101 protein-coding genes and 1 pseudogene (1 of these 102 cut by a window edge) are annotated in these 115,343 nt (G+C 62.0%); 59 read left to right on the forward strand and 43 right to left on the reverse strand.

The genetic code is table 11. From position 1 onward, the window contains the following. The 7 genes in view from BN1124_RS04345 to nqrM are tightly spaced (at most 17 nt apart) and all read left to right on the forward strand, a layout consistent with a single transcriptional unit that may run on beyond the window. Positions 1–503, forward strand: the end of a protein-coding gene (locus BN1124_RS04345; RefSeq protein WP_042639535.1) for an NADH:ubiquinone reductase (Na(+)-transporting) subunit B. Its footprint begins 727 nt before the window's first position; the window shows 503 of its 1,230 coding nt (coding positions 728–1,230); the start codon falls outside the window, past its left edge; the stop codon is at positions 501–503. Further along, positions 493–1,281, forward strand: a complete 789-nt coding sequence (locus tag BN1124_RS04350; protein ID WP_042639537.1) for a Na(+)-translocating NADH-quinone reductase subunit C — start codon at positions 493–495, stop codon at positions 1,279–1,281. Before BN1124_RS04345 ends, BN1124_RS04350 begins: the two co-directional genes overlap by 11 nt. Then, complete coding sequence (locus BN1124_RS04355) at positions 1,274–1,906, forward strand: NADH:ubiquinone reductase (Na(+)-transporting) subunit D (protein WP_042639539.1); 633 nt, start codon at positions 1,274–1,276, stop codon at positions 1,904–1,906. Before BN1124_RS04350 ends, BN1124_RS04355 begins: the two co-directional genes overlap by 8 nt. Positions 1,907–1,909: 3 nt before the next feature. Then, positions 1,910–2,506: an NADH:ubiquinone reductase (Na(+)-transporting) subunit E gene (gene nqrE / locus BN1124_RS04360; protein WP_042639541.1), complete on the forward strand. Its 597-nt coding sequence runs from the start codon at positions 1,910–1,912 to the stop codon at positions 2,504–2,506. A 17-nt stretch (positions 2,507–2,523) separates the two neighbouring features. Beyond that, the gene (nqrF, locus tag BN1124_RS04365) at positions 2,524–3,747 is read left to right on the forward strand and encodes an NADH:ubiquinone reductase (Na(+)-transporting) subunit F (RefSeq protein ID WP_042639543.1); all 1,224 of its coding nucleotides are present in this window, start codon (positions 2,524–2,526) and stop codon (positions 3,745–3,747) included. Positions 3,748–3,750: 3 nt separating this feature from the next. After that, on the forward strand, positions 3,751–4,788 hold the full coding sequence (locus BN1124_RS04370; protein WP_042639545.1) for an FAD:protein FMN transferase: 1,038 nt from the start codon (positions 3,751–3,753) through the stop codon (positions 4,786–4,788). 11 nt (positions 4,789–4,799) lie between these two features. Continuing rightward, on the forward strand, positions 4,800–5,024 hold the full coding sequence (gene nqrM, locus BN1124_RS04375) for a (Na+)-NQR maturation NqrM (protein ID WP_042639547.1): 225 nt from the start codon (positions 4,800–4,802) through the stop codon (positions 5,022–5,024). A gap of 81 nt (positions 5,025–5,105) precedes the next feature. Here nqrM and BN1124_RS04380 read toward each other — a convergent pair whose 3' ends face one another. After that, the gene (locus tag BN1124_RS04380; protein WP_042639549.1) at positions 5,106–5,312 is read right to left on the reverse strand and encodes a hypothetical protein; all 207 of its coding nucleotides are present in this window, start codon (positions 5,310–5,312) and stop codon (positions 5,106–5,108) included. Between the two features lie 125 nt (positions 5,313–5,437). Between BN1124_RS04380 and dinB the strand changes: the two genes are divergently transcribed. The 6 genes from dinB to rlmM all read left to right on the forward strand — a co-directional run bounded on the left by dinB (position 5,438) and on the right by rlmM (position 12,085). Next, positions 5,438–6,490: a DNA polymerase IV gene (gene dinB / locus BN1124_RS04385; RefSeq protein ID WP_042639551.1), complete on the forward strand. Its 1,053-nt coding sequence runs from the start codon at positions 5,438–5,440 to the stop codon at positions 6,488–6,490. A gap of 67 nt (positions 6,491–6,557) precedes the next feature. Continuing rightward, positions 6,558–8,699 carry a methyl-accepting chemotaxis protein gene (locus BN1124_RS04390; protein ID WP_042639553.1) on the forward strand — a complete coding sequence of 714 codons (2,142 nt, stop codon included), beginning with the start codon at positions 6,558–6,560 and terminating at the stop codon, positions 8,697–8,699. Positions 8,700–8,982: 283 nt separating this feature from the next. Continuing rightward, positions 8,983–9,903 (forward strand): transcriptional regulator GcvA, encoded by a 921-nt coding sequence (locus BN1124_RS04395; protein ID WP_042639555.1) that lies wholly within the window; start codon positions 8,983–8,985, stop codon positions 9,901–9,903. A gap of 47 nt (positions 9,904–9,950) precedes the next feature. After that, positions 9,951–10,577 carry an alpha/beta family hydrolase gene (locus tag BN1124_RS04400; protein ID WP_042640834.1) on the forward strand — a complete coding sequence of 209 codons (627 nt, stop codon included), beginning with the start codon at positions 9,951–9,953 and terminating at the stop codon, positions 10,575–10,577. Between the two features lie 22 nt (positions 10,578–10,599). Next, a complete protein-coding gene (locus BN1124_RS04405; RefSeq protein WP_042639556.1) occupies positions 10,600–10,998 on the forward strand; it encodes a DUF423 domain-containing protein in 399 nt (132 codons plus the stop codon). Beyond that, positions 10,991–12,085, forward strand: a complete 1,095-nt coding sequence (rlmM, locus tag BN1124_RS04410; RefSeq protein ID WP_042639557.1) for a 23S rRNA (cytidine(2498)-2'-O)-methyltransferase RlmM — start codon at positions 10,991–10,993, stop codon at positions 12,083–12,085. Before BN1124_RS04405 ends, rlmM begins: the two co-directional genes overlap by 8 nt. 298 nt (positions 12,086–12,383) lie before the next feature. Here the strand turns inward: rlmM and BN1124_RS04415 are convergent, their stop codons facing one another. The 7 genes from BN1124_RS04415 to queF form a co-directional block, all read right to left on the reverse strand. After that, positions 12,384–12,827 carry a hypothetical protein gene (locus tag BN1124_RS04415; protein ID WP_042639558.1) on the reverse strand — a complete coding sequence of 148 codons (444 nt, stop codon included), beginning with the start codon at positions 12,825–12,827 and terminating at the stop codon, positions 12,384–12,386. Between the two features lie 119 nt (positions 12,828–12,946). Beyond that, a complete protein-coding gene (locus BN1124_RS04420; RefSeq protein WP_033132114.1) occupies positions 12,947–13,954 on the reverse strand; it encodes an isocitrate dehydrogenase in 1,008 nt (335 codons plus the stop codon). A gap of 144 nt (positions 13,955–14,098) precedes the next feature. Continuing rightward, on the reverse strand, positions 14,099–14,908 hold the full coding sequence (gene xni / locus BN1124_RS04425) for a flap endonuclease Xni (protein ID WP_042639559.1): 810 nt from the start codon (positions 14,906–14,908) through the stop codon (positions 14,099–14,101). Positions 14,909–15,024: 116 nt separating this feature from the next. Next, positions 15,025–16,380, reverse strand: a complete 1,356-nt coding sequence (gene ppnN, locus BN1124_RS04430) for a nucleotide 5'-monophosphate nucleosidase PpnN (RefSeq protein ID WP_042639561.1) — start codon at positions 16,378–16,380, stop codon at positions 15,025–15,027. Between the two features lie 158 nt (positions 16,381–16,538). Beyond that, positions 16,539–18,146 carry a GGDEF domain-containing protein gene (locus BN1124_RS04435; RefSeq protein ID WP_042639563.1) on the reverse strand — a complete coding sequence of 536 codons (1,608 nt, stop codon included), beginning with the start codon at positions 18,144–18,146 and terminating at the stop codon, positions 16,539–16,541. Positions 18,147–18,231: 85 nt separating this feature from the next. Further along, positions 18,232–20,502, reverse strand: coding sequence for a hypothetical protein (locus BN1124_RS04440; RefSeq protein WP_042639565.1), 2,271 nt, complete (start codon positions 20,500–20,502; stop codon positions 18,232–18,234). Between the two features lie 253 nt (positions 20,503–20,755). After that, a complete protein-coding gene (gene queF, locus BN1124_RS04445; protein ID WP_042639567.1) occupies positions 20,756–21,604 on the reverse strand; it encodes an NADPH-dependent 7-cyano-7-deazaguanine reductase QueF in 849 nt (282 codons plus the stop codon). 90 nt (positions 21,605–21,694) lie between these two features. Between queF and syd the strand changes: the two genes are divergently transcribed. Continuing rightward, positions 21,695–22,243: a SecY-interacting protein gene (gene syd, locus BN1124_RS04450; RefSeq protein ID WP_042639569.1), complete on the forward strand. Its 549-nt coding sequence runs from the start codon at positions 21,695–21,697 to the stop codon at positions 22,241–22,243. A 113-nt stretch (positions 22,244–22,356) separates the two neighbouring features. On the opposite strand, the gene BN1124_RS04455 is transcribed toward syd, so the two are convergent. The 5 genes from BN1124_RS04455 to BN1124_RS04475 form a co-directional block, all read right to left on the reverse strand. Next, positions 22,357–23,142, reverse strand: coding sequence for a Zn-ribbon-containing protein (locus tag BN1124_RS04455; protein WP_042639571.1), 786 nt, complete (start codon positions 23,140–23,142; stop codon positions 22,357–22,359). Between the two features lie 9 nt (positions 23,143–23,151). After that, on the reverse strand, positions 23,152–23,451 hold the full coding sequence (locus BN1124_RS04460) for a hypothetical protein (protein WP_042639573.1): 300 nt from the start codon (positions 23,449–23,451) through the stop codon (positions 23,152–23,154). Between the two features lie 110 nt (positions 23,452–23,561). Beyond that, positions 23,562–23,798 carry a DUF2789 domain-containing protein gene (locus BN1124_RS04465; protein WP_042639574.1) on the reverse strand — a complete coding sequence of 79 codons (237 nt, stop codon included), beginning with the start codon at positions 23,796–23,798 and terminating at the stop codon, positions 23,562–23,564. A gap of 69 nt (positions 23,799–23,867) precedes the next feature. After that, on the reverse strand, positions 23,868–24,164 hold the full coding sequence (locus tag BN1124_RS04470; RefSeq protein WP_042639575.1) for a DUF3301 domain-containing protein: 297 nt from the start codon (positions 24,162–24,164) through the stop codon (positions 23,868–23,870). 79 nt (positions 24,165–24,243) lie between these two features. Then, entirely contained in the window at positions 24,244–25,272 is a 1,029-nt protein-coding gene (locus BN1124_RS04475; RefSeq protein WP_042639576.1) for a DUF3549 family protein, read from the reverse strand. A 209-nt stretch (positions 25,273–25,481) separates the two neighbouring features. On the opposite strand from BN1124_RS04475, the gene BN1124_RS04480 reads away from it, so the two are divergent. The 6 genes from BN1124_RS04480 (at position 25,482) to ptsG (ending at position 31,956) form a co-directional block, all read left to right on the forward strand. Beyond that, positions 25,482–25,817 (forward strand): YqcC family protein, encoded by a 336-nt coding sequence (locus BN1124_RS04480; protein WP_042639577.1) that lies wholly within the window; start codon positions 25,482–25,484, stop codon positions 25,815–25,817. A 100-nt stretch (positions 25,818–25,917) separates the two neighbouring features. Next, positions 25,918–26,664 carry a tRNA pseudouridine(65) synthase TruC gene (truC, locus tag BN1124_RS04485; protein ID WP_042639578.1) on the forward strand — a complete coding sequence of 249 codons (747 nt, stop codon included), beginning with the start codon at positions 25,918–25,920 and terminating at the stop codon, positions 26,662–26,664. A gap of 175 nt (positions 26,665–26,839) precedes the next feature. Continuing rightward, complete coding sequence (locus BN1124_RS04490) at positions 26,840–27,280, forward strand: flavodoxin (protein ID WP_042639579.1); 441 nt, start codon at positions 26,840–26,842, stop codon at positions 27,278–27,280. A gap of 522 nt (positions 27,281–27,802) precedes the next feature. Then, complete coding sequence (locus BN1124_RS04495) at positions 27,803–29,059, forward strand: maltoporin (RefSeq protein WP_042639580.1); 1,257 nt, start codon at positions 27,803–27,805, stop codon at positions 29,057–29,059. A 90-nt stretch (positions 29,060–29,149) separates the two neighbouring features. Further along, positions 29,150–30,100: a MalM family protein gene (locus tag BN1124_RS04500; RefSeq protein WP_042639581.1), complete on the forward strand. Its 951-nt coding sequence runs from the start codon at positions 29,150–29,152 to the stop codon at positions 30,098–30,100. Between the two features lie 425 nt (positions 30,101–30,525). Next, complete coding sequence (gene ptsG, locus BN1124_RS04505) at positions 30,526–31,956, forward strand: PTS glucose transporter subunit IIBC (RefSeq protein ID WP_042639582.1); 1,431 nt, start codon at positions 30,526–30,528, stop codon at positions 31,954–31,956. Between the two features lie 246 nt (positions 31,957–32,202). Here ptsG and BN1124_RS04510 read toward each other — a convergent pair whose 3' ends face one another. The 4 genes from BN1124_RS04510 to map form a co-directional block, all read right to left on the reverse strand. After that, positions 32,203–32,586: a DUF3461 family protein gene (locus tag BN1124_RS04510; protein ID WP_042639583.1), complete on the reverse strand. Its 384-nt coding sequence runs from the start codon at positions 32,584–32,586 to the stop codon at positions 32,203–32,205. A 329-nt stretch (positions 32,587–32,915) separates the two neighbouring features. Further along, a complete protein-coding gene (dapD, locus tag BN1124_RS04515) occupies positions 32,916–33,743 on the reverse strand; it encodes a 2,3,4,5-tetrahydropyridine-2,6-dicarboxylate N-succinyltransferase (RefSeq protein ID WP_042639584.1) in 828 nt (275 codons plus the stop codon). A 135-nt stretch (positions 33,744–33,878) separates the two neighbouring features. Further along, positions 33,879–36,557: a bifunctional uridylyltransferase/uridylyl-removing protein GlnD gene (gene glnD, locus BN1124_RS04520; RefSeq protein ID WP_042639585.1), complete on the reverse strand. Its 2,679-nt coding sequence runs from the start codon at positions 36,555–36,557 to the stop codon at positions 33,879–33,881. 74 nt (positions 36,558–36,631) lie between these two features. Further along, a complete protein-coding gene (gene map, locus BN1124_RS04525; RefSeq protein ID WP_042639586.1) occupies positions 36,632–37,420 on the reverse strand; it encodes a type I methionyl aminopeptidase in 789 nt (262 codons plus the stop codon). Positions 37,421–37,780: 360 nt separating this feature from the next. On the opposite strand from map, the gene rpsB reads away from it, so the two are divergent. From rpsB to accA, 17 genes are all read left to right on the forward strand, one after another. Then, a complete protein-coding gene (rpsB, locus tag BN1124_RS04530) occupies positions 37,781–38,509 on the forward strand; it encodes a 30S ribosomal protein S2 (RefSeq protein WP_042639587.1) in 729 nt (242 codons plus the stop codon). A gap of 104 nt (positions 38,510–38,613) precedes the next feature. Continuing rightward, positions 38,614–39,495, forward strand: a complete 882-nt coding sequence (gene tsf / locus BN1124_RS04535) for a translation elongation factor Ts (RefSeq protein ID WP_033132046.1) — start codon at positions 38,614–38,616, stop codon at positions 39,493–39,495. 71 nt (positions 39,496–39,566) lie between these two features. After that, entirely contained in the window at positions 39,567–40,301 is a 735-nt protein-coding gene (gene pyrH, locus BN1124_RS04540) for a UMP kinase (protein ID WP_042639589.1), read from the forward strand. A gap of 92 nt (positions 40,302–40,393) precedes the next feature. Next, a complete protein-coding gene (frr, locus tag BN1124_RS04545) occupies positions 40,394–40,951 on the forward strand; it encodes a ribosome recycling factor (protein ID WP_033132048.1) in 558 nt (185 codons plus the stop codon). 72 nt (positions 40,952–41,023) lie between these two features. Beyond that, positions 41,024–41,800, forward strand: a complete 777-nt coding sequence (uppS, locus tag BN1124_RS04550; RefSeq protein WP_042639591.1) for a polyprenyl diphosphate synthase — start codon at positions 41,024–41,026, stop codon at positions 41,798–41,800. Between the two features lie 27 nt (positions 41,801–41,827). Further along, positions 41,828–42,685, forward strand: a complete 858-nt coding sequence (locus BN1124_RS04555; protein ID WP_042639593.1) for a phosphatidate cytidylyltransferase — start codon at positions 41,828–41,830, stop codon at positions 42,683–42,685. Positions 42,686–42,752: 67 nt separating this feature from the next. Next, positions 42,753–43,952, forward strand: coding sequence for a 1-deoxy-D-xylulose-5-phosphate reductoisomerase (gene ispC / locus BN1124_RS04560; RefSeq protein WP_042639595.1), 1,200 nt, complete (start codon positions 42,753–42,755; stop codon positions 43,950–43,952). A 76-nt stretch (positions 43,953–44,028) separates the two neighbouring features. Further along, positions 44,029–45,381, forward strand: a complete 1,353-nt coding sequence (gene rseP / locus BN1124_RS04565) for a sigma E protease regulator RseP (protein ID WP_042639597.1) — start codon at positions 44,029–44,031, stop codon at positions 45,379–45,381. 34 nt (positions 45,382–45,415) lie between these two features. Continuing rightward, positions 45,416–47,839 carry an outer membrane protein assembly factor BamA gene (gene bamA / locus BN1124_RS04570; protein WP_042639599.1) on the forward strand — a complete coding sequence of 808 codons (2,424 nt, stop codon included), beginning with the start codon at positions 45,416–45,418 and terminating at the stop codon, positions 47,837–47,839. Between the two features lie 148 nt (positions 47,840–47,987). Further along, positions 47,988–48,500 carry an OmpH/Skp family outer membrane protein gene (locus BN1124_RS04575; RefSeq protein WP_042639600.1) on the forward strand — a complete coding sequence of 171 codons (513 nt, stop codon included), beginning with the start codon at positions 47,988–47,990 and terminating at the stop codon, positions 48,498–48,500. A 3-nt stretch (positions 48,501–48,503) separates the two neighbouring features. After that, a complete protein-coding gene (gene lpxD / locus BN1124_RS04580) occupies positions 48,504–49,523 on the forward strand; it encodes a UDP-3-O-(3-hydroxymyristoyl)glucosamine N-acyltransferase (RefSeq protein WP_042640836.1) in 1,020 nt (339 codons plus the stop codon). Positions 49,524–49,547: 24 nt separating this feature from the next. Continuing rightward, positions 49,548–50,009, forward strand: coding sequence for a 3-hydroxyacyl-ACP dehydratase FabZ (gene fabZ / locus BN1124_RS04585; protein WP_042639602.1), 462 nt, complete (start codon positions 49,548–49,550; stop codon positions 50,007–50,009). A 2-nt stretch (positions 50,010–50,011) separates the two neighbouring features. Then, the gene (gene lpxA / locus BN1124_RS04590; protein WP_082041424.1) at positions 50,012–50,803 is read left to right on the forward strand and encodes an acyl-ACP--UDP-N-acetylglucosamine O-acyltransferase; all 792 of its coding nucleotides are present in this window, start codon (positions 50,012–50,014) and stop codon (positions 50,801–50,803) included. Beyond that, positions 50,796–51,935, forward strand: a complete 1,140-nt coding sequence (gene lpxB, locus BN1124_RS04595; protein WP_042639604.1) for a lipid-A-disaccharide synthase — start codon at positions 50,796–50,798, stop codon at positions 51,933–51,935. Before lpxA ends, lpxB begins: the two co-directional genes overlap by 8 nt. Positions 51,936–52,015: 80 nt before the next feature. After that, entirely contained in the window at positions 52,016–52,606 is a 591-nt protein-coding gene (rnhB, locus tag BN1124_RS04600; RefSeq protein ID WP_042639606.1) for a ribonuclease HII, read from the forward strand. Further along, entirely contained in the window at positions 52,606–56,085 is a 3,480-nt protein-coding gene (gene dnaE, locus BN1124_RS04605; protein ID WP_042639608.1) for a DNA polymerase III subunit alpha, read from the forward strand. The genes rnhB and dnaE overlap by 1 nt, the downstream gene beginning before the upstream one ends. A 16-nt stretch (positions 56,086–56,101) precedes the next feature. Further along, a complete protein-coding gene (gene accA, locus BN1124_RS04610) occupies positions 56,102–57,052 on the forward strand; it encodes an acetyl-CoA carboxylase carboxyl transferase subunit alpha (RefSeq protein WP_042639610.1) in 951 nt (316 codons plus the stop codon). A gap of 87 nt (positions 57,053–57,139) precedes the next feature. On the opposite strand, the gene BN1124_RS04615 is transcribed toward accA, so the two are convergent. Next, positions 57,140–58,546, reverse strand: coding sequence for an MATE family efflux transporter (locus BN1124_RS04615; protein ID WP_042639611.1), 1,407 nt, complete (start codon positions 58,544–58,546; stop codon positions 57,140–57,142). Positions 58,547–58,653: 107 nt separating this feature from the next. After that, positions 58,654–59,559, reverse strand: coding sequence for a LysR family transcriptional regulator (locus tag BN1124_RS04620; RefSeq protein WP_042639612.1), 906 nt, complete (start codon positions 59,557–59,559; stop codon positions 58,654–58,656). A gap of 500 nt (positions 59,560–60,059) precedes the next feature. On the opposite strand from BN1124_RS04620, the gene BN1124_RS04625 reads away from it, so the two are divergent. Both BN1124_RS04625 and yjeH read left to right on the forward strand, forming a co-directional pair. Beyond that, positions 60,060–61,355: an HAAAP family serine/threonine permease gene (locus BN1124_RS04625; RefSeq protein ID WP_042639614.1), complete on the forward strand. Its 1,296-nt coding sequence runs from the start codon at positions 60,060–60,062 to the stop codon at positions 61,353–61,355. A gap of 134 nt (positions 61,356–61,489) precedes the next feature. Further along, positions 61,490–62,776, forward strand: coding sequence for an L-methionine/branched-chain amino acid transporter (gene yjeH, locus BN1124_RS04630; RefSeq protein WP_042639616.1), 1,287 nt, complete (start codon positions 61,490–61,492; stop codon positions 62,774–62,776). A 53-nt stretch (positions 62,777–62,829) separates the two neighbouring features. Here yjeH and BN1124_RS04635 read toward each other — a convergent pair whose 3' ends face one another. The 4 genes from BN1124_RS04635 to BN1124_RS04650 form a co-directional block, all read right to left on the reverse strand. Further along, positions 62,830–63,369 carry a GNAT family N-acetyltransferase gene (locus BN1124_RS04635; RefSeq protein WP_042639618.1) on the reverse strand — a complete coding sequence of 180 codons (540 nt, stop codon included), beginning with the start codon at positions 63,367–63,369 and terminating at the stop codon, positions 62,830–62,832. A 66-nt stretch (positions 63,370–63,435) separates the two neighbouring features. Continuing rightward, the gene (locus tag BN1124_RS04640) at positions 63,436–65,166 is read right to left on the reverse strand and encodes an ABC-F family ATP-binding cassette domain-containing protein (protein ID WP_042639620.1); all 1,731 of its coding nucleotides are present in this window, start codon (positions 65,164–65,166) and stop codon (positions 63,436–63,438) included. A gap of 386 nt (positions 65,167–65,552) precedes the next feature. Continuing rightward, positions 65,553–65,990, reverse strand: a complete 438-nt coding sequence (locus tag BN1124_RS04645; RefSeq protein ID WP_033132603.1) for a PliI family lysozyme inhibitor of I-type lysozyme — start codon at positions 65,988–65,990, stop codon at positions 65,553–65,555. A gap of 113 nt (positions 65,991–66,103) precedes the next feature. Further along, entirely contained in the window at positions 66,104–68,137 is a 2,034-nt protein-coding gene (locus tag BN1124_RS04650; RefSeq protein WP_042639622.1) for a M13 family metallopeptidase, read from the reverse strand. A gap of 271 nt (positions 68,138–68,408) precedes the next feature. Here BN1124_RS04650 and tilS point away from each other — a divergent pair, with 271 nt between their 5' ends. Then, positions 68,409–69,746, forward strand: coding sequence for a tRNA lysidine(34) synthetase TilS (gene tilS / locus BN1124_RS04655; protein ID WP_042639624.1), 1,338 nt, complete (start codon positions 68,409–68,411; stop codon positions 69,744–69,746). A gap of 173 nt (positions 69,747–69,919) precedes the next feature. Here tilS and BN1124_RS04660 read toward each other — a convergent pair whose 3' ends face one another. Beyond that, positions 69,920–70,813 carry a GGDEF domain-containing protein gene (locus BN1124_RS04660; RefSeq protein ID WP_042640840.1) on the reverse strand — a complete coding sequence of 298 codons (894 nt, stop codon included), beginning with the start codon at positions 70,811–70,813 and terminating at the stop codon, positions 69,920–69,922. Between the two features lie 414 nt (positions 70,814–71,227). Here BN1124_RS04660 and BN1124_RS04665 point away from each other — a divergent pair, with 414 nt between their 5' ends. Next, positions 71,228–73,180 (forward strand): cation:proton antiporter domain-containing protein, encoded by a 1,953-nt coding sequence (locus tag BN1124_RS04665; RefSeq protein WP_042639626.1) that lies wholly within the window; start codon positions 71,228–71,230, stop codon positions 73,178–73,180. A 14-nt stretch (positions 73,181–73,194) separates the two neighbouring features. Here the strand turns inward: BN1124_RS04665 and BN1124_RS04670 are convergent, their stop codons facing one another. From BN1124_RS04670 to BN1124_RS04685, 5 genes and pseudogenes are all read right to left on the reverse strand, one after another. Continuing rightward, entirely contained in the window at positions 73,195–74,340 is a 1,146-nt protein-coding gene (locus BN1124_RS04670; protein ID WP_042639628.1) for a patatin-like phospholipase family protein, read from the reverse strand. A 137-nt stretch (positions 74,341–74,477) separates the two neighbouring features. Continuing rightward, on the reverse strand, positions 74,478–75,335 hold the full coding sequence (locus BN1124_RS04675; RefSeq protein ID WP_042639630.1) for an alpha/beta hydrolase: 858 nt from the start codon (positions 75,333–75,335) through the stop codon (positions 74,478–74,480). 57 nt (positions 75,336–75,392) lie between these two features. Further along, entirely contained in the window at positions 75,393–75,974 is a 582-nt protein-coding gene (locus BN1124_RS04680) for a TetR/AcrR family transcriptional regulator (protein ID WP_042639632.1), read from the reverse strand. 199 nt (positions 75,975–76,173) lie between these two features. After that, positions 76,174–76,269, reverse strand: a pseudogene (locus BN1124_RS21180) (LuxR C-terminal-related transcriptional regulator); the annotation flags it as partial. A gap of 24 nt (positions 76,270–76,293) precedes the next feature. Continuing rightward, positions 76,294–76,938 carry a response regulator transcription factor gene (locus tag BN1124_RS04685; RefSeq protein ID WP_042639634.1) on the reverse strand — a complete coding sequence of 215 codons (645 nt, stop codon included), beginning with the start codon at positions 76,936–76,938 and terminating at the stop codon, positions 76,294–76,296. Between the two features lie 156 nt (positions 76,939–77,094). Between BN1124_RS04685 and BN1124_RS04690 the strand changes: the two genes are divergently transcribed. Continuing rightward, positions 77,095–77,721 (forward strand): glutathione S-transferase N-terminal domain-containing protein, encoded by a 627-nt coding sequence (locus BN1124_RS04690; RefSeq protein WP_042639636.1) that lies wholly within the window; start codon positions 77,095–77,097, stop codon positions 77,719–77,721. A gap of 64 nt (positions 77,722–77,785) precedes the next feature. Here the strand turns inward: BN1124_RS04690 and BN1124_RS04695 are convergent, their stop codons facing one another. The 5 genes from BN1124_RS04695 to BN1124_RS04715 form a co-directional block, all read right to left on the reverse strand. Next, a complete protein-coding gene (locus BN1124_RS04695; protein WP_042639638.1) occupies positions 77,786–79,909 on the reverse strand; it encodes an alpha-amylase in 2,124 nt (707 codons plus the stop codon). 221 nt (positions 79,910–80,130) lie between these two features. Next, entirely contained in the window at positions 80,131–81,291 is a 1,161-nt protein-coding gene (locus tag BN1124_RS04700; protein WP_042639640.1) for a membrane protein, read from the reverse strand. Beyond that, on the reverse strand, positions 81,291–81,662 hold the full coding sequence (locus BN1124_RS04705) for a GtrA family protein (RefSeq protein WP_033128718.1): 372 nt from the start codon (positions 81,660–81,662) through the stop codon (positions 81,291–81,293). Before BN1124_RS04705 ends, BN1124_RS04700 begins: the two co-directional genes overlap by 1 nt. Next, positions 81,659–82,669 (reverse strand): glycosyltransferase family 2 protein, encoded by a 1,011-nt coding sequence (locus tag BN1124_RS04710; RefSeq protein ID WP_042639644.1) that lies wholly within the window; start codon positions 82,667–82,669, stop codon positions 81,659–81,661. The genes BN1124_RS04705 and BN1124_RS04710 overlap by 4 nt, the downstream gene beginning before the upstream one ends. Positions 82,670–82,724: 55 nt before the next feature. After that, positions 82,725–83,270: a hypothetical protein gene (locus BN1124_RS04715; RefSeq protein WP_042639645.1), complete on the reverse strand. Its 546-nt coding sequence runs from the start codon at positions 83,268–83,270 to the stop codon at positions 82,725–82,727. Positions 83,271–83,776: 506 nt separating this feature from the next. Between BN1124_RS04715 and BN1124_RS04720 the strand changes: the two genes are divergently transcribed. The 3 genes from BN1124_RS04720 (at position 83,777) to BN1124_RS04730 (ending at position 86,334) form a co-directional block, all read left to right on the forward strand. Continuing rightward, positions 83,777–85,261, forward strand: coding sequence for a L,D-transpeptidase family protein (locus BN1124_RS04720; RefSeq protein ID WP_042639646.1), 1,485 nt, complete (start codon positions 83,777–83,779; stop codon positions 85,259–85,261). A gap of 146 nt (positions 85,262–85,407) precedes the next feature. Further along, entirely contained in the window at positions 85,408–85,953 is a 546-nt protein-coding gene (locus BN1124_RS04725) for a peptidoglycan L,D-endopeptidase MepK (protein WP_042639648.1), read from the forward strand. A gap of 129 nt (positions 85,954–86,082) precedes the next feature. Beyond that, positions 86,083–86,334: a lipoprotein gene (locus BN1124_RS04730; protein WP_042639650.1), complete on the forward strand. Its 252-nt coding sequence runs from the start codon at positions 86,083–86,085 to the stop codon at positions 86,332–86,334. A 93-nt stretch (positions 86,335–86,427) separates the two neighbouring features. On the opposite strand, the gene BN1124_RS04735 is transcribed toward BN1124_RS04730, so the two are convergent. Then, positions 86,428–87,042 (reverse strand): trimeric intracellular cation channel family protein, encoded by a 615-nt coding sequence (locus BN1124_RS04735; protein ID WP_042639652.1) that lies wholly within the window; start codon positions 87,040–87,042, stop codon positions 86,428–86,430. A gap of 135 nt (positions 87,043–87,177) precedes the next feature. After that, complete coding sequence (gene cysZ, locus BN1124_RS04740) at positions 87,178–87,942, reverse strand: sulfate transporter CysZ (protein WP_033128711.1); 765 nt, start codon at positions 87,940–87,942, stop codon at positions 87,178–87,180. 212 nt (positions 87,943–88,154) lie between these two features. Between cysZ and BN1124_RS04745 the strand changes: the two genes are divergently transcribed. The 3 genes from BN1124_RS04745 (at position 88,155) to ligA (ending at position 94,783) form a co-directional block, all read left to right on the forward strand. Further along, positions 88,155–91,526, forward strand: coding sequence for an AAA family ATPase (locus BN1124_RS04745; protein ID WP_042639654.1), 3,372 nt, complete (start codon positions 88,155–88,157; stop codon positions 91,524–91,526). A gap of 15 nt (positions 91,527–91,541) precedes the next feature. After that, positions 91,542–92,675 (forward strand): cell division protein ZipA, encoded by a 1,134-nt coding sequence (gene zipA, locus BN1124_RS04750; RefSeq protein WP_042639656.1) that lies wholly within the window; start codon positions 91,542–91,544, stop codon positions 92,673–92,675. A gap of 101 nt (positions 92,676–92,776) precedes the next feature. Further along, positions 92,777–94,783, forward strand: a complete 2,007-nt coding sequence (gene ligA, locus BN1124_RS04755; protein WP_042639657.1) for an NAD-dependent DNA ligase LigA — start codon at positions 92,777–92,779, stop codon at positions 94,781–94,783. 60 nt (positions 94,784–94,843) lie between these two features. Here the strand turns inward: ligA and BN1124_RS04760 are convergent, their stop codons facing one another. Beyond that, positions 94,844–95,848 carry an ABC transporter substrate-binding protein gene (locus BN1124_RS04760; RefSeq protein WP_042639659.1) on the reverse strand — a complete coding sequence of 335 codons (1,005 nt, stop codon included), beginning with the start codon at positions 95,846–95,848 and terminating at the stop codon, positions 94,844–94,846. A 405-nt stretch (positions 95,849–96,253) separates the two neighbouring features. Here BN1124_RS04760 and nrdD point away from each other — a divergent pair, with 405 nt between their 5' ends. From nrdD to BN1124_RS20665, 3 genes are all read left to right on the forward strand, one after another. Next, a complete protein-coding gene (gene nrdD / locus BN1124_RS04765; protein WP_042639661.1) occupies positions 96,254–98,371 on the forward strand; it encodes an anaerobic ribonucleoside-triphosphate reductase in 2,118 nt (705 codons plus the stop codon). Between the two features lie 91 nt (positions 98,372–98,462). Further along, positions 98,463–98,972 carry an anaerobic ribonucleoside-triphosphate reductase-activating protein gene (gene nrdG, locus BN1124_RS04770; protein WP_042639663.1) on the forward strand — a complete coding sequence of 170 codons (510 nt, stop codon included), beginning with the start codon at positions 98,463–98,465 and terminating at the stop codon, positions 98,970–98,972. 58 nt (positions 98,973–99,030) lie between these two features. Continuing rightward, a complete protein-coding gene (locus BN1124_RS20665; protein WP_033128704.1) occupies positions 99,031–99,201 on the forward strand; it encodes a YqaE/Pmp3 family membrane protein in 171 nt (56 codons plus the stop codon). A gap of 106 nt (positions 99,202–99,307) precedes the next feature. Here BN1124_RS20665 and BN1124_RS04780 read toward each other — a convergent pair whose 3' ends face one another. The 4 genes from BN1124_RS04780 to slyA form a co-directional block, all read right to left on the reverse strand. Beyond that, on the reverse strand, positions 99,308–99,667 hold the full coding sequence (locus BN1124_RS04780) for an MliC family protein (RefSeq protein WP_042639666.1): 360 nt from the start codon (positions 99,665–99,667) through the stop codon (positions 99,308–99,310). Positions 99,668–99,850: 183 nt separating this feature from the next. Then, positions 99,851–100,879, reverse strand: coding sequence for a DUF2955 domain-containing protein (locus BN1124_RS04785; protein ID WP_042639668.1), 1,029 nt, complete (start codon positions 100,877–100,879; stop codon positions 99,851–99,853). A 10-nt stretch (positions 100,880–100,889) separates the two neighbouring features. Further along, on the reverse strand, positions 100,890–101,945 hold the full coding sequence (locus BN1124_RS04790) for an HlyD family secretion protein (protein WP_042639670.1): 1,056 nt from the start codon (positions 101,943–101,945) through the stop codon (positions 100,890–100,892). 1 nt (position 101,946) lies between these two features. Continuing rightward, positions 101,947–102,420 (reverse strand): transcriptional regulator SlyA, encoded by a 474-nt coding sequence (slyA, locus tag BN1124_RS04795; RefSeq protein ID WP_042639672.1) that lies wholly within the window; start codon positions 102,418–102,420, stop codon positions 101,947–101,949. Between the two features lie 281 nt (positions 102,421–102,701). Here slyA and BN1124_RS04800 point away from each other — a divergent pair, with 281 nt between their 5' ends. From BN1124_RS04800 to BN1124_RS04815, 4 genes are read left to right on the forward strand one after another with little or no spacing between them, the layout of a single operon-like run. After that, a complete protein-coding gene (locus BN1124_RS04800) occupies positions 102,702–104,012 on the forward strand; it encodes a 2-hydroxycarboxylate transporter family protein (protein WP_042639674.1) in 1,311 nt (436 codons plus the stop codon). Between the two features lie 10 nt (positions 104,013–104,022). Next, positions 104,023–105,573, forward strand: coding sequence for an NAD-dependent malic enzyme (locus tag BN1124_RS04805; RefSeq protein WP_042639676.1), 1,551 nt, complete (start codon positions 104,023–104,025; stop codon positions 105,571–105,573). Positions 105,574–105,590: 17 nt separating this feature from the next. After that, positions 105,591–107,156 carry an ATP-binding protein gene (locus BN1124_RS04810; protein WP_042639678.1) on the forward strand — a complete coding sequence of 522 codons (1,566 nt, stop codon included), beginning with the start codon at positions 105,591–105,593 and terminating at the stop codon, positions 107,154–107,156. 3 nt (positions 107,157–107,159) lie between these two features. Continuing rightward, positions 107,160–107,852, forward strand: a complete 693-nt coding sequence (locus BN1124_RS04815; protein WP_042639680.1) for a response regulator — start codon at positions 107,160–107,162, stop codon at positions 107,850–107,852. Positions 107,853–107,983: 131 nt separating this feature from the next. Here the strand turns inward: BN1124_RS04815 and BN1124_RS04820 are convergent, their stop codons facing one another. Beyond that, positions 107,984–108,883, reverse strand: a complete 900-nt coding sequence (locus tag BN1124_RS04820) for a DMT family transporter (protein ID WP_042639682.1) — start codon at positions 108,881–108,883, stop codon at positions 107,984–107,986. Positions 108,884–109,048: 165 nt separating this feature from the next. On the opposite strand from BN1124_RS04820, the gene BN1124_RS04825 reads away from it, so the two are divergent. Continuing rightward, entirely contained in the window at positions 109,049–109,840 is a 792-nt protein-coding gene (locus tag BN1124_RS04825) for an AraC family transcriptional regulator (protein ID WP_042639684.1), read from the forward strand. 71 nt (positions 109,841–109,911) lie between these two features. Here BN1124_RS04825 and exaC read toward each other — a convergent pair whose 3' ends face one another. Next, the gene (exaC, locus tag BN1124_RS04830; protein WP_042639686.1) at positions 109,912–111,429 is read right to left on the reverse strand and encodes an acetaldehyde dehydrogenase ExaC; all 1,518 of its coding nucleotides are present in this window, start codon (positions 111,427–111,429) and stop codon (positions 109,912–109,914) included. Positions 111,430–111,646: 217 nt separating this feature from the next. Here exaC and BN1124_RS04835 point away from each other — a divergent pair, with 217 nt between their 5' ends. The 3 genes from BN1124_RS04835 (at position 111,647) to BN1124_RS04845 (ending at position 115,334) form a co-directional block, all read left to right on the forward strand. Continuing rightward, a complete protein-coding gene (locus BN1124_RS04835) occupies positions 111,647–113,308 on the forward strand; it encodes a sigma-54-dependent Fis family transcriptional regulator (protein WP_042640842.1) in 1,662 nt (553 codons plus the stop codon). A gap of 246 nt (positions 113,309–113,554) precedes the next feature. Beyond that, complete coding sequence (locus BN1124_RS04840; RefSeq protein WP_042640844.1) at positions 113,555–114,832, forward strand: GGDEF domain-containing protein; 1,278 nt, start codon at positions 113,555–113,557, stop codon at positions 114,830–114,832. A gap of 91 nt (positions 114,833–114,923) precedes the next feature. After that, positions 114,924–115,334 carry a VOC family protein gene (locus tag BN1124_RS04845; protein WP_042639688.1) on the forward strand — a complete coding sequence of 137 codons (411 nt, stop codon included), beginning with the start codon at positions 114,924–114,926 and terminating at the stop codon, positions 115,332–115,334. Positions 115,335–115,343: the final 9 nt, after the last annotated feature.

Raw genomic sequence — 115,343 nt, forward strand, 5'->3', positions numbered from 1 at the left:
TGGCGCTGATCAACGGTGCTACCGGCGACGCCATCAGCTGGATGGATGCCTTCCTCGGCAACCTGCCAGGCTCCATCGGTGAAGTCTCCACCCTGATGATCCTCATCGGTGCGGCCATGATCGTCTACATGCGGATCGCCTCCTGGCGCATCATCGCCGGTGTGATGATCGGCATGGTGGCCACCTCCCTGCTGTTCAACGTCATCGGATCCGATACCAACCCCATGTTCAACATGCCGTGGCACTGGCATCTGGTGCTGGGCGGCTTTGCCTTTGGTATGGCGTTCATGGCGACCGATCCGGTCTCCGCCGCCTTCACCAATAAAGGCAAGTGGTGGTACGGCGCCCTCATCGGCGTCATGGTGGTGCTGATCCGGGTCGTGAACCCCGCCTTCCCGGAAGGCATGATGCTGGCCATTCTGTTTGCCAACCTGTTTGCCCCCTTGTTTGACCATTTCGTGGCGCAGGCGAACATCAAGCGGAGGATCGCACGTGGCGTTTAATAAAGACTCTACTTTCGGCACCATCGCCGTCGTGACCGGTCTGTGTCTGGTGTGCTCCATCGTGGTCTCAGTGGCCGCCGTGGGGCTGCGTCCGGCCCAGCAGGAAAACAAGGCGCTGGACAAGCAAAGCAACATCCTGGCCGTGGCCGGTGTCGACGTCACTGCCGTGGCCAAGCAAGATCTGGCCAAGCTGTATGGTGACAAGATTGAGGCGCGCCTGGTCGATTTGACCACCGGCGAGTTCGTGGATGGCGATGCCGACAACTTCGACGCCGCCAAGGCAGCGAAAGATCCGGCCCAGAACATTCGTCTTGCTCCGGCCGACGACAAGGCCGGTGTGCGCCAGATCTCCAGGCTGATCCCGGTGTTCTTCGCCAAAGATGCGCAAGGCAAGGTCGACAACATCATACTGCCGGTCTATGGCCGCGGTCTGTGGTCTACCATGTATGCCTTCGTGGCTGTCGCGGCCGATGGCCAGACCGTCAAGGGCATCACCTACTATGACCACGGCGAAACCCCGGGTCTGGGTGATGGCATCGAGCGGCCCGAGTGGCGTGAGCTGTGGGTCGGCAAGAAGCTGTTCGATCAGGATGGTATGCCTGCGATCAAGGTGATCAAGGGCCACGCTCCGGCGGGCTCCGAGCATGAGATCGACGGCCTGTCCGGCGCGACCCTGACCGGTAACGGCGTGCAGCACACCTTCGACTTCTGGATGGGCCCCAAGGGCTTCGGTCCCTTCCTGGCCAAGATTCGTGCAGGAGAACTCAACAATGGCTGACAAGAGCGAAATGAAAAAGCTGCTGTTGACGCCAGTGATCGGCAACAACCCCATCGCCTTGCAGGTGCTGGGTGTCTGTTCCGCGCTGGCCGTTACCAGCCAGATGAAGACGGCATTCGTGATGGCGCTGGCCGTGACCGCGGTCACCGCCTTCTCCAACCTGTTCATCTCCCTGATCCGCAACCAGATCCCGAACAGCGTGCGGATCATCGCCCAGATGGCGGTGATCGCGTCCCTGGTTATCGTGGTTGACCAGGTGCTCAAGGCTTATGCCTATGACATCTCCAAGCAACTGTCGGTCTTCGTGGGTCTCATCATCACCAACTGTATCGTGATGGGGCGTGCCGAAGCCTATGCCATGAAGAGCGCCCCGCTGCCCTCCTTCCTGGACGGCATCGGCAACGGTCTGGGCTATGGCGCCGTGCTGCTGGCCGTGGCCACTGTGCGTGAACTGCTGGGCTCCGGTACCTGGTTCGGCTTCGAGCTGCTGCCGCTGGTGAACAACGGTGGCTGGTATGTGCCCAACGGCCTGCTGCTGCTGCCGCCGAGTGCGTTCTTCATCATTGGTCTGATCATCTGGGGCGTGCGCACCCATGATCCCAAGCAGGTGGAGGCGAAGGATTAAGGTATGGAACACTATCTGAGTCTGTTGATTCGTTCGATTTTCATCGAAAACCTGGCGCTCTCCTTCTTCCTGGGGATGTGTACCTATCTGGCGGTGTCCAAGAAGGTCAAGACCTCCATCGGTCTGGGGATTGCCGTTGTCGTGGTACAGACGGTGGCCGTCCCTGCCAACAACCTGATCTACAACTACGTCCTGAAAGAGGGCGCGTTGGTGGAAGGGTTGGATCTGAGCTTCCTGAGCTTCATCACCTTCATCGGGGTGATCGCGGCCCTGGTGCAGATCCTGGAGATGGCGCTGGACAAGTATTTCCCTGCGCTCTACAACGCGCTCGGCATCTTCCTGCCGCTCATCACCGTGAACTGCGCCATCTTCGGTGGCGTCTCCTTCATGGTGCAGCGTGACTACAACTTCGTGGAGTCTGTGGTCTATGGGGTGGGCTCGGGTGCCGGTTGGATGCTGGCCATAGTGGCGCTCGCGGGGATCCGCGAGAAGATGAAGTACTCCGATGTCCCCGAAGGCCTGCGTGGCCTTGGCATCACCTTCATCACCGCGGGTCTGATGGCGCTGGGCTTCATGTCCTTCTCTGGTATTTCCCTGTAATCGGAAAGGAAATATAGATGGAAATTATTCTGGGTGTGGTCATGTTCACCGTGATCCTGCTGGCCCTGGTAGCAGTCATTCTGTTCGCCAAGTCCAAGCTGGTGACCGCGGGTGACGTGACAATCAGCATCAACGGCGACCCGGCCAAGGCTGTCACCAGCCCGGCGGGTGGCAAGCTGCTCGGCGTCTTGGCCGGCAGCGGTATCTTCGTCTCCTCCGCCTGTGGCGGCGGTGGCTCCTGTGGTCAGTGCAAAGTGCGGGTGAAGGCCGGCGGCGGCGACATCCTGCCGACCGAACTCGATCACATCAGCAAGGGCGAGGCCCGTCACGGCGAGCGTCTGGCCTGCCAGGTCACCGTCCGTGGCGACATGGACATCGAGCTGCCAGAAGAGATCTTCGGGGTGAAGAAGTGGGACTGTACCGTCATCTCCAATGACAACAAGGCCACCTTCATCAAGGAACTCAAGCTGCAGATCCCGGACGGCGAGAGCGTGCCGTTCCGCGCCGGTGGTTATATCCAGATCGAAGCGCCTGCACACCATGTGCACTACAAGAACTTCGATATTCCAGAGGAATATCGCGGGGATTGGGATCGCTTCAAGATCTTCGAACTGGAGTCCAAGGTGGACGAGCCGATCATTCGTGCTTACTCCATGGCCAACTATCCGGAAGAGTTCGGCATCATCATGCTGAACGTGCGGATCGCGACCCCACCGCCGAGCAACTGGACTGCGCCTCCCGGTCAGATGTCCTCCTACATCTTCAACCTGAAGGCGGGTGACAAGGTGACCATCTCCGGTCCCTTCGGCGAGTTCTTCGCGAAAGACACCGATGCCGAGATGGTGTTCATCGGCGGTGGTGCGGGCATGGCGCCGATGCGCTCCCACATCTTCGATCAGCTGCGCCGGCTCAAGACCAAGCGCAAGATGAGCTTCTGGTATGGTGCCCGTTCCAAGCGCGAGATGTTCTATGTCGAAGACTTCGACATGCTGGCCGCCGAGAACGACAACTTCCAATGGCACGTCGCCCTGTCGGATCCGCAACCGGAAGACAACTGGGATGGCTACACCGGCTTCATCCACAACGTGCTCTACGAGCAATACCTCAAGGATCACGAGGCGCCGGAAGACTGCGAGTTCTACATGTGTGGACCTCCCGTCATGAACGCTGCCGTCATCAACATGCTGAAAAACCTCGGTGTTGAAGACGAAAATATCCTCCTGGATGACTTTGGTGGTTAATCCATGCACAGTGTTGTAAAGACTTGGCTAGCCTTCGGGCTAGCTTTTTTCATGACAGGGTGTGGTCAGGAAGCGGTTAAAACCAATCCCGAGACGCACATCACCGGCAGTACCATGGGGACTTACTACTCCATCAAGGTGGCGGACGGTGTCGCCCCGGATGCAGCCAAGCTGCAGGCCGAGATCGATGTGCTGCTGGAGCGGGTCAACGATCAGATGTCGACCTACAGACCGGACTCCGAGCTGTCGCGTTTCAACCAGCACAAGGGACCGACCCCGGTGGTGGTCTCCCGCGATACCGCGCGGGTGGTGACCGAGGCCATTCATATCGGCCGCGAGAGCCGCGGCGCGCTGGACGTGACCGTGGGCCCGCTGGTCAATCTGTGGGGCTTCGGGCCGGACGCCAAGCCGACCAAGGTGCCGTCCGATGAGCTGATCAATCAGACTCGCCAGAAGACTGGGCTCGGCAACCTGCACGTCCTGACCTCCGCCGACGCGGACACCCTGCAAAAAGACATCCCGGATCTCTACGTGGATCTCTCCGCCATCGCCAAGGGCTTTGGGGTGGACAAGGTGGCCGAATACCTGGAATCCCTGGGGTCGCGCAACTATCTGGTGGAGATAGGCGGTGAGCTGCGCATCAGCGGCGTCAACGGCAAGGGCCACCCCTGGCGGGTCGCCATCGAAAAGCCGACCGCTAACGCCGGCTCGGTGCAGGAGGTGATCCTGCCGGGGACCAATGGCGTGGCCACCTCGGGCGAGTATCGCAACTACTACGAGATGGATGGCAAGCGCTTCTCCCACACCATAGATCCGGTGACGGGCAAGCCCATCCAGCATCGCCTGGTGTCGGTGACCGTGATCCATCCGTCCTGCATGACCGCAGACGGGCTGGCGACCGTGTTCATGGTGATGGGGCCCGAGAAGAGCCTGGCCTACGCCAAGGAGCGGGGCATCGCCATCTTCACCATCACCAAGACGGACGAGGGTTTCGAGGAAGCCTACTCGGATGCCTTCAAACCCTATTTAGTGAAAAAGTAAGGGGTCATGACATGCAGATTTTTCTGATTACCTTCGGGGTATTTCTGACCGTGGTGGTGGCCATGGCCATCGGTTACATCTTTCAGAAGAAGACCATCTCCGGCTCCTGTGGCGGCCTGGGCACCATAGGGATCGAAAAGGAGTGTGATTGCCCCGAGCCTTGCGACAACCGCAAGAAGAAGATGGCCAAGGAAGAGGCCCGTCGCAAGATGCTGACCGAGAACCGCATCATCTGACTCTGAGCTGGTCAAGGATGCCTGATGCAAGCGAGCCGACCCATGTGTTGAATCAAGGGTCGGCTCGCTTTTTTATGGTCCTCAGTAGTCGTATTGCTGGCAGGACTTCTTGCGAAACTCGAGCTTCCAGCGTGCCAACTCCTCTTTGGTGCCCAGCTCGTCCCCTTTCTTGATGGCCTTTTCCAGCACCTCGATGCGTTTGAACAGCCAGCTGCATTCGGCGGTCGGATGATCCTTGGCCATGCCGAGCAGCGGCAGCAGGCAGAGCCCCAGCCAGATTGCCTTCATTTCTCCTCCTTGAGTCGACAGTGACGGTGCCTTAGGAGTCTATATGCCTCCCATTCCCGCGTGACTGGCAGAAATAGCAGGGCTGGGGTAGCATGGGCGTGTTTCCTGTCTATATATACAGTGCTATGCGCAAGATCATTCACATCGACATGGACTGCTTCTTCGCTGCGGTGGAGATGCGGGACAACCCGGCCCTGCGGGAGGTGCCGCTGGCCATCGGTGGCTCCTCCGACCGGCGCGGTGTCATCTCCACCTGCAACTACGTGGCGCGCCGCTTCGGGGTGCGCTCCGCCATGCCGAGCGGTCTGGCCATGAAGCTCTGCCCACCGCTGGTGCTCATCCCCGGCCGAATGGCCGTCTACAAGGAGGTGTCGCGCCAGCTGCGCGCCATTTTCCTGCGCTACACCGAGCTGGTGGAGCCGCTCTCCCTCGATGAAGCCTACCTCGATGTCACCGACAGCCCCCACTGTGGCGGCAGCGCCACCCTGATGGCGACCGAGATCCGCGCCGCCATTGCCGCCGAACTGGGGCTGACCGCCTCCGCCGGGGTGGCGCCGAACAAGTTTCTGGCCAAGCTCGCCTCCGAACAGCGCAAGCCCGACGGCCTGTTCGTGATAACGCCGGGGGAGGTCGATGAGTTCGTGCGCCAGCTGCCGCTGGGCAAGCTGCCCGGCATCGGCCGTAAGACCGCCGATCGGCTGGAGTCGCAGGGCCTCTACTCCTGCGAGGATGCCAGAGCCATCAGCCACGAAGAGCTGGTCGCCCGCTTCGGCAAGCTGGGGGAGATGCTGACCGGCCGCATCTGGGGTCATGACGAACAGCCGGTGCAGGCCAAGCGTGTGCGTAAGACCATAGGGGTGGAGACCACCCTGGCCAGCGATGTGCTGGACGAAGACGCCTGCTGGCGAGTGCTGAGCCAGCTCATCCCGGAGCTGGAGTTGCGCTTTGCCAAGGCCTGTCCCGCCGAGGCGCTGATGGGGCAGGGGATCAAGCTGAAGTTTGCCGATTTTCAGCAGACCACCGTCTATCGACGGGGTGGCTATCAGGCCGGGTTGTTTCACGATCTGCTGCACGAGGGGTTACAACGGGCTCAAGGAAAACCCATTCGCCTGCTGGGTCTGGTGGTGGGCCTGCCCGCTGCCGGTGAGATCAACCAACTTAGCCTGGATCTCAGCTGATTTAGTTAAGTTTTTGTATCCGAAACCGATACAGATGATCACATCTGTAGACGTTAGGAAATCATGCATGAGTGCTCTTTCTGTTCAGGGACGGATCACCCTGATCGCCGGTTGTTGTCTGTTGGCCAGTGCCGGTGCACTGGTCGCCTCATCCCTCTTCAATGCGGCCCGCATGCAGGAGCAAGTGCGCACCTCCACCACTTTGGAGGCGCAACACGCGGCAGAAAACTGGATGCAGGCCATGGGGGCCACCCAGGCGGCTCGGGTGACCAGCTACCTCGATGAAGCCTACTTCAGGGTCACCCTGCTGGCCGAGGGCATTCTGTTCCAGCGCAAGAATGCGGCCGACAACTTCGTCCACTCCGAGGCGCTGCGCGGCGCCGTGAACCAGCAACTGCAGGATGCGGCGGAGTCGTCGGACAATCTGCTCGGGGTCTACGGCATCTTCGAGCCCAACCAGCTCGATGCCGAGGACGAAAATTACCAGGGCTCGACCGCGCTCGGTGCCAACGACAAGGGGCGCTTCTCCAGCTACTGGGCCAGGGTCGATGGCAAGGTCTCGCTGGAGGTGATGGATGAAGCCATGCTGGCCGACGACAAGCCGGCCGCCAACGGTGGCGCCAAGAATGACTGGTACAAGTGCAGCATTCGCACGGGGGCGCTCTGCCTGCTCGAACCCTATCTCGACGAGGTGGGCAGCCAACAAGTATTGATGACCTCGGTCACGGCGCCCCTGCTGGAGCAGGGCAAGCTGCTCGGCATGGTCGGGGTCGATATCTCGCTGACCAGGCTGCAGACCCTGGTGCTGGAGATGGACAAGGCCCTCTACGAGGGGCAGGGCAAGGTGCTGCTGCTCAGCCACGAGGGCCGGGTGGCCGGGGTGGAAGGATTCAAGACTCAGCTTGGCAACCTCCTGGGCCAGCAGGAGCAAGGGTTGGCGACGGATCTGAACGGTTGGCTCGCCAAAGGGGCGCTGGTCACCCGCTGGAGCCCTGACGGCGCTCTGCTGCAGACCTTCGTACCGGTCACCATGCGCGGCACGGATCGCAAGTGGGGCATCTATATCGAGCTGCCCCGCGCCGTGGTGCTCGCCTCCGCCTTGCAGCTGCAAGGGGATCTCGAAGAGCAAGCCCAGAGCAGCGTGGTGACGCAACTGCTCATCGGCGGCGCCATTTCCTTGCTGGGTCTGCTCTGCATCTGGCTGATGGCGCAGCGCATAGTCGCGCCGATCCGCACCATGGTGGCCCGTCTCAAGGACATCGCCAGCGGTGAGGGGGATCTGACCCAGCGCATCGTCTTGCAGCGGGACGACGAGATAGGCGAGCTGGCCAAGTGGTTCAACAACTTCCTGGACAAGCTGCAGAGCACCATCAGCCAGGTGATCGATACGGTGGCGGGCACCAGAGCCAGCGCGGTGCAGGCGGCGCACGGGGCCGAGCGCACCAGCGCCGGCATGCAGGCCCAGTATCAGGAGGTGGATCTGGTGGCGACCGCATTCGAGGAGCTCAGCGCCACCGCCCTGCAGGTCGCAGGCAACGCCAGCTCGGCGGTGAACGCGGCCAATCAGGCCGACACGGCGGCCCAGGAGGGTAAGTCCGTGGTGGCTGACACGCAAGCGGCCATGTCCAGGCTGATGACGGTCATCAGCGATGCCAAGCCGGTGGTGGAGCGTCTCGCCGCCAACAGCGACAACATCAACGACATCCTCGCCGTCATTCAGGGCATCGCCGAGCAGACCAACCTGCTGGCCCTCAATGCCGCCATCGAGGCGGCCCGGGCTGGCGAGCAGGGCCGTGGCTTCGCTGTAGTGGCGGACGAGGTACGCAACCTGGCCGGTCGCACCCAGAACGCCATCGTCGAGATCCAGACCCTGACCAATCAGCTGCAATCGGGCACCGAGGCGGTGGTCAAGGCGATCATGACGGGTCACAGTCAGGCGGATGTGACCCTTACCAAGGTAGAGCTCTCGGTCAGTGTGCTGGAGCAGATCATCCATGCGGTGGCCACCATCCATCAGATGAACGGGCAGATAGCCCGGGCGGCCCAGGAGCAGAGCGGGGTGGCGGATGAGATCAACCGCAACGTCAGCAACATCCGCGATGTGAGCCATACCATCCGGGCCGAGGCGGCGACGTCCGCCGAAAACGGGCGCGAGTTGTCGCAACTGGCGGACAAGCAGCAGCAACTGGTGGGACAATTCAGGGTGTAGGGATGAGAAAAAAGGCGCCATCCAACCGGAGGCGCCAAACACATTCAGATGACAGACTGGGTTAAATCGGTCCGATTTAGCCCTTTCTTCCCGCAGAGGAAGAAACACAACACCACAATCTTTGCCGACCCACTCACAAAAATCGCATGTAAACCAACATGGAAGAAAAAGTGTGAGCCATATGGCAACGAATTGCGTGGCGAATTATGTTTATTCACTGGTCGACCCGCAACCGACAATTTATAATGCGCACCATTAGAAAAACTCATCGTCGGCCGATCCCATGTCTCGTCGTTTACCCCCGCTCAATGCACTGAAAGCCTTTGAAGCAGCGGCTCGTCACTTAAGCTTCACCCGGGCTGCGGAAGAGCTGTTCGTGACCCAGGCCGCCATCAGTCACCAGATCAAGGCGCTGGAAGAGTATCTCGGCATCAAGCTGTTTCGCCGCAAGAACCGCTCCCTGCTGCTGACCGAGGAGGGGCAGAGTTACTTCCTCGACATCAAGGACATCTTCGCCTCCATCTCGGAGGCGACCGACAAGCTGCTGGCCCGCAGCGCCAAGGGGGCGCTCACCGTCAGCCTGCAGCCGAGCTTTGCCATCCAGTGGCTGGTGCCGCGGCTGGTGCGATTCAGCGAGCGTCACCCGGACATCGACGTGCGGATAAAGGCGGTGGATCTGGACGAGGGCTCGCTGACCGACGATGTGGACGTGGCCATCTATTACGGCCGTGGCAACTGGCCCGGGCTGCGCTCGGACAAGCTGCACACCGAATACCTGATCCCGGTCTGCGCCCCGCTGCTGCTGACGGGGCCCAAGCCGCTGCGCACCCCGGAGGACCTGACCCGTCACACCCTGCTGCACGACACCTCCCGCCGCGACTGGAAGGCCTGGTTCCGCCAGCTCGACATCGATGCGCCTAACGTCAATCAGGGGCCCATCTTCAGCCACTCGACCATGGTGATCCAGGCGGCGATCCACGGTCAGGGGGTCGCGCTCGGTCACAGCGTGCTGGCCCAGCCCGAGATCGAAGCGGGGCGGCTCATCTGCCCGTTCGAACAGGTGCTGGTCAGCAAGAATGCCTTCTACCTGGTGTGCCAGGAACAGCAGTCCGATCAGGGTAAGATAGTGGCCTTCCGCGACTGGATGCTGGAGTTGGTGGAGCAGGAGGAGGCCCGTCGCCGGGCACGGCTCGCCGATGCATGAGACCCTGATGGGCGATGCGCAGAGGTGATAGCGTGAGAGAGGACATCATGACTGAGGTGATAAGGGAGGGGGCGAGCGACGCCCCCGCTCGCATTCTGTTGGCCCACGGCGCCGGTGCCGGCATGGATCACGCCTTCCTCACCGAGCTGTCACGCCTGCTGGCGGGGCCGGACATCGAGGTGGTGCGTTTCAACTTCCCCTACATGAGCAAGCGGGCCCTGGATGGCAAGCGCAGGCCGCCGGACCGGCAGCCGGTCTTGCTCGATCACTGGCGCGAGCGGGTACGGGAATTTGCCCACCCTCGGCTGTTTGTGGCGGGCAAGTCCATGGGCGGGCGCATGGCCGCCGAGATCTGCGATGAGATGGATGCTGCAGGATTGATCGTTCTCGGGTATCCTTTCCACCCCTCGGCCAAGCCCGACAGCTGGCGGGGCGAGGTGCTCAAGCAAATAAAGACGCCGACCCTGCTGTTGCAAGGGGAGCGCGACACCTTCGGCACCCGCGCCGAACTGGCCGATTTCCCCTTCTCACCCGCTGTATCGGTCCACTGGCTGACCGATGGCGATCATGGCTTCAAGCCGAGAAAGGCGAGCGGTCTGAGCGAGCAGGAGAACCTGCAGCAGGCGGCGGATCGGATAAGGGGCTTTATCGCCGAGCAGGCCTCAAGGCCTTGAGCGAGACAACGAGGAGCTAAGGATGCAGATCCAGCGAGAGGTTCAACGGCATTGGTTGGTGCTTGCCGGTTTCTTCGGCCTGACGGGGACCATGCTGGGGGCTTACGGCGCCCACGGCCTGGCGGCGAGCGGCATTTCGCCTGCGCTGCTGGCGGCGTTCAATACCGCCGTGCAATATCAGTTTTTTCACGCACTGGCCCTGCTGGTGCTGGGTTGGTGCGGTGTGCGCGACAAGGTCATCACCTTTGCCGGCACCGCCTTTGTGCTGGGAACTCTCGGGTTCTCCGGCAGTATTTATGCCATGGTGCTGCTCGGCAGCAAGGGGCTGGGGCTCATTACCCCGGCCGGTGGCCTCTGTTTTATGTTGGGATGGGCGGCTCTGATATGGGCTGGCTGTCGTCTTGGAGGAAAAAATGAATAATCTGCTGCTTTATTGCCGCCCCGGTTTTGAGAAAGAGGCGGCGGCAGAGATCACCGAGCGTGCCAGTAACATGCAGTGCTACGGCTTCGCCCGGGTCAAGGACGACAGCGGTTATGTGATTTTCGAGTTGTATGACGAGGAGCAGGCGGATCTGCTGGCCCGCAAGCTGCCGTTCCGCGAGCTGATCTTCATCCGCCAGATGCTGGTGGTGACCCATGAGCTGAAGGATCTGGATCTCTCCGATCGGATTTCCCCCATCCTGGAGGCGGCCGCCGGTTATACCATCTGCGGCGATCTGCGGGTGGAAACGGCCGACACCAACGAGGCGAAAGAGCTGTCGGCCTTCTGCCGCAAGTTCACCGTGCCCCTGCGCCAGGCGCTGCGCAACAACGAGTTGCTGACCAAGAAGGAGACGCCGCACCGTCCGGTGTTCCACGCCTTCTTCATGGCCAATGATCACCTGTTGATCGGTTACTCCTACTCGTTCAACAACTCCGAATTCCACATGGGTATCCCGCGTCTGCGCTGCCCGGCAGACGCTCCGAGCCGCTCCAGCCTCAAGCTGGAAGAGGCCTTCTACGTGTTCGTGCCACGGGAAGAGTGGGACACGCGCCTCACCTCCGGCATGAAGGCCGTCGATCTGGGCGCCTGTCCAGGTGGCTGGACCTATCAGCTGGTGCGCCGCGGCATGATGGTGACCGCGGTGGACAACGGCACCATGGCCCCCTCCCTGATGGAGACAGGCCAGGTCAAACACCTGCGCGATGACGGCTTCGTCTGGCGGCCCAGCAAGAAGAACATCTACTGGCTGGTATGCGACATGGTGGAGAAGCCGGCGCGGGTGACCCACATGATCGCCGACTGGTTCCGCGAGAACGACTGCCAGGAGGCGATGTTCAACCTCAAGCTGCCGATGAAGAAGCGCTACGCCGAGGCGGTGCACAACATCGAGGTGCTGCGCGGCCTGCTCAAGGAGATCGACAATGCGTTCGTGATCCAGGCCAAGCAGCTCTATCACGATCGCGAAGAGATCACCGTGCACGTCTACAACAAGTATTGGGTCTCCAAGCTGACGCCAAAAGAGTAACTCTCTTCGAGCGGAGTGAGTAAAACCCACGTCTACAGCAATAGACTGGGTCTCCAAGCTGACGCCAAAGGAGTAACTCTCTTCGAGCGAAGTGAGTAAAACCCACGTCTACAGCAATAGACTGGGTTTCCAAGCTGACGCCAAAGGAGTAACTCTCTTCGGGCAAAGTGAGTAAAGTCCACGTCTACAGCAGTAGACTGGGTCTCCAAGCCGGAGCCCAAGGCGTAACTCGCAGAGTTGTGGCGGCATCAAAAAACCGGACGGGTTAATCCCGTCCGGTTTTTTCATTTCAGCAGGCTTAGAAGCGGTAGTCGAAGGTGACCTTGGACTCGTCGTTCGTGACCTTGAGTTCTACCTGCAGGGGAATGGTTCTGTCGGTCGGGTTGAACTGCATCTTGACCCCGTCACCTCTCAGCTTGATCGCGGTGTTGATGCCGCCGGCGTTGAACTTGATCCTGGGTTTGTGTTTTTCAAAGGAGAGGCTGACGCTCTTCTCGGCGGTGAGGTTCAGTTTCTGGTAGGGGGTGATACTGCGGGCGCCGTTGCTGTCGGTCATGATATCCACCCCGAATGAGAGCTGTTTGGGGGCTTTGAGCAGGTCGTTGGTATTGATATTGGACTGCCAGACCTGCTTGGCCGGTTGTGTGCTCTGGGGCGGGGGGGTCAACCAGGCGTTGTCGATGGGCCTGTCCAATGCCATGGCAGAGCTGCTGAAGATCAGCAAGATGAAGGTAGCGCGCATAGTGGATCTCCTTATCCTCCTTATGAACATAGTAGTCATCTGGCGAGGGGGGTAGGGAGAGCCGATATAAAACAAAGGGAGCCGAAGCTCCCTTTTTAAATCATGATGTTAGCTGCTATTTACAGACGGTCTATGATGGCTTGGGTAAATTCGCTGGTGGAAGCCGTGCCCCCCAGATCCCGGGTAACTCTATCGCCGGATTCGATGGTCGCACGTACCGCCTCGCGAATGCGCTCGGCCTTGTCCTGCATGCCTAGGTATTCCAGCATCTGGATGGCGGCGAGGATCACCGAGGTCGGGTTGGCGATGTTCTTGCCGGCGATGTCCGGCGCTGAGCCGTGTACCGCTTCGAAGATGGCGGCCCCTTCACCTATGTTGGCGCCGGGCGCCATGCCCAGCCCGCCTACCAGACCGGCGCACAGATCCGAGAGGATATCGCCGAACAGGTTGGTGGTGACCATTACATCGAAGCGCTCCGGGTACATCACCAGGTTCATGCAGGCGGCATCGACGATCATCTCTTCGTTCTGGATGTCCGGATAGCGGGCAGCCACTTCCCGCGCCACTTCCAGGAACAGGCCCGAGGTGGACTTGAGGATGTTGGCCTTGTGGATGATGGTGACCTTCTTGCGCCCTTCCTGGCGTGCCAGCTCGAAGGCGAAAGTGACGATGCGCTCGGCGCCGTCACGGGTGATGATGCTCATCGCCTCGGCGCTCTGGTTGTCATCACTGCGCTTCTGACCCGCACCCGAGTACATGCCTTCGGTGTTTTCACGCACCGTGATGATGTCGATGTTGTCGTAACGGCTCTTGGTGCCCTTGAAGGAGATGACCGGGCGCACGTTGGCGTAGAGGTTGAACTTCTTGCGCAGGGAGACGTTGATGGAGGTGAAGCCGCCGCCGACCGGAGTGGTGAGCGGGCCCTTCAGGCTGACCTTGTTCTTCTCGATGAGGTCGAGGGTGCTTTGCGGCAGCAGCTCGCCGTGTTTCTCCAGTGCGACCAGACCGGCATCCGCATAGTCGTAGTCAAAATCACAACCGACATGCTTGAGGATCTGGATGGCGGATTCGATGATGCTGGGGCCGATGCCGTCGCCCGGAATGACGGTAATTTTTCTTTTAGACATGAGGCGTATCCACTTCTAGGGGACAGAGGGGGAGGATTCGGCGGTTTTATACCATTTTTGCACCACTTTCTCCATGTTTCTTTACATATATCCCATTTATGTCAACAGGAAGATGCGCGCAGGATGTGGGTTATGCTGGCCGTCTTACTCGGCCCTGTCTGCCGGGGGCGGGTAGCGGATCTCCCGCAAGTTGAACCCGAGGGGGATATCCCGCTGCAGCCGCACCAGCCGCTGGGCCAGCAAGGCGTCGTCCCTGTGCTGGCGCAGCTTGAGCAGGGGCTTGGCGGCGTCGTCCTGCTCGCAGGCGCTCAGCAGGGCGGCCAGGGTGCCGTGTTGCAACAGTAACGTGGTGGCCGTCTTGGGGCCTATCCCCGGCACCCCCTTGATGTTGGAGCCGCCGATGCCGGTCAGGGCCCAGAAGTCCACCAGCTGAGCCGGGGTCACGCCATATTGCTGCTGGACGAAGGCCGCATCCAGCCAGCGCTTGTTGAAATGGTCCCGGATCTGGATCTGCGGGCAGATGAGCTGACAAAAGCCCTTGTCGGTGGAGATGATGGTGGCCTGATGTCCGTGCTGGGCAACCCCAGTGGCCAGGGTGGCGATAAGATCGTCCGCCTCGTCGGTCTGGGAGAGCAAGGCGTCCACGCCGCACTCCCAGAAGGCATCCTGCAATTGGGCCAACCCTTCCCTCAGCTCTTCGGGCATGGGGGTACGCCCCTCCTTGTAGGCCGGATAAACCTCCTTGCGCCAGCTGTGTACCTCACCGTCAAACACCGCGATGGCATGGGTCGGTTCGCTGTTGGCCAGCAGCTTGCGGCAGGTGTTGATGAGGTTGGCGCGGGTGGCGATCAGCGCCTGTGCCGGAGTCAGCGCCTGCTGGACCTGTACCGCGTGCAGCCGGCGGATGAGGTTGAGGGCATCGATGATAAGCAGCTGTGGCCTGGGGTTTTGCATGGAAGGGAGGGCTCCTGGCGGTCGGGACGGCCCATTGTAACAAGGGACGCGCGGCTTGCCGACAAAAGAGGAGGGGCCTCTTGGCCCCTCTCGTCAGCGTCGAACTATGGCGCTCTTTATTTCACTATCTCGTAGCAGGGGATGTACTGGGTGCCGGGCAGCTTCATCCGTTGCTGCCTGACGAAGCTCTCCAGCAGCCTGTCCATCAGGTGCATCAGCTCCTTGTCGCCGTGCAACTTGAAGGGCCCCTTCTTCTCGATGGCGCGGATGCCCCCTTCCTTGACGTTGCCCGCGACTATGCCGGAGAAGGCACGGCGCAGGTTGGCCGCCAGCAGCTGGGGCGGCTGGTTGCGATGCAGATCCAGGCTGGCCATGCTGGCGTGATCCGGCTCGAATGGCAGCTGGAACTCCGGCTCAATCTTGAGGGACCAGTTGAAGGAGTAGGCATCCCCGACGGATTTGCGGTATTCGCGGATCTTGGGCATCGCCTCCTTCATGACCCGGGCCACTTCCGGTGCATCGCCGATGATGATCCGGTAGAGGCGGGTGGCCGGTTCCCCCAGGGTCGCCTTGACGAAGTCGTCGATGGCGCGGAAGTAGTCGGCGCTCTCCTTGGGCCCAGTCAGCACTATGGGGATGGGTTGGCGCTCGTTGGCCGGGTGCATCATGATGCCGAGCAGATAGAGCAGCTCCTCGGCGGTGCCGACCCCGCCCGGGAAGATGATGATGCCGTGGCCGAGGCGCACGAAGGCTTCCAGTCGCTTCTCGATGTCCGGCAGGATCACCAGCTCGTTGACGATGGGGTTGGGGGGCTCGGCGGCGATGATGGACGGTTCGGTCAGGCCTATGTAGCGACCGTTGCGTACCCGTTGTTTGGCGTGGCCGACGGCCGCCCCCTTCATCGGGCCCTCCATGGCACCCGGTCCGCAGCCGGTGCAGATATTCAGCTCGCGCAGGCCAAGCTCACTGCCCACCGAGCGGGTGTACTGGTATTCGATCTCGTTGATGGAGTGGCCGCCCCAGCAGACGATCAGGTTAGGATCCGCCCCCGGCAGGATCGCCTTGGCGTTGCGCAGTATGGCGAACACCACGTTGGAGATGTGGGTGGAGCTGGTCAGGTTGACCAGGCGGTTCGACTCCAGCTGGGTCGAGACGTAGAGGATGTCCCGCAACACCGAGAAGAGGTGCTCCTGGATGCCGCGGATGATCTCGCCATCGACGAAGGCGTGCTCGGGGGCGTTGAATAGCTCGAGCTTGACCCCGCGCTCGCGCCGGATCACATGAATGTCGAAGGATTTGAAGCGCTCCAGTATCTCTTTGGAGCTGTCGGTGTGGCTGCCGGAGTTGAGCACCGCCAGCGAGCAGTTGCGAAACAGTTGATAGATATCGCTGGAGGCGGTCTGTTTGAGGCGATCCACCTCGAGCTGAGACAGCAAGTCCATGCTGCCGACAGGATTGATGTGCGTAATCATAGGTTCCCCTTCACTCGTCTTGTTATCGTTGTGCTTTCCCTGGGGAGAAAACGGGATGCCGTGACATCCCTCGATTTCGATAGTAGAGGCAAGGGGTAGGGAAGGGGAATAGGGGGTTGGTGCGTTTGCGCGTTTTTTAGTCGCTTGTCAGGCCGGATTCAGGCCAGATTGACCTGATCCCGTCCCAGGTGCTTGGAGCTGTAGAGTGCCTTGTCGGCGCGCTCAAACGCATCCGTGGTATGGTCTCCTTCCCTAAACAGGGTGGCACCGATGGAGATGGTGATCTCGACCTTGGCATCCCTGAACCGGAACGGGATGCTCTTGATGGTCTGGCGCAGGTTCTCCAGCGGCTTCTGGTACTTGTCCGGATTGATGTTGGGCAGCAGCACCACGAACTCTTCACCGCCGAAACGGGCGATAAAATCGGTATCGCGCAGGGCGCTCTGCAGCGCCTTGGCAACCACCTTCAACGCCTTGTCGCCGGCCATGTGGCCGTAGTTGTCGTTGATGTTCTTGAAGTGATCGATGTCGATGATGGCCAGACAGAGCGGGGTGCTGTAACGCAGCCAGCGCTTGTATTCGAGCTCGAGTCGCTCGTCGAGGGCCGCTCTGTTGTGCACTTGGGTCAGGCTGTCGAGGAACAGCTTGTGTTTTTGAATGGTGAGCCGCTTCTTGTACTCGGCGGTCTCCTCCTTCATCAGCCGCAGCTTGGCCTCCATGTTGGAGAGGTGGGTGAGCAGGTGACGCTCACGACCGGCCATGGCCTCCCTGTCCTGCTGCAGGCGGCGAATGGCGTCCACGTGGCTGCAGATGGCCTCTTTCAGGACGATGGAAGAGTCGTGGGTAAGCAGGGTGCGATCGATGGCCTCGAGCTCCCGTGTCAACGCCTGGTCGCTGAGGTGGGTGGCATTTTGCAGCGCCCGCCCCTCGTCGAGAGATTCGGTGAAGTTGAAATGGACGGCCGACAGGCTCTCGTTGAGGGTGCTGAGGAAGGCCTGGGACGATTTGCGCTCTTCCCGGGTGCCCTCGATGATGAGTTCGATGATCTGCAGGCAGATCTCGGCCAGCAACTGCGGTGTGATCCCTCCCAGCAACTGGCGGCGGATGTCCGCCAGGCTCTCGCCGACGGCGCCGGCGAAATCGAGCTCGGTGATGAGGCGCTGCAATTCGTCGGCGATCTGGGCATGGGCCTTGACGTCAAACGAGGCGGTTACCTCCGGCGGGGCCAGATCTGTGCCGGCTAGCCGGGGAGGCGGCTGGCTGAGCAGGGGCTGGGTCGGCAACAGCTGGATCTTGATGGCCTGCTGGTAGAACTCCAGCAAGCGGATCACCTTCTTCTGGTGATCGCCAATGCCATAGCCCTCGGGGCTGGCGAGAAACTCTTTGAGCGAGCGACGGGTATCTTCCGGGAAGCCTTTGAGCGACTTGAGCTGCTTGCTGCCAAGTTCGATGGCGGCCCGGGTCAGGCCGATGGACTCTTCCAGCGCGTTGCCATGTTGCTGCAACAGCTTCTCGATGACGGCCAGGTCCCCGTCGAGGGACGAGAGCGGAGGATTGCCATCGAGTTTCTGCTTGAGTTTGGCGAGGCGGCTGTCCAGCTCACGGTCGTGACCACGGCAGGCCTGCATCAGCTTGGCGATGAACTGGATGCTGCGGGTGCGTTCAGCATCGGAGAACGTGGCCATGCCCTCGAGCTCCTGCTGTTTTTGCTGAAGGGATTCCCTGAGTCTTGCCAATTGTCCTGTTACGGCAGCGATATCATTCATTGTTCAGGTCGCCCTGTTGTCATTATCGTTTTTGTATCGTCCAGCAACAGTAAGCCAATGAAAGACCCCGTTGAGTACCTTTTTGTCACATGTTATCCGGCACTTTCGTCCGTGAAAGCACAAGCCAGTTAACCCATTGCTTTTCATGAGAAGAATTTACTTTTACCAGCCCCTTGTCAATTGCCATCAAGCAGCATTGCCACACATCGCCATTAAAAAACGCGGCTTGCTGGCAATCGATGGCGGCCAGCTCCAGCCAGACACTTTGGCGGTATTTTTCACTGAGCTGCATGGCCCCCGACAGCGCCAGGTAGCAGAGGTCGAACAGGCCGTGATGATCGAGCGCCATCGCCGCCTTCGGCAGGAAGGGATGGCTGACAATACCGAGGCTGATATGCCTGTCGAGCGGGTACTCGCAGGGGAAGGCGGCGAGGGTATCGAGCAGCTCCTGCGCCAGCTCGTGCAACTGAGCCACGTGGCGTTGTGGCACCACATACAGCAGGTGCCCTTCGCGCAGATCGTAGATGCGGCCATCCTGCGGGGTCAGCTGGTTGACGTAGTTGCCAAAGGCCTGCTCGATCTCGCGGCTGACCTGATAACCATGTTGTTCCAGGCTGTTGACCAGGAAAGGCACCCGAAACAGCAGATAGTGCAACTTGTCGTCAAATTCGCTGGTGGAGCGCTCGCTCAAGTACCAGCGATCGGATTTCTGCTGGCGCTTGGCCATCTCCCGCGGCCAGCGGCTCATCAACCGTTGCCAGTTGGCCAGCCCGCTGCGCGGCTCGATCAGCAGGGCTTCTCTGAGCTGCTTGGCGTTGAGACGGGCGACCCGCAGCTTGAGCCAGAGGGTGAAGAACAGGTAAATGAAGAGGGCCAGCAACAGGCCGGTGCTGACGCTGGACCAGAGATAGCGATCCTGCTGGTGCTGGCTGATGTCGAGCCGTTGTTCCAGCTCCTTGACCTGCTGTGCCTGCTCCACCTGGGCGTAGTTGTCACGGACGGCCTCCTGCTCCAGATCCAGCTGCTGCTGGCGCACCAGCTCGCTGCGCTGATGGAAGTTCTTGTAGCTGTCGAGGGCCTGCTTGATATAGCCCTTCTGCTCGTAGGCGATGGAGAGCAGGCGGAAGATCTCGAACTGACGCCGGATATCGCCGAGCCGGTTCGCCAGGGTCAGGGCATTCTCCAGCTGCAGAATGGCGATCCCCGCCTCCTGTTGCTTGAGGTGCAGCTCCCCGAGCAGCAGCAGGGTGTCGATCAGCGACTCCTTGTCATCCCCCATCTCGTGGGACTGGCGCGCGGCATTGAGGTAGTTGCGGGCCAGGGTCAGGTTGCCGGTCATCAGGTAGGTCTTGCCAATCTCGTACTTGAGGTGGGCGATGCGGATGCGGTTGTTGCCCTCGTCGAGCAGGTCCAGGGCATTGAAGAAGTAGACCAGCGCCATGTTCATCTCGCCCTGATCCCGGTTGAGGCGGGCGAGCACGATCAGCGCATCGCTGAGCAGAGAGGGGTTGCCCAGCGCATGGAAGTAGTTGGCCGCCTCATTGGCATATTGCAGCGCCTTCTGGGGCTCCTGCTCCTCCTGATAGAGGCTGACCATCTGGTTCGACAGCAGGCCGAGGAACAACGGATCTTGCAGGCCCTTGGCTTGCTGCTGGGCATCTATGTATTCGCCAAGGGCGAGCTGGGGCTGGCCGAGCGCATGGTAGAGATCTCCGCCGACGGCACTGACCCAGGCCAGGGAGAGGGGGTTCTTGGTCTGCTCCGCCCACTTGTGGCTCTCCGCCAGCTGGCGTTTGGCCGCCTCGAATTGCTGTCCCTCCATGCTGGCGTTGACGTGCAGCAGGCGGCTGTAGACCTGCAACTGGCTTTCTTTGAGGCTCGGGTTGGCCAGCAACTTGTCCAGCTCATCGAGCAAGATGGCGCTGGCCCCGTGGGAGCGCTCCTGCATGTTCCGGCTGCGGATCTTGAGATAGAGGCCGTGGGCCTGCAGCTCGAACTGCTGCTCCTTCTCGGCCATGGCGATGCCCTGCTCGAGGGACTCTTGCGCCGCCTTGGCTTGTCCCAGCTGCTGCAGGCACTCGCCCTTGAGCAGGTAGGCGCCGGTGGCCTGGGTGGCCGTGCCGTAGTTCAGGATCGGCTCTCGGTAGCCGTATTCCTGACGATTGCTGATGATCTGCTTGGGATTATTGGCGGTGCGTTCGAGGAAGGAGGTGGCGATCTGGACACATCTGACGGGATCGGTCAGCACCAGGGTCTGGGCCTGCTGAAGATCGATAGACAACTGCTCCTTGGCCAGATCCAGATCCGGAGCCGACAGGGAGGACATCATCATTGCCAGAAAAAACAGTTGATTCATTGGATTAAGAACGCCACAGGAGTGCTGGCATGTTATCCAAGCCCACCCCTGCGCGTCCAGAGTTTACTCAATAGATTGGAAATGGTGCCCAGGCCCACTGCCGTCAGCGGCGCCCAGAGTTTACTCAATAGATTGGAGCTTGATGGCCAAGCCCACTACCGTCAGCGGCATCCAGCGTCTACCGGTGGATTGGGCATGATGGACTAGGTGGGCGATGGCCGCCAAGCCCACCCATTGCCAACGGCGCCGGTGTTTACTGGCGGATCAGGCGCAGGTTGGCTGGAACCGGCTCCCAGTCGCTGCGGAAGGGGTTGATGTCCAGCCCACCGCGGCGGGTGTAGCGGGCATAGACGGTCAGCTCGCTTGGGCGGCAGAAGTGCTTGAGATCGATGAAGATCCGCTCGATGCACTGCTCGTGGAACTCGTTGTGCTGGCGGAACGAGATGAGATAGCGCAGCAGCTTCTCCCGATCGAGGCGCGGGCCGCGATAGTGGATAACCAGGGAGCCCCAGTCCGGCTGGCTGGTGACCAGGCAGTTGGACTTGAGCAGGTGGCTGTGCAGCGTCTCTTCCACGACCTCGGTGCCCGCCGCTCCCTGCAGCAGGGTCTGGTCGAACTCGTAGCTGTCGATCTCGAGGTCCTGCTCGTCGATGCACTCACCCGGCAGGGTCGCTATCTGGTGTGGCGCCTGGCTGAGGGTGAACAGGGTGACGCCGACCTCGTCCCCGGCGCAGGCGCTCAGATCCTTGACCAACAGGGCCTGCACCGCCGCCAGCGAGTCGCAGCGGGTCTGGTTGAAGGAGTTGAGATAGAGCTTGAACGACTTGGATTCGATGAGATTCGGGCTCTGCGCCGGTACCGACACCTCGCCAACTGCCACCATGGGCATGCCCTTGGCGTTGAGCCAGGAGAGTTCGTACAACGTCCAGACGTCACACCCCTGGAAGGGCAACGTCTCGCCAAGGCCGAGATCGTCACGGTTCAGGCTGCGTGGCACGGGTTGCAGCAGCTCGGGGCTGTACTGGCTGATGTAGGCCGATTGCTGGCCCAGGCTCAGGCCCTGCAGCGCGCTGGCGCCGGCGTATCTCTCTTGTTTGCTCATTGCTTGTCTGCTCAGCTGTTTGATGGTGCAATAGCCGGATTTTGCGTTCGAACTTGCGGCTATTTTGGGCCGTTATTGTGGGGGATTTCGATGTCGGATCAAGTCTTGTCTGCCCTTGAGCAGTTTTTTTTACGCTGGCAGCGCGATGGTGAGGCGAGGCGAGGGTTGCCCCTGTGCGAGTGGGAACAGGGATGGCGCTCCCCCTGTGAGCTGGATGATCCCAAGGAAGGCAAGGTAGCCTGGCGCCCTTACCAGCGAAGCGAGCCGGCGGATTTCGGCGCCATGGCCGATGCGCTGGAGTTGACGCTGCACCCCGCCGCCCTTGCCCTGTTTGGGCACTGGTTCAGCCGCCCCATCCCCTGTTCGTACAAGGGGTTGCGCATCGAGCTCATACTGCCGTGGAACGAGGAAGATCTGGACTTGCTCAGGGAGAATCTCATTGGCCACCTGCTGATGCTGCGCAAACTCAAGCGCTCGCCGTCGATCTTCATCGCCACCACCCGCAACGAGATGACGCTGATATCCTTCGACAACGAGAGCGGCCAAGTCTGGCTGGAATGGCTCGACTCCGGCCGCCGGCTGGTGCTGGCCCCTTCGTTGCCCGCCTTCCTCACCCGGCTGGAAACCCTGCCTCAGTGAGCCTGAAATAGCAGAAGGGCCTTGCCAGATGGCAAGGCCCTTCTTTTTTGTATCGTCGTTCCATGGTCAGGGGCGCTTTTATATCGCCGCTCGATGGCGCCGGACGCCGTGCCTCAATCCTTGAAATCCCAGGAGAGGTTGGAGACCAGCCGGCAGGGATCGCACTTGAAGTCGAAGATCTCGTGCAGCGGGGCCTTGAGCGCCCAGTCGCCGCCACAGCCGGGGCAGAGGCGAGCCTGCTCCGCCGCCTTGCTCAGGCCGCCGACCCGATAGAGATAGTAGTAAGTCGGGATGCCGCTCACGGCTTCCAGCCGCTTGACCAGATCGCTGCCCCGGCGCTGCAGGCGGCTGCCCACCTCGCCGATCTCGTGCAGCACGGCGTGTTCGGCGATGGAGCCGTTCATCTGCAACTGATCGCAGGCCTCCCAGTCCTCCTGCCACTTGATGATCTGCTTGTGATCCCCGTTGGCGATGGCGGGCAGCCGGTAGAGCGGGATGGGGGCGAAATGATCGCCGCAGCGCAGGGGCGAGCAGCTGTGCAGGAAGCTGGTATAGAGCAGCATCCAGCTCGGGCGCTCCCCTGTGTGGCCGCAAGGATCCGTGTTGTCGGACAGCAGATCCATGCCCTGCAGGCGCAGCTTGGGTGCCAACAGGCCTGCCTGGTGCAGGCCCTGCTCGGCCAGTGCAACCTGCTCGCTCTGGTTGTCCGGGTGCAGGCTGTCTTGCTCGGGACAGACCACCCGGCTGATGAAGTGCCCCTCCTGCATGCTGGTGGGGAACTCCCGCCCCAGGATCTGGCCCTGATAACGCAGCATGTCGAGGTAGTTGACTATGGCCCGCTCGGCCTCGCCGAGGGAGGTGTCGCGGTAACATTCAAAATGCAGTTCGAGGATATGCATGGCGACGGGTCAGTCCGGCTGGCGCTGGAGCAGCAGGGCGGTCAGGCGATCCACCTTCTGCTCGAGCCGGTTGAGCTGCTCGCTCAGTTGCTGCAGGTTGACGGCATCGGCCGGTGTCTCACGGCTGGTTGCGCTGGGCGTCGTGGTCGGGGCGGACTCGGTGGGTTGCTGTTTCCACTGGCTCAACACCTTGAGCAGCTCGGCCATGGGCACGGGATGACTGAGGCGCGCCTTGACCATGGCGGTGGAAGGGGTGATCCCCTTGGCACTCAGTTCGTTGGCGATGCGGATGATCTCTTGGGCTGACATCTTGGCTTCTCACTGCGACCTTAAGTGGCGGCCGGCTTGCTGCTTGCGAATGGGAGCACGGAGCTTAACCAAAGCCTGGCCGTCAGAAAAGCCGCGTGAAGGGCGCCGGGTCAGTTTGCCTGGCGCAGCATCACATCCAGCTGATCGATGCTTGCCGACCAGTCGGCGTCATTCCAGAGCGCATCGCGCAGGAAGCCGGCCTGGGCCGGGTTCCAGAAGTCGGCTTCGGGTAGCAGGGTCTGATTGTCCAGGCGGTGCTCGCGGATGAAACGGTGCAGGCTTACTTCGTCATTGGCCAGCCCGAGCTGGGCAAACAGGGCGGGCATGTCGTGGGTCAGCAATTCCATCTCGTCTCTCCTTGAAAGGGATCCTCGAGAATTATAGTCAGGCTGACTCCCTTGTTCCCCCGGGCCCTGTTAGGAGGGCAGGCGATGGGGTGGCAGCTCGACGCCGGCAACGTGGAAGCCCTGCATGCAGAGCTGACCCTGATAGTGGCTCTCGCCATCGCTTGAGAACTCGAACTGGTAATAGGTCAGCAGACGCAGGGGGCCGTGCCCCAGCGCGCGGTGGGTGCGGGCGAGGGAGAGCAGTTGCAGATCGTGGTGCTGGCAGTAACGTCGCATGTATTGCCAGGCGATCTCGGCCTGACGACGTTGCTGCCAGAAGGCCCCACCGATGAGGATCAGCAACAAGATTCCGAGCATTTCTCCCATCAACGGGTTCCTTCTGTGAGATGAGGGTCTGAGGCTGTGGTTTGCGGTGGCTCATCGGATCGATGCGCCACCGCGTTCATTATGCCGACGCGAACAGCCGGCCGATAGCCTGACCGAGGGCGTCGCTGCGCTCGGGATCACGCAATCTCGCCAGCATATCATCGCGCAGGGCCGGCAGGGTCACCAGCTCGGCAAAGACCTGATTGAAGAACTGGCTGGGCTGCAACGCCAGCTGCTCCAGGAACAGGCTGAGCAGCGCGGGTGACTTCAGATCCGGCCAGAGCCGGCCGGCGATGGCGAGCAACAGGGCCGGGCTCGGCTGGGTTTGCAGCAGGGTCAGCAGCTTGTTGGTGCGCAGGCTGTTGCCGTTGCAGGAGGCCAGCGCCCGGCACAGATAGGCCAGGGTCTCGGCGTTGGGTTCGCCACACTCCTGCTCCTTGCCGATGCGTTCGAGCAGCGCACCCTGCAGCGCCGGGGGCAGCGGGGCGTTTTCCAGACTCTGGCACAGGGCATAGAGCGGGGCCTGGGGCAGCTTGGGCAGCGCCTTGCACACCAGCGCCAGATTGCGCTCGTCCTGCAGGCGCTCGGCCAAGTCGGCGAAGCCTTGCAACCCCAGGCTCTGCCAACCCTCTTCACCGGGCGCCGCCAGGTAGAGGCACAGGGCGTCGTAGTAGGCCGAGGGCGGCTGTTCCAGCTGGCGGGCCAGTTTGGCATGCAGGCTCGCCATCTTGGCTTCGGCCGGGCGGAAGGTGTAGGGATTGTCAGCCAGGCGCTCGGCCTTCTCCTCATCCAGCTCGCCGGTGAGCTTGTAGCCCAGGGTCTCGATCACCTGATCCATGAAGTGCTTGGGACCGGCGCCCATCAGCAGGCCACGCTCATCGAGCGCAAACTTGAGGAACCAGAGGTAGTGCTTGGCATCGCTTGGCTGGAAGAAATGCACGCCGAGCCAGGCATGTTGTTGCAGGGGCCAGGGATAGGGTTCCTGCTGCTGCTCGATGCGCGTGAAGAGATCGCTGGCCAGCGGGCGCACCTGGCGACCCATGTCAAACAGCTGGAACTGGGTGTCGGCCTGGGTCAGGAATTCGGTCAAGGTGTTGATGTCAGACATGAGAGGGTCCGGCTAAGGGTGATGTCGGCGATTATAAGGGCGCGCCATCAGATAGCCAGCGGTGCGGCCCCGAGGAGGGCAAGTGACGGCACCATGGCAGCCATCGGGGGGGCGGTGTATAGTAGCGCCCCTTTTTGACACGCAGTTTGATGAGTGCGGCCGCAACGCCTGCCCGGCACGCGGGGCCCCAAGATGAGGAAGAGGACGAGATGAATCAATATTTGCTGGTAGCCAACCTGCTGGGTGAACTCACCGCCGAGTTGCAGCGCCTCGACCGCTGGCAAACAGGCCATCCGGGCGCCGAGGCCCTGGCCAGCGAGCTGCCCTTTTGCGTCGATACCCTGAGCTTCGATCAGTGGCTGCAGTTCGTGCTGATCCCGCGCATGGAACAGCTGGTGCTGCTGCTGGCCCCCTTGCCGACCAGCGTCTCGCTCTACCCCATGGCGAGCGAAGTCTATAAGGAAGAGCTGGCCGAGGTGGCGGGGCTGTTGCGACTCATCGCGCGCTTCGATCTGCTGCTCTCCGGCAAGATAGTGGAGCAATGATGCCGACGGACCCCGATCTGTGCGGGATGGCAGAAATAACCAGCATTTCACGCTTTAATCTATGCAATGTGCTGAATTTTAACGACGTATTGGTCCAATCATGAAGTTAACCTTGCTCTATCAGGACGACTGGCTGGTGGCGGTCAACAAACCGTCCGGTCTGCTGGTGCATCGCAGCTGGCTCGACAAGGCCGAGACCCGCTTCGCCATGCAGATGACCCGGGATCTTATCGGCGGCCGTCACGTCTATCCGGTACACAGGCTCGACAGGCCCACCTCGGGGGTGCTGCTGTTTGCACTGGATCCCGCCGTGGCGCGCACCCTGACGGAGGCCTTCGCCGCCCGCCGGGTGCACAAAGAGTATCTGGCGCTGGTGCGTGGCTGGGCGCCGGAAGAGGGCCTCATCGACTATCCGCTCAAAGAGCAGCTGGACAAGATAGCCGATGCCATGAGCAACCCGGATCGCCCGGCCCAGGAGGCGGTGACGGCGTTTCGTCGCCTGCACAGCGTTGAGCTGCCCCATGCGGTCTCCAAGAAGCATCCCACCAGTCGCTACAGCCTGGTGAGGCTCTTCCCCAAGACCGGCCGCAAGCATCAGCTGCGCCGCCATCTCGATCACCTGTTCCACCCCATCGTCGGGGATACCACCCACGGGGATGGCCGCCATAACCGCTTCTTCCGCGAGCACTTTGGCTGCGAGCGGCTGTTGCTGGTGGCCCACAAACTCAGTTTCGAGCACCCCGTGCTCAAGGTGCCGATGCGGATCCAGGCTCCGCTCGGGCCGGAAGTGTTGGGCCTGTTTGCCAAGCTGGGCTGGCCCGCCTGCGAGAGCGATTACGCGCCCTAGCCATCCCATCGGCTGTTTCCTCTGACCCGGCTGTGGCATGCTGTAGACCACGCCAGTCAGAGGAACAGGTTATGGCTCAACGAGATACCCCGCTAACAAGTCCCCGTCTTCCCTCCCGTCCCGCGTTGGGCAGGTTGTCGCCTTGGCACTGCCTCTATTGCCTGAGGGGGTGCTGATGGCCGAGATAGATATCCTGGTCGGTACCGTCTACGGCTCGGCCATGCTGGTGGCCGAGACCCTGAGCCGCCATCTGGAGGGAAAAGGCCATGTCTGCCGGGTCTTCGATGAGGCCGAGCTGGAAGACATCGACTCCTCCCGCTTCTTGCTGCTGATCACGGCGACCACGGGGCAGGGGGACATCCCCCCCAACCTGCAATCCTTTGCCAGCGCCCTGGCCGATCGCGCTCCCTATATGAAGGGCTGGCGCTATGCCCTCATCGCCATGGGAGATAGCAGCTATGAGCATTTTTGCGGGGCAGGCCGCAGGCTCGATGAATTGCTGCAGGAACTGGCCGCCGAGCCCCTGGTTGAGCGTCTGGAGATAGATGCGACTGTGGAGGATGAGCCCGAAGTGGCGGCGCTCAGCTGGCTCAGGCAATGGGAAAATACGCTGTAAGTTTTTCATCCCGATATTTCAAATTATCCCCCGTCGGTTTACCCGCGGGGGATAGTTATTTTAGGACTCACTCAGCCGGATCGGGAAATATATCCTGCATTTTGTCAGGTTATTTTCTATGCGTAAAACACCCCTGCCGAGCCCGTTATTAGTCAACGGCGCGACAAATCAGAAAATTAAAAGTTCCGCGATGAAAGCGATTTCAGTCATGTTTTCGTCACGGAATAACCGGATCGCAACTTAATCTCCATCGCGAATTAATACCAGAAAACCTTTTCATGGGCTTTTCATTGCTCGTATGTGTTGTTTTTTGGTGTTTTATTGTGGTTTTTGTCATTTTTCAATCCTTGATTCTCCTGTGAGGTTGAGTCCCGGCAATTTGTCGCCGTTTTGTGAATCAGCTCATGTTTGTCGCGAAATTGGCTACTTATAATCGACCTCGGTTATCACCCAAACGTTTTTACGGTGATAAGAACTTGAATATCAGGATCACACTCCCAGCGGGAATAAGGAAAAATGAAAATGAAAGCAAAGTGGCTCCCGATTGCAGCAGCAGTAACCGCTGCCCTGGCTTCACAAGCCGCCTTCGCCGTTGATTTCCACGGCTACTTCCGTTCAGGCATTGGTGTCTCCGAAGATGGTGACATGCAAACTTTCGACAAGCAGAAAGTTGGACGTCTGGGTAATGAAAATGAAACCTATGGCGAAGTGCAACTGGGACAAGAAGTCTTTAACAAGGATGGCAAGACCTTCTATGTGGATTCAATGGTTGCTATGCAAAGCGATCAGTCGAATGACTGGGAGAGTACTGATACGGTATGTAACTTTGATACTAAACAATGTAAGAATGATGCCACATTCGCATTGCGCCAGTTCAACGTCCAAGCCAAGGGCGTGCTGGGCTTCGCACCTGAAGCCACCCTCTGGGCTGGTAAGCGTTACTACCAACGTCACGATATCCACATCTCCGACTTCTACTACTGGGACGTGTCTGGTGCTGGTGCTGGTATCGAAAACATCCAGGCTGGTCCGGGCAAATTCTCCTTGGCTTGGACGCGCAGTGATGCCGGTGAGCTGAACAATAACATTCTGGATGCCCGTTATGCCGGAATCCCGCTCTGGAATGATGCTTCCTTGGAGCTGGGTGTTGACTATGCCATCGCCAACCCGACTGACGATCAGGACAAGGTCAACGATGATATTAAAGATGGCGTCATGCTGACCGCCGAACTGACTCAGAACCTGCTGGGTGGCTTTAACAAGACCACGCTGCAATACATGAGCGACAGCTATGCCACCTTGCCGATTTACTACGGTTCAGGTAACTGGACTAGCCAAGATGGCGCCAGCGGTGACGGCTTCCGTATCATCAACTGGGGCGTGCTGCCGATCGGTGACAAAGTCGAGTTTGGTCATCAGCTGGTCTACGGTCAGTCCAATGACGTGACCATCAATGGTGTGGCGGGCTCGGATGCCGATACCTTCTCCGCAGTAATTCGTCCCATGTATAAGTGGGATGAGATCCAGAAGACCATCTTGGAGCTTGGCTATTATCACGACACCCAAGATGTCAAGGGGCAGGAGAGCAAGGATCGCAACGGTCAGAAGTACACCATCGCACAGGCTTGGTCTGCCGGCCCCAGCTTCTGGGCCCGTCCGGAAATCCGCGTGTTCGCTTCCTACCTGAAGTCCGGTGGCGACAACGGTCAGACTTTTAATGGCAGCAACAACGACGACAACACTTGGAACTTCGGTGTACAAGCAGAAGCTTGGTGGTAAGCAGTATCTTCAGTTAAGTTAGTCACTGCCCCCTTCTGGGGGCAGTTTTGTTTTGCTGGATTTGGCAACCGGGTTATGGAGATAAGAAGAATGAAACTGGTAAAGATGTCTATCGCGGCCGTAGTTACCGCGCTGTTGGCCGGCTGTTCCGGTAGCATGGTCGTGCCCATGCAAGAGCATGCCTCCATCCTGAGCAATGCCGACCAGGCCAAGCAGGCGCTCTCTCAGACCACGAGCTGCTGCAAGGGATTCAACGAATTCAACTACGTCTCTCTGCCCGAAGGAGAGACGCTGCTGGCCATCGATGGCAAGCAGCCTAGCTATCAATTCGATGAGGGAATGAGCTACTTCGCCGCCTATCGTCTGCCCGTCAATACCGGCAACCTGGCCATCACGCTGGCCTCTCAAGTAAGCAAGACGGTGCTGATCCCCAAGGTAGTCATGCTGGATGCCGAGTTCAAGGTGACCCGCGTACTGGGTGAATCAGTCTTCACCTACCAGCCGGCCCATCTGCTCGACAACGACAGGATCGAAGGCAAGGTGTTCGTCGATCGCAGCATGCCGGGCAACCCGGCCACCGAGACCTACATGGTGGTCTATGCCCCGGCCGATGAACTCGCCGGCAGCACCACCATCTTGCACCCGGCCAAGGCGTTTGCCCGTGCGAATGGCACGGTCGAGCCGAATATCAAGGATCCCCTCATCCCGCACTCTCCCTGGGGTTTGGTCCAGATCAAGGTCGTCGACATGGCCAAGGGACAGGGCATTGAGGCAGTGTTCAAACCCGAGTACTCCGACAAGGTGGAGATGAGTCAGGCCAAGCCTGCCGCGACGACTGCCGCTGTCGCAGCCGCCTCCAGCAAACCGGCGCCGGCCATGCTGAGCGAGACCGAAAGCTTCTACAACAGCCAGATCGAGAAAGCGGTGAAGGCTGGGGATATCGACAAGGCGATGCAGCTGGTGAATGAAGCGGAGCGCGCCGGTTCGACCAAGGCGAAGTCGGTCTTTATTGATGCGGTGAAACGTTCACAGAAAAATTAAATCGCGGTATTTATATTGTCTAATATTTATTTGAGGCCTCCTTGTTGGAGGCCTTTTTAATCGGTAGACTAGGTCATAGAAAATAGCAATGCGTTACGTTATGTTACAATGAGTTTCCTTTGGTATTGTTGTGATTCTCTAAAATACAATGCGAAACAGCACTTCTTGTTTATTCGTAATAAGATGATGATGCGGAATAATATCCGTAATCTGTGCAAATAAACCTCTTCTTATTATCTTGTGATCTCCCCTCCAAATTCATTATTCCCTTCTGCCTGATGGAAGAAATTCCAATACTGCTGGGTTATATTCAGCTGGTCAAAATAAGTAAACCCGGGTCGACTAGGTACAAAGCCGGATGATGAACGCTGTCATCTCTCAATTGCACCGAGCCGCTTACGGAAAATCCATTCAGGAGCGCACACATGTTAAAAAATGCTTTCGCTAATCTGCAAAAGGTCGGTAAGGCGCTGATGCTGCCAGTATCGGTCTTGCCCGTTGCAGGTATTCTGCTGGGGGTGGGCGCTGCCCACTTCAGCTGGTTGCCGGAAATTGTCTCCCAGTTGATGGAGCAAGCCGGTGGTTCCGTGTTCGGTCAGATGGCCCTGCTGTTTGCCGTGGGTGTGGCCCTTGGCTTCACCAATAACGACGGTGTATCCGGTCTGTCTGCCATCGTTGGCTACGGCATCATGACCGCCACCTTGTCTGTGATGGCACCTGTGATGGGTGTTGAGAAGATCGACACCGGTGTACTGGGCGGTATCCTCGCCGGTGGCGTCGCCGCCTGGGCGTTCAACCGCTTCTACAAGATCCAGCTGCCAGAGTACCTGGGCTTCTTCGCTGGTAAACGTGCCGTGCCCATCATCACCGGTTTCGTGTCCATCGGCCTGGGTGTGATCCTGTCCGTGATCTGGCCGCCGGTAGGGGGTGCCATCGGTGCCTTCTCCGACTGGGCTGCCAACCAGAACCCGGTACTGGCCTTCGGTATCTACGGCGTGGTTGAGCGCTCCCTGATCCCGTTCGGTCTGCACCACATCTGGAACGTACCTTTCTTCTATCAGGCTGGTACCTGTGTCAACGGCGCCGGTGAAACCGTACACGGCATCATGACCTGCTTCCTGACTGCTGACGACGCTTCCCGCGCTGCCGGTAACGGCTTCGGTCAGCTGGCCGGTGGCTACCTGTTCAAGATGTTCGGTCTGCCTGCTGCTGCATTTGCCATCGCGCACTCTGCCAAGCCGGAAAACCGCGCCAAGATCGTTGGTATCATGGCCTCTGCCGCCCTGACCTCCTTCCTGACCGGTATCACCGAGCCTATCGAATTCTCCTTCCTGTTCGTGGCACCGGTACTGTACGCAATCCACGCCCTGCTGGCGGGCCTGGCCTATGTGCTGACCAACTCTCTGGGTATCGTGCACGGTCACACCTTCTCCAACGGCTTCATCGACTTCGTGGTGCAATCACCCCGTGCCGATAACATGCTGCTGCTGGTAGGTCTGGGTCTGGTCTACGCCGTCCTCTACTACGTGGTCTTCACCGTGGTCATCCGTGCCATGAACCTGAAGACTCCGGGCCGTGAAGACGAAACCCAAGAAGCGACTGCTGCTCAGAGCAAGGACGAGATGTCTGCCGCCCTGGTCTCTGCCTTCGGTGGTAAAGAGAACATCGCCTCCCTGGACGCCTGCATCACCCGTCTGCGTGTCGGTGTGAAGGACGTGGCCAAGGTTGACCAGGCTGGTCTGAAGAAGCTGGGCGCTGCCGGTGTGGTAGTGGCTGGTTCCGGCGTACAAGCCATCTTCGGTACCAAGTCCGACAACCTGAAAACCGAAATGGACATCTGGATGAAGAGCAACTAATTGGTTGCCTGACATCGAGAGTTCCGAGAAGGGAGGCGCAAGCCTCCCTTTTTGTTGGGCGTTATCCGTGCCTTGCAAGGCGATGGGGATCCCGGCATAGCTACCGGGCGGACATGGTCCTGACAGGGCCTCAAGGCTCGCTGGTGGTAGATAAACAGACTGCTTGAGTCAAATCTGATGGCAGATTTCACTGCTTTGTTCATTAAAAAAGGCGCCTTATGGCGCCTTTTTGCAATGAGGTGGGATCTACAACTTCTCCAGATCCCGCTCTATCTCGCTGATCTTGTTCTGTACCACCTTCTCCAGGTGGCGCAGGTCACGCAGTATCTTCTGCTTGATGTCCTGATCGATCTCGACGTGCACGCCCTGAGTCAGGTTGTCTAGCTCATCCACCACGTACTTGAGGTTGGCATTGATCTCGGTGACATCCTTGTACTCGTGGGTGCCCGAATCGACCAGCATGGTCTTGCGCTGGCGCGGGTATTTGAATTTGACACTCTTGGCGAAGAACTCGCCCTTCTGCTTCTTGAAGTAGATCTTGAGGATGTCGTGATTGGCTTCCTGGCGCAGGGTATAGCTGTCCACTGAGGTGGGTTCCTGGATCCCCAGGCTCTTCAGATTCTCGTACATCGGGCTTCCTCGGTTTGAAACGATCCTGACCCGTCTATCTTAACCGAGTCACTGTGGCTTGCCTGTGACAGGGGCGCCAAAATCAAAAGGGGCCCAAAAGAACCCTTGTTTTGTCCGCGCCCGTCGACGCGGGCGCAGCCATAGAAAAAGGCGCCATCGGGCGCCTTTTTTGTTCAGTCGTATCGGCTGTCGATGACTCGCCGATGGCGCGCAGCAGGGCGTTGATGCCGACGGCTTGGGCCGCGGTTCTCGACTGCTGGGATAGAGGTGAAGGTATAGAAAAAGGCGCCATCAGGCGCCTTTTTTTATTCAGTCGTATCGGCTGCCGATTACTCGTCGATGGAGCGCAGCAGGGCGTTGATGCCGACCTTGGCGCGGGTCTTGGCATCCACCTTCTTGACGATGACGGCGGCGTACAGGCTGTACTTGCCGCACTTGGAGGGCAGGGAGCCGGAGACGACCACTGAGCCTGCCGGCACGCGGCCGTAGTGGATCTCGCCGGTTTCGCGGTCATAGATGCGGGTGGACTGGCCGATGAAGACGCCCATGGAGATGACGGAGCCTTCCTCGACGATCACGCCTTCAACCACTTCGGAGCGAGCACCGATAAAGCAGTTGTCTTCGATGATGGTCGGGTTGGCCTGCAGCGGCTCCAGCACGCCGCCGATGCCGACGCCGCCGGAGAGGTGGACGTTCTTGCCGAGCTGGGCGCAGGAGCCGACGGTGGCCCAGGTGTCGACCATGGTGCCTTCATCGACGAAGGCGCCGATGTTGACGTAGGAGGGCATCAGCACGGTATTGGGGGCGATGAAGGAGCCTTTGCGGGCGGTCGCCGGCGGTACCACGCGCACACCGGCCGCCTTGAATTGCTCGGCGGTGTAGTCGGAGAACTTGAGGGGAACCTTGTCGTAGTACTGGGCATCGTCGCCCTTGATGATGCCGTTGTCATTGATGCGGAAGTAGAGCAGTACCGCCTTCTTCAGCCACTGGTGGACCACCCACTCGCCGGCGATCTTCTCGGCGACCCGGGCCTTGCCGGAATCCAGCAGCTCGATGGCCTCCAGGATGGCGGTCTTGGTGGCGGCATCGACGGAGCCGGGAGTGATGGAATCACGGCGTTCGAAGGCCGCTTCGATGATCTGTTGCAACTCGGTCATGACAGGTTTCCTCTAAAAAATTCCGTTTGTTGTATCACACTTTTCCAATTGTTTTTAAGGGCCCCGGCCGATTTCTTCGAGAGAGCGGCGCTTTCTTGTGCATTGTCCATTCAAGGGCTTGTTCTGATTAGTAAATCAGAAGGAAATATGGCGTCCAGCGAGGCCCCCTTGCGATCCCTCGTCGTCCGCGGATTCCTGCGGATTGAGCTGATTGACCAGCCGCTCCTCCAGCGCCTGCTGCTCGGCCTGGTTCAGGGGCTCGCCCTCGAGCGTGGTCAGGCTGAAGAAGTCTTCCACCCGCTCGCCTATGGTGGTGATCTTGGCCGCATGCAGGGACAGGCCGCACTGCTGGAACACGGCGCCGATGCGGGCCAGGAGGCCCGGGGTATCCAGCGCCGTCAGCTCCAGCAGGGTGTGGCGGTTCTCCCCCTTGTGGGGCAAGAACACTACCCGGGTCGGCACGCTGAACTGTCGGTGGCGCCGGGACAGGGGTTTGCTGCGCAGCACCAGCTTACCCGGCTCCTGCAAGGCCTTCTCCAGCGCCTTCTTGATGGTGGCGGTGCGGTTCGGGCTGATGGGCTCGCCGGTTGGCTCCAGCACGATGAAGGTATCCAGCACATAGTCGCTGCGGGAGTTCATGATCTGGGCGTCGTGGATGTTGAGGTTCTTCTGATCCAGGGCCGAGGCCACGGTGGCGAACAGATTCGGGGTGTCGCGGCAATAGATGAACACCTCGCTGCCCCCGCGGATGGGGTGCTTGCCGATCAGCACCAGGGGCGCCGGGTTGTCGCCGTGAGCGATGATCTTGCGGCAGTGCCAGGCGATCTGCTCCGGGCTGTGGCGCAGGAAGTAGTCAGCCTTGAAGTCGCTCCAGAGGGCGTTGACCGCATCGAGCGAGACCTCGCGCTGGGCCAGGATCTGTTTGGCCTGACGCTGGTTCTCGCGGATCTTGAGGCGCATGTCCGGCGGGTTCTCCAGCCCCTGGCGCAGCGCCTTCTGGGTGGCGAAGTAGAGCTCCCGCAACAGGGTGCCCTTCCAGTCGTTCCAGAGGGTGTCGTTGGTGGCACAGATGTCGGCCACGGTCAGGCAGTAGAGCAGGTCGAGGTGCAATTCGTCCCGCACCTTCTGGGCGAAGTCAGCCACCACCTCGGGATCATAGATGTCCCGGCGCTGGGCGGTGACCGACATCAGCAGGTGGTGACGCACCAGCCAGGCCACCAGCCGGCTCTCGTAGCGATCCAGCCCGTGCAACTGGCAGAACTCCAGCGCATCGACGGCGCCGAGCTCGGAGTGATCGCCGCGCCGGCCCTTGGCGATGTCGTGGAACAGGGCGGCGATGCTGAGCAGCTCCGGTTTGCGCAGCTGGGTGAACACCTCGTGGCAGAGCGGGTGGGTCTGGCGGCTGGCCGGATTGGCGAAACGGTGGATGTTCTTGAGCAGGCGGTGGGTGTGCTCATCCACGGTGTAGGCGTGGAACATGTCGAACTGCATCTGGCCGACGATGAGGTTCCACTGGGGCAGATAGGCCGCGAGGATGCCGTATTTGTGCATCAGGGTGAGCGGCTGGCCGATGCCGTTGGGGTGGCGCAACAGCGCCATGAACAGGCGGCGGCACTCGGGCAGATCCTGCAACCAGCAGTTGAGGGTGCGTCTGGCTTCCCGCAGCTGGCGCAGGGTGGCGGAGTGAATGCCGACTATCTCGGGGTGCTGGGCTATCTGGTAGAAGAGCCGCAGTATGGCGGCGGGATCCCGGCCAAACAGCTCGGAGTCCACCGCATCGATGAGCCGGCCCCGCAGCTGGAACTCGTCGCTGATGCGGCGCACGTCCATGGCGGTATTGCCGAGGATAGCCTCGTCAAACAGCTGCAGCAGCATCTCGTTGAGCTCAGCCACCCGCCGCACCGTCTGGTAGAAGCGCTTCATCATCTGCTCGACCGGGCCGTTGCCGTCCCCCTCGAAGCCGAGCATCTGGGCCACGGTGCGCTGGCGGTCGAACAGCAGGCGGTTGTCCCCCTTGTTAATGGCCATGTGCAGGGCGAAACGCACTTTCCACAGGAAGTTCTGGCAGTCCAGCAACTCCCGGTACTCGGCTCGGTTCAGGAAGCCGTGGCTGGTCATCTCGAACAGGGTGGTGGCGCCGAAATGGCGGCGGGCGACCCAGGCCAGGGTCTGGATGTCGCGAAGGCCACCGGGATTGCTCTTGAGATCTGGCTCCAGCTTGTAGGCGGTGCCGAGAAACTGCTGGTGGCGCAGGTGTTGCTCCTCGCGCTTGGCGCGAAAGAACTCCTCACTCGGCCAGAAATGCTGGGGCAGGGTGGCCTCTTGCAACTGCTCGAAGCCCGCCTGGCGGCCAGTTATGTAGCGCGCCTCGATGAGGTTGGTGGCGACCGTGATGTCGGCGCGACCCTGCTCGATGCACTCGCTCACGTTGCGCACCGATTGTCCGACCTCCAGCTTGAGGTCCCACAGCAGGGTGATGAACTCGCCGATGCGCAGCCCCAGCACCTCGTCCAGCTCTTCCCCCTCATAGAGGATGAGCAGGTCGATGTCGGAGTGGGGGTGCAATTCGCCGCGGCCATAGCCCCCCACCGCGATCAGGGTGAGGCTGGTCTTGTCGAAGCCGAACTTGTGCCACAACCGGGTCAGCAGCGCATCCATGTATTCGGAGCGGGTGGCCACCAGTTCGATGATGTTGTCACCGGCATCGAAGCGCTCATGCAGCCAGGCGAGGAAGCGGCTCAGGTACTCCTTGCAGTTCTCGCGGGTGAGCTGATCGTCGGGTAACAGGTGGGGGGAAAGCAGGCTGGCATCCATGGCATCTCACACTCTTGTCGCACGCATGCACGGCGGATAAAAACAAAACCCCGGCGAAGGGCCGGGGTTTGATGTTAACCGTGTTTGATGACTCGGTCGATAGTGTCATCGGGGCGCAGGGTCAGCACCTCGCAGCCATCCTCGGTCACCAGCAGGGTGTGCTCCCACTGGGCGGAGTCGCCGCCGTCCTTGGTGGTCACTGTCCAGCCATCCTTCGGGTTGACGCGGCAGTGATACTTCTTGCTGTTGACCATGGGCTCGATGGTGAAGCACATGCCGGGCTTGAGCTCCTGCTTGCCGCCGTTGCGATAGTGCAGGATCTGCGGCTCTTCATGGAACTCGGCACCGATGCCGTGGCCACAGTAGTCGCGCACCACGGAGAAACCGGCCTGCTCGACGATGGGCTGGATCACGGCGCCAATCTCGGTGATGCACATGCCGGGGCGCACCCGCTTGATGGCGGCGTACAGGCTCTCCTGGGCTACCTTGCACAGCTGACGGCGCAGCGGGGTGGTCTGGCCCACGATGAACATGGCGGAGGTATCGCCATGGTAACCGTCCTTGATGACGGTGATATCCAGGTTGATGATGTCCCCTTCCCGCAGCTTCTTGTGATTGGGAATGCCGTGGCAGATCACATCATTGACCGAGGTGCAGATGGACTTGGGAAAACCGTGATAGTTCAGCGGTGCGGGCACGGCCTGCTGCACGTTGACGATATAGTCGTGGCACAGGGTGTTCAGCTCGTCGGTGGTGACACCGGCGTTGACATGGGGGGCGATCATTACCAGCACATCGGCAGCCAGCTGGCCGGCGACACGCATTTTTTCAATCTCTTCCGGTGTCTTGATTTGGATGGACATGGGATCTCTCTTGCGGCCTGATCTTCATCCTGTGGATGACCAACAATCAGGTAATGAAAAATAGATGCGTTTGCAATCAGGCCAAAATTTTATCCCCAACCCCCGTTTACTTCCAGTGTGATCGTCATCGCAGCGTCATCCAGCGGTCGCAGGCTGGGTTTGGGGATCCACTTTTAGCGAGGCAGCCGGTGGTATCCTGAGCAAAGTTATGGTATAAAGCGCGCCGGAATGGGGAACTTGTGTCCTCCTTCCATCACCCTTACTCAATAACACACACACATCGACACCTGTACCGGGGTGCCCCTTTGGGGTCGGTTACATGGGATGTGTGGAGGCCTAACCCCAATACAGAGGTATAAAATGGCTAAAGTTTCTATGCGCGACATGCTGCAAGCCGGCGTTCACTTCGGTCACCAGACTCGTTACTGGAACCCGAAAATGAAGTCCTACATCTTCGGCGCCCGCAGCAAGGTTCACATCATCAACTTGGAAAAAACCGTTCCGATGTTTGACGATGCCATGAACTTCATCAGCTCCGTAGCTGCCAAGAAAGGCAAGGTACTGTTCGTAGGTACCAAGCGTGCCGCGTCTGAAGCCGTAAAAGAAGCCGCTGATCGTTGTGACCAGTTCTATGTTAACCACCGCTGGCTGGGCGGCATGCTGACCAACTGGAAAACCGTTCGTCAGTCCATCAAGCGCCTGAAAGATCTGGAAACCCAGAGCCAAGACGGTACCTTCGACAAGCTGACCAAGAAAGAGGCGCTGATGCGTACTCGCGAAATGGAAAAGCTGGAGAAGAGCCTGGGTGGTATCAAGAACATGGGCGGCCTGCCTGACGTTCTGTTCGTTGTCGATGCCGACCACGAGCACATTGCTATCAAAGAAGCCAATAACCTGGGTATCCCGGTCGTTTCCATCGTTGATACCAACTCCAACCCGGACGGCGTTGACTATGTCATCCCGGGTAACGACGATGCTATCCGTGCTGTGAACCTGTACCTGAACGCTGCCGCTGACACCGTACTGGAAGCTCGCGCTCAGGACATCGTTGTTCAAGCCGAACAAGATGGTTTCGTTGAAGCTGAGTAATTGATAAGGACTGAAAAGCCCTTATTAACCAAGCTGATGTAATTGGTTAGCAGGGGCCCTTGTGGCCCCTGTTTCTTGTCAAATCAAGACCGAGGATACTGAAAATGGCTAACGTTACTGCCGCCCTGGTAAAAGAACTGCGTGAGCGCACCGCCGCTGGCATGATGGATTGCAAAAAAGCACTGGAAGAAGCTCAGGGTGATATCGAGCTGGCTATCGAGAACATGCGCAAATCCGGTCAGGCCAAGGCCGCCAAGAAAGCCGGCCGTATCGCCGCTGAAGGCGTGATCTTCGCCCGTACCGAAGGCAACGTTGCCGTCATGATCGAGCTGAACAGCGAAACCGACTTCGTCGCCAAAGATGCCAGCTTCATGGGCATGGGCCAGAAGATCGCCGACATCGCCGCCACCCAGAAAATTGCTGACGTTGACGCCCTGAAAGCGGCCGACTTCGGTAACGGTGAGTCCGTTGAGCTGACCATCACCAACCTGATCGCCAAGATCGGTGAGAACATGAACCTGCGTCGCGTGATGCTGGTTGAAGGTGACAACCTGGGTACCTACGTACACGGTTCCCGTATCGGTGTTATCACCAAGCTGATCGGTGGCACTGCCGAGCTGGCCAAAGATCTGGCCATGCACGTTGCTGCCAACAGCCCGCAGTTCGTCAAGCCGGAAGACGTGTCCGCTGAAGTCGTTGCCAAAGAGCGCGAAATTCAGATCGACATCGCCATCAACTCCGGCAAGCCGAAAGACATCGCCGAGAAGATGGTTGAAGGCCGCATGAAGAAGTTCACCGGTGAGGTTTCCCTGACTGGTCAACCCTTCGTGAAGGACCCGTCCATCACCGTCGCCGAACTGCTGAAGAAAGAAGGTGCTGACGTTGTCTCCTTCACCCGTTTCGAAGTGGGCGAAGGCATCGAGAAGCAAGAGACCGATTTCGCTGCTGAAGTAGCAGCCCAGATCGCAGCCGCTCAGAAGGCTTAATCGAACCGGTTTTTCCGTTTCCCCAGACCGCGACTTATGTCGCGGTCTTTATATGACCAGGAATCAGTGACATGAGTACCAATCCCAAGCCTGCATACAGACGTGTTCTTCTGAAGTTGAGTGGTGAAGCCCTGCAAGGATCCGAGGGTTTTGGCATTGATCCGGCGGTGCTGGAGCGGATGGCCCAAGAGATCAAAGAGCTGGTTGAGCTGGGTGTTCAGGTCGGTCTGGTCATCGGCGGCGGCAACCTGTTCCGTGGTGCCGGTCTCGCCAAGGCGGGTATGAACCGCGTGGTGGGTGACCACATGGGCATGCTGGCAACCGTGATGAACGGCCTGGCCATGCGTGATGCTCTGCATCGTGCTTATGTGAATGCCCGTCTGATGTCTGCCATCTCCCTGCAGGGTGTGTGCGATTCCTACAGCTGGGCCGAGGCCATCAGCCAGCTGCGCGCCGGCAAGGTGGTGATCTTCTCCGCCGGTACCGGCAACCCCTTCTTCACCACCGACTCCGCAGCCTGCCTGCGCGGCATCGAGATCGAAGCCGACGTGGTACTGAAAGCCACCAAGGTCGATGGTGTATTCAACGAGGATCCGGTTAAGAATCCGGACGCCGTGCTGTATCATGAGCTCAGCTACAACGAAGTGCTTGAAAAAGAGCTCAAGGTAATGGATCTTGCAGCCTTTACCCTGGCCCGTGACCACGATCTGCCGATCCGGGTGTTCAACATGAACAAACCGGGTGCACTGCGTCGGGTTGTCATGGGTGAGCCGGAAGGCACGCTGATCCACCACATCAGCAAGTAAAAAGCGAGCCGAAAGGCGCTCTTATCCATTACGTCGCTAAATAAGATAGACACGAGCTGCGTCGCGGCTCGTTCGCCAGAAGGAAAACCACTGTGATCAACGAGATTAAAAACGACGCCAAGGACCGTATGGCCAAGAGCGTAGAATCGCTCAAGACCCAGATGTCCAAGATCCGTACCGGCCGCGCTCACCCGAGCCTGCTTGATGGTATCCAGGTGGAATATTACGGCTCTGCCACTCCGCTGAAACAGTTGGCCAACGTAGTGGCAGAAGATGCCCGTACCCTGTCCATCTCCATCTTCGATCGCTCCATGATCCAGGCGGTGGAAAAAGCCATCCTGACTTCCGATCTGGGCCTGAACCCGTCCAGCAACGGTCAGACCCTGCGCGTGCCCTTGCCGCCGCTGACCGAAGAGCGTCGCCGCGACTTGACCAAGATCGTCCGTGCCGAAGCGGAAGGTGCCCGGGTTGCCGTGCGTAACATCCGTCGCGATGCCAACGCCGACTTCAAAGCGCTGCTCAAAGACAAAGAGATCTCCGAGGACGACGACCGTCGTGCCCAGGAAGAGATCCAGAAGCTCACCGATGCCTTCATCAAGCTGGTCGACGATGCCCTGGCTGCGAAGGAAAAGGAGCTAATGGAAATCTAAGCCTCCGACAGGTATATTACGAGCGCCGTGTAGTGCCCCTGCACGGCGTTTTTGTCTTTGTGGGAGAAATGAATGTCGCTTTTGGCAGCGCTAGGCGATAGCGCCAGCTCGTCCTTGCCTCGTCACGTCGCCATCATCATGGATGGCAACGGTCGTTGGGCCCAGAACCGTGGCAAGATGCGGGTCTTCGGCCACAAGGCGGGCGTGAAGTCCGTGCGTGAAGCCGTGACCTTCGCCGCCCGTGCCAGGATGGAGGCACTGACCCTGTTTGCGTTCTCCAGCGAGAACTGGCGGCGTCCGGAAGGGGAGGTCAATGCCCTGATGGAACTGTTCCTGACGGTGCTCGGCCGAGAGGTGAAGAAGTTGCACAGCAACGGCATTCGGCTCAAGGTGATCGGCGATACCGCCCGCTTCAGCGAAAGGTTGCAGGCCAAGATAGCCAAGGCCGAGGCGCTGACCGCAGGCAATCAGGGGTTGACGCTCAACATCGCCGCCAACTATGGGGGCCAGTGGGATATCGCTCAGGCGGCTCGCAAGCTGGCTCGCGCCGTGGCGGCCGGTGAACTGGATGCCGAGACCATCGATGAGGCGGCATTGGCGCAACAGGTTTGCATGGCCGACCTGCCGCCGGTGGATCTGCTGATCCGAACTGGTGGCGATCATCGCATCAGCAATTTTGTGTTATGGCAGCTTGCCTATGCCGAGCTCTATTTTACCCCGGTATTGTGGCCGGATTTCGACGAGGCCGAGTTCAGTGGGGCGGTTGCCTCCTTCGTTGCTCGCGAGCGTCGCTTCGGGTGTACAGGTGAACAGATCCGGGAATTGATCGCCGCACAACAGACCGGCTAAACCCCGCTCCCAAGAGAGAGGTTTCTTTTGCTAAAACAACGAATTATTACCGCATTACTGTTAGTGCCCATGGTATTGGGGGCACTGTTCTTCCTGCCGTTGAAATTCTTTGCCCTGCTCGCTGCCCTGGTCTTTCTGCTGGCCAGCCGTGAGTGGAGCGCCTTCGTCACCGCCCAGCCGCAACAATGGTTGCCGCTGGTGTTCTGCCTGTTGCTCGGCGCCAGTCTGTTCTGGGTGCCGGTGGAGCAACTCTGGATCCCGCAGTTGCATCCCCTGCTGATGGGCGTGCTCTGGACCGCAGCCAGTTGGTGGCTGCTTGGCCTGCTATTGGTCTTGCGTTACCCCCAAAGTGCCAGGCTGTGGAAAAACTCCATCTGGCTGAAATCCCTGTTCGGCCTGGTGACCCTGGTGCCCTTCTTCTGGTCACTGGTGGCCATCCGTGGCTACCACTTCTATCACGATCCCCTGATGGGGGCCTGGGTGCTGCTGTTCGTCATGGGCTTGGTCTGGGCGGCAGATTCTGGCGCGTATTTTTTCGGCAAAGCCTTTGGCAAACACAAACTGGCGCCGGCCGTCAGCCCGGGTAAAACCATCGAAGGCATGCTGGGTGGCCTCTTTACCGCCAGCCTCCTGGCCGTCGGGGTGACCTGGTTCATGGGTTTCGTGCCCGCCAAGATGGCGGTGGTGCTGCTCTGCTCCCTGCTGGCGGTGCTGGCCTCCGTGCTCGGCGATCTCACCGAGAGCATGTTCAAGCGCGAGGCGGGCATCAAGGACTCCGGTACCCTGTTGCCGGGTCACGGCGGTATCCTCGACAGGATCGACAGCCTGACGGCCGCCCTGCCAGTCTTCCTGCTCAGCTACATGCTGCTCAGTCAGGAGTTTTGATGCCTGACTCGCTGGTGATATCGGGGGCCTTTGGCCCCATCTGTCAGTTATTCGTTCAGGAGTCCTGATGCTCAACTCTCTGGTGATCCTGGGCGCCTCCGGCTCCATCGGTCAGAGCACCCTCAAGGTACTGCGGCAGAATCCGGGTCGCTGGCAAGTGCTGGCGCTGACGGCCGCCCGCAGCGTGGATGCCATGCTGCGCGATTGCCTCGAATTTTCCCCCCGCTTCGCCGTGATGGTGGATGAGACCGCAGCCGGCGAGCTGGCCGAGCGGCTCAAGACCCACGGCGCTTCGACGCGAGTGCTGTCCGGTCAGGCTGCCCTGTGCGAAGTGGCCGCTCACCCCGAGGCCCACAGCGTCATGGCCGCCATCGTCGGTGCCGCCGGCCTGGCGCCGACCATGGCCGCCGTGCGGGCCGGCAAGCGTATCCTGCTGGCCAATAAAGAGGCGCTGGTGATGTCCGGTGCCTTCTTTATGGAGGCGGTTCGCCATCACGGTGCCGAGCTGCTGCCCATCGACAGCGAGCACAACGCCATCTTCCAATGCCTGCCCGAGAGCATTCAGCGCCAGCCGGGTTTCTGCGACCTGGCCGAGGCGGGGATCAGCAAGATCCTGCTGACCGGCTCGGGTGGCCCCTTCCGCTATACCGACATCGGCGACTTGGACAAAGTCACGCCGGCCCAGGCGGTCGCCCACCCTAACTGGTCCATGGGGGCCAAGATCTCGGTGGATTCCGCCACCATGATCAACAAGGGGCTGGAGTACATAGAGGCGCGCTGGTTGTTCAATGCGGCTCCCGAGCAGATCCAGGTGGTGATCCATCCCCAGTCGGTCATCCACTCCATGGTGCAGTACAAAGATGGCTCCGTGCTGGCCCAGCTCGGCAATCCCGACATGTGCACCCCCATCGCTCATGCCCTGGCCTATCCGGGCAGGATTGAGTCCGGTGTGGAACCTTTGGATTTCTTCAGTGTCGGAGAGTTCAGCTTTATTCGTCCCGACTACGAACGCTACCCCAACCTGGCGTTGGCCATGACGGCCTGCCAGCAAGGACAGGCTGCCACCACCTCCCTCAATGCGGCCAATGAAGAGAGCGTCGCGGCTTTTCTTGCAGAGCGGATCGGATTTATGGATATTGCCATGGTCAATGAATCCATCATGACGGCATTGGGTGGTTGCGCCGCAGGGTCGCTCGACGATCTGATTGCCCTGGATGGCATGGCCCGTGCCCGTGCCCACGAACTGATTGAGGAGCTTGCTCGATGAACGGACTGTGGTGGCCAGAGGCCGCTCTCTACGCCTTCGGGTATCGGACGGGTCATGACCTTGAGGCGGCTCACTGATGGGCGGCGTCTTGTGGAATCTCGGCGCCTTCGTCGTCGCCCTCGGCCTGCTGGTAGCAGTACATGAGTTCGGCCACTTCTGGGTAGCCCGTCGCTGTGGCGTCAAGGTCGAGCGTTTCTCCATCGGTTTTGGCAAGGCCATCTGGCGTCGTATCGGCAAAGATGGCACCGAATATGTGTTGGCCCTGATCCCGCTCGGTGGCTACGTCAAGATGCTGGACGGTCGGGTCGACGAGCTCAAACCCGGTGAGGAGGCGCAGGCGTTCAATCACAAGAGTGTCTGGGCGCGGATGGCCATAGTCGCGGCCGGTCCCATGGCGAACTTCCTGTTCGCCCTGTTCGCCTTCTGGCTGATGTTCATGATCGGGGTCCCCAGCGTCAAGCCGGTGATCGACGAGGTGCGTCCCGCGTCCATCGTGGCCCAGGCGGGTGTCCTGCCGGGCATGGAGATCGTCGGCGTCGGTGATGAGGCAACCGGAGACTGGGAGGCGGTCACCTATGCCCTCATCAGCCATCTGGGGGATGATTCCGTACGCCTCAAGCTGAAGGCGGCGGATACCAGCTATGCGATCGAGAAGACGCTCGAGCTGGGCGACTGGAAATTTGATCCGGAGAAAGAATCTCCCATCGGCAGCCTGGGGATAGTGCCCCTCGGCGGCAAGGTGCTGCCGGTGGTCGATGCTATCGTTCCCAACAGCGCCAGCGAGAAAGCCGGCCTGCAGCTGGGGGATCGCATCAAGCGGGTAGGGGAGCAGGAGATCACCGAGTGGGCTCAGTTTGTGCTGCGGGTGCAGCAATCTCCCGAGCAACCATTGCAAGTCATGGTGGAGCGTGGGGGCAGCGATCTGACGCTGACCCTGTTGCCGGATGCGAAAAAGGTGCGTGGCCAACTGGTCGGTTTTGTCGGCCTGTCGCCGCAACTGGTTCCATTACCGGAAGAGTATCGAGTTCTGTTACAGTATGGGCCTTTGCAAGCCCTGTGGCATGGGGCCCAGAAGACCTGGAGCCTGACCACGCTGACCTTTGATATGATCGGCAAGCTGATCGGTGGCATCGTCTCGCTGGATAACCTGAGCGGCCCCATCTCCATTGCCAAGGGGGCCGGCAGCAGCGCCGATTACGGGTTGGTCTATTTCCTCGGTTTCCTGGCGCTGATCAGCGTCAACCTGGGGATCATCAACCTGTTTCCCCTGCCCGTGCTGGATGGGGGCCATTTGGTCTACTTCCTCATCGAGGCAGTCACCGGCAAGCCGGTACCAGAAAAAATTCAGGAAGTTGGGTTCAGGATAGGCGCCGCCATTCTGATGTTACTGATGGGCATTGCGCTGTTTAATGATTTCGCTCGCCTCTGAGGCTAGAGCATCAACAAGGACACATAAGAACAAAATGGCTGTTAAAAAAGCATTGGTGTTGAGTTGCCTGCTGGGAGCCAGCCTCCTGGCTCAGGCGGCCCCTGCCTCTTTTGTGGTGCAAGACATTCAGGTCGAGGGTCTGCAGCGAGTGACCCTGGGCGCCGCCCTGTTGAATCTGCCGGTGCGGGTCGGAGACTCTGTCGATTCCGTGACCCTGGCCAACGCCATCAAGCGGCTCTATGCCTCGGGCAACTTCGAGGACGTCAAAGTCTATCGTGACGGTCAGGTGCTGCAGGTCGTGGTGAAGGAGCGCCCGACCATCTCCAGCATCGAGTTCTCCGGCAACAAGGACATCAAGGAAGAGCAGCTGACCCAGAGCCTGGAGTCCTCCGGCATCCGGGTCGGTGATCCCCTGGATCGCACCGTGCTGAGCTCCCTCGAGAAGGGCTTGGAAGACTTCTATTACGGCGTGGGCAAATACTCCGCCAGGGTCAAGGCCATCGTCACCCCCTTGCCCCGCAACCGGGTCGACCTCAAGTTCACCTTCGTGGAAGGGGCCGCAGCCAAGATCCAGCAGATCAACATCGTCGGCAACAACGTGTTCCCGGAAGAGAAACTGCTGGCTCAGCTCTCCCTCAAGGACGATGTGCCCTGGTGGAACTTCACCGGCGATCAACGCTACCAGAAGCAGAAGCTGGCCGGTGACATCGAAGTGCTGCGCTCCTACTACATGGACCGCGGCTATATCCGTTTCCAGCAGGAGTCCACTCAGGTCTCCATGACCCCTGACAAGAAGGGGGTCTACGTCACCCTGAACATCAAGGAAGGGGATCAGTACAAGGTTTCCGGGGTGGAGATCAAGGGCGATCTCATCGATCGCGGCGCCGAGATGAAGGGATTGGTCCCCATCGAGGCGGGCAGCGTCTACTCCGCCAGCCAGGTCACCCACACCGAAGAGGTGCTCTCCAAGTTCCTCGGCCGTTACGGTTATGCCTATCCCAAGGTGACCACCTTCCCGCAGGTCAACGACAAGACCAAGGAAGTGGAGCTGATCGTCAACGTGGAGCCGGGCCCCCGCGTCTATGTGCGCAACATCAACTTCACCGGCAACGTCACCACCAAGGACGAGGTGCTGCGGCGCGAGATGCGTCAGATGGAAGGCACCTGGCTCTCCTCCGACAACGTCGAGCAATCCAAGACCCGTCTCAACCGCCTCGGCTTCTTCGAGACCGCAGAGGTTGACACCAAGCGGGTGGCGGGCAGCGACGATCAGGTTGATCTCGACTTCAAGGTCAAGGAGCAGCCGGCAGGATCCATCAACGCGGGTATCGGCTACGGCACCGAGTCGGGCCTGAGCCTGCAGGCGGGTTTGCAGCAAGACAACTTCATGGGTACCGGCAAGAAGATCGGTATCAACGCCAGCACCAACGACTACTCGAAGAGCATCGATCTCAGCTACAACGATCCCTACTTCACCGTCGACGGTGTCAGCCTGGGTGGCCGTCTCTACTACAACGAGTTCAGCGCGGCAGATGCGAACATCGTTGACTATGAGAACACCACCATCGGCTTCCGCCTCTCCAGCGGTTTCCCGGTCAACGAGAACAACCGCCTCGACTTCAGCCTCGGCTACGAGAACAACAAGCTGTCCCAGCCCAACCCCTATGTACAGGTGGATGAGTTCTGGCGGGTGTACAGCGGTAATCTGGACGGTGACAACCGTCTGGTGTTCAACACAGTCGACGTCACCGCCGGCTGGACCCGCTCCACCCTCAACAAGGGTCAGTTCCCGACCGCGGGTGACCGTCAGCGGGTGAACGCCAAGGTGACGGTGCCGGGCATGGATCTGCAGTACTACAAGCTGAACGCCGAAGACTCGCACTACTTCCCGTTCGATGCGGATCACCAGTGGGTGATGCTGGCCAAGGCCCGTGCCTCTTACGGCAACGGCTACGGCAGCAACGGCAGCTATGATCACGTCTTGCCGTTCTTCGAGAACTACTATGCCGGTGGCTTCGACACCCTGCGCGGCTTCAAGAGCAACACAGTCGGTCCGAAGGCGCTGTATTACTACAACCTGGGTGGTAATGACGTCGTTCAGGGCACCGACAGCTCGGTGGGGGGCAACGCGCTGGCGGTCGCCTCTCTCGAGATGATAGTGCCGACGCCGTTCGCCTCCGAAAGCTATCAGCCTCAGCTCAGAACCAGCTTCTTCCTCGATGCCGGTACTGTCTGGGACACCAACTTCGACTTCAATCAGTACAAGAATCGCTGCTTCAGTGGTTGTAACTACCTGATGGACTACTCCGACCCCAGCAATATCCGGGTGTCGGCTGGTCTGTCACTGCAGTGGCTCTCTCCCATGGGCCCGCTGGTCTTCGTGCTGGCCCAGCCGCTCAAGAAGTACGAAGGGGATGATACCGAAGTCTTCTCGTTCAACATCGGCCGTACCTTCTAACAGGAACGGACGCGCCCCCGCTTCGGCGGGGGCATCAATGATGGGACGCGCAATCTGCGTGCCTCACCAGGCAACAAGACGGTCCTGAGGATCGCTTGCATTATCAGGTAAATCAGGTAGCCCTCAACCGAGGGACCAAGGAGTAAGTGTGAATAAAGCGTTGAAAGTAGCTGGTTTGAGTTTTGCACTGATGGCTGCCGGTATGGGCTCCGCCTGGGCTGAAACCAAGATTGCCGTGGTCGACATGAGCGAAGTCTTCCAAAAGCTGCCCCAGCGTGACGCCGTGGCCAAGAAGCTGAAGAGCGAGTTCGAGCCGCGCATGCGTGAGCTGCAAAAACTCGAGTCCGACGGTCAGGCGCTGGTCGAGAAGTTCAAGAAGGATGAAGCCTTCATGAGCGCCGAGCAGAAGAAGCAGAACCAGGAGAAGCTGGCTAAGCTGCAGATGGAATTCAACCAGAAGCGTCAGGCGTTTGAGCAGGACAACGGTCGTCGCCAGGCGGAAGAGCGCAACAAGATCCTGACCAAGGTTCAGGCTGCTATCGACTCCATCGCCAAGAGCAATGGTTACGATCTGGTGCTGGAGCGCAATGCAGCGCCCTATGCCGCCAGCAAGCTGGACATCTCCGGTCAGGTTATCTCTCAGGTAAGCAAGAGCAACTAATTGATGGCATTCACTCTCGCACAGCTGGCCCAGCAACTGGGGGCCCAGGTCCATGGCGATGGGACCCAGGAAATCCGCAAGGTAGCGACACTGGAAAAGGCCGGGGAGGGTGAGATTACCTTCCTGTCCAACAAGAAGTACCGGCACTATCTGGAGCAGAGCAAGGCCACGGCCGTGCTTATCACAGAGGCGGATTTGCCATTTTGTCCCACCAATGCCCTGGTGCTCAAAGACCCTTATGTGGGTTTTGCCCGGGTTGCCCAACTGCTGGACACCACGCCGCAACCGGCCACGGATATCCATCCGAGCGCCGTCATCGCGGCGGACGTGCAGCTGGGTGAGAGAGTGGCCATCGGCGCCAACGCCGTCATCGAATCCGGCGTCGTGCTGGGGGATGACGTGCGTATAGGCCCGGGTTGTTTCGTTGGCCAGCATACCCGACTGGGAGCACGCTCCCGGTTGTGGGCCAACGTCACCCTCTATCACAACGTGACCCTGGGCACGGACTGTCTGGTGCAAGCCGGCACCGTGATCGGGGCAGATGGTTTCGGTTATGCCAATGAGCGTGGCGAGTGGATCAAGATCCCCCAGCTCGGTGGCGTGACCATAGGCAACCGGGTCGAGATCGGTGCCTGTACCACCATAGACCGGGGTGCGCTGGAAGATACCCGCATCGCGGATAACGTCATCATCGACAACCAGTGCCAGATCGCTCACAACGTCGAGATCGGCTACGGCACCGCCGTGGCGGGCTCCACCGTGATGGCCGGTAGTCTCAAGGTCGGCAAATACTGTATCATTGGCGGCGCCTCCGTCTTCAACGGGCACATGGAGATCTGCGACCAGGCCACCGTCACCGGTATGGCCATGGTGATGCGACCCATTACCGAACCCGGCGTCTACTCTTCCGGTATCCCTCTGCAGACCAACAAGGAGTGGCGCAAGACCGCCGCTCGGGTGATGCGTATCGAAGAGATGCATAAACGGTTGAGCCGGCTCGAGAAAGCGCTGGAACAAGAATAACCACGATTGGTATAGGGTACTGTTTTGACTACTGAAAAGAAGAGCCTGGGCATCCAGGAAATCATGGATCTGCTGCCCCACCGTTATCCTTTCCTGATGGTGGACAAGGTGGAGAGTTACGAGATCAGCGATGAGCGCAAGACCCTGCGCGCCATCAAGAACGTCTCGTTCAACGAGCCGATCTTTCAAGGCCACTTCCCGGCAAAGCCGGTGTTTCCTGGCGTGCTGATCCTGGAAGCCATGGCGCAAGCCACCGGCATCCTGGCCTTTACCATGGTGGGCAAACCGTCCCCCAACGAACTCTACTACTTCGCCTCCATCGACCACGCACGCTTCAAGCGCCCGGTGGGCCCCGGCGATCAGCTGGTGCTGGACGTGGAGTTCCTGAAGGAGCGTCGCGGCATCGCCAAGTTCACCGGTGTTGCCACCGTCGATGGTGAAGTGGTCTGTACCGCCGAACTGATGTGTGCCAAACGCGAGGTGTAACCGTGATCGACCAGACTGCCATCATTCACGATACCGCTATCGTCCATGAGTCTGCCGTGATCGGCAAAGGGGTGGAAATCGGCCCCTTTTCCGTCATTGGTGCCGAGGTGGAAATCGGTGACAACACCTGGGTCGGCTCCCACGTGTTGATCAAGGGCCCGACCAAGATAGGTCGCGGCAACAAGATCTTCCAGCACAGCTCCATCGGTGAGGATTGCCAGGACAAGAAGTACGCCGGTGAGCGCACCTTCCTCGAGATCGGCGACAACAACGTGTTTCGCGAGAACTGCACAGTGCACCGTGGCACCACTCAGGACCAGAGCCTGACCAAGGTGGGCAGCGGCAACCTGTTCATGGTCAACGTGCACGTGGCCCACGACTGCATCATCGGTGACAACTGCATCTTCGCCAACAACGCGACCCTGGCGGGTCACGTGGTGATCGGCGATTTCGTCATCTTCGGCGGACTCTCCGCCATTCACCAGTTCGGTCGCGTCGGCTCCCACGCCTTTGTCGGTGGCTGCGCCGCCCTGAACAAGGACGTGCCACCCTACGTGATGGCCGCTGGCAACTACGCCAAACCGTTCGGGGTGAACTCCGAAGGGCTGCGTCGCCGTGGCTACAGTCCGGAAGCGATTTCTGCTGTCAAACGCGCCTATAAAGAGATCTTCCGCTCCGGCAAGACCATCGAAGAGGTGCTGCCCGTGCTGATCGAGATGGCCGCCAGCGAACCTGCTGTGCAGCTCTATGTCGATTTCCTCAAAGACAACGAGCGCGGGATCATCCGTGCCTGATCCCATCCGCATCGGCATCGTCGCCGGAGAGACCTCCGGCGACATCCTGGCCGCCGGCCTGGTACGCGAGCTCAAGGCCCGCTACCCGGATGCACGGTTTGAAGGCATTGCCGGACCGCGGATGCAGGCGCTCGGCGTCAAGGCCCTGTTCGAGATGGAAGAGCTTTCCGTCATGGGTATCAGCGAGGTGCTGGGTCGTCTGCCCCGCATCCTGCAGGTGCGCCGCGAACTGTTGCGCCATTTTATTGCGAATCCACCCGATATCTTCATCGGGGTGGATGCACCTGATTTCAATATCGGGGTGGAGCTCAAGCTGCGCCGCGCCGGTATCAAGACGGTTCACTACGTCAGCCCCTCGGTCTGGGCCTGGCGGCAGAGCCGCATTCACAAGATCAAGGCCGCCACCGACATGGTGCTCGCCTTCCTGCCGTTCGAGAAAGCCTTCTACGACAGATTCGATGCACCCTGCCGCTTCGTCGGCCACACCATGGCCGATGCCATCCCGCTCGAGCCGGATCAGGCTGCGGTGCGCAAAGAGCTGGGCATAGACCCCTCCCGCCGCTGGCTGGCGATCTTGCCGGGCAGCCGCAGCGCCGAGGTGGGCTTCATGTCGCCTGTGTTCCTCGAGGCCTGCAAGCACCTGACGGTGCACTGCCCGGATCTCGGCTTCATCGTGCCGCTCGTCAACCAACAGCGCCGCGAGCAGTTCCTGCAGATCAAGGCCGAGGTGGCACCGGATCTCGAGATGGTGATGCTCGATGGTCAGGGCCGCGAGGCCATGATCGCCGCCGACGTGGTGATGCTGGCGTCCGGCACGGCGGCGCTGGAAGCCATGCTGGTGAAAAAACCCATGGTGGTGGGCTACAAACTCAAGCCGTTCAGCTATTGGCTTGCCCAGTGGTTGGTGAAGACGGAATACGTCTCCCTGCCCAATTTGCTGGCAGACCAGATGCTGGTGCCCGAGCTCATCCAGCACGAGTGCACTCCCTGCAATCTGGTGGAGGAGGTGAGCAAGTTGCTGGATCACGACAACAGTGAACTCATCGCCACCTTCACCAGGCTGCACAAGAGCATTCGTTGCAACGCCGATGTGCAGGCCGCCGAAGCGGTGGCCGAGCTGCTCGGCAGATAGGTGTGGCGACAGGTACGCCCGCGGCGTTAGGTTGTGCTGACACTGGCCCTGCGGGGCCGGTTTTGATTCAAGGCGTTGATATGCAAATCGATATTCCGCAAGACAAGCTGGTAGCCGGGGTTGACGAGGTGGGCCGTGGCCCCCTGGTGGGGGACGTGGTCACCGCCGCCGTGATCCTGGATCCCGCCAACCCCATCATGGGGCTAGCCGATTCCAAGAAACTCTCCGAGAAGAAGCGCCTCGCGCTGTTTGACGAGATCAAGGAAAAGGCGCTGGCCTGGGCCATAGGCCGGGCCAGCCCGGATGAGATCGACGAGCTGAACATCCTGCACGCCACTATGCTGGCGATGCAGCGCGCCGTGGCGGGTCTCGCCATCGTCCCCGAGCTGGTCTTTATCGATGGCAACCGCTGCCCTGCCTTGCCGATGGAGGCCCGTGCCGTGGTCAAGGGCGACAGCCTGGTGGCCGCCATCAGCGCCGCCTCCATCCTCGCCAAGGTGACCCGGGATGCCGAGATGACCGAGCTGGATGGCCGTCATCCCGACTACGGCTTCGCCCGCCACAAGGGGTATCCGACCGCGGAGCACCTCGCCATCCTGGCCGAGCGCGGCCCCCTGCCCGAGTATCGTAAAAGCTTCAAACCGGTGCGCCGTGCGCTGGGGATCGAATAATGGCCGAGCCTAGCTTCATCCACTTGCGGGTCCACTCCGATTTCTCCATGGTCGATGGCCTGCAGAAAATCGGCCCCATCGTCGGCGCCGCCGCGGCCAACGACATGCCGGCGCTGGCCCTGACCGATCAGATGAACATGTGCGGCCTGGTGCGCTTCTATGGCGGTGCCCATGGCAAGGGGCTCAAGCCTCTGGTCGGGGCGGATGTCTGGGTGCAGAGTCAGGAGCTCGGTGACGAGCAGTTCCGCCTCACCCTGCTGGCCATGGACAACGAGGGCTACCAGAACATCACCCTGCTCATCTCCCGTGGCTACCAGCGCGGCCATGTGCAGGGTCGTCCCGTCATCGACAAGGAGTGGCTCGCCGATCACGCCAAGGGGGTGATAGTGCTCTCCGGCGGTCGCGAGGGGGATCTGGGCAAGTTCCTGCTCAAGGGCAACCGGCAGATGGTGGAGCAGAGCCTCGCCTTCTACCAGACCCACTTCCCCGACGCTTATTACCTCGAGCTGCTGCGCACCGGCCGACCGGACGAAGAGACCTACCTGCACATGGCGGTGGCCATCGCCAGCGAATTCGGGCTGCCGGTGGTCGCCACCAACGAGGTGGTGTTCCTGAACGCCGACGACTTCGATGCCCACGAGATCCGGGTCGCCATTCACGATGGCTACACCCTGATGGACAAGCGCCGGCCGCGCCGCTACAGCCCGCAACAGTACCTGCGCAGCCAGGAAGAGATGTGCGAGCTGTTTGCCGACATCCCCGAGGCGCTGGAAAACACGGTGGAGATCGCCAAGCGCTGCAACGTGACGGTGCGGCTCGGCGAGTACTTCCTGCCGAACTTCCCGACCGGTGACATGAGCACCGAAGACTTCCTGGTGATGAAATCCCGGGAAGGCCTCGAGGATCGCCTCGCCTTCCTGTTCCCGGATCCGGCGGTGCGGGTCGAGCGTCGTCCCGAGTATGACGAGCGCCTCGAGGTCGAGCTCAAGGTGATCAACCAGATGGGCTTCCCGGGTTACTTCCTCATCGTGATGGAGTTTATCCAGTGGTCCAAGGACAACGGTATCCCCGTTGGCCCCGGCCGGGGCTCGGGCGCCGGTTCGCTCGTGGCCTACGCCCTCAAGATCACCGACCTGGATCCTCTCGAATACGATCTGCTGTTCGAACGCTTCCTGAACCCGGAGCGGGTCTCCATGCCCGACTTCGACGTCGACTTCTGCATGGACAGACGGGACGAGGTGATCGATCACGTCTCCGAGATGTATGGCCGGGAGGCGGTCTCCCAGATCATCACCTTCGGCAGCATGGCGGCCAAGGCGGTGGTGCGGGACGTGGGACGGGTGCTGGGCCATGCCTACGGCTTCGTGGATCGCATCTCCAAGCTGATACCGCCGGATCCAGGCATGACCCTGGCCAAGGCGTTCGAGGCCGAGCCCAAGCTGCCAGAGCTGTACGAGCAGGACGAGGAGGTCAAGGACCTCATCGACATGGCGCGCCGGCTGGAAGGGGTGGTGCGCAACGCCGGCAAACACGCCGGTGGTGTGGTCATCGCCCCCACCAAGATCACCGACTTCGCGCCGCTCTATTGCGACGATTCCGGTAATAACCCGGTCACTCAGTTCGACAAGAACGACGTGGAATACGCCGGCTTGGTGAAGTTCGACTTCCTGGGGCTGCGGACCCTCACCATCATCGACTGGGCGCTCGGCATGATCAATCCGCGCCTGGCCAAAGAGGGCAAGGCGCCGGTCGACATCGCCGCCATCCCGCTGGACGACAAGAAGTCGTTCGCCCTGCTGCAGCGCTTCGAGACCACGGCGGTGTTCCAGCTCGAATCCCGCGGCATGAAGGATCTGATCAAGCGGCTCAAGCCAGACTGCTTCGAAGACATGATCGCCCTGGTGGCCCTGTTCCGCCCGGGCCCGCTGCAGTCCGGCATGGTGGACAACTTCATCGAGCGTAAGCACGGTAAGGAAGCCATCTCCTATCCGGATGAGAAGTGGCAGCACGAGAGCCTCAAACCCATACTCGAGCCCACCTACGGCATCATCCTCTATCAGGAGCAGGTGATGCAGATAGCCCAGGTGCTGGCGGGCTACACCCTGGGCGGGGCGGACATGTTGCGCCGGGCCATGGGCAAGAAGAACCCGGCGGAGATGGCCAAGCAGCGTTCCGGTTTCGAGGAAGGCGCCGTCAAGAACGGCGTCGACGGCGAGTTGGCGATCAAGATCTTCGATCTGGTGGAGAAGTTTGCGGGCTACGGCTTCAACAAATCCCACTCCGCCGCCTATGCGCTGGTCTCCTATCAGACGCTCTGGCTCAAGACCCACTTCCCGGCGGAATTCATGGCGGCGGTCATGACCGCCGACATGGACAACACCGACAAGATTGTGACCCTGGTGGACGAGTGCCAGCGCATGGGCCTCACCGTGATACCGCCGGACGTGAACACCGGTCGTTATCGCTTCAGCGTCAACGAAGACGGCCACATCGTCTACGGTATCGGCGCGGTGAAGGGGGTAGGGGAAGGCCCTATCGACGCCATCCTCAGCGCCCGGGATCAGGACGGTCCCTTCCGGGATCTGTTCGACTTCTGCAACAGGGTCGACATCAAGAAGCTGAACAAGCGGGTGATGGAGAAACTCATCTACTCCGGCGCCATGGACAGGCTGGGCCCCCACCGCGCGGCCCTGATGGCGACCCTGGAGGAGGCGATGCGCGCCGCCGAGCAGCATGCCAAGGCCCAGGCGGTGGGGCAGGTGGACATGTTCGGGGTGCTCACCGAGGAGATAGACGACGTCAAGAAGGCGTTCGCCAATGTGCCGCACTGGCCTGACAAGGTCTGGCTGGAAGGGGAGCGGGAGACGCTCGGCCTCTACCTCACCGGCCACCCCATCAACCAGTACAGCAGCGAGCTGCGCCGTTACACCTCGGGCCGGTTGTGCGATCTGCACCCCACCTCCCGGGACACGGTGACCACGGCGGCGGGGCTGGTGATCGCCGCCCGCAGCATGGTGACGAAGCGCGGCAACAAGATGGGGATCTTCACCCTGGACGACAGATCCGGCCGTCTGGATGTGACGCTTTTCAGTGAAGCGCTGGAAAAATATGAAGAATTGATGCAAAAAGACCGTATTTTGGTGGTTTCTGGACAGGTCAGCTTTGATGACTTCTCCGGTGGCCTTAAAATGTCGGCCCGCGAATTGCTGGATATTAACGATGCGAGGGAGCGTTTCGCCAGGGCGATCCGGATTTCCCTCGATGAACAACGCATTGATGAGCGCTTTTTCCCGCGTTTGTGCGAGATTTTGGAGCCCGCCCGTGCCGGAGTCTGTCCGGTTCAGGTAAACTATCGTCGGCCCGGTTCTCGGGCGCGATTGACGCTCGGTACCGAGTGGCGGGTGACGCCCACCGATCAACTGATAGATGACTTGCGAGTCCTGCTTGGACGAGAGCGGGTTGAATTGGTTTTTGATTAGAGGATCTATTGTCCCTATGAGTCTTTTTCTGGATTTTGAACAGCCGATCGCCGAATTGCAGGCGCAGATCGATGAACTTCGCCATGTGAGCGAGCATAACAATGCCGTGGATCTGAGCGAAGACATTCGCCGGCTGGAGAAGAAAAACGAAGAGCTGACCAAGAAGATCTTCGGCGATCTGGGGGCCTGGCAGGTATCCCAGATGGCGCGTCATCCCCAGCGCCCCTACACCCTCGACTACATCGAGCAGATCTTCACCGACTTCGACGAACTGGCTGGCGATCGCGCCTATGCCGATGACAAGGCCATCGTCGGCGGCATCGCCCGTCTCGACGGCGAGCCCGTGATGATCATCGGCCACCAGAAGGGTCGCGAGACCAAGGAGAAGATCAAGCGCAACTTCGGCATGCCGCGCCCGGAAGGGTACCGCAAGGCCCTGCGCCTGATGGAGATGGCCGAGCGCTTCAAGATGCCGATCATCACCTTCATCGACACCCCTGGTGCCTATCCAGGCGTGGGTGCCGAGGAGCGTGGCCAGTCCGAGGCCATCGCCCGCAACCTGAAGGTCATGGCCGGTCTGACCGTGCCGGTGGTCTGCACCGTCATCGGTGAAGGCGGCTCCGGCGGCGCCCTGGCCATCGGCGTTGGCGATCGCGTCAACATGCTGCAGTACTCCACCTACTCCGTCATCTCGCCGGAAGGTTGCGCCTCCATCCTGTGGAAGAGTGCCGACAAGGCACCGGTGGCCGCCGATGCCATGGGCATCACGGCCCAGCGTCTGAAAGAGCTGAAACTCATCGACAACATCGTCGAGGAGCCGCTCGGTGGCGCCCACCGCGATGTGGAGAAGATGGCCAAGGGCCTCAAGGCCCGCATCAAGCAGGATCTGGATGCCTTGCGTCCGCTGGACAGCGAGCAACTGCTGGAGCAGCGCTACCAGCGTCTGCTGGGTTACGGCTACTGCTGATCCCGTCGGCAGTGCGAGCCAAGAAAAAGTCCCCGCCATGCGGGGACTTTTTTTATGGGCAATCTTGGTGAGGCGAGGCAGCGGGTCTTATCCCGGAGTGACCCCCTGGCGTTGCCGGGTGGTCAAGGGGCCGGGTCGTCTGGCTGTGCTGGCCGGGGCCAGGGCGCGCCACTCTCGCCACAGCAGGTAGCACAGCGGCAGGGCCAGCAGCAGTATGCTGGCGGGCTGAGCCAGCAGCACACCGTCACGGCCCCACCAGAGCGGCAGCAGGGTGATCATCGGCAGCAGCAGCAGGGTCTTGCCAAGGGAGAGCACCAGCGCCTGGCGGGTACGGGCCATGGATTGCAGCAGCACTATGCCAAACAGCAGCACCCCCTCCAGCGGAATGGCGGCCAGGTTGAGGGTCAGGCTGCGCACCGCCGCCGCCAGCAGCTCGGGATCCTGAACGCCGGTATAGAGCATGGCGACCTGGCGTGGCAACAGCTGGATCAGCAGCCAGACCGCCATGCCGTAAATCACCGTGATCTTGAGCCCCATCATCATCAGGAATCGCAGATCCCGGTGTCGCCCAGCCCCTGCCGCCTGGCCGATGAGGGGCTGAATGCCGAACGCCAACCCCTGCAGGATCACCACGAACACCGCCTCCGTGTAGCCGGCCACGGTGAAACCGGCCAGATCCTTGACCGAGCCGTGGACCATCAGCTGGCTGTTGTGCAGCAGCAACAAGAGCCCCAGGTTGAACTGGGCGATGAGGCTCGGCAGGCCGCAGAACAGCAGGCTTGGCATGGCGCCGACCCTGGGCAGCAGCATGGACGGGGAGAGCCGCAGGCGGGCATAGGGGGTGAAGAAGTACCCGAGTCCGAGCAGGCTGACCACCGCCTCGGAGATGAGCGTCGCCTGGGCGGTGCCCACCAGTCCCAGCCCCAGCCGACCGACCATGAGGTAGTTGAGGAGGATGTTGAGCACGGCGCCGCTGCTGACCAGGATCATGGCGAGCCTGGGGCGCCCGTCATTGCGCAGCAGATAGGGTACCGCCAGGTTGGCGGCCAGCAGCAGGGTACCGCCACCAATCCAGGTGAGGTAGTCGCTGGCCTGTTGCCAGATGGCCGAGCCTGGCTCGATTCCCAGCGCGAGCAGGATGTCGCCGTGCCAGTGGTGCAGCAGCAGCGGCGCGATCGCGCCCAGGATCAGCACCAGCCAGAGGACATTGACCAGGGTCTGGCGGGCCGACGTTAACTGCCTGGCCCCTTGCTGGAGGGAGATGGTGGTGGCGGCCCCCATGGCGAGCATGGCGGCGAGGCCGATCAGCACCATGATGACCGGATAGACCAGGTTGATGCCGGCGAGGCCGGCGGCCCCCACGTAGTGGCCGACGAAGATGCCATCGACCAGGTAATAGGCGCCGGAGACCAGCATGGCGAGGATGGAAGGGAGCGCGTAGCCCCAGAAGCGCCGGGTCATGGCCCGCGGGCGTTGGATGAAATAGGCTGACATGTCTGTGCTTCTCACCGAATGCAGGGATCGAAGCCACAGTGTAGATTGTCACATTTTAATTGATAATCCGGCTTTTACTTTATGAATTACTGAGTGTAACTCATCAATCAAGACTGGCGATGGTGCGCCTTCAACATGTCGATCAGGGCTCGCAGGCCGCTGCCGAGCTGGTGGCGACTGGGATAGAAGAGATTGAAACCGGCAAAAACGGGGCTCCAGGGGGCCAGCACCGTCACCAGCCGACCCGCCGCCAACGCCTCCTTCACCTCCTCCTCGTAGCAATAGGCCAGCCCCAATCCCGCCTCGGCTGCCCCCAGATAGAGCGCCGGGGTGCTGGTGGTGAGGGGCCCGCTCACCTCTATCTCCAGCAACTCGTCGTCGGCGGCGAAGGCCCAGCGATAGTGGTGATGGGGCGTGAGGCGATACCCAATGCAATCATGCTGGGTCAGCTCGGACGGGTGGTGGGGTGTGCCACGACGAGCAAGATAATCAGGTGATCCCACTACCAGATAGCGGTGCAGCGGGCCAAGCGGCACCGCGATCATCTCCTTGGGCAAGAGGTCGCCATAGAAGAGGGCGGCGTCGTAGCCATCCTCGATGAGACGGGGCATCAGCTCCTGCTCCACCACTTCCACCTGCATGCGCGGATAGCGGATCAGATAGTCGATCAGTACCGGGGCCAGCAGATCGTGGATGGCGGCGCGCGGCGCGCAGATCTTCAATCTACCGACCGGTTCATCGCCGTGGCGGGTCAACTCCTCGAGGGCCCCCTCCAGTTGGCTCAGGGTCGGCAGCAGTTGTGCCAGCAGCCGTTGGCCGGCGTCGGTCGCTACCACGGCTCTGGTGCTGCGATTGAGCAACCTGACACCCAGACGACGCTCAAAACCTTTGAGGGAGTGACTCAGGGCCGAGGCCGAGACCCCGAGCTCGAGCGCCGCCTTGCTGAAACTCTGATGGCGGGCGACGGCGGCAAATACCGCGAGTTCGGCGAGGTCGGTGCGGGTGATGGTCATCGTAATTAAGCAAAGGGGAGGGGGAAAACTAGGGTACGCCATGGCAGGACGGGACACAATCAGCACGCTAAAACGGAACTTGTGAACGAATTGTTGTTGCCCTCAGGCCATAGAATCCAGTGAAACAAATTTGATTTGTTAAAAAAATCTAACAAATCGGCGCCTGCAATGTGATCTTGCGCGATTGAAAGGCGACTGGAGTCAAACTTTGGTTGATTAATTCAAAAAAACGCTGTGATTAATAGCCCCTTTTAATTAGAGTCAGCCCATCGAATGAGGTGGTCGTTGCGAAGTTGTTAAAAAGGCGCGCGACACACATCAGCATCACGATCTCATACCTTCGTTTGTTGCGATTTGGTTGCCACAAGGAGTGATGGCCCGATTGCCGGGGTGTGAGAGTTAAAAGGACGAAGAGCAGGCGTTCCAGGGAGATGGAACCGGGCCCATGGCCCACACCCGACTAGTAAGATTCCACTTTCCTTGATGACAGGAACAACCCTATGTCTGACATGAATATTGCAGTTGAAGGCAGCTTAGCCAGTAATGCATCTTCCCGTGGCATCAACAAGGCCGATCTGGTCTGGATGCTGGGCCTGTACGGTACCGCCATCGGTGCCGGTGTCCTCTTCCTGCCGATCAACGCCGGTGTCGGTGGTCTGTGGCCGCTGGTGGCCATGCTGGTCCTGGCCCTGCCGCTGACCTTCTTCGCACACCGCGGCCTGACCCGCTTCGTGCTGTCCGGCTCCACCCGTGATGGCGACATCACCGAGGTGGTGGAAGAACACTTCGGCAAGACCGCAGGCAAGTTCATCACCCTGCTCTACTTCTTCGCCATCTACCCGATCCTGTTGATGTACTCTGTTGCCATCACCAACACGGTCGAGAGCCTGATGGTGCACCAGCTGGGCATGTCTGCTCCGCCCCGTGCCATCCTGTCGCTGGTGCTGATCCTGGGTCTGATGGCGATCGTTCGTCTCGGCGGCCAGGTCATCGTCAAGGCGATGAGCGTGATGGTGTTCCCGTTCGTCATCACCCTGATGGGTCTGGCACTCTACCTGATCCCCCATTGGAATGGTGCCATCATCACCGAAGCGCCGGCCCTGTCCGATGCCTTCAACGGTGACTTCATCAAGACCCTGTGGCTGGCGATCCCGGTAATGGTGTTCTCCTTCAACCACTCCCCGATCATCTCCTCCTTCGCGGTGGACAACAAAGGCCGCTACGGCGAGAACGCCGAGAAGAAGTGCAGCAACATCCTGCTGGGCGCCCACGTCATGATGGTCATGACAGTGATGTTCTTCGTGTTCAGCTGCGTACTGAGCCTGTCCCCGGCCGACCTGGCTGCCGCCAAGGAACAGAACATCTCCATCCTGTCCTACCTGGCCAACCACTTCGACAACCCGGTTATCGCCACCGTAGCACCGCTGATCGCCCTGGTCGCCATCAGCAAGTCCTTCCTGGGTCACTACCTGGGTGCACAAGAAGGCATGAACGGCCTGATGGCCAAGGCACTGCGTGAGAAGGGCAAGAAGGTCGAGATCAAGCAGCTCAACAAAGTGACCGCTATCTTCATGATCCTGACCACCTGGGCCATCGCCACCATCAACCCGAGCATCCTCGGCATGATCGAAGACCTGGGCGGCCCCATCATCGCGATGCTGCTGTTCCTGATGCCGATGTACGCCATCACCAAGGTGCCTGCCATGCGCAAATACGCTGGCAACATCAGCAACGGCTTCGTGACCCTGATTGGCCTGATCGCCATGTCCGGCATCATCTACAAGCTGATTGCCTGATAACAAAGCAAAACCTTGTGAGAAAGCCGCCTCGAAAGAGGCGGCTTTTTTTATGGGAGCACGATAGCCCTTAACAAGCGCGTGATGGCGGCCTAACATGGCGGGATGTTTTTTTGAGTCGGGACAAAAGGAATATGTCTGCGTTGAAAAAAGAGCTCGGGCTCTGGCAGGGGATGGGGCTGCTCGCCACCTCCCTGCTCGGTACCGGGATCTTTGTGGTACCGGCGACCGCGGCGTCGCTGGCGGGGGGCGCCTCGCTCTGGGCCTGGGTGTTGCTGATCGTGCTGGTGCTGCCCATCGCCTTCACCTTCGCCCGCCTCGGCCGCCGCTACCCTCATGCCGGCGGTGCGCCGCACCTCATCGGCCTAGCCTTTGGCAACGGCGCCGAGCGCTTCTCCGCCTTCCTGTTCCTGGCGGTGCTGCCGGTGGGCTTGCCCGCCGCCCTCACCATAGCCGCCGGCTTCTGGCATGCCCTGTTTGACATGGGGGAGTGGACCCTGTGGGGCATTCAGCTGCTGACCCTGCTCGGGGTATTCTTGCTCGGCCTGCGCGGCGCGCGCTCCTCGGGCAACCTGCAACTGCTGATCGCCCTGGCCATCCTGGGGCTGACCCTGCTCATCTGGTTCAAGGGGGATCTCGGCTGGCGCGATGCCGCCCAGCCGCTGCCGACCGAGGCGCAGTGGCCCGCCATGGGCACGGCGCTGGCGGTGATGTTCTGGTGCTTCGTGGGGCTGGAAGCCTTCGCCCACATGGGGGAGGAGTTCAAGCGCCCAGAGCGGGATTACCCCTTGGCACTGCTCGGCGGCGTGCTGCTGGCGGGGCTCATCTACTGGATCCACTCCCTGGTGGTGCTGAAATACGGCCTCTACGGGGACGAGGCGACCAATGCCACCGCCATCCCGGCCCTGCTGTCGCTGCTGTTCGGGCCGACCGCCAAGTGGCTGGTGGCGATCCTGGGTTATCTCTCCTGTTTTGCCAGCATCAACATCTATCTGCAGGGCTTTGCGCGCCTGATCTGGAGCATGGCGCGGGAGGGCAAACTGCCGGTCTCCCTCTCCCGCCTCTCGGCCCGGGGGGCGCCGCTGGTGGCCCTGTGCTGGGTGCTCGTCATCTGCCTCATCTCCATCACCCTGATCCTCTGGCTCAAGCTGCCGCTCGATGAGCTCATCCGCTATGCCAACGGCAACTTCGTGCTGGTCTATCTGCTCTGCATGGCGGCGGGCTGGCGCCTGCTCGGCGGCATGGGCAAGGGGCTGGCGGGGCTCAGCGTACTGCTCTGCCTCGCCGTGCTGGTGGCGCTCGCCTCCCAGGTGCTCTACGCCGTGCTGCTGAGCGCGGGTTACGGCCTGTTCTCCCTGTGGCGGCGCATGCGTCGCCGTCGGCGCCTGCACGATGAGGGCAGCCTCTCCGCCATCAAGTAACCCCAGTCGGCAACCCGATAGCAAAAGCCCCGCAGTGCGGGGCTTTTTGTTGGCTACTGATTGCCTGGCAGGTCACTGCGCAAGATGGCGTATTGGTGCAGGGAGATGAAGCCACCGGCCTTGATTTCGCACTCCCGCGCCGTGCCTTCATAGTGAAAACCGGCCCGCTCGAGCAGGCGCGCCGAGGGGGTATTGGGCTCCTCGACCACCGCCAGCAGTCGATGCAGATCCGTGGTGTGGTAGATCAGGGCCAGCGCCTGCCGCAGGGCCTCGCCCATGATCCCCTTGCCCCAGTATTCGGGATAGAGCCAGTAGCCGAGCTCGGCGCACTTGTGGCGCGGGTCGGCGTCGTTGTAGCCGATGGCCCCCATTGGCTCATGGGTATCCGGGTTGCGGATCAGGAACCAGGCGCCGCTGCCGGTCCGGGTTATTTCGGCGTACCAGTCCATCTGTTCCTCGCAGGCCGCGAGGCTGTGGTAACTGACGCCGTAGTAGGCGATGACGTCGGGATCCGACAGGCCGCGATAGATGTGGATCAGATCGCTGGCCTGGATGGGGCTTAGCTTCAGGGTCGCCGTTGATGGGTGTGACATGGGTGTCTCCTGGCGGCCACTGCTGGCCGCCTTGGGTTAATGGGGTAGATGGAACGGGTGGGGGGATCAGCACTCGTTGAGGCCAAGATGCGCGGTAAGCTGGTGCAATTCGTCGCGCCATACCTGTTGCAGTCTTGGAGTCTGGTGCTTGGGCCTGCGGGCGAGATCGGCGGCCAGCAAGGCCTCCAGCTCATACCAGCGCGCCAGCTGCGCCTCTTCGTCATCCCCGGCCCCGCTCGGCTGCTCGGCGGCCGCGTCGGGCGAATCGCTCACCTTGTCCTCTTCTTGCGTGCCGAGCAGTTCGGCATAGGCCCGCTCGGCGCTGTGCGCCTCGTGGATCCACCCGTCTCGTATCAGCCAGAAGCGGTTGCAACTGCGCTCGATCAGATCCCGGTCGTGGGAGATCAGCAAGACCCCGCCGGCAAACTGAAGCAGGGCCTCGGCCAGCTCCTCCTTGCCCTCCAGATCCAGGTGGTTGGTGGGCTCATCGAGCCAGAGCAGATGATGATTGGCCAGCGACAGGGCGAGAAACAGCAGTCTGGCCCGCTCGCCACCACTCAAGGCCTGCACCTGCTGGCCGTGCCTGGAGTAGGGGAAGCCCGCGCGGATCAAGGCCTGGCGCAGCGTCACCCCCGGCAGGGGTGCCAGGGAGTAGAGGGCGTCGGTCAGGCTGGCGCCATCGTCGAGCTGCTGCAGGGCCTGATCGTAGTAGGCGATGCTGGCACCGGGGTGGTGGTACCAGCCCTCGGGTGGCACTTGCTCGCAAAGCTCGCGCCAGCACTGGCGCAGCAGAGAGGACTTGCCCGTGCCGTTGGCGCCGAGCAAGGCGACCCTGTCCCCCGAGCGGAGCCTGAGCCCCTCGGCTCGCAGCAAGGGGGGCAGTCCGGGGGCCGGACGCACCTCGAGCGCCTCCAGCCGCAGCAGGGCGTCGGCTTGCAGCCCCAGCCCGTGCAGCTCGAGCCGCCAGGGGGCACCGGCGCCAACCTGGCTCTGCTCCTCCTGCAGCCGGACGATGCGTTTCTCCATGGACTTGGCCTGGCGCACCAGCTTCTCGTTGTCGTGCTCCCGCCCCCAGATGGCGAGCCGCTTGCTGCTGGCACTCAGTCTGTCTATCTCCTTCTGCTCGTCGGCCCGGCGCTGGCGGGCATTGTCGTCCTCCTCGGCCAGCGCCACCCTGGCCTGACTGCAGGGCAGGGCGAAACGATAGAGCCGCCTGTCCCGCAGGATGAGGGTGTCGCTGGTCACCCGATCGAGCAGACGAGCGTCGTGGGAGACCAGCACCAGGGCGCCGCGCCAGCCCAGCAGGAAGCGCTCGAGCCAGAGCAGGGAGGGCAGATCCAGGTGGTTGCTGGGCTCGTCGAGCAGCAGCAGGTTGGGTTGGCGCAGCAGGGCGCGCCCTATCTGCAAGCGGCTGTGCTGGCCACCGCTCAGGGCACTGACCGGCACTGCCGCCTGTTCGCTCAGTTGCAGTTCGGTCAGCATCTTGTCCACCTGCCAGTCTAGGCCGGGGTCGAATGCCAGGGTTTCTGCCAGCACGTCGCGGGTACTGAGTGTCTGCAACTGCGCGGGCAGATGCTGGGACACGAACTCGCAGCGGCAGGGGGCGGCTCTGTGTATGCGTCCGTCATGGGGCGGGATCTGGCCGGCCAGCAGGGCGAGCAGGGTGCTCTTGCCACTGCCATTGGCGCCGATGAGGCCGATGCGATCGCCGCTCTGGATGCTGAGTTCGAGGCCGTCGAATAAGGGAAGGTGTCCTGCAGTCATCTGCAGGGAGTGGGTACTCATCAGGGTTGTCATGCTCTTGCTCTCTTAAATCACGGGATCGGAGATCCCTGTCATCAGGAGCGCTGGCGACAACGGTCGAGAAAGGTCTCGGTTTGAAAGGAGTCGGCTTTGCTCGAACCCGCTATCGCAGCGCGATGGTGTGCAGGCAAGAGCACTCGAATGTGCCGAACAGGCGGGCCGAGAACATCGGACACGCTTGGATAACCATTTTTTACCTCCTTGTGTTTCGTTATGGCAATGTGCGGCGATTATAGGCGGAGAAAAAATAGCCGTCTATCGAGGGATGGGGGGGTATCGGGTTGTGATGAGGGGATCTGGTCGTGAAAAGGAGCCTTCATCGCGGCCGCCGGAAAAACAAGAGCCCCGCGGGGCGGGGCTCTTTTCGCAGCGGTGCGGGATCAGTCGCGCGGGGTCTTGAGCGCCTGGATTAGGTCCTCGCCCGGGGCCAGTCCCTCCACATGGTTGAAGCTGTCGAGCCCCTCCTGTGGGTTGATGGTGAAGGCATCGGCGCTGCGATAGCTGCCGCTGCCGGCGCTCTCGACGATGACGATGAGCTCGGGCTGTTTGTCACCGTTGAGATCCTGCAGCTTCAGCTCCTTGATGCTGCCATCCCGCGGCAGCACCTTGCCGTCGATGAACTGATCGAGGGGAAACTCGGGGTTGGCACCGGAGTAGAGGCGCACGTCGTAGCTGCCGGTGGAGGCAGGCTCGCCGCGCCCTTCGCTGACGGTGATCACCTGGCCGGAGGGCAGCGTCAGCTGTTTGAAGAGACCGTCCGCCGCTTGTGTGGTCAGTGGCAGGCTAAGCAGACCGAGAGTAATAAATAAGGCTTTCATGGATGTGACCCTTGTTGCTGCTATTGATGGCGGGGACTGGGTCCCCGCCGTATACCGGCCCTCGACAGGGACGCCGACAGCCTCTGCTGAGCCGCGCCTTGTCGAGTGCCTCATTACCATATCTTGACTCGCTTGGCCGGGTCCAGATAGAGCTTGTCACCCGGCTGTATGTTGAACGCCTCATAGAAGGCGGGGATGTTCGGCACCACGCCGTTGACCCGGTATTCGGGCGGGGAGTGGGGATCCGAGGAGAGCAGCATCTGCATCAGCTCGGGTCTGTACATTCCCTTCCACACCTGGGCCCAGCCGAGGAAGAAGCGCTGCTCGCCGGTGAAGCCGTCAAGCACCGGGGCCTCCTTGCCATCGAGGGACAGCAGGTAGGCCTTGTGGGCTATGGTGAGGCCGCCGAGATCGCCGATGTTTTCCCCCAGGGTAAACTGGCCGTTGACGTACTGACCCTTGATGGGCTCGAAGCGGTTGTACTGGGCCACCAGCCGGCTGGTACGGAAGCGGAATTCCTTGAGATCCTGCGGCGTCCACCAGTCGCGCATCAGACCGTTGCCGTCTGACTTGGCCCCCTGATCGTCGAAGCCGTGGCCCATCTCGTGGCCTATCACCCCGCCGATGGCGCCGTAGTTGACCGCATCATCCGCCGTCATGTCGAAGAAGGGCGGCTGCAGTATGGCGGCCGGGAACACTATCTCGTTGTTGCTCGGGTTGTAGTAGGCATTCACCGTCTGCGGCGACATGTGCCACTCATCCCTGTCTACCGGCTTGCCGAGGCGCGCCAGGTTGTCGGCATATTCGAAGGCGCGGGCCCGCTGCAGGTTGCCCATCAGATCATCGGGCCGGATCTCGATGGCGCTGTAATCCTTCCACTTGTCCGGGTAGCCGATCTTGGGCCTGAACTTGGCCAGTTTTTCCAGCGCCTGGGCCTTGGTGGCCGGCGACATCCAGTCCAGCTCCTGGATGCTCTGGCCGTAGGCGGTGCGCAGGTTCTCCACCAGCTGCTCCATGCGGGCCTTGGCCTCTGGCGGGAAGTAGCGCTCCACGTAGAGCTGGCCGACCGCTTCGCCCAGGTTGTTGTCCAGCACGCCGAGGGCGCGCTCCCAGGGGGCCCGCTGCTTGGGAGTGCCGCTCAGGGTGGTGCCGTAGAAGGCGAAGTTCTGGGCATCGGTCTGGCTGTCGAGATAGGGGGCGTAATCGGTGATGAGGTGCCACTTGAGGTAGGCTTGCCAGTCACCGATCGGGGTTTGGCGCATCAGGCCATCCAGGGCCGTCAGGTAGCTCGGCTGACCGATGACCAGGCTGCTTTGATCGGCGAGGCCGGCCTGGTTGAGATAGGCGTCCCAGTCGATGCTGGGGGAGAGGCGTTTGAGCTCGCTCACCGGCCCCTTGTTGTAGTTCTTCTCCCGATCCCGCAGGGCCACGTTGTCCCACTGGATGCGGGCGATCTGGGTCTCGAGGGCCAGGATGCGCTTGGCCTTGGCCCCCGCATTCACCTCGCCGAAGCGGCTCAGCATGGCGGTGATATGCTGTTCGTATTTCTGGCGCAGGGCCTCACTGGCCGCATCCGTCTTGAGGTAATAGTCCCTGTCCGGCAGGCCGAGACCGGATTGAGAGAGGTAGACCGCATAGCTGTCCGGCGCCTTGGCGTCGGCGCCTATCCAGAAACCGAAGGGGGCATCACCGCCGGTGCGACCGGCCTGGGCGAAGGCCCTGGCCAGCGCACTCTTGTCGCGGATCTGGTCGATGTCGCCGAGCAGGGGCAGCAGCGGGGCCGAGCCTCTGGCATCCCGGGTCCCCTGATCCAGATAGCTCCGGTAGAGATCGTGGATCTGCTGGGCCGGGGTGCCGGGGGCTGCCGACTTGCCGTCCAGCCCCTCCACCAGCACGCGTACATCGGCCAGGGATTTGTCCCGCAGCATGTAGAAGGCGCCGTCGGCGGGCCTGTCGTCCGGGATCTTGGCGGTGCCGAGCCAGTGGCCGTTCACGTAGCGGAAGAAGTCGTCGCCGGGTTTGACCTTGGTATCCATGTTGGCCAGCGCGAGGCCGGAATGCTTGTTGCCGTTGTCCGGTGCCTGACTACAACCGGCCAGCAGGGCCAGCCCGATGAGGCCAGCCAGTATGCTCTTCTTATTGTTCATTCTGCTTGATTCCAATTCGGGTTATTCAGTTTCCCTGGCATGCCGGGAGGAGGCTCACTCTAGCAGCCGGATCGGGGCTTGATAAGCCCGACGCCGCCAGGCACTCGCCTCTGGTGTGCGATCAGGCCCTGCTCCGGGTGAAGGCACCGCTCGGAATTCTCCCTTATTGGTATAAACTCCGGTGCCTGTGGGGATCGAAAGCGGGTTGACGATCTCCCGTGATCGTTCGTGAGCAGGGGCCAGGTTCGGCCCGGCTATGTTGGGGAAGCCAATGATTTCTCGTATGTATTCTCGCTTTTGTCAGACTCTGCCAGCGCCGGAAGGTTCCAATGGCGTGCTGGTGGCCTTCAGTGGCGGGCTCGACTCCACCGTCTTGCTGGTGCTGGCGGCGCAATTTGCCCGCGAGCAGGGGCTCCGGCTGCGCGCCCTGCACGTGCACCACGGCCTGAGCCCCCATGCCGATGCCTGGGTGCGCCACTGCGAAGGGGTCTGTCAGCAACTGGCGGTGCCGCTCATCGTCGAGTGGGTGACCCTGGAGCGTGGCAACGGCGAGAGCCTGGAGGCGCAGGCGCGCAAGGTGCGCTACCAGCGCCTCGCCGCCCGGCTGGGAGAGGGGGAGTGGCTGCTCACCGCCCACCATCAGGACGATCAACTGGAGACTCTGTTGCTGGCCCTCAAGCGCGGCGCCGGCTTGCGGGGGCTGGCGGGGATAGTGCCGAACCAGCCGTTTGCCGCCGGCCGCCTGCTGCGCCCGCTGCTCGAGGTGAGCCGCGACGAGCTGGCGGAGCTGGCCGCCAGTCTGCCTTATGGCTGGGTGGAGGATGAGAGCAATCAGGACACCGAATACGATCGCAACTTCCTGCGCCAGACGCTTATCCCGCAGCTCAAGGCGCGCTGGCCCGCCATGGCCCAGACGGCGGCCCGCAGCATGGCGCTGTGCGCCGAGCAAGAGGCGTTGATCACCGAGCTGGCGGAGGCCGACTGGCAGGGGGCCGGAGAGGGAGAGTCGCTGCACATAGCGCCGCTGCTGGCCCTGTCCCCTGTGCGGCGCAATAACCTGCTGCGCCACTGGATCCGCCTGCAGGGGGAGGAGATGCCGTCGCGGGAGCTGCTCGGCCTGCTCTGGCAGGAGGTGGCGCTGGCGCGGGAGGATGCCAACCCCTGCCTGAGTCTGAAGGGGCGGGATTGCCGCCGTTTTCAGGGGCGGCTCTATCTGGTGCGGCCGGGCTTGTTGCCGCGCCAGGAGGTGCTGCCCATCCGGATCGGCGAGACTATCTCATTGCCGGACGAGCTGGGGCTGATCAGCCTGCTGTCGTGCGCGGCGGGGGAGGGGTTGCGTCTGCCGCGGGAGGACGAGCCGCTCACGGTGCGCTTCGGGGTGGCGGCGGGCAGCATGCTCAAACCCGTGGGGCGCGGCGGTAGCCGGCGACTCAAGAAGCTGCTGCAAGAATACGGGGTGCCCTCCTGGCAGCGGGGCCGCATTCCCATCCTCTATTACGGCGAGCAGGTGGCGGCGATGGCGGGGCTCTTCATCTGTGACGGTTTTCTGGCGCCAAGGGGCGGCATCGACTTGCACTGGCAACGAGCTATCACCCCCGACAACCTGTAAGCCACATCCTGTCACGGCGGCGAGCCCGCGATGCTGGCCTTCTTGGGGGCATGGAAAGGGGCATCTGCCGGTGGAACGATACGCCCTTCGATCTGGAATGAGGTTTAGTCGATCATCCCGGTTTTCTTGCGGGCATGGAAAGGGGCATCCACGCCCCTCGAGATGGCATGACGTCAGTCGATCATCCCGGCCTTCTTGCGAGCATAGAGGTGGGCATCCGCCGACTCGTACAGGCTCTGCACGTCCAGCCCCGAGTGCCAGCTGGCGGCCCCCAGGCTGCAGCCCACCGCGAAGGCGCTGAGCTCCTTGTGGCTGTGCAGCACATGTTGCAGCCGCAGCCAGACCGGGCGCCAGGCTTCGGGCTCGGCCGGTTGCAACAGCAGGGCGAACTCGTCACCCCCGAGGCGAAACGCCTGATCCGTGCTGCGGATGCAGCCGGTGAGCAGCTGGGCGAAGCGGCTGAGCACCAGATCCCCCACCGGATGACCCCAGGTGTCGTTCACCTGCTTGAACCTGTCCAAGTCCAGCAACACCAGCACCAGACCATGGGACTCCCGGCAGTGCTGCTCTACCGCGCGGCCGATGGCCTCGTCGAAATAGGAGCGATTGCCGAGGCCGGTCAGGTGATCGAGCCGCACCTGCTGCTCCAGCCCATCGAGGCGCAGATAGAGGGGCAGCGGCAGACTGAGCACCTGATGATACTGCTGCAGGATCCGCTGCTGGCTGCTGCTCATGGGCTGCTCCAGCTCGTATTGCAGCTGGCCGAGCCGCAGATCGTGCTGACCGCGCAGCTCGAAGCTGTAGCTGTGCAGCACCTGTCTGGCCTGGGGAGGGTGAGAGATGAGGGCGTGGGGCTGGCCGGCGTCAAAATGGAGTGACTGGATCCGGACAATGCTTGCCGCTCGCTCGGCAAAGATTGCCAGCAGTGCGCCCAGATCCCGTTGTGCCAACAACTGCTCGAGCAACAGGTTGCGATCCTGGCTGACCAGCGGCGTGAGCCGCTCCATCTGCTGGACCCACTGCTCTATGCCATGCCCGAAGCCATTCAATGACGATGTGTTTTCCACGTTGCAGCCCTTCAGCCTCTCCACTCATTGCCCCTTCACTTGCAATCCTTGTGCCCAAAATATGCGCGATGAGAAACAAGAGGCTAACTAGGCTTAATGAAATAAAAAGAGAGGAGAAAGGGGGCCATGGCCCCGGTGTTTTCCCCTCGGCTATCCCGCCGCAGGAGGGCTGCCGCTTCATCTCGCCCCGCAATATTTGACCGGCTAAGGGGAGGTGCGGGGTGGTTCACCGAACCCGTGATGGCGGGAGATGTCGCCGGAGGCAGTCCGTCTTGGCAGATCGAAGGGGTCGACGGGAGGCGAGAGGTGGAGGTGGTCCCGGACGTTTGATAGCGGGACATGCTGCCAGGTGACGGTAGATGGCAGTGTGTTATGTGGTTGGGTGTTGCGCCGGTAGAGGGAAAGGAGGGGAAAGTGTATGCAGACGTGCTGATCCTGCTGCTTGCCGCCGTCTTGTTGGTGGCGATTTTCCGGCGTCTCGGTCAGCCGGTGATCCTCGCCTACCTGTTTGCCGGCATGTTGCTCGGCCCCCACGGGGCGGCCATCGTCACCGGCCAGGCCATGATGCAGACTATAGGGGAGCTGGGGATCGTCTTCCTGATGTTCTCCCTCGGCCTCGAATTCTCGCTGCCAAGGCTGCTCTCCATGCGCAAGCTGGTGCTGGGGGTTGGCGGCCTGCAGGTGCTGCTCACCACCTCGCTGTTCTTCGGGCTCGCCTGGTGGTGGGGGCTGAGCCTGGCCCAGGCGCTGGTGGTGGCGGGCACCCTGGCGCTCTCCTCCACCGCCGTGGTGATCAAGCAGCTCGGCGAGCAGAAGCAGCTGCACACCCGGCGTGCCCAGCTCGGGGTGAGCGTCCTGCTGTTTCAGGATCTGGCGGTAGTGCCGCTGCTGGTGATGATCCCCATCCTGGCACGGCCCGAGGTGCAGGGCAGCGCCCTGCTGGTGGAGATCGCCTGGGCCTCCCTCAAGGGGCTGATCGCCCTGATCGTCCTGCTTGCCGTGGGCAAATGGCTGTTGCCCATGGTGTTTCACGAGGTGGCGCGGGCCCGCTCCGACGAGCTGTTCGTGCTCAGCGCCCTGCTGGTGGCCCTGCTCGCCGCCTCTCTCACCCAGTGGATGGGGCTCTCCATGGCCCTCGGCGCCTTCCTGGCCGGCATGATGCTGGGGGAGTCTCACTATCGCCACCAGCTCGAGGTCGACATCAAGCCGTTTCGGGACGTACTGATGGGGCTCTTCTTCATCACCATCGGCATGACCATGGATTGGCAGCTGGTGGCGCGTTTCTGGTGGCAGGTCATCGCCTGCGTGCTCGGGCTCATCCTGTTCAAGTCCCTGCTGGTGCTGCTGGCGGGCCGGCTGATGGGGGAGCGCAAGCGCGATGCGATGGCCGCTGGCATCATGCTGAGCCAGGTTGGCGAGTTCGGCTTCGTGCTGCTGGCGCTGGCGAGCCACCACGGCCTGCTCAGCCACCAGCAGGTCTCCCTGCTCATCGGCATCGGGGTCACCTCCATCGCCCTGACCCCCTGGCTGGTGCAGCAGGCGCAGGGGTTGGCCCACTCCCTCACCGACACGGCGCTGCTGTCGCGCTCCGAGGTCGCCCAGTCGGGCCTGAGCAAACACCAGCATGTGATCATCGCCGGTTTCGGCCGCACCGGCCAAACCTGTGCCCGCTTCCTGAAACTCGAGGAGCTGCCCTTCCTGGCGCTGGATCTCGACCCCGAGCGGGTGAGCGAGGCCAAGCTCGCGGGGGAGCAGGTGGCGTTCGGCGATGCCAGCCGGCGCGACATCCTGCTGGCGGCCGGCCTGATGCGGGCGCGGCTGGTGATCATCACCTTCGACGATCGCAAGCGGGTCGACGCCATGCTGATGCTGGTGCGGGAGCTGGCGAGCGGGGTCAAGGTGCTGGTGCGCACTCGGGATGACAGCTTCCTCGAGCACTACAAGCAGGGCGGGGCCTTCGAGGTGATCCCGGAATCCCAGGAGGGGGCCCTGATGCTGGTGTCCCACCTGCTGCTGAACTGCGACATCCCCATCGGCCGGGTGATACGGCGCATGGAGCACGAGCGCAGCAGTCAGTACCGCTTCCTGCACGGCTTCTACTGGGGGGATCAGAGCGCCAGCAATCTGGAGACGGATCAGCAGCTCGAGCGGCTGCACCCCGTGCTGCTGCACGATCAGGCCTGGGCGGTGGGGCGCCGGGTGCAGGAGCTGCCGCTCGGGGAGGTGCGGGTCAAGGCGGTTCATCGCGGGGAGCAGAGCCTCGAGGCCAGACCCGAGCTGCGGCTGGCCGCGGGGGACAGATTGGTGCTGTTTGGCAATGCGGTGGCCATGGAGCAGGCCGAGCAGCGGCTGCTGGAGGGTTACTAGGCTCCTTCCAACCCTCAAGCCTCCTCGCGGATGCGCTCTTCTATGTCCAGGAAGGCCTCTATGCGCTGACGCTCGTTCAGCGCGTCCTGATACCCCAGCTTGATCAACTGCTGGCAATACCCCGGATGAAACATCAGGAAGCTGGCCAGGCTGCTGCTCTCGTGGCCGTTCACCCCCAGCACCCGCAGCAGGCGGCGCAGCTGGGTCGGCAGCTTGTGCAGGTAGTCGAGGGCGAGGAGATCCAGATCCTGGCTCGGCCTTATCACGCAGGTCTCCACCTGGCGCAGCTTGAGGCGATTGCGCTCCCGCTCCGGGATGAGGGACAGGGTCTGGTTGATGCGCCCCAGCCGCTCCAGATCCGAGTTGAGGGTGTCGGAGAAGACGGTATTGAGCAGGTGCCCGGCGATGTTGGAGCTGGTCAGGTGACCCTGGCGAGGCGCTGTGCTCCCCTGATGGGGGGAGTCCAGGGTCACCAGCAGGATCCGCTCCGCCCCCAGGTGAATGGCGGGGCTCAAGGGGCTCAGCTGGTGGATGGAGCCATCCCCGTAGAAGCGCTCGCCGATGCGGGTGGCCGGGAAGACGAAGGGCAGCGCCGAGGAGGCCAGCAGGTGATCCGAGGTGAGCAGGGTGCGCAGGCCGCGCCGTCGGGCCCGCTCCCAGGGCTGGTGCTCGGCCCGCCCCTGGAAGAAGGTGGTGGAGAGGCCGTCGTCATAGTCGGAGGCCGTGATGGCGATGGCCTCCAGGCTGCCGTAGAGGATGTTGTCGTCGATGCGGTGATAGTCGATGAGCTGATCCAGCAGGCGGCGCAGGGGGGCGTTGTCGAACAGGTGGAAGGCGCGGTTGCTGTCCGGGCTGATGAGGCCGGCCGAGCCCTGATACAGGGTGCGCCACAGCAGCTGGCAGGGGTGGAAGTCGAAGATGTGGTGGGTCTCGAAGCGGCGCCAGACCCACTCCAGTTTGCGCACCCCCAGGTGGAAACAGGAGGCATAACAGGCCAGCGCCGTGATGTTGAGCGCCCCGGCCGAGGTGCCGCACAGGATGGGAAAGGGGATGCCGAGGTTGCGGGGGTAGAGCTCGGCCACCGCCTTGAGGACACCGACCTGATAGGCGGCGCGAGCACCGCCGCCGGTCAACAGAAGAGCTGTGTTGGGTCTGGCCATGATGGAGCGCCTTATTGTGATTGCAAGGGCGGGTTGCCACCGCGCAATTTAACTATAAGGCGCTGTATCAAATATAAAAATGGGCCGCATCATCATTTTTTGGGGCGGCCCATTTGCGATAGGAGCAGGGGGCGGGATCAGGCCGGCTGGTGCGGCTGGATCAGCTGATCGAAAGCGGCGAACACCGGCGGGCTGGCGAGGATGCGACCGTGGCCGAGGCCGCGGGTGCTCACCAGCCGGGTACGGCCGTCCTGGGCCGCGCGCAGGGAGTCTTGGTGGGGGGCGAATCTGTCTTCCTCATCGTGGACGATCAGCGCCAGCCCTTCGCGATCCGCGAGCCGACCGAGGGGATCCACTGTGCTGAGGGGGTGCTGGTATTCGCGCTCGATCTCTTTGACCACCGCATCGAACAGCCGGATGGAGTAGCCGGAGCGCGCCACCATGCCATAGAGCTGGGGCACGTAGTCGAGCACCGGCGAGATGAGCAGCAGCGGCAGCTTGTCGAGGGCGGGGTGATGACTCGCCAGGGTGACGGCGCCCCCCATGCTGTGGGTGATGACCCCCTCGATGGGGCCAAAGCGTTCGAGCAGTTCATCGAAGGCGCGCACGAAACGGGGCAGATGACCGGTGTGACCGTCGCTCTGGCCGTGGGCGGGGTGATCGTAGGCCAGCGCCGTGTAGCCCTGGGCGGCGATGTGGCTCATCAGCGAGTAGAACTGGCTGGCGCTGCCGGACCAGCCGTGCATCAGCAGCCAGACCGGGCCTTGCCCGAGCCGATAGCTCATCAGCCCCCCTTCGCTGGTGTGCACCGCCTGCTGCACCAAGCCCGTTGGCGCTTCAGTGTCACGGCTGGGCCGCTGCGGGGTCAGCAGCAACTTGCTGGCGGTGCGCCTGGCGTGGGCCGGGGCCAACGCGTGGTGCAAACGGGTGCCGAGCCCCAGCAGCAATTTGCTCGGGCTGAAGCGGCGGGTGTTGAAGTAGATCTTGCTGCTCATGGTCATCCTGTCGTTTTTATGTGCGAACGGTCGTGCTTTTTATCGAGTTTTTAAAAACTAGCGCCAGCTCATCAGCAGATTTTCCACTTCAGGCCAGAAGTGGCGGGCCGGATCCTGACACAGGTCCAGGGCATTGAACACCTGATCCCCGAGATAGAGGCCATAAAGCCGATAAACGGCGCGCCAGGGATCGAGTTCACTGCGCCACTCACCCTGGGCCTGGCCCTGCACCACCTGGCGGGCCAGGTAGTCGAGCCAGAAGCGCACCAGCCGGCGGGCGGCTTGCTGCACCTCTCCCTCCTGGGCCGAGGTCCAGGCGTCGAGGAACATACAGCGGCCGGCGAAGCTCTGGTTCCAGGCCAGCCAGGCCTGGAGCAGGGCGACCAGCTTGGCCTGCTGGGTCTGGTGTTGCTGCTGGCGCACCGGCTGGATCACCCGCTCGCGGAACACCTCGGCGGAATAAGCCAGCACGGCTATTTGCAGGTTGTCGCGGGACTGGAAATGAGCAAACAGACCGCTCTTGGACATCTCGCAGGCGCTGGCAAGGGAGCCGATGGTCAGGCTCTCCAGCCCCTGCTGGCTGGCCTGCTCGAATGCCGTCTGCAAAATACTCTCGCGGGTCAACCGGCCTTTGCTCATCACACGCTCCTTGATATTGTCAGCAGCATAAAGTACGACCGTACTATTTGTCGAGGGATGACTGCCAGAGGATGATCGTCCGTCTGGATCAGTCGTCCTTGATGCCCATCTGCTGCAGGGCTATGACAGCCCGGGTGCGGTTTTTGACGCCGAGTTTGCGGAAGGTTGTGGTGATGTGGGTCTCGTGGGTAGCACGGGCTCAATCGTCCTTGATGCCCATCTGCTGCAGGGCTATGACAGCCTGGGTACGGTTTTTGACGCCGAGTTTGCGGAAGATGGCGGTGATATGGGCCTTGGACGGGTTTTATCTGTTACAGCATCAATCGTCCTTGATGCCCATCTGCTGCAGAGCTATGACAGCCTGGGTGCGGTTCTTGACCCCGAGTTTGCGGAAGATGGCGGTGATATGGGCCTTGATGGTGGCCTCGGAGACGTTGAGCTCCCAGGCGATCTGCTTGTTGAGGCTGCCGTCCCGCAACATGATCAGCACCTTGTATTGCTGGGGGGTGAGGCTGGCCAGCTTGCTCGCGAAATCGGGGCCATCCTCGGACTCGGGGTGCAGGGAGATCCCCTCCGGTATCCAGTTATCCCCGCCGATCACCGTATTGAGGGCGCTGACCAGCTCCTTCATGGGCACGGATTTGGGGATGAAGCCGAGCGCACCGAGCCGCAGCACTTGCTGGATGATGGCGGGATCTTCCGAGGCGGAGACCACGACGATCGGCAAGTCCGGGTATTGGCCGCGCAGATAGGCGAGCCCTTCGAAGCCGTTGGCCCCCGGCATCTTGAGATCGAGCAGCAGCAAATCCACCTCGGGATGCTCTCCCAGCAGGCGGGTCAGGCTGTCGATGGAGTCGGCCTCCAGCAGCCGGGCCTCGTCGATGGCCATGTGCACCGCTTGATAGAGGGCGCCCCGAAACAGGGGGTGGTCATCTGCGATGACGATGGTAAATTGGCTATCCATTGCTCACATTATTGCTAACTGATTGTTTTGAAAAATCAAACTAGCACCGCGCCCCTGAGGGGTCAAACCCGCAGGTGTGCAAATGTGAGGAGACCATGAGATGTCGTGCCAACAGGGCCGACCTTGGTCATCAACAACCCAAGCAGGAGGCAATAGATGGGATCCTTGGTATTGACGGTGGGCACCGGCTCCACCTGGGCGATGCGGGCGGCGCTGGTGCTCGGTCTGAGCGGGCTGATGTGGCAGGAGCAGGTATTCGATCTGGAAGACGCCAAGGCGCTGGCACGGCTGAAGCGGGTCTCGCCGACCGGGCTGGTGCCCTGGCTGGATCACGGGGATCTGCGCATCCACGACTCCCTGGCCATCGCCGAATACCTGCATGAGCTGTGTCCGGCGCGGCGACTCTATCCCGCCGATCAGGCAGAGCGGGCGCTGGCCCGCAGCCTGTGCGCCGAGCTGCACTCGGGCTATGGCCAGATCCGCAGCCGCCTGCCGTTCTTCCTGGGGGCGCCGACCCAGAGTGAGCCGCCGGTAGAGACTATCGCCGAGCTGGCCCGCCTGCAGACGCTCTGGGCCCAGGCGAAGGGATCCTTCTATTTCGAGGAGGCGGGGATCATCGACGCCTTCTACGCGGTGATGGCCTACCGGTTGGCGAGTTACGGCATCCAGTTGCCCGGTCAGGCGGGGGCTTATCAGCAGGCCCTGCTGGCCTGGCCCCTGTGGCAGGAAACCCTGGTCAAGGCGCGGCTGCAGTGGCCGGAGCAGGCCCGCCAGCCAGCCTGAGGTACGAAATATGAAGGGGAGCCCATGGCTCCCCTTTCTGTCTTCTTGTCAGGCTCGCGGCCGGTCATTTCTGCCGTCCGGCGAAGACCACCACCACCTTGTCGGCCCCCTTCTCGCGCACGAAGCTGTAAGGGGCATCCGAAAGCTTCTGGTGGCTACCTGCCGCCACCGCCGGGTGGGCTGCCCTGAACTGGCCTAGGCGCTGCCAGTGTTTGACCAACTCGGCCTTGTCACCGCTCGCCAGCTCCTGCCAGTTCATGTCGCTGCGTACGCTTTGATCGAACACGCCCCCGTCCTTGGCCAGCCCCCGGCCGGACTCGTCACCGTAGTAGAGCTGGATGCCGCCCGGCAGCAGCATGAAGCTGTTCGCCACCCTGCGTTGCAGCGACACATCCTGATAGTCGCCGAAGAACAGCTTGGTGTCGTGGGAGCTGATGTAGCTCAGCACGTTGAACTCGGGATCCTGGTTGATGCGGCTGGCGTAGCTGGCATAGGTCGGCTCGGCACCGGCCATGCACTGGGCCTGGGGCAGGGCGAACTCACGCTGATAGTCGAAGTTGATCAGGGAATCGAAGCCGTTCTGATACCAGAAGTCCTTGGCCACCCCGTGATCCCACACCTCGCCCACCATGTAGAACGGCAGCGCATCCAGGGCCTTGGCCGGGTTGGCGGCCTTCCACTCCTTGAGCGCCGCCGTGCCTTCCTGCTTGAGTTTGGCCCAGACCGCCGGCTCCAGGTGCTTGACGGTGTCGGCGCGGAAGCCGTCGATGCCAAAGCGCCGCACCCAGTCGGTGTGCCAGGCGATGAGGTAGTCGCTCACGCTGGCATTGGGCAGCGGCTTGGCCCGGGTATCGCCCTTGTGGGCGAGCAGGGGAGGCAAGCCTACCGGCTTGCTGGATTCGGTCAGGAAGTCCGGCAGTCCGGCCACCGAGCCGGTCACGTCGTCGGTGCCGGGTTGCGGATAACCGGGCAGACCGGCGCGCACCCAGTCTTTGCCCCACCACTGATCCCAGTTCGGGGACTGGTAGTCGATAAACTGGTTGTAACCATGCCAGTTGAGGCCGCCGCTCGGGCGCCAGTCGTTCCAGCGGGCAGGGAGCTTGCCAGTGTTCTGGGTCAGACTCTCGAGCCCCAGATCCTGCAAGTCGGCCAGGGTGGCGTAACCGGCGTGGTTCATCACCACGTCGAGGATGATGCGCATGCCGCGCTTGTGGGCCTCGTCCACCAGGATCTTGAAGCTATCTTCATCGCCGTAGTTGGGATCTATTTTGGTGAAGTCCAGCGCCCAGTAGCCGTGGTAGGCGTAGAAGGGGAAGTTGCCCTGTTCACCGCCGCCGATGAAGCCGTGCACCTGCTCCACCATGGGGGTGATCCAGATGGCATTCATGCCCAGCGACTTGATGTAGTCGAGCTTCTCGGTCAAGCCCTTGAAGTCGCCGCCGTGCCAGGTGGCGACCTCGTCCTGACCATCCTTCTGGCGGCCGAAGCTGTGATCGTTGCTGGGGTCGCCGTTGTGGAAGCGGTCGGTCAGCAGGAAATAGACGCTGGCCTGATCCCAGCTGAAGGGCTCAGCCTTCGCTGCCGCCACAGGCTCGAGCAGCAGCAGGCCGCCGCTCTCTTTCGATGGGGTCAGCGTCAGCTTGCCCCCCTTGACCACCGCCTCCTGTTTTGAGTAGGCATCCCGCAGTCTGGTGCCATCCGGCCAGACCCCTTTGAGCGAGACGGTGACCGGGCCGCCATCCCAGGCGATGCAGGGCTCCTCGGGTGGCTGGCGCTTGAATTCACTCTTCTTGGTGGCTCTGAGCACCTTGAGGCTGGGGGTATCCGGGTTGAAGGTGAACTCATAATCCCCCGCCAGCATCACCCTCAGGGTGAAGCTCTGATCCTTGGCGCACTTGTCCATGGGCTGGGCCGTGCCGAACGGCAACGGCTTGGCTTCGCTCGGGCCGAAGCTGGTGCCGCAGCTGTTGGCGGCGTCGCCGATGCGGATCTGGTGGCTGCCCTTGTCAAGCTTGTGGGTCAGGCTGACGGTGCCCTTGTTCAGCGTCAACGCCTCGGCCACCGGTTTGCCATCCACATAGAGGTGGACCGCCGGTGCGGCCAGTGCCTGGCCGACAAACAGGGGGGTGGCCAGCACGGCGAGCCACAGAGGCGAGAGGCGGCGATCGAGGCGAACAGAGGGGCGCATAAGCCATTCCTTGAGCTGAGGGTGAGCAGGGTTCCGTTAAGGCACTCATTCTAGGGGGCATGGCGAGGGGATATGGATCGGCAAAATTCCGATTTGTGACGTCAGTTCAAATGGTTACGTTTTCAAGCTGAGCAAAGTGTGACGCCAACCGTGCGGGTCTCCGGGCGAGGCCCATAAAAAATGCCGGTCATGGGACCGGCATTGTTGGATCGGGGTCTTCGTCAGACGGTGAAGAACTTGAAGTTGACGAAGGCCACCGCGATGAAGGAGGCAACCATGCCGCTGACACACAGGATGGCCGGGCGGATGGCGGGCCAGCGGTGGGCCAGCAGTATGATGGCCAAGAGGGTCGGATAGAGGCCGAACATGTAGCGCGGCATCGCATTGAGCCCTGTCATCAGCGGTATGGTGGTGCAGATGAACATCAGAGTCGCCTCGGCCCAGCGCTTCTGGCTGAACAGGTAGCCGTTCAGGCACCAGCCGAAGATCACCATGATGGAGAGGTAGGCCTTGCGTCCGCCGAGCTCGAAGCCGCTGAGCCACCAGTCCAGCGGGCTGTCCATGTAGCGACCCCAGGCGACCTGGATGTGCTTGAAGGCGAGCGCATCCCCGGTCAGGTGGTAGAGATAGACCATGTAGGCGAACAGGCCAAACGGGATGACCCAGAGGGTGAAGACCACCTTGAAGGCCCGTTCGGTGAAGCGGAAGAACTCGCGCCAGCCATAGGCTTGCAGCGCCAGGATCAGCACCGGGAAGACCATCATCACCCCCAGGTTGCGAGTCCCGGAGATGAAGAGGCCGAACAGGGCCACCATCAGCCACTGCTCCCGATAGGCAAACAGGAACATGCCCAGCATCAGCGCCATGAACATGGGTTCGGTGTAGCCGGACACGAAGTAGGCGGAGAAGGGGGAGAAGGCCAGCAACCAGACCCCGAAGCGGGCGGTCTCATCCCCCAGCTTGAGCTGGCGCAGCACCAGCAGCATCAGCGGCAGGCTGAGGAAGAAGGCGATGTTGGCCACCAGCATCAGGCCGATCAGGCTCTCGATGTTGAGCAGGCTGGAGAGTGCCCCCGAGATCATCGGGTAGAGCGGCATAAAGGCCCAGTTTGCCGCGTTGCCCTTGCTGAGCCAGCGCGGATAGAGGTCATAGCCGTTCTCGATGATGCGCTGGAACCAGACGCAGTCGAACTGGCAGTAAGCCTGCAGGGGACCTATGTCGGTCGTGCCATAGAGCTGGACGCCGAAGTAGCCCATGCCGTAGAGGGCGGCCCGGCTCAGCACGAAGGCGGCGATGATCATCAACCAGTCGCGGCCGCTGATCCGTAAGGAAGGACGGTAGGGGCCCGCGGTGGCGGGAGTCGGAATTGTCATGTCATCCATCAGGCAAATACCCAGACGCGAGAGAGGATATAGGTGAGCACGGTCACCGTCAGGGTGGCGATCACTACGGGCAGCAAGCCGGAGAGGCCTGCAAACAGCAGGCCGCTCAACAGCAGGTTACGCACCGCCAGGGAGAAGAGGGCCACCAGCAGGAACTTGCCGGCCGCTCCCTGCTTCTGGAAGGTGATGTAACGATGACCAAAGAAGGAGAACCAGAACGCCACCGCGAATGCCAGGGTGGTGACCAGGTGTTCCGAGATGGTAGGCCAACTGCGAAACAGCGCGAACGAGGTGCCGAGATCGACGAGGGTTGCCCCCCCGCCGACGAAACCGAAGCGAACCAGACGCCAGAATTCCTCACGGGAGATCATTGAGGCGTCGGCTCCTGCTTGTCTGCAGCTTGTGCCTTGTCAGCCTCTGGCGCCTTGCCAGCATACTGGCCATAGACCCCTTCGATGAGGTAGACGGGGCGTTGCTTCACCTCGACGAACATGCGGCCTATATATTCGCCGATGATGCCAAGGGAGAGCAGCTGGATGCCGCCGAGGAACAACATCACGGACATCAGGGAGGCGTAACCCGGGACGTCTATGCCGAAGAACACCACCTGAGTGATGATCTTGAGGATATAGAGGAAGGCGATGAGGGAGACGCCGACCCCGACGTAGCTCCATACCCGCAGCGGCCAGCTGGAGAAGCTGAGCAGACCGTCGAGGGCGAAGTTCCACAGTTTCCAGTAGTTGAACTTGGTCTCACCGGCGTGACGGGCGGGGCGCTCATAGGGCACGCCGACGGCGCGGAAGCCCGCCCAGGCGAACAGCCCTTTCATGAAGCGGTTGCGCTCGGGCAACTGCTTGATCGCCTCGACCACCTTGCGGTCGATCAGACGGAAGTCACCGGCGTTCTCCGGCAGCTTGGTGCTGGTGGAGAGCGCGTTGAAGAAGCGGTAGAAGCCGCCGGCGGTCAGGCGCTTCATCGGGGTGTCGGCACTGCGATCCACCCGGATGCCGAAGACGGTGTCGTAGTCACCGGTCTGCCACAGCTTGACGAATTCCAGGATGAGGGCGGGGGGATCTTGCAGATCCACGTCCATCGGGACTATGGCATCGCCTCTGGCATGGTGCAGGCCGGCGGTCATGGCCGCTTCCTTGCCGAAGTTGCGGGCCAGGTTGACCAGGGTGACGCGGGGATCGCGGGCGATGGCCTGCTCGACCACTTCGCGGGTGCGATCGCGACTGCCGTCGTTGACGAACACGATTTCAAGCTGGTCTTTGAGCGGGGCCAGTTCGTCATCTATCGCGCTGATGAAGGCGTCAATGCTCTCTTCCTCGTTATAAACGGGCACGACCAGAGAGAGTCGAAAATCGGCACGGGACATGGGAACTTCCTTATTAAAGAATTATTTAATAAAACTGATTCTTATCGTTTTAGCTTCACTGGGCGACGGTCAGACGCACCGACTGGACGTTGAGTGGCGTCGGGGCGGACAGGGCCAGGAAGTTGGGGCGCTTGGGATCGGCGGTCAGGGAGTCACCCGGCAGGCTGAGACGGATCTCGTTGATACCCGCCTTGGCCAGCTTGACCGTGGTGGTGAAGTCATGACCTAGGGCCACCTTGAGCAGGGTGCCCGCTTGCGGGCTGTTGATCCTGGCCTGGATGGTGAGCTGTTCCGGTTGTGCCTGCTGCTTGGGCAGCACGAAATAGAGGCCACCCTGGCCGCTGAGTTCGGTGCCTTCGGCGCTCGGCTTCTTGGCCCAGCCTTCGCTGGAAAGGAAGCGGCTCGGCTTGGTCAGGTTGAGTTCGTTACCCGGCTGGTAGGTCATGCTGGAGTTGTGCTCCCAGAAGCGGGTCTTGCCTTCCAGGTAATAGAGCTTGTAAGCCAGGCTCACGTTGGGGTGAGCGGCCAGATAGAGGGTGTAGAGGTAAAAACCGCTCAGTGCCAGGATGGCAGCCAGAAAACCAAACTTTTTGTAGGTCATATTACTCACTCGACGCCTGACGGATGGGTAGGCAGATTTCGCGCATATGCTAATCCAATTGCAAAAAAAGCATAGTAGATCACAAAAATATATTTGCTCAGATATTAACCCCAATATCCCTGCTCACCAAATGCCTTTGGCACCCTGTGGATCCGCGGGTGGCGACAGGCATCTGAGTGTCTGGACAGCAGCCACGGCTAGTAGCAAGGCCCTGATCTTATCAGGCAAATGACTGATATTGCACATTGCTGTGGCAGGATCTGTCGCCATTTATCAAAAGCGGCTTATAAAATGGCGGCTCCCGTCGTCAGGAGAGTCGGGCGCGCGATAGTCGGCAGGTTGTTTGTCCCAATGGCCCAGTGCTCGTGCCCCTGACAAGGGAGGCGAGCAGGCGCCTATCTGGCGCCGTGACGCGCCCGCACGCTAGCAAAGTCAACGCCATTCACGCATCATGGGTTTCTGACCGTTGCGCCTGACAGGCCGAAGTGAACCGTTTTGAGGTAAGCATGGGTAAGAAGTATTGGTTGGCATTGGCGAATCTTATCTGGCTGGGTTGCTGGCCGGCTGGCATGGCGCATGCCAGCGAAGGGCAAATCCTGGTGGCCAGCCCCAGTGTCCAGCACGACTGGTATCAGAACAGCACCGCGGAGCAGGCGCGCCACGAGCTGGAGAGCCAGTTGCAGGAGGCGGTGCTCGCCCAGTTGCACCCGGATTTCTACCGGCTCTGGCAGCAGTTGCAGAAAACCCCTATGGACAAGCGCGGCGCGCTTTACGATGAAGCCTTTGGCAAGCTGGCCCGTTTTCAGCAGGCCTGGCGCGCCATGGATCTGGTCGCCCGTGAGCAGATGCAGACCCTCAAGCTGGACTTGACCAAGCCCCTGGCCCACGAGCCGGTGGGCGACAATCTGCTGGATCAGGTCAAACAGCTCAGGCCCCAGGTCGCCGAGTACGAGGCGGTGCGCGGGGAAGTGCGCAAGTTGCTGGCCATGCCCATGGCCAAGCACTGGCCCAGCCTGGACATACCCACCCTGCGCTCTGGCGAGAGCTCGGCCGAGCTCGGCCAGATCCGCGCCATCCTCAATGCGTTGGGGGACGGTGCCACGGGCAGTGATGAGGAAGTCATCTATGATGCGGACACCGAAGCGGCCATCAAGCAGTTCCAGCGCCGCCACGGCCTGACCGCCGATGGCATCATAGGCCGTCAGACCCGCTCCTGGCTCAACACCGGACCGCAAGTGCGCGCCAGCCTGCTGCTGCGCAACCTGTGGCGCCGGGATCTGGTGGATCACCTGGCCGGTCGCTATGTGCTGGTCAACATCCCGGATTACCGCCTGAGCGTGGTGGAGTCCGGCAACGAGGTCTTCACTAGTAGAGTCATCGTCGGCAAGGAGCAGCGGGCCACCCCCATCCTCGCCAGCGAGATCCGCTCCATCGTCCTCAACCCGGCCTGGCACGTGCCGCGCTCCATCCTGAGCAAGGACATTCTGCCCAAGCTGGGGCGGGATCCTGCTTACCTCGATCGGGAGCAGTTCGAGGTGATCGATGGGGAGGGCAATCCGGTGCAGTTCAGTGAAGATGGCTGGCACCAGGCGCTGGCATCGGGCTTCCCCTATCGGCTGCGGCAAAAGCCCGGCGATCACAACGCCCTGGGTCGCTACAAGTTCTACCTGCCCAACAACGACGCCATCTATCTGCACTCGACGCCGCGCAAGGCGCTGTTCGAGCAGGGCGCGCGCGCCTTCAGCTCGGGCTGCATCCGGGTCGAGCATGCGGACGATCTGGCGGAGCTGTTGCTGGCGGATTCCCGCTACCAGCCGGACAAGGTCGCCAACATCCTGAAGGAGACCCAGACCAAGTGGCTGCCGCTGACCAGCCCGATCCCGGTGTTCACCGTCTATTGGAGCAGCTGGATCGACGAAGAGGGACGCCAGCAGTTGCGCAATGATATTTACGGTTTCGATCGAGTTAGCTTCCAGAGCCGCTTGTTGTGATCCTCGCCACAGAGTGAAAAGCCCGGCCCATGCCGGGCTTTTCTATGGGCGATTGCGGTTTGACAGGGCTTTTATCGACAGGTAGTTTCAGGCGTCTGTATCAAATTTACTCATCAGTTTTACTTAACTATGCGATGGACGGACAGATGCTGGAACAAGAGATAAGCCGACGCCGTCTGCTGTTGGGAGCCGGTTGCCTGATGGGGGCCAGCCTGTTGTCGTTCCCGGCCATGGCGAGCCGCAGTACCTCGGGGCGTGAACTGAGCTTCTTCAACCTCAATACCGGCGAGCGGGTGCAGGCCAGCTACTGGGAGAATGGGCGTTACCTGAGCGATGGCCTGGCCGAGCTCAACCATATCTTCCGCGACTACCGTCGCAACGAGGTGTTCAACATCGACAAGAAGCTGTTTGATCAGCTGTTTCTGTTGCAACACAAGCTGGGCCGCCAGGGCGAGATCCAGCTTATCTCCGGTTATCGTTCTCCCCAGACGAACAACCAGAAGCGTCGCAAGAGCCGGGGCGTCGCCAAGCACAGCTATCACACCCTGGGGCAGGCGGTGGACGTGCGCATCCCCGGCGTACAGCTGGCACATCTGCGCAAGGCGGCCCTGAACCTCAAGGTGGGCGGGGTAGGTTACTACCCGTCGGATAACTTCGTGCACCTCGATACAGGCCCGGTTCGTAGCTGGTAGTCCCTGGCGTTGTCTGACCCAAGGGATAGCGCCATACACTCGGACGAAGGCCCCGTTCGCAGCTGGTCATGACTGGTCATGAGGGGAGGCGAGCTGCTAGGCTCTGGTCTCTAGCCAGAGGAGAAGCAGATGAAGCAGATTCTGATCGGGGGCTTGATCGCCCTGCTACTGACCGGTTGCAGCAAGTTGAACCGGGAGAACTACGACAAGCTGAAGATGGGCATGAGCTACGCCGAGGCGAGCACCGTCCTTGGCAAGGCGGAGCGCTGCGACGATGCGCTCGGCACCACCAGCTGCATCTGGGGCGGAGAGGGCAAGAATATCCAGATCCGTTTCATCGCCGACAAGGCCACCTTCTTCAGCTCGGAAGGGATCAACTGAGTTCAGTTTGGGTCGTCATCTCCAACAAAAAAGCGCCATCAGGCGCTTTTTTGTTGGTCGTTATCCACTCAGGAGGGCCAGAAACTGGCGCGCTCAGTGGGTGGCATACTGGTAGTTGAAGGTGGGTAGTCCCCACTTGAAGCGTACCGCCAGCAGCCGCATCACGAAGCCGATGCCCAGGGCGCCGAAGGCGGCCCAATCATTGGGGAGCCCCTGATCCAGCGCGAGGCAATAGAGCCCTGCGGTCACCAGGGAGACGGCGGCATAGAGCTCGCGGCGAAACACCAGCGGGATGCGTTGGCACAGCAAGTCCCGCAGCACGCCGCCGAACACCCCGGTCACCACCGCCATGATGCAGGCGATGCCGGCCCCGTGGCCCATCTCCAGCGCCCGGGCGGCGCCGAAGATGGAAAACACCACCAGCCCCAGGGCATCGAGGGCCATGAACAGCTTGCCGAGATAGCGCATCAGCGGCGCCGAAATGACGCCCACCATGGCGGCGCCGGCCACCAGCAGCACGTATTCGGGGTGCTCCACCCAGAGCAGGGGATAGTGCCCCAGCAGCACATCCCGGATGGTGCCGCCACCTATGGCGGTCGCCGAGGCGATGATCACCACGCCAAACAGATCCATCCGTCGCCGACCCGCCGCCAGCGCGCCAGTCATCCCTTCGGCCACCAGGCCGAGCAAGAAGAGTGCATGTAACATGAGATATCCCAGGGTGCGAGAAAGGCCCGCATCCTAACAAGCCTGTGCTGGCTGGACAAGCTATCTCATATTGGCATTAGATTAAGTAATGAAAAGGGGGCTTTCGCCCCCTCTTTTGGTTATCTCAAAGCCGGCCTAGCGGCGTAGCTGTTCGGCTCGGTATTGATCCACCCACATGGCGGTGGCGCCACAGATGGCGACCGGCATCACGAACAGGTTCACCACCGGAATGGCGGAGAAGAGGGTGACCAGAGCGCCGAAGCTCAGGCACTTGCCGCGGCGCTGCTTGAGGGCGTCGCGCATGGTGATGAAGTCGATCTTGTGGTTGTCGAACGGGTAATCCACGTACTGGATCGCCATCATCCAGGCGCTGAACAGGAACCAGAGCACGGGGGCGAGCGTCTGGCCGACCACCGGGATGAGGAACAGGATCAGGCAGCCGATGGCCTTGGGCAGGTAGTACTTCAGCTTGGTCCACTCGCGACCGAAGGTGCGCGGCACATCCTTGACCACATCCAGCATGCCGGTGTCGCTCACCGTCTCACCGGTGAGAACCTGCTCCACCTTCTCCGCCAGCAGGCCGTTGAAGGGGGCCGCGATCCAGTTCGTCACCGAACTGAAGATGAAGGAGAACACCACCAGTATGGTGACCAGGGCGATGGGCCACAGCAGGTAGTCGAGCCAGCTGAGCCAGGACGGGATCTGCTGGTGCAACCAGGCGAACAGGCCATCGAGTTGCAGCAGGAGCGCATAGAAGGCGCCGGCAAACAGCACCACGTTGACCAGCAGGGGGATCAGCACGAAGGTGCGGATGCCGGGTTGACGGATGAGCGTAAAGCCGCGCAGGAAGTAGTCTGCGCCGCTGACCGAATCTTTGGCAATGTGGGGGGATTGGCTCATCGGAGCTCCATCTGTTAATGGGAAACTGCCTGCATATTACAAACAAGCCTTTGATTTGGTAAAGTCGCCTGTCCATTCCTCTTCCTGTCCGGTGCCTTCGGATGTCGGACGTTGATGGACAAGTGCCAGCCGATGACCAGCCGACGCTGAGTTGGATGGGGTCAAGCCGGCAACCCGCCTCGCCCTTTATTTCGTTACCCAGATAGGCCCTCATGCGTCTGAAATTGATCAAACTCGCCGGTTTCAAGTCGTTTGTCGAGCCGACCCGCATCGAGCTGAGCGCCGACATGACCGCCGTGGTCGGGCCCAACGGCTGCGGCAAGTCCAACGTCATCGATGCGGTGCGCTGGGTGCTGGGGGAGAGCTCGGCCCGCCATCTGCGCGGCGAGAACATGACGGACGTGATTTTCAACGGCTCCCTCAATCGCAGCGCCCATGGCCGCGCCTCGGTGGAGCTGGTGTTCGACAATCCCCACAACCGGGTGCCCGGTGAATTTGGCCGTTTCAGCGAGATCTCGGTGCGCCGGGAGGTGCTGCGCGACGGCTCCAATCACTACCAGATCAACGGCCAGAAGTGCCGCCGCAAGGACGTCACCGATCTCTTCCTCGGTACCGGCCTTGGGCCGCGCAGCTACGCCATCATAGAGCAGGGCACCGTCAGCCGGCTGGTGGAGTCGCGCCCGGCGGATCTCAAGCTGTTCATGGAAGAAGCCGCCGGGGTTTCCCGCTACAAGGAGCGGCGGCGGGAGACGGAGCAGCGCATCCGCCACACCCAGGAGAACCTGGAGCGGCTCGGCGACATCCGCGGTGAGCTGGGTTCACGCCTCGAACACTTGCGGGCCCAGGCCGAGACCGCCGAGCGCTACAAACAGCTCAAGGGCCGCAGCCGCGCCGCCCGGGCCGAGCTCATCGGCTCCGAGCTGTGGGCGCTGGAGACCCGGCTCGGCGAGGCCAAGGCCGAACTGACCCAGGCCGAGCAGGCGCTGGCGGCGCTGGATGCCAAGCGTACCGCCGACGAGGGGCGCCACGTCAGCCTGTCGGTGGCGCGCCAGGAGGCCCAGGCCGAACAGGCCAGCCGTCAGCAACAGATCTTCCTCGGTGGCCAGGCCATCGCCCGTCTCGAACAGCAACAGCTCCATCAAAATGAACTCGGCCGCGACTGGCAGGCCAGGCGCGCACAGCTCGGCGAGCGGATCGAGGGCATCAGGGCACAGCTGGCGAGCCAGCACGAGCAGCTGACCGAAGGCAGCCTCAAGGGCGAGCTGGAGGTTGCGCGGCTCGAGCAGTGTGAGCAGTTGCTCACCGACCAGCAGGCACAGCGCCTGGCGGCGAGCGAGCAGCTCGAGCTGGCCCGTCAGCGCCAGCAACAGTGGCAGCAGCAGCTTGGCCAGTTGCAGGGGCGGCTCAACCAGACCCGGGCCGAGGTGAACGGCCTGCAGGAGCTGCAGGCCAAGACCCGACTGGCCCGGCTCAAGCTGGAGGACGAACAAAGCGGTCCACTCGATGGGGCGGAAGAGTTGCAGCCCAGGCTAGACGCCCTGGCCGCCGAGCTGGAGCTCAGCCGTGCCCGCCAGGCCGAGCTGGAGGCGCAGTGGCAGGGAGCGGTGGCCCGTCATGAAGAGTGCAAGGGGCAGCAGGATCGGCAGACTAGCCTGCTGCGAGAGCTGGAGGCCCGCCTCACCACCCTCGATCAGATCCTGGGGGAGCAGATGCAGGGGGCCAACCTGGCGGATCGCCTGCAGGTGGCGCCCGAATGGGCTCAGGCACTGGACAAGGTGCTCGGCCGCTGGCTCACCGCCCAGCCAAGCGATGAGTGCAACCTGGCGCAGAGCGGGCTCTGGATTGGGCCGGCCCAGCCTGCGGTGCCCGGCACCCTGGCGTCCCGTCTGAGCGGCGAACACATTCCCGCCTTCCTCAATGCCATCTGGCTGGTGGCAGACAGAGAAGAGGCGCTGGCCCGCCAGTCAGGCCTCCCGGCCGGTGAGTCACTGCTGACCCCAGCGGGGGACTGGTTTGGTTCTAACTGGGCCGATCTCGGTCAGGGTGGGGCCCTCGGCACCCTGGCGTTGCTCGGTGAACGTGAGCGGTTACACACCGAGCTCGCGGCGGGCCAGCAGGCGCTGGGCCAGCTGAATGAGCAGCTGAGGACGGCGGATGCCGAGCGCGCCCGGCTGCTGGGGGCCCATGAGCTAAGTCAGCGCGATGTGCGCGAGCAGGAACAGCGCTGGCAACAACTGCGCGAAGCCTGGAGCCTGCAGGAAGGGCAGCGGCAGGCGCGGTTGCAGCGCCTCGGCCAGCTCGGCGAAGAGTTGCTGCGCCTTGACAGGGAGCAGGCCGACGAAGCGCAGAGGCTGGCGAAGGCCAGGGCGCGGCTCGAGCTGGATGAGGCGCAGCTTGCCGAGTTGCAGGAGCAGGGGGAGCCGCTTGCGGAGGCGCTGCTGCTGGCCCAGGAGCGGGTCGGCAGTGCCGAGCGGGCGCTGGAGGAGGCGCGGCTGCGGCGCGAGCAGCAGCAGGCCAGCTGCCAGCGCTGGCAACTGGAGCAGCAGAATCTGTCCCAGCTCATCGCCCTGCGGGAGCAGGAGCTGGCGCGGCTCGGGCTGGAGCTTGCCGAGCTGAAGGGGCCGGATGCGCAGGCGGTGCAGGACATCTCCCCCCTGCTGGCCGAACAGCGCAGCCTGGAGGCGCAGCAGCTGGCCTGCCATCAGCGGCTCGCCGAGTTGGAGAAGCAGCTCGGCGAGCTGGAGCAGACCCGCAGCGCGGATCACAAGCAGCTAGTGCAGATCCAGGAGAAGCTGGCGACGCTGCGGCTGGAGCGGGAGCGTAACCTGACCCGGCGTCAGGGGCTGCACGAGCAGTTCGAGGAGCTGGGGGTGCGGTTGATCGATCTCGATCAGGCGGTGCTGATCGCCGCCGATCGCGGCAAGTTGCGTCAGGAGATCCAGACCCTGGAGACACAGGTGGAGGCGCTTGGCGCCATCAACCTGGCGGCGCTGGAGGAGTATGAAGAGGCAAAAACCCGCTCAACCTACCTCGAAAACCAGTGCCAGGATCTGGAGCAAGCGCTGGAAACCCTGAGCCAAGCCATTAAAAGAATTGATAAAGAAACACAAATACGCTTCCGCGACACTTTCGATAAGGTCAACGAAGATTTAAAATCCCTGTTCCCCAAAGTATTCGGCGGGGGCAGTGCCTGGCTTGAGCTGACCTCGGATGATCTTTTGGAGGCCGGAGTGAGCATCATGGCAAGACCTCCGGGCAAGAAGAATGCTACCATTGCCCTGCTTTCCGGGGGGGAGAAGGCGCTAACCGCCCTTGCGCTGGTTTTTGCCATCTTCAGACTCAATCCAGCGCCCTTCTGTTTGCTGGATGAAGTGGATGCGCCGCTCGACGAAGTGAACGTGGGTCGCTTCTGTTCTCTTGTCAAAGAGATGTCGAGCACAGTACAGTTCGTTTACATCAGTCATAACAAGGTCTCCATGGAGATGGCCGAACAGCTGATTGGCGTCACGATGCAAGAGCCCGGGGTTTCGCGCATAGTGTCGGTCGACATCGGTGAAGCCGTCGCTTTGGCTGAGCAAAACTAGAAAGAGAAGCAGCTAATGCAGGAATTGCGTTACATCTTGGTTGCCCTGGGCGGAATTGCCATCGCGGCATTGCTCATTCACGGGTTGTGGAGCAACAGAAAAAACCGTCAGGCACCGATCAAAGAGAAACCAATGGGCCGGATGGAATCCAAGTCACGGGAACGTGACAACGATTCGTTCGACAAGGATGGCGTAGGCCAGGTACGTGTGGTCAGCGGGGGGCGTCGTGCCGAGCCCAAGCTGCACAACGATGAGGCTCGCCAGCCTGAGGTCAGCCGTCGCGCCGCCGTTCCCGCCTTCGATGACGAAGACGATGAAGTCGACGATCTGCCGCCGCCCGTGGTTCGCAAGCCTGCTGCCCGCCCGGTAGCGCCGCCCCCCGTCTATGAAGAAGACGAGGAGGAGTATGATGCGCCGACGGCCGATCCCCTGGAAGAAGTGCCTGCCGCACCGGTACGCAAGCCTGCCCAGGTGATCCGTCGCACCCCGGTGCACCGCTCCCGTCCCCAGCGCGAACCCATGATGCAGCCCCTCGATGACGAGCCGCTGGTGGAGCCGGCCTACGCCCAGGCGCCAACCTTCGGCGCACGGGAACCTGCTCCCGTGCATCAGCCCCGTCAGGCGGCGCCGGCTCCCGCGTATGAAGAGCCAGCTTACGACGACGAGCCGGCCTATGAAGCGCCCGTCGTGGCCGAGCCCCGCTTTGAACAGCCGCCGGTCGAGAAGATCTGGCAGGATGTCTATGTCATCAACCTGATGGCACGCCCAGGTCACGATCTGCAAGGCGCGACCCTGCTTTCTTCCCTGCTGGCGTTGGGCTTCAAGTTTGGCGAGATGGATATCTTCCACCGTCACGAGGATCTGGGTGGCAAGGGTGAAGTGCTCTTCTCCATGATCAACATGGTCAAGCCGGGCACCTTCAACCCTTACCGCATGGAACAGTTCAGCACCCCGGGTGTCTCCCTGTTCATGCAGTTGCCTCTGCGCAGCAACGCGGCCTTTGCGTTCGAGCACATGTTGCAGGCGGCGGATCAGCTGGCGAGCGATCTCGATGCCATGCTGACCGATGCCAGCCGCAGCCCCCTGAGCGACGACGACATCGCCCGTTGCCGTCACGAGCTGGCGGCCTACGAGGCGAGCCGCGACTAAGGCAGTCTGCGGGTCGATGAGAGTAAAAATGCGGTACCCAGGTGCCGCATTTTTGTTTGTATGGCTACCTTCTTATTTCAATCACAGTCCGAGACTTCTCCATGAGCGACATCCTCTCCCGCCACCGTCAACTGTGTGAACTACTGACCGACTACGGTCACCAGTACTACGTGCTGGACAATCCCACTGTACCGGACGCCGAATACGATCGCCTGATGCGCGAGCTGATCGCGCTGGAGGCCGAGCACCCCGAGCTGAAGAGCCCGACCTCCCCCAGCGTGCGGGTCGGTGGCCAGCCGCTGTCGGCCTTCAAGCAGGTGCGCCACGAGATCCCCATGCTGAGCCTGGACAACGTGTTCAGCGCCGAGGAGTTGCTGGCGTTCGAGCAGCGCATGGGCGATCGCCTCAAGCGCGAGATAAGCTTCCAGTTCTGTTGCGAGCCCAAGCTAGACGGCCTCGCGGTCAGCCTGCTCTATGTGGATGGTCAGCTGGTGCAGGCCGCCACCCGGGGGGATGGCGCCAGCGGTGAGGAGATCACCGAGAACGTGCGCACCATCAAGGCCATCCCGCTCGTCCTGCGTGGCAGCGGCTGGCCTGCCCGGCTGGAAGTGAGAGGGGAGGTATTCATGCCCAAGGCCGGTTTCGAGGCGATGAATGCCAAAGCCCTGGCCGCCGGCGAGAAGGTGTTCGTCAACCCGCGCAACGCCGCGGCGGGCAGCCTGCGCCAGCTCGATTCCCGCATCACCGCCAGCCGCCCCCTGAGCTTCTATGCCTACGGGGTCGGGATCGGCGGCGATGAGCTGGGGAATTCCCACTTCGGCCGTCTGAAGCAGCTGAAAGAGTGGGGCCTGCCGCTGAGCCCCGAGGTGAAACTCAAGGAGGGCGCCGCCGGTTGCCAGGCCTTCCACGACGACATCCTGGCCCGCCGCGCCGAGCTGCCCTACGAGATCGACGGCGTTGTCTACAAGGTGGACGACATAGCGCTGCAGCTGGAGCTCGGCTTCGTGGCACGGGCCCCGCGTTGGGCCACCGCCCACAAGTTCCCGGCAGAGGAAGAGATGACTCTGCTGGAGAACGTGGAGTTTCAGGTCGGCCGCACCGGTGCCGTGACCCCGGTGGCCAAGCTCAAACCCGTGTTCGTCGGCGGTGTCACCGTCTCCAACGCCACTATGCACAACGCCGATGAAATTGAACGCCTCGGGGTCATGATCGGCGATACCGTGATCGTGCGCCGGGCGGGGGACGTGATCCCCCAGATAGTCGCCGTGGTGGAGGCCAAGCGCCCGGCTGACGCCCGCGAGATCCTGTTCCCCAGTCAGTGCCCGGTGTGCGGCTCCGCCCTGGAGCGGCTGGAGGGGGAAGTCGTGACCCGCTGCTCCGGCGGCCTGTTCTGCGAGGCCCAGCGCAAGGAGGCGATCAAGCACTTCGCCGCCCGCCGCGCCATGGACGTGGACGGCCTCGGCGACAAGATAGTGGAGCAGCTGGTGGACAAGGGGCTGGTGAAGACGCCGGCAGATCTGTTCCGCTTAACCGCCATCCAGCTGGCGGGGCTCGAGCGGATGGGGCCAAAGTCCGCCCTCAATCTGGTGGCCGCCATCGATGCGGCGCGCAGCACCACCTTGCCGCGCTTCCTGTTTGCACTGGGCATTCGCGAAGTGGGGGAGGCGACCGCACTCAACCTCGCGAACCACTTCCTGACCCTGGATGCCCTTCGCGCCGCCAGCGTCGAGCAGCTGCTGGCGGTGGCGGATGTGGGGGATGTGGTGGCCAAGCACGTCTACTACTTCCTGCGCCAGCCTCACAACGTCGAGGTACTGGAGGCACTGCTGGCCGCTGGCATCCACTGGCCGGCCATCGAGAAGAAAGAGGCCGCCGAGCAGCCCTTTGCCGGCAAGACCTTCGTGTTGACCGGCACCCTCACCCAGCTGTCGCGCAACGATGCCAAGGCGGCACTGCAGGCGCTCGGTGCCAAGGTGGCGGGATCCGTCTCCGCCAAGACAGATGTGCTGGTGGCGGGTGAGGCGGCCGGCTCCAAGTTGGCCAAGGCCCAGGAGCTGGGGATTACCATCTGGACCGAAGAGCAGTTGCAGGCGGCAATCCAGCCCTGATGGGGGTGGATAGCACCAAAAACAAACCCGGCTCATGGCCGGGTTTGTCGTTTTCAGGGCTCAGTTGTGCCATTGGATCTTCGTCTGCCACTTCGGCGGCACCTCGAGTTGCCAGCGGGCCAGCTCGTCCCGGCTGAACACGTATTCACCGCGCAGGGCGGCGCGGGGTGACAGGGCGCCGGGGGTGGTGCCCGCCAGTATGGTATTGACCAGCTCCGCCGCCTTCTCCCCCTGTGCGTGGCCGTTGAGCACCAGGCCGCCGATGGCCCTGCCTTTGCCGACCGAGAATTCCCAGAAGGAGAACAGCGGGACCGGGCTGTGCTGGTTGGTCCATTCGATCACCTGCTGCTCGCTCACATGGGCCCCCTGCTCGTCTACCAGGGTGTGATACAGACCGATGAAGAGCGCCCCGTAGCCGCGCTCCCGGCTGGTGAGCACTATCTCTTGCCAGCGTTTGTAGTCATCGATCTGCTGGTTGCTGACCAGGGTATGGCCCACCCGTTGATCCGTGCTGCTGTTGAATTCATCTTCGATGGCGGTGCGCGAGACCTCGCTTTTATCGAACAGCACCAGCGCCTTGTCGAGCCCGCCCATCAGCTGGCTCATCTCGCTGATGTTGCGTTTGAGCAGCGGTCGTTCCAGCACGCCGGTGATGTTGGGGTGACCGACCAGCCCCTTGTGGCGGGGATTCTCGTTCATGCCGAGGAACACCACGGGGGTGCCCTGGGCCGCGATCCGGCGGGCCAGGGCGTTGATGGCATTGTCGTCGCCGAGCACCACCAGATCCGGTTTGAGCTGCCGATAGGTGTCCATCGCCCGTTCGGCGATCCGGGCCAGCTCCTGGCTGGGCTGACGCTTGGTGTCCATGTAGAAGTAGCTGAGCTGGTGATCTCCCTTGAGGTGCTCCTTCAGGCTGGCGCTATAGCTCTGATCCCACAGATTGGCGGGATGATAGCTGCTGATCACCAGGATCTGGGCGGCCCAGAGCGGGAGAGGCAGCAGAAGTATTAGCAGTAGCCACACCTTGGTCACATTCATTCCCCGTTGGCGGAAGACTGCCCCCATTATGTGTGTTTTGTGCCAAACCTGCCTTGGTCAATTGCTGTCGGATGACAAGGCTGTGAGGTCAAGGCCCCGATCGGACGCTAGCCCGCACCCCGTCTGGGATCGCCCCGAAAGGGCGTTTTTTTGACTGGTCGTGAACTGCTCCACTCCTCTTAAAACCTGTTCTGGATCAAGAAATGCGGTATCGCTTTGGTGCCTAATAGACACCACATATAGGGGCGCATTCATAAAAAACACCCATATATTGTGTTGTTAAGCTGTGTATAAGCTGTTTCCTTCTCACCGTCAGCCCAGGCTTGTCAAGCCTCGGCTGAATTTATTTGCGCCGGGGACTGGGCGTGGAGGAGGGGACTAAACAAGGGTAAGCCGAGGGCGATAGCCTGGCCTTTAAAACGGGGAAAACGCATGAAACCGGTTGTGATCAAACGTGATGGATGTCGCGCACCATTCAATGCCCAGCTGATTGCCGAGGCGGTGGGCCGAGCGGCAGCGGCGGTCGGCCAGGCCAATCCGACGCTGGGGGAGCGGGTTGCCGCCGCCGTCAGCCAGGAGCTGGAAGGGCGCGGTGAGGTGGACATCCACGAGATCCAGAACCGGGTCGAGAACCATCTGATGGCGTCCGACGACAAGGCCATCGCCCGTGCCTACATCGAGTATCGTCACGACCGGGATCAGGCCCGCGAGGCCCGTGGCCGCCTGGCCCAGGAAATTCGCGGCCTGGTGGAGCAGACCAACGCTGCCCTGCTCAACGAGAACGCCAACAAGGACTCCAAGGTGATACCGACCCAGCGCGACCTGCTGGCCGGCATCGTCGCCAAGCACTACGCCACCAGCCACATGCTGCCCCGTGACGTGGTGCAGGCCCATGAGAGCGGCGATCTGCATTTCCACGATCTCGACTACTCCCCCTTCTTCCCCATGTTCAACTGCATGCTGATCGACTTGCAGGGCATGCTGACCCACGGCTTCAAGATGGGCAATGCGGAGATCGACACCCCGAAATCCATCAGCACCGCCACCGCGGTGACCGCCCAGATCATCGCCCAGGTGGCGAGCCACATCTATGGCGGCACCACCATCAACCGCATCGACGAGGTGCTGGCACCCTATGTGACCATCAGCTGGCAGAAACACAAGGAAGTGGCCGAGGAGTGGGGCATCGCGGACGTGGACGCCTATGCCATGGCCCGCACCGAGAAGGAGTGTCACGACGCCTTCCAGTCGCTGGAATACGAGGTGAACACCCTGCACACCGCCAACGGCCAGACGCCCTTCGTCACCTTTGGCTTCGGTCTGGGGAAAAGCTGGGAGTCTCGCCTGATCCAGCGCGCCATCCTCGGCAACCGCATCGCCGGCCTTGGCAAGAATCGCAAGACCGCCGTGTTCCCGAAACTGGTGTTCGCCATCCGTGATGGCCTCAACCACAAGGTCGGGGATCCGAACTACGACATCAAGCAGCTGGCGCTGGAGTGTGCCTCCAAGCGCATGTACCCGGACATCCTCAACTACGACCAGGTGGTCAAGGTGACCGGCTCCTTCAAGACCCCCATGGGCTGCCGCTCCTTCCTCGGTGCCTACGAGGAGAATGGCGAGCTCGTCCACGAGGGGCGCAACAACATCGGGGTGGTGAGTCTCAACCTGCCGCGCATCGCCTTGAAATCCAGGGACGAGGCGGACTTCTGGGACAAGCTGGATGCCGCGCTGGCGGTCGCCAAGACGGCGCTCATGTATCGCATCGAGCGGCTCGACGGCGTCAAGGCGCGGGTCGCCCCCATCCTCTACATGGAAGGGGCCTGCGGGGTGCGTTTGAAAGCCGACGATAACGTCAGCGAGATCTTCAAACACGGCCGCGCCTCCATTTCCCTTGGCTATATCGGGGTGCACGAGACCATCAACGCCCTGTTCGGTGCAAAGACTCATCTGTTCGACAGCGCCGTGCTGCGCGAGAAGGCCATCGAGATCATCGCCCGCCTCAAGGCGGCCACCGACGCCTGGCGGGAGGAGACCGGCTACGGTTTCAGCCTCTATTCCACCCCGAGCGAGAACCTCTGCACCCGCTTCTGCCGCATCGACGCCAAGGAGTTTGGCGTGGTGGCCGGAGTGACCGACAAGGGTTACTACACCAACAGCTTCCACCTCGACGTGGAGAAGCAGGTGAACCCTTATGACAAGCTGGACTTCGAGGCGCCCTATCCGCCCATCGCCAGTGGTGGCTTCATCTGCTACGGCGAATACCCCAACATCCAGCACAACCTGGAGGCGCTGGAGAACGTCTGGGACTACAGCTATGACAAGGTGCCCTACTACGGCACCAACACCCCCATCGACGAGTGCTACGACTGCGGCTTTACCGGCGAGTTCGAGTGCACCTCCAAGGGCTTCACCTGCCCCCGCTGCGGCAACCACGATCCGGCCAAGGTGTCGGTGACCCGTCGGGTGTGCGGTTACCTCGGCAGCCCGGATGCGCGCCCCTTCAACGCGGGCAAGCAGGAAGAGGTCAAGCGCCGGGTCAAACATATGTAAGCCGGGCGGCTGAGCGACGAGATGGCTCCCGATGATGAGGGAGCCATTTTTATTGGCGAACCCGGCCCGCGATGGGTTGAGGAGAGACGAGATGCACTACCACCAGTACTACCCGGTCGATGTGATCAATGGCCCCGGCACTCGGGCCACCCTGTTCGTATCGGGCTGCGAGCACCAGTGCCCCGGTTGCTACAACCAGAGCACCTGGCGGCTCGACGGGGGCAAGCCGTTCGATGAGGTTATGAGCGATCGCATCATCAGCGATCTCAACGACGTGCGCATCAAACGGCGGGGTCTGTCGCTGTCGGGCGGCGATCCGCTGCACCCCGCCAACGTCCCCCATGTGCTGGCGCTGGTGAAACGGGTGCGAGCCGAGTGCCCTGGCAAAGACATCTGGTGCTGGACCGGTTATCTGCTCAGCGAGCTCAGCCTGGCCCAGCGCGAGCTGGTGGCCTTGCTGGATGTGCTGGTGGATGGCAAGTTCGAGAAGGGGCTGGCGGATCCCGGTTTGTTGTGGCGCGGCAGCAGCAATCAGCTGATCCACGATCTCAAGGCCTGGCGAAATAATGGAGAACTTATCCCCTGTCTGGTTTGCAGTTGAAGCCAAGGCTGTTTATGGTTAGCCCAACCCTGACACATCTTTGACGAGGAGAGACGAGATGAACAATCTGCTCAAGATCCTGCTGGCCATCTTCCTGCCCCCCGTGTGCGCCTTTATCCAGGTGGGGTTGAGCCTCCATTTCTTTATCAACATAGTGCTGACCCTGCTCGGCGGTCTGCCCGGCATGGTGCATGCGCTCTGGCTGGTGGTCACCGACAAGCGTGCCTGAGCCATCGGGCGTGCAAGAAAGCCCCTCCGGGCCTTTTCAATAACAAACACCCCGGCCTGGCCGGGGTGTTTCGTTTAGGGGAAAGGGCGGCGCAGCAGTCTGCCGATCACTGCTCTTTGCAGTCGTTGTAGAGGCTCTGCCACTCGCCCTCCTGATCCCGCATCTCCACGAAACCCTCCTTCCCCTTGTTCCACCAGACCACCTCGTGATCGTCGGTATAGCGGGCGCCGGAGGCGGAGACCGCCTGGGGCAGGGTGTAGTCCTTGCCATCGGGCAGGGCCAGCTTGATGAAGTTCAGGCTGTCGTCCGAGAGGGCGAAGTAGCGCACCTGTACCTTCTTGTTCTGCTCACAGAGGTAGGTGATAGGGTCGCCGCCAGTCACCCCCAGCTTGCCGGCCCCCAGATCGCAGCCACTGAGCAGGGTCAGGGTGCCCATCGCCAGTAGAGAGAGCTTGGCCTGTTTCATGTTGGATCCTCCATTGGTGTCATATGGCCTTGAGCCTAACAGCTTGAAGCCTTGGCGCAATGCCCCCGGGGCACCACTGCGTCGGGATGCGTCCGTCGGGTGGCCGCGGCTGGCGGACAAAAAAACGCCCCGCAAAGATGGCGGGGCGAAAAGGCAGCAGATCCTTTGCTATTGGAAAAGGGTTCAATAACCGAAGCGTGTCGCCTCGAAGCGGTTGAGCAGACGGTGGATGAGATAGCAGGCCAGCAGGGTGGCGACGATGGCAAACAGTATGCTGCTCACCCGATAGAGTGCGCTGAACACCAGATCGTTGCCCGGGGTCAGGTACTGGCCAAACAGGATGCCGAGGGTGGTGAGGGCGCCGAAACCGACCCCGGATCCGCTGGCCTCCTTCACGTGGGCATAGCTGAACAGCATGGCGCCGAGCCAGAGCAGCGGGGTGACGAGCAGCAGCAAGCCGGACCAGTCGTAGAGCACCAGCTGGCCGAGGATGCCGAAGCTCACCCCCAGCAGGGTGCCCATGGCCCGCTTGCGGGCATAACTCAGCGCCCCGTCCCAGTGCATGGGGAAGAGCACCAGCAGGGTGGTGGCCTGGGCGGACATGGAGTCGCGCAGGTCGAACAGCTGGAACACCAGAAACGACAGGGTGGCGATGCTGGCACCGAGCAGCGCCTCGTGGCGCATCCGGTGCGGCGCCTTGGGGGAGGCGGCGGGCTTGGGCCGCTCCTCCACGTCCGGGATCAGGGCCGTCATCAGGTAGGCGATCAGCACCGACAGCACGCTGGCCCAGATGTTGCTGAAGATGAGATCGTTCAGATCCGTCTGCGGGTAGCTGGCGAAGTGCAGCATGATGCTGAGGCTCAGCACCCCGTTGGCGCCGAACAGGAACAGGCTGCCACGGGACATGGCGGCGAAGCGATAGAGAAACAGCAGGAAGACGATGGGCAGCATCAGCCCGGGGTGGCCGCCGAACAGGCCTCCCAGCAGGCCCACCTCCAGCCCGCACATCACGGCGGACGCGATGAGCTGGCGGGCGGCATGGCCGTTCATCACCGGGATCATGCCGAGCAGCAGCACCGGGGTCACGGTGAAGAAGACCCCGTTGCTCCAGCCGAAGGTCTTGCACAGCAGGAAGCCAAGCGTGCAGCCGAAGGCGATGCGCAGACACTGGCGCAGCTCGTTGGCGGTGAGGGGCCTGTGCCACAGGTTCATGGTCGTCATCTCAGTAGATGTAGTGCAGCAGGCTGAGCAGGCGGATCTGGCCGCGGGCAAACAGGGCGCTCAGGGCGTTGTCCGGCAACAGCTGGACGGTGGCACGGGCCCCGGCCGGCAGATGCTCGGGCAACTGCTCGAGCGCCAGATGCAGGCGCAGGCGCTGGGCATCGCGCACCCAGCGATCCGATTCGATGGGGTTGGCCAGCAGGCCGTTGGCATCGAACTGGCCGGCGCTGACCCCGGCATCCAGGCTGGCGACGCGGGCAGGGTAGAGGCGGCCGGGCTCGCCGTCGAAGGCGATCAGGGCGCGGCTACCTGTGCTGACATGACGCAGGCTCTTCTCGCGAAAATCGGCGATCACGTCCACCTGCTCCGACACCAGCGCCAGCAGGGGAGCCCCCGCCGTGGCGACGCTACCGGGCTTGAGTTGCAGGTTGGTGATGATGCCATCCTGGCTCGCGTGGACCTGGCTGTAGGTGAGGTTCAACTCGGCCTGGGCGAGGCGGTTGCGGGCCTGGCGCAGCAGCAGGTTGTCGTCGCCGGGCAGCCCCCGGGTGACTTTGGTCTGCTCCATGCGGGCCTGGCTTGCCAGCAGGTTGGCGTGGGCGGTGCGAGCGGCGCTGTCCGCATCGTCTTTCTGCTGCTCGGAGACCATATGACGGCCATAGAGCGCATCGATACGCGCCGCTTCCCGCTGTTTCTGGGCACTCAGGGTCTGCAGCGCGCTATATTCGGCGAGGGAGGCACTCAAGGTCGCATCGAGCTGGTGGTTCTGCTGCTCCGCCTGGGCCAGGGCGAGGCGAGCCTGTTCGACCGCGAGCTCGAAGGGGACGGGATCCAGCGTGAACAGCAGATCCCCCTGCTTGACGTGCTGGTTGTTGTCCACCGCGACCGAGACCACCTTGCCGCTGACCTGGGGGGCCATCTTGGTGACGACCCGGGTCGCCATGGCTTGCGGGGTGAGCGGCATCTTGAGATCGGCTAGCAGGAAGTAGCCGAACACCAGGACGAAGCATGCAATGGCCCACTTGATCCAGCGCTTGAATTGTTGATCCGGGGTCATCTTATTCTCTCTCTTTGTGCTGGGCGCCGATCTTGCCAAGGGCGTTGGCGCTGATGCGGTGCACTATGTCTTCAAATTGTGTCAGCTCTTGCTGGCTGATGCCGGCGAGCAGCTCCCGACGTACCCCTATGATGCGATCCTCGATCTGATCGAGCAGCGCCTTGCCGGCCTCGGTCAGGGTGACGATGCGGGCCCGCTTGTCCTGGCTGCAGCAGTGGCGCTCGATCAGGGCCTGCTCTTCCAGCTGGCCCAAGGTGCGCATCAGGGAGGGCAGCTCAATCTCGAGCGCCTCGGCCAGGGTCTTCTGGCTGAGGTGGCCGCCGAGCTGGCTGAGCTTCCACAGCGCCGTCCAGCGCGGGTGGGTCAGGCCAAGGGGGGCGAGTTCGAGATCGGCCACGGTGCGCCACAGCCGGTGCAGTCGCCCAAGGCGCTCGGCGAGCGACAACTCCCGCAGCATTTCCAGATCTTTTCCCATGACGGACGCTCCATTTACTTAGCCTGCTAAGCATTATATGTATTTCGCAGGCTAAGTAAATACTGTGATACAGCTCACGTTCAGGTTTCTGGGTGGGGGATGCGCAAATGGACCCCGGCACGAGCAGGAAAGAGACCTGGGATGGCTCCCGGCCAGGCCAGGCGCCACCTGGGAATGGTGCTTAAGGTTTCAATGTTTTTATATGGCTTTGCAAGGTCGCTAACCGACAGCGACGGGGGGGATCAGTAGAGTGGCGCCACACCACAAGTTGGAGCATAACAATGAAAAACCTCTCTACCCCCCAAGTACAAGTCAAGGCCGCCTGGAGCGACCAACAGATTGCCGGCATGCCCATGATGATCTTCCTCGGACTCGCCACCTGCGTGCTGTTTTCGGGCTGGAACGGCTCCCTGCCCCTCGGCATGGTCGGTGCCCTGGCGCTGATGTTCGTGCTCGGCACCCTGCTGACCGAACTCGGCGAGCGCATCCCCCCTATCCGCGAATACCTGGGGGGCGGCACCATACTCGCCATCTTCGGCGGCGCCGCCCTGTTTGAATACCGGATCCTGCCGGCCGAGGCGGGTCAGGTCATCACCGGCTTCATGAAGGAAGGGGGCTTCCTCAACTTCTTCATCGCCAGCCTGGTGACCGGCTCTGTGTTCGGCATGAGCGGCTCTTTGCTCAAGAATGCCGCCATGCGCTACCTGCCGGTGATCCTGGGCGGGGTGGCGCTGGCGCTGCTCAGCGTCGGTCTGGTGGGTACTCTGCTGGGCTACGGCTTCAAGAATGCGGTGCTACTCATCGGCCTGCCCATCATGGGCGGTGGCATGGGGGCTGGCGCCGTGCCGCTGGTGGAGATCCTCTCCGGCCCCTTGCAGATGTCCAGCGCCGACTTGCTGTCACGCATGGTGCCCGCCGTGGTGATCGCCAACACCCTGGCCATCCTGGTAGGCACCATGCTGGCCCGCCTCGGCCGCCGTTACCCCTCCCTGACCGGCAACGGCAAGCTGATGATCAACGAGAGTGACGCGCGGGTGGCCGACGAACAGGTCCAGGCTCCGACCCTGGAGAGCCTGGGCCTCGGCCTCTTCATCAGCTCCAGCATGTTCGTGCTGGGCTCCCTGCTCGGCAACTTCATCCCCATGCACCCCTTCGCCCTGATGATACTGGCGGTCGCCATCATCAAGGTGAGCGGCGTGTTGCCCCGTCGCTACGAGCAGGCCGCCGCCGACTGGTATCAGTTCGTGGTCGGCAACCTCACCCCCTCCCTGCTGGTGGGGATCGGGGTCGCCTACACCAGCATCCCCGAGCTCATCGGCGCCTTCTCGGTCAACTACTTCATCATGGTGCTGACCACTGTCGTGGGCGGCGCCCTGGGGGCGGCCATCGTCGGGCGCATGATAGGGTTTTATCCCATCGAGGCGGCCATCACCGGCGGCCTGTGCATGGCCAACATGGGGGGCACCGGCGACGTGGCGGTGCTGTCGGCGGCCCAGCGCATGAAGCTGATGCCGTTCGCCCAGATCTCGTCCCGTCTCGGGGGGGCCGTGATGTTGATCCTGGCCACCCTGCTCATCTCGCTGCTGGCATAAGGAATCGAACATGAACGACATGATGATGGGCACCAGTCTGCCCTATGCCGAACGCAAGCGTCAGGGCCTGATGGGGCGCATGCCCCACAAGGAGGAATCCCTCTCCCAGCAGCGCCGCCGCATCTATCGGCTGGTGTCTGCCATGCAGAGCCCCTTCGATCAGCATCTGCTGCTGCGCCAACTGCAGGAAGACAATCCGGTGCTGTTTTACGATCTGGTGCGCCACCACCTGCCTGAGCTGCTGCCGATCATCTACACCCCCGTAGTGGGGGAGGCCTGCCAGCGCCACAGCGATCTCTACCTGCGCAGCCACGGCCTCTACCTCTCCTGGCACGACAGGGACGATCTGGACGACATCTTCGCCGCCGTGGAGCAGGAGGTGGATGTCATCGTCATCTCCGACGGGGAGCGGGTGCTGGGGCTCGGCGATCTCGGCATCGGCGGCATGGGGATCTGCATCGGCAAGCTGGCGCTCTACTCCGCCGCCGGCGGCATCAACCCGGCCCGCACCCTGCCCCTGTGCGTGGACGTGGGCACCAACAACCCGGAGCTCTTGGAAGATGATTCCTACCTCGGCTGGCAGGCGCCCCGGGTGGATGGGGAGCCCTATTACCACTTCATGGACTTGGTGGTGGCAGCCATTCGCCGGCGCTGGCCCCAGGTGGTGTTGCAGTTCGAGGACTTCGCCGGCAAGCATGCCGCCAACCTCCTGGCTCGCTACCGGGACGAGCTGTGCATGTTCAACGACGACATCCAGGGCACGGCGGCGGTGGCGTCGGCCTGCGTGCTGGCGGGCTTGCAGCAGGCGGGCAGTCAGCTTGCCGATACCCCAGTGCTGATCGTCGGCGCGGGCTCGGCGGGCTGCGGCATCGCCGCCATGCTGGCCCAGCTGGCGGGCAGCCCGGAGCAGATCTGGCTGTTCGATCAGGACGGCCTAGTGTGCCGGGATCGCGCCAACCTGACACCGTCCCAGCAGCCCTTCGCCCGCTCGGCGGAGGAGGCCTGCGCCGAGCTGCCCGCGCTGATTTCGCGCCAGCGCCCCGGGGTGCTGATCGGGGTGAGCGGCCAGGGCGGCCTCTTCAACAACGAGGTGCTGACGGCCATGGGGGCCGCGTGCGAGCGACCGGTGATCCTGCCGCTCTCCAACCCGACCCGCAGCGCCGAGGCGACCCCGGCCGAGGTGTGGCAGGCCACGGGCGGGCGCGCCCTGCTCGCCACCGGCAGCCCCTTCCCGCCGGTGGCGGTGGCGGGGGAGGCGCGGGTGGTCTCCCAGTGCAACAACGTCTACGTCTTCCCCGGCATCGGCCTCGGTGCCTGCGCGGTCAAGGCGCGCCGCATCAGCGATGGCATGTTGCTGGCGGCGGTGCGGGCGGTGGGGGCCTATCCCCTGGCCGAGGGGCGGCTGCTGCCTCCCATCGAGCAGGTGGGGGAGGTGGCCCGCGCCGTGGCGAGGGCGGTGGCGCTCTGTGCTCGCGACGAAGGCTTGGCGGATTTTGCCGGCGATCCCGCCCCGCTCATTGACCAGACCTGGTGGCGCCCGCACTATTGGTCCGTCCCCTGAGTCTGCAAGGTTATTAGATGAAACTGCGCCATCAACTGGTCACCCTCTCCCTCGGCATGTCGCTGCTGCTGATCCTGATCCTCGGCGGCTTGCTCGCCCTCTTCATCCGCCACCTGCTGGAGAGCAACCTGCAGGAGAAGGGCAGCGATCTGGCGCGGGTGCTGGCGGCGGATACCCGGGTGGTGCAGGCCCTGCAGCAGGGCGAGGATCCGGGTCTGCGGGACTATGTGCAGGGGATCTGCAAGCGCACCGACGCCGCCTACATGGTGGTGACGGACGAGCACGCCCGCCGCCTCAGCCACCCTTCCCCCGAGCTGGTGGGCCAGATCTTCCGCGGCGACGACATCTGGCCGGCGATCCAGGAGCTGCGCAGCTACTGCTCCAAGGACGAGGGCACGCTCGGGCCGGCCATTCGCTGCTTCTCGCCGGTGATCGGCGCCGATGGACGCGCCATAGGCGCGGTGGCGGTGGGTTACCTGATGAAGGCGGTGGAGGGTACCTATCTGGAGCGAATCGCCCTGCTCATCAGCGCCATCGGCGCCGTGCTGGGCTGCGGCCTGTTGCTGGCGTTCTGGCTGCAGCACCGGCTGAAACGCACCCTGCTGGATCTGGAGCCGGAGACCATAGTCAATCGCTTCGCCCAGCAGGATCTGGTGTTGGAGGGCATCTCGGAGGGGATAGTGGCCCTCGATGGCAACCATCGCATCAAGATGCTCAACAGCGCGGCCTTCTACCAGTTGCGGCTGCCGGGCACCGGCCGCCACGCCCTGCTGGGGCAATCCCTGGCCGAGCTGGCCCCGAGCCTGCTGCCTGCTCTGGATCAGCAGGGCGGGGTGAACTTCACCGTGCAGGGGGAGGCCTTCGTCGGCCACTGGCAGGAACTCAGCGGCCGGGAGCCGGGCCGGATGCTGATCTTCAGCCGGCCGGATGGCACCGGCAGCCTCGGCATGCAGGTGACCCACCTGCGTCAGTATGCCGAGATGCTGCGCATCCAGACCCACGAGTTTGCCAACAAGCTGGGCAGCCTCTCCGGTCTGCTGCAGCTCGGCCACGTGGATCAGGCGGTGGAGCTCATCCAGCAGGAGAACGAGGCCTGCCAGACCATGCTGCAGGACTTGCTGCGCTCCATCGAGAACAAGCCGGTGGCCGGGCTCATCCTCGGCAAGTTCAGCCGGGCGCGGGAGCTCGGGGTCGAACTGGTGCTGGATCCCGGCTCGGCGCTCGGGGAGTACCCGGCCGAGGTGTCGGCGGATCTCATCACCTGCATCGGCAACCTGCTGGACAACGGCCTGCGCGCCGCCTGGGCTAATCGCGAGCATTGCCCCCCTAGGGTGTTGCTCTCCGTCGATGATTTCGGCCGACGGCTGGTGATCGAGGTGGAGGACAGTGGTGTGGGGGTGGACGAGGCGCTGGCGGATCACCTGTTCGATTACGGTATCAGCCGTCAGACCGGAGATCATGGCGTAGGTCTCTTTCTGGTCAAGAAGACCGTGGCCCGTCGTGGGGGTGTGATAGAATGGCGACGCACCGCCGAGCAGACGACACTGTTCGGTATCTATTTGAATAAAAACCAATTGGTGTGAGCCATGAAGCCACTTTTCACCCTTATTATCGAGGACGACGAGCGGATCGGTGCCATCTTGGCCGAGCTGGTTTCCTCGACCCCGGGTTACTCTCTGCTGGGGCGGGCCGAGAGCCTGGCCCAGGCAGATCTCATGCTGCGTGCCACCGAACCCCAACTGCTGGTGGTGGACATCTCCCTGCCCGATGGCTCCGGGCTGGAGTGGGTCAACCGGCTGCGCAACCACAACCGTGAGGTGTTCGTGGTGATGGTCACCGCCTCCTGCGACGTGGAGACCATACAGCAGGCCCTGAACCTGGGGGTGCAGGATTACATCATCAAGCCGCTGCGGTTGTTTCGCATCCAGCAGAGTCTGGACGAGATCCTGACCCTGCACCGCCGCCTGTGCGAGCGCGGTCTGCTGGAGCAGAGCGATCTCGACCGGCTGATGGGCAAGGGCCGCATCCAGCCGAGGGAGATCCGCGACACCCCCAAGGGCATAGACGCCATTACCTTGCGCCAGGTGCTAGAGCTGCTGGCCGGGGAGCCGGACACGGCCTTTTCCACCGATACGGTGGCGCTGCGCCTGTCCCTGAGCCGTACCACGGCGCGCCGCTATCTGGAGTTTCTGGAGTCCGAAGACAAGCTGGACGTGGATCTCAACTACGGCCAGCGCGGCCGGCCGGAGCGCCGTTATCACTGGCGCCGTGCAAGCTAGGAATACGGCGAAAACGAGTCGCGGCAATAGAAGTCAAAACAACGAGGGAGCCTGGGCTCCCTCGTTGTTTTAGTGCGTTTTTTGCAGCATAGGCTGTCGATTTTTACAGGAATGCCTGCGTGTTTCGCTGCCTAGGCCTCTTCCAGTAGTGGGGTACGTCGTCTCCCCTTGAGCTGGGAGCACATGACGCCGCCGAGGATGAGGCCGCCGCCGAGCAGGTGATAGCCGTGGATGGGCTCCCCCAGGCTGATGACCGCGATCAGCGCCGTAAACAGCGGGATCAGGTTCATGAACACCGAGGTGCGCTCGGCCCCGAGACTGGCGAGGCCGCGCATCCAGCTGTAGGCCGCCAAGAGAGAGGAGGCGAGCCCAGCGAACAGCACCATGCTCCAGCCTTCCTGCGGCACTGCGAGGGAGTCTGCGCTGAGGGCGACCGGGATGAGCAGCAGCACCGCCAGCAGGATCTGCACATAGAGGTTGAGCCAGGGGCCGAACGGCAGCTGCCAGCGGCGGATCAAGAGGCCATAGAGCGCATAGCTGGCCGCCCCCAGCAGCATCATGCCGTCCCCCGGGTTGATGCCGTTGTGCAAGAGTGCCAGCGGCTGGCCCTGGCTCAGCAGCCAGAACACCCCGAACAACGACACGCTCATGCCCGCCAGCGCCTGCTTGCCGGGCTTCTGGCCGAAGAAGCAGGCCCCGATCAGCAGGGTCAGCAGTGGCAGCAGTGAGCCGATGACCCCCATGTTGGTGGCCGAGGTGCTGTGGGCGGCGTAGTAGGCGAGGCACTGATAGAGCACCATGCCGAGCAGGGAGAGCACCAGCAGCTTGCCGAGCCAGGGGCGAAACTCGGCGCGGCGACGCCACAGCTGGGGCAGGCAGAACGGCGACAGGGCCAGGGCGGCGAGCACCCAACGGTAGAACGAGATGGCGGCGGGATCCACCACGCCGGCCGCCGCCTTGGAGACGACGGTGTTGGTGGCCCAGATAAGCACCGCCAGCAGGGGAAACAGGAGGGGGGAGAAGAGACGCATGGAAGACTCCTTTAATGTCAGGTTGCTAGTCTACCCCTGTCTTTCTCATGTGAAGTAACGTAAAACTGACAATCTATCCCGCAGAAAGGACAACCCAGGCCCCGGTCTCTGTCAGGGGCCTCTGCGGGGCAGGGCATGTTTCTCACACAGCACAGGCAACTCAAGATGGCGCATCACTATCACCCCAGGGATCTCGAACTGCCGGAGCCCAATCCGCTCTACCTGCGTTATCAGCAGATCCAGGCCGACAGCGCCTGCGCCCCCCACAGCCACCCCTGGGGTCAGTTCAGCATGATAAGCCTGGGGGTGATGGAAATCGTGCTGGACGAGCAGCGGCTGGTGGCGCCGGCGGATTACCTCATCTGGGTGCCCGCCCATCTGGAGCACGCCTCCTACAACCAGCAGGCGCTGGACTACACCTCCATCTATGTCAGCAACGCCCTGGCCGCCAGACTGCCCGCCGAGCCCAGGCTGCTGGAGATGACGCCGCTCATCCGCGCCCTGCTGACGGATTTTTGTGAGCGACGGCTCGGCCACATGCAGGACGAGTGGGACATGCGTCAGGCCGAGCTGCTGGTGGAGAAGCTCGCCCACACCCGCTGCCAGGAGAGCTACCTGCCCATGAGTCAGGACAAGCTGCTGGCCCCCATGCTGGCGGCCCTGCGCAGTGATCCCGCCGATCCCCGCACCCTGGCCCAGTGGGCCGAGCAGTTGCACAGCACCGAGCGCACCCTGGCCCGGCGCTGCGTGCGGGAGCTCGGCATGAACTTCGGTCAGTGGCGGGCCCGGCTGCGGCTGCTCAAGGCGCTGGCCTGGCTCAAGGGGGAGCTGCCTATTCAGGAGATAGGCTGGCGGCTCGGTTATGGCTCCACCTCCGCCTTCATCGCCATGTTCAATCGGGAACTGGGATGCTCCCCCCAGCGCTATCGCCAGCAGCTGGCCCAGCCCGGCAACTAAGCGGCCGATAGGTGGATAAAAAGAGGGCGCCTTATGGGCGCCCTCTGGTTCTGTCTCGATCGTGCTTCTGATCAGAAGAAGCCGAGGGGGTTGATGTCGTGGCTTATCAGCAGGTTCTTGGTGTTCTGGTAGTGATCCAGCATCATCTTGTGGGTCTCGCGGCCGATCCCCGACTTTTTGTAACCGCCGAACGCCGCGTGGGCCGGGTAGGCGTGGTAGCAGTTGATCCAGACCCGGCCGGCCTGGATGCCGCGCCCCATGCGCCATGCAAGGTTGCTGTCCCGGGTCCACAGACCGGCTCCCAAGCCGTACTGGGTGTCGTTGGCAATAGCCAGGGCGTCCGCCTCGTTCTTGAAGGTGGTGACCCCGAGCGCCGGCCCGAAGATCTCCTCCTGGAATACCCGCATCTTGTTCTGGCCGTGGAAGATGGTGGGCTGGATGTAGAAGCCCCCCTCCAGCCCGCTCACCCTGGCGGCATTGCCGCCGATCAGCATCCTGGCCCCCTCGCCGCGACCTATCTCCATGTAGCTCAGGATCTTGTCGTACTGCTCGCGGGAGACCTGGGCCCCGACCTGGGTGGTGGTGTCGAGGGGGTTGCCCTGCACGATTGTGCGGGCGCGGGCCAGCACCCGATCCATGAAGTCGTCGTAGATGCTCTCCTGCACCAGGGCGCGGGAGGGGCAGGTGCACACCTCACCCTGATTGAAGAAGGTCATCAGCATGCCCTCCACCGCCTTGTCGATGTACTGGCTCTCGTGTTGCATCACGTCGGCGAAGTAGATGTTGGGGGACTTGCCCCCCAGCTCCACGGTGGAGGGGATCAGCTTCTCGGCGGCGCAGCGCAGTATATGGGCGCCGATTTCGGTAGAACCTGTGAAGGCGAGCTTCTGGATCCGATCGCTGGTGGCGAGCGCCTGGCCGGCCTCGTTGCCAAAGCCGTTGACCACGTTGACCACGCCGGGGGGCAATATGTCCTTGATGAGATCCATCAGCAGCATGATGGTGACCGGGGTCTGCTCGGCGGGCTTGAGCACGCTGCAACAGCCAGCCGCCAGCACGGGTGCCAGCTTCCAGGCCGCCATCAGCAGCGGGAAGTTCCAGGGGATGATCTGGCCGACCACCCCGATGGGCTCCTTGAAGTGGTAGCTGACGGTGTTCTGATCCAGCTCGGCGGCCGAGCCCTCCTGGGCGCGGATGCAGCCGGCGAAGTAGCGGAAGTGATCCACCACCAGGGGCAAGTCGGCGGCCAGGGTCTCGCGCACCGCCTTGCCATTCTCCCAGGTCTCGGCGACCGCGAGCCGCTCGATGTTTTGCTCGATGCGATCGGCGATGCGCAGCAGCAGGTTGCTGCGCTCGGTGACGCTGGTCTTGCTCCAGCTGGCAAACGCCTTGTGGGCGGCATCCAGCGCGAGATCGATGTCGGCGGCATCGGAGCGGGCCACCTCGCAGAACACCCGGCCATCCACGGGTGAGATGTTCTCGAAATAGCGCCCGGCGCGGGGAGCCACCCAGTCGCCACCGATGAAGTTGTCGTAACGGGACTTGAAGCTGACCAGGGCGCCTGCCTGGCCGGGAGCGGTATAGATCATCTCATTATCCTTATGTGTGTGGTCCTGGCCGGCCTATCGGGAGGGCCGGTTGCGATCCGTTATCGCAAGGGCCGTGCCAGAGGGTCTGACCAGCGAGCAAAAGTTACAAAAACGTTATCAAAAAGGGCGCGGCGGCGTATCTTGATTAACCAATGACCCCGGTCGTGGCGATGAGACTGTGCCGTTTCTGGACAGTGGCCGCGACACTGTCCCCTTTGTGAACAGGAGGCCCGATGAGCGAACTTCCCCCATCCAGCGCTCATGGCAGCGCTGCCTGCATCAGGGGCTCAGCCGCCAGCAGAGCGCCGAGCTGGACCTGCTGCCTCAGGGGGAGCTCAGGGCCAGGCTGGAGGAGCACAGGGAACTCATCGCCTGTTTCCAGCGTTTCGTGCTGCCGCTGTTCACCCAACTGCTGGCCGGGCGACCCTGCCGGTTGCTGCTGTGCGACGCCGAGGGCGCCATACTGGCGGCCAGTGGCGACGACGGCTTCGCCCGCCACGCCGAGCGCATCTTCCTGCGCAGCGGCGCTCGCTGGGGGGAGGGGAGCAAGGGCACCAATGCCATAGGCACCGCGTTGGCAGAACAGAGCGAGGTGCAGGTGCTCGGCGCCCAGCACTTCTTCGCCCAGCACAGCTTCTTGAGCTGCAGCGCCAGCCCGCTGCTCGGCCCGGATGGCAGCCTGCTCGGGGTGCTCGACATCTCCACCGATGCGGCCCACCACGGCGGCGACATGCTGGGCACGGTGCGACTGCTCGCCATGACCCTGGAGAATGCACTGTTGGCCTGCCAACCGGGCTGGCTGGTGGATCTGGAGCCCCAGAGCCTCTGGTCGGCCCGATTGCTGCTGGGGGAGGCGGGGGAGTTGCTCGGTGCCAACCGGGCCGGGCGGCTCTGGCTCGGCCAGTATCCCTTCGATGGGCGGCAACTGCTGCGTGAACGGCGCGGCTTGTACTTGGCGGCGGAGTCTTTGGCGTCGGCTCGCCAGGTAGGGACCCCGGTGCCGCTCAAGATGCTGGAGCGGGGTATCTCCTTGCTGATCGAGGGGGAGACCGGCAGTGGCAAGGAGCACCTGGTGCGGGCACTGCATCGCCAGTCGAGCCGGCAGGCGCAACCGCTGGTGTGCGTCAACTGTGGCGCCCTGCCGGCGGATCTGGTGGAAGCCGAGCTGTTTGGTTACGTGGGTGGTGCCTTCAGCGGTGCCCGCAGCCAGGGCAGTCAGGGCTACCTGCGCGCGGCCCACGGAGGCATCCTGATGCTCGATGAGATTGGTGAATTACCGCTGCTGGCCCAGACCCGGCTGCTGCGGGTGTTGCAGGAGCGGGCCGTCACCCCGGTCGGCAGCCACAAACCGGAAGCTGTGGATTTCTGGCTGGTCAGCGCCAGCCACCGGGATCTGGCCGCCATGGTGCAGGCCGGCACCTTTCGCGAGGATCTCTATTACCGCATCTGCGGCTGGCGCCAGTCGCAGGCCCCGCTGCGGCAGTGGCCTGCGTGGGAGCGGCAGGGGTTGATCCAGCGCCTGCTGGCGGAGATGGACCCGGCGCTGCGCCTGACGGATGAAGCAGAGCAGCAACTGCTTGCCCATCCGCTGCCCGGCAACGTGCGCCAGCTCAAGCAGGTGTTGGAGGTGGCCTGCGTACTGGCGGAGGGACAGGGCTGGATAGGGCCCGCCCACCTGCATCTGCACTCAGCGCCGCAGTTGCCCGGGGGCGCGCCAATCGCCATGGCGCCGCAGGCGGAGGGCGTGACGCTGCGCGAGCAGAGTCGGCGGCGGGTGCAGCAGACCCTGGTGGCCTGCGATGGCAACGTGAGCGAGGCGGCGCGCCGCCTCGGCATCAGCCGCACTACCCTGTATCGGGCGCTCAGAGAAGAAGGCTGAAAGAAGGGCGCTGGGGGTGCTGTTACTTCGCATTTTGCTTGTGTAAGATGGGCCGGCGAAAATACCTGTTTTTCTTTATTTTTCCATGGCATGGAGTGCTGCATCGTGAAAAATCCCAGGCTTTTGGCGGCTGGCTGAGCCAGTCGCCCTCGGCGCCCCGGCGGCGCGTGTAATAACGCCTCTGGTGCCGGGCTGCACCGGATCCGGTGGGCGTAGAGTCAAGATTTTCCTGTAGGTGTGATGCTCATGCTCCCTTCCTATTTTCGTGTGACCAATCAGTTGTTCTGGGCCCTGCTGGGCATCAGCCTGTTGGCCATAGTGCTGTTCGAGTTTGGCCCTGAGCGCAGGCTGGACATCCTGGCCAATGCCGAATTGTCCGCCAAGGCGCAGGACGATCGCGGCCAGAGTGGCCATTCGGTCGCGACCCTGGTCCCGCAGGGTGGCAAACCGGCCATCGACTGTCAGCTGCGCGCCGGTGCCGACAGCCCCTTCTGCGAGCTGATCCTGACCCTGACCAAACCGGAGCGCGGGATCGATCTCTCCTATTTCAGCGGCATGCGGGTCAAGCTGCGGGTCGAGGGGGAGGGGCCGCAATACTGGCACCTCTACCTGCGCAACTATGATCCCAGCTACTCAAGGCTCGGGGATGGCGTCTCCCACAAGTTCAACGAGGTGATCTTCCGCCCCAATGACTATGGCCAGCTGCAAGAGATGCCCCTCAGCGTGTTCACCCCGGCCGCCTGGTGGGTGCAGGAATACGGGATCCCGCTGGCAGAGCAGGGGCCGGATCTGCGCCGGGTCTATGCCATCGAGATAGCCTCGGTCGGCATGAAGCCAGGCACCTATCGGCTGGCGCTGGAGCAGATGGAGTTCTACGGCCGCTGGGTGCGACCGGGGGACTTCTATCGCGGTTTGCTGTTGAGCTGGTTGGCGTACGGAGTGCTGCTGTTCCTGATCGAGCACCTGCTGGTGGGAGACAAGCTGCGCAAGGCCAAGGCGGCCAAGCTGGCGGCCGAGGAGCTCAGTCAGAGCCTGAGCGAGCAGAACAGGCGCACCGAGGAGGAGGCCCGCTACGATCCTCTGACCGGGGCCCTCAACCGGCTCGGGGGCGAGAAGCTGCTCGGCGAGCTCGGCGAGATACCGCTCTCCTTCATCTATATCGACATCGATCACTTCAAGCAGGTCAATGACAACCACGGCCACCCCATGGGGGACGAGGTGCTAAAGCACATGGTGAGCGAGGTGCTGAACCATTGTGACAGCCTGTGCCGCCTGGTGCGCTGGGGGGGAGAGGAGTTCGTGCTGGTCTGCCTGCACTACGAACAGGCGAGGGCAGAGGGACTGGCCGAGCGGATCAGGAGGGGGCTGGAGTCCTATCCGGGCTGGCCGCTTGGACTTAAGATCACCGCCTCCTTCGGGGTGGCGGAGCGGCGCGGCGATCCGCTGGAAAGGGCGCTCAAGCGGGCCGACGAGGCGCTCTATCAGGCCAAGAAACGGGGCCGCAACCGGGTCGAGGTGGAATAAGTCCTGTCGGGCTGGCGACGGAGCCGGCTTGCCGTTATGCTGCGCCCGCCTGGCGCCCTGCGCCTTTGTCCATCTGACGAGGAACCTCTGCATGTCACAACACCTTGGCGCCCTGACCCTGCTGGTGGCCGACTACGATGCGGCCATCGCCTTCTTCACCCAAGGCCTTGGCTTCGAACTGCTCGAAGACAGTCTCCTCGACGAGCTAGGCAAACCGGGCAAGCGCTGGGTGCGGGTCGCCCCGCAAGGCGCGCCGGGGTCGGCCCTGCTGCTGGCCCGCGCCGCCAATCCAGAGCAAGCGGTCGCCATCGGCCAGCAGGGCGGTGGCCGGGTCTTCCTGTTCCTCGAGACCGACGACTTCTGGGGGGATTACCAGCGGATGCAGGCTTATGGTGTGCATTTTTGTGAACAGCCCCGTCTCGAGCCTTACGGCACTGTGGTGGTGTTCGAGGACATCAGCGGCAATCGCTGGGACCTGCTGCAACGCACCGCTGCCAACTGAAACTGAAAA

The organism is Aeromonas eucrenophila (genome assembly GCF_000819865.1).
Lineage (GTDB): Bacteria > Pseudomonadota > Gammaproteobacteria > Enterobacterales > Aeromonadaceae > Aeromonas > Aeromonas eucrenophila.

Coding starts and splice junctions, on each gene's coding strand:
- BN1124_RS04495 (WP_042639580.1), top strand. CDS start 27,803: ATGAAAGCAAAGTGGCTCCCGATTGCAGCAGCAGTAACCGCTGCCCTG.
- syd (WP_042639569.1), top strand. CDS start 21,695: ATGTCGGATCAAGTCTTGTCTGCCCTTGAGCAGTTTTTTTTACGCTGG.
- BN1124_RS04405 (WP_042639556.1), top strand. CDS start 10,600: ATGCAGATCCAGCGAGAGGTTCAACGGCATTGGTTGGTGCTTGCCGGT.
- lpxD (WP_042640836.1), top strand. CDS start 48,504: ATGGCATTCACTCTCGCACAGCTGGCCCAGCAACTGGGGGCCCAGGTC.
- BN1124_RS04395 (WP_042639555.1), top strand. CDS start 8,983: ATGTCTCGTCGTTTACCCCCGCTCAATGCACTGAAAGCCTTTGAAGCA.
- BN1124_RS04460 (WP_042639573.1), bottom strand. CDS start 23,451: ATGTCAGCCCAAGAGATCATCCGCATCGCCAACGAACTGAGTGCCAAG.
- glnD (WP_042639585.1), bottom strand. CDS start 36,557: ATGGATGCCAGCCTGCTTTCCCCCCACCTGTTACCCGACGATCAGCTC.
- BN1124_RS04840 (WP_042640844.1), top strand. CDS start 113,555: ATGCTCCCTTCCTATTTTCGTGTGACCAATCAGTTGTTCTGGGCCCTG.
- pyrH (WP_042639589.1), top strand. CDS start 39,567: ATGAGTACCAATCCCAAGCCTGCATACAGACGTGTTCTTCTGAAGTTG.
- BN1124_RS04475 (WP_042639576.1), bottom strand. CDS start 25,272: ATGTCTGACATCAACACCTTGACCGAATTCCTGACCCAGGCCGACACC.
- BN1124_RS04615 (WP_042639611.1), bottom strand. CDS start 58,546: ATGTCAGCCTATTTCATCCAACGCCCGCGGGCCATGACCCGGCGCTTC.
- BN1124_RS04845 (WP_042639688.1), top strand. CDS start 114,924: ATGTCACAACACCTTGGCGCCCTGACCCTGCTGGTGGCCGACTACGAT.
- BN1124_RS04690 (WP_042639636.1), top strand. CDS start 77,095: ATGGGATCCTTGGTATTGACGGTGGGCACCGGCTCCACCTGGGCGATG.
- BN1124_RS04370 (WP_042639545.1), top strand. CDS start 3,751: ATGCACAGTGTTGTAAAGACTTGGCTAGCCTTCGGGCTAGCTTTTTTC.
- ispC (WP_042639595.1), top strand. CDS start 42,753: ATGCTCAACTCTCTGGTGATCCTGGGCGCCTCCGGCTCCATCGGTCAG.
- BN1124_RS04720 (WP_042639646.1), top strand. CDS start 83,777: ATGGGTAAGAAGTATTGGTTGGCATTGGCGAATCTTATCTGGCTGGGT.
- dinB (WP_042639551.1), top strand. CDS start 5,438: ATGCGCAAGATCATTCACATCGACATGGACTGCTTCTTCGCTGCGGTG.
- BN1124_RS04670 (WP_042639628.1), bottom strand. CDS start 74,340: ATGGCCAGACCCAACACAGCTCTTCTGTTGACCGGCGGCGGTGCTCGC.
- BN1124_RS04510 (WP_042639583.1), bottom strand. CDS start 32,586: ATGTACGAGAATCTGAAGAGCCTGGGGATCCAGGAACCCACCTCAGTG.
- BN1124_RS04805 (WP_042639676.1), top strand. CDS start 104,023: ATGAACGACATGATGATGGGCACCAGTCTGCCCTATGCCGAACGCAAG.
- BN1124_RS04650 (WP_042639622.1), bottom strand. CDS start 68,137: ATGAACAATAAGAAGAGCATACTGGCTGGCCTCATCGGGCTGGCCCTG.
- dapD (WP_042639584.1), bottom strand. CDS start 33,743: ATGACCGAGTTGCAACAGATCATCGAAGCGGCCTTCGAACGCCGTGAT.
- nqrF (WP_042639543.1), top strand. CDS start 2,524: ATGGAAATTATTCTGGGTGTGGTCATGTTCACCGTGATCCTGCTGGCC.
- bamA (WP_042639599.1), top strand. CDS start 45,416: ATGGCTGTTAAAAAAGCATTGGTGTTGAGTTGCCTGCTGGGAGCCAGC.
- BN1124_RS04730 (WP_042639650.1), top strand. CDS start 86,083: ATGAAGCAGATTCTGATCGGGGGCTTGATCGCCCTGCTACTGACCGGT.
- tilS (WP_042639624.1), top strand. CDS start 68,409: ATGATTTCTCGTATGTATTCTCGCTTTTGTCAGACTCTGCCAGCGCCG.
- BN1124_RS04675 (WP_042639630.1), bottom strand. CDS start 75,335: ATGAGCAGCAAGATCTACTTCAACACCCGCCGCTTCAGCCCGAGCAAA.
- BN1124_RS04680 (WP_042639632.1), bottom strand. CDS start 75,974: ATGAGCAAAGGCCGGTTGACCCGCGAGAGTATTTTGCAGACGGCATTC.
- BN1124_RS04620 (WP_042639612.1), bottom strand. CDS start 59,559: ATGACCATCACCCGCACCGACCTCGCCGAACTCGCGGTATTTGCCGCC.
- BN1124_RS04705 (WP_033128718.1), bottom strand. CDS start 81,662: ATGATCTCCCGTGAGGAATTCTGGCGTCTGGTTCGCTTCGGTTTCGTC.
- dnaE (WP_042639608.1), top strand. CDS start 52,606: ATGGCCGAGCCTAGCTTCATCCACTTGCGGGTCCACTCCGATTTCTCC.
- cysZ (WP_033128711.1), bottom strand. CDS start 87,942: ATGAGCCAATCCCCCCACATTGCCAAAGATTCGGTCAGCGGCGCAGAC.
- xni (WP_042639559.1), bottom strand. CDS start 14,908: ATGCAAAACCCCAGGCCACAGCTGCTTATCATCGATGCCCTCAACCTC.
- BN1124_RS04685 (WP_042639634.1), bottom strand. CDS start 76,938: ATGGATAGCCAATTTACCATCGTCATCGCAGATGACCACCCCCTGTTT.
- BN1124_RS04635 (WP_042639618.1), bottom strand. CDS start 63,369: ATGTCACACCCATCAACGGCGACCCTGAAGCTAAGCCCCATCCAGGCC.
- BN1124_RS04400 (WP_042640834.1), top strand. CDS start 9,951: ATGACTGAGGTGATAAGGGAGGGGGCGAGCGACGCCCCCGCTCGCATT.
- queF (WP_042639567.1), bottom strand. CDS start 21,604: ATGAGCAAACAAGAGAGATACGCCGGCGCCAGCGCGCTGCAGGGCCTG.
- rpsB (WP_042639587.1), top strand. CDS start 37,781: ATGGCTAAAGTTTCTATGCGCGACATGCTGCAAGCCGGCGTTCACTTC.
- BN1124_RS04710 (WP_042639644.1), bottom strand. CDS start 82,669: ATGTCCCGTGCCGATTTTCGACTCTCTCTGGTCGTGCCCGTTTATAAC.
- BN1124_RS04745 (WP_042639654.1), top strand. CDS start 88,155: ATGCGTCTGAAATTGATCAAACTCGCCGGTTTCAAGTCGTTTGTCGAG.
- BN1124_RS04820 (WP_042639682.1), bottom strand. CDS start 108,883: ATGCGTCTCTTCTCCCCCCTCCTGTTTCCCCTGCTGGCGGTGCTTATC.
- BN1124_RS04640 (WP_042639620.1), bottom strand. CDS start 65,166: ATGACAACCCTGATGAGTACCCACTCCCTGCAGATGACTGCAGGACAC.
- nrdG (WP_042639663.1), top strand. CDS start 98,463: ATGCACTACCACCAGTACTACCCGGTCGATGTGATCAATGGCCCCGGC.
- rnhB (WP_042639606.1), top strand. CDS start 52,016: ATGCAAATCGATATTCCGCAAGACAAGCTGGTAGCCGGGGTTGACGAG.
- BN1124_RS04420 (WP_033132114.1), bottom strand. CDS start 13,954: ATGTCTAAAAGAAAAATTACCGTCATTCCGGGCGACGGCATCGGCCCC.
- BN1124_RS04735 (WP_042639652.1), bottom strand. CDS start 87,042: ATGTTACATGCACTCTTCTTGCTCGGCCTGGTGGCCGAAGGGATGACT.
- slyA (WP_042639672.1), bottom strand. CDS start 102,420: ATGGGAAAAGATCTGGAAATGCTGCGGGAGTTGTCGCTCGCCGAGCGC.
- BN1124_RS04790 (WP_042639670.1), bottom strand. CDS start 101,945: ATGACCCCGGATCAACAATTCAAGCGCTGGATCAAGTGGGCCATTGCA.
- BN1124_RS04810 (WP_042639678.1), top strand. CDS start 105,591: ATGAAACTGCGCCATCAACTGGTCACCCTCTCCCTCGGCATGTCGCTG.
- BN1124_RS04800 (WP_042639674.1), top strand. CDS start 102,702: ATGAAAAACCTCTCTACCCCCCAAGTACAAGTCAAGGCCGCCTGGAGC.
- BN1124_RS04715 (WP_042639645.1), bottom strand. CDS start 83,270: ATGACCTACAAAAAGTTTGGTTTTCTGGCTGCCATCCTGGCACTGAGC.
- BN1124_RS04415 (WP_042639558.1), bottom strand. CDS start 12,827: ATGCGCGCTACCTTCATCTTGCTGATCTTCAGCAGCTCTGCCATGGCA.
- BN1124_RS04785 (WP_042639668.1), bottom strand. CDS start 100,879: ATGAACCTGTGGCACAGGCCCCTCACCGCCAACGAGCTGCGCCAGTGT.
- nrdD (WP_042639661.1), top strand. CDS start 96,254: ATGAAACCGGTTGTGATCAAACGTGATGGATGTCGCGCACCATTCAAT.
- BN1124_RS04500 (WP_042639581.1), top strand. CDS start 29,150: ATGAAACTGGTAAAGATGTCTATCGCGGCCGTAGTTACCGCGCTGTTG.
- BN1124_RS04815 (WP_042639680.1), top strand. CDS start 107,160: ATGAAGCCACTTTTCACCCTTATTATCGAGGACGACGAGCGGATCGGT.
- tsf (WP_033132046.1), top strand. CDS start 38,614: ATGGCTAACGTTACTGCCGCCCTGGTAAAAGAACTGCGTGAGCGCACC.
- BN1124_RS04645 (WP_033132603.1), bottom strand. CDS start 65,990: ATGAAAGCCTTATTTATTACTCTCGGTCTGCTTAGCCTGCCACTGACC.
- BN1124_RS20665 (WP_033128704.1), top strand. CDS start 99,031: ATGAACAATCTGCTCAAGATCCTGCTGGCCATCTTCCTGCCCCCCGTG.
- truC (WP_042639578.1), top strand. CDS start 25,918: ATGAAGTTAACCTTGCTCTATCAGGACGACTGGCTGGTGGCGGTCAAC.
- BN1124_RS04625 (WP_042639614.1), top strand. CDS start 60,060: ATGTCTGACATGAATATTGCAGTTGAAGGCAGCTTAGCCAGTAATGCA.
- BN1124_RS04390 (WP_042639553.1), top strand. CDS start 6,558: ATGAGTGCTCTTTCTGTTCAGGGACGGATCACCCTGATCGCCGGTTGT.
- BN1124_RS04780 (WP_042639666.1), bottom strand. CDS start 99,667: ATGAAACAGGCCAAGCTCTCTCTACTGGCGATGGGCACCCTGACCCTG.
- BN1124_RS04695 (WP_042639638.1), bottom strand. CDS start 79,909: ATGCGCCCCTCTGTTCGCCTCGATCGCCGCCTCTCGCCTCTGTGGCTC.
- rlmM (WP_042639557.1), top strand. CDS start 10,991: ATGAATAATCTGCTGCTTTATTGCCGCCCCGGTTTTGAGAAAGAGGCG.
- uppS (WP_042639591.1), top strand. CDS start 41,024: ATGTCGCTTTTGGCAGCGCTAGGCGATAGCGCCAGCTCGTCCTTGCCT.
- ligA (WP_042639657.1), top strand. CDS start 92,777: ATGAGCGACATCCTCTCCCGCCACCGTCAACTGTGTGAACTACTGACC.
- exaC (WP_042639686.1), bottom strand. CDS start 111,429: ATGATCTATACCGCTCCCGGCCAGGCAGGCGCCCTGGTCAGCTTCAAG.
- BN1124_RS04455 (WP_042639571.1), bottom strand. CDS start 23,142: ATGCATATCCTCGAACTGCATTTTGAATGTTACCGCGACACCTCCCTC.
- BN1124_RS04725 (WP_042639648.1), top strand. CDS start 85,408: ATGCTGGAACAAGAGATAAGCCGACGCCGTCTGCTGTTGGGAGCCGGT.
- BN1124_RS04380 (WP_042639549.1), bottom strand. CDS start 5,312: ATGAAGGCAATCTGGCTGGGGCTCTGCCTGCTGCCGCTGCTCGGCATG.
- BN1124_RS04435 (WP_042639563.1), bottom strand. CDS start 18,146: ATGAATGATATCGCTGCCGTAACAGGACAATTGGCAAGACTCAGGGAA.
- BN1124_RS04700 (WP_042639640.1), bottom strand. CDS start 81,291: ATGGATGACATGACAATTCCGACTCCCGCCACCGCGGGCCCCTACCGT.
- accA (WP_042639610.1), top strand. CDS start 56,102: ATGAGTCTTTTTCTGGATTTTGAACAGCCGATCGCCGAATTGCAGGCG.
- BN1124_RS04760 (WP_042639659.1), bottom strand. CDS start 95,848: ATGGGGGCAGTCTTCCGCCAACGGGGAATGAATGTGACCAAGGTGTGG.
- BN1124_RS04440 (WP_042639565.1), bottom strand. CDS start 20,502: ATGAATCAACTGTTTTTTCTGGCAATGATGATGTCCTCCCTGTCGGCT.
- BN1124_RS04490 (WP_042639579.1), top strand. CDS start 26,840: ATGGCCGAGATAGATATCCTGGTCGGTACCGTCTACGGCTCGGCCATG.
- map (WP_042639586.1), bottom strand. CDS start 37,420: ATGTCCATCCAAATCAAGACACCGGAAGAGATTGAAAAAATGCGTGTC.
- BN1124_RS04825 (WP_042639684.1), top strand. CDS start 109,049: ATGGCGCATCACTATCACCCCAGGGATCTCGAACTGCCGGAGCCCAAT.
- BN1124_RS04355 (WP_042639539.1), top strand. CDS start 1,274: ATGGCTGACAAGAGCGAAATGAAAAAGCTGCTGTTGACGCCAGTGATC.
- ptsG (WP_042639582.1), top strand. CDS start 30,526: ATGTTAAAAAATGCTTTCGCTAATCTGCAAAAGGTCGGTAAGGCGCTG.
- BN1124_RS04465 (WP_042639574.1), bottom strand. CDS start 23,798: ATGGAATTGCTGACCCACGACATGCCCGCCCTGTTTGCCCAGCTCGGG.
- BN1124_RS04470 (WP_042639575.1), bottom strand. CDS start 24,164: ATGGGAGAAATGCTCGGAATCTTGTTGCTGATCCTCATCGGTGGGGCC.
- nqrE (WP_042639541.1), top strand. CDS start 1,910: ATGGAACACTATCTGAGTCTGTTGATTCGTTCGATTTTCATCGAAAAC.
- ppnN (WP_042639561.1), bottom strand. CDS start 16,380: ATGATTACGCACATCAATCCTGTCGGCAGCATGGACTTGCTGTCTCAG.
- yjeH (WP_042639616.1), top strand. CDS start 61,490: ATGTCTGCGTTGAAAAAAGAGCTCGGGCTCTGGCAGGGGATGGGGCTG.
- rseP (WP_042639597.1), top strand. CDS start 44,029: ATGGGCGGCGTCTTGTGGAATCTCGGCGCCTTCGTCGTCGCCCTCGGC.
- zipA (WP_042639656.1), top strand. CDS start 91,542: ATGCAGGAATTGCGTTACATCTTGGTTGCCCTGGGCGGAATTGCCATC.
- BN1124_RS04480 (WP_042639577.1), top strand. CDS start 25,482: ATGAATCAATATTTGCTGGTAGCCAACCTGCTGGGTGAACTCACCGCC.
- nqrM (WP_042639547.1), top strand. CDS start 4,800: ATGCAGATTTTTCTGATTACCTTCGGGGTATTTCTGACCGTGGTGGTG.